Origin of the sequence: Aeromonas sp. 600282, from assembly GCF_049175755.1 — a bacterium.
In the GTDB taxonomy this organism is placed as follows: domain Bacteria; phylum Pseudomonadota; class Gammaproteobacteria; order Enterobacterales; family Aeromonadaceae; genus Aeromonas; species Aeromonas veronii_A.
Genome location: NZ_JAAKVR010000011.1, coordinates 1 through 115,343 on the forward strand (window position 1 = coordinate 1; position 115,343 = coordinate 115,343).

Annotated in this window: 100 protein-coding genes and 2 tRNA genes (1 of these 102 running past the window's edge); 43 read left to right on the forward strand and 59 right to left on the reverse strand. The window is 59.7% G+C overall.

Features of this window, described 5'->3' with window-relative positions; genetic code table 11:
* Position 1: 1 nt before the first annotated feature.
* Positions 2-75: transfer RNA gene (locus G5137_RS11660), tRNA-Met, on the reverse strand.
* Between the two features lie 87 nt (positions 76-162).
* Positions 163-239, reverse strand: a tRNA-Met gene (locus G5137_RS11665).
* Positions 240-435: 196 nt separating this feature from the next.
* Between G5137_RS11665 and glgX the strand changes: the two genes are divergently transcribed.
* The gene (glgX, locus tag G5137_RS11670; RefSeq protein WP_421255409.1) at positions 436-2,499 is read left to right on the forward strand and encodes a glycogen debranching protein GlgX; all 2,064 of its coding nucleotides are present in this window, start codon (positions 436-438) and stop codon (positions 2,497-2,499) included.
* A gap of 67 nt (positions 2,500-2,566) precedes the next feature.
* On the opposite strand, the gene G5137_RS11675 is transcribed toward glgX, so the two are convergent.
* From G5137_RS11675 to G5137_RS11685, 3 genes are all read right to left on the reverse strand, one after another.
* Entirely contained in the window at positions 2,567-3,286 is a 720-nt protein-coding gene (locus tag G5137_RS11675; RefSeq protein ID WP_151285685.1) for a hypothetical protein, read from the reverse strand.
* 168 nt (positions 3,287-3,454) lie between these two features.
* On the reverse strand, positions 3,455-5,092 hold the full coding sequence (locus tag G5137_RS11680) for an ATP-dependent endonuclease (RefSeq protein WP_216953487.1): 1,638 nt from the start codon (positions 5,090-5,092) through the stop codon (positions 3,455-3,457).
* A 262-nt stretch (positions 5,093-5,354) separates the two neighbouring features.
* Positions 5,355-6,233, reverse strand: a complete 879-nt coding sequence (locus tag G5137_RS11685; protein WP_421255410.1) for a helix-turn-helix domain-containing protein — start codon at positions 6,231-6,233, stop codon at positions 5,355-5,357.
* Positions 6,234-6,401: 168 nt separating this feature from the next.
* Between G5137_RS11685 and G5137_RS11690 the strand changes: the two genes are divergently transcribed.
* Positions 6,402-7,319 (forward strand): DMT family transporter, encoded by a 918-nt coding sequence (locus tag G5137_RS11690; protein WP_421255411.1) that lies wholly within the window; start codon positions 6,402-6,404, stop codon positions 7,317-7,319.
* Between the two features lie 69 nt (positions 7,320-7,388).
* Positions 7,389-8,255, forward strand: coding sequence for a LysR family transcriptional regulator (locus G5137_RS11695; RefSeq protein ID WP_103251180.1), 867 nt, complete (start codon positions 7,389-7,391; stop codon positions 8,253-8,255).
* A gap of 76 nt (positions 8,256-8,331) precedes the next feature.
* Here the strand turns inward: G5137_RS11695 and G5137_RS11700 are convergent, their stop codons facing one another.
* From G5137_RS11700 to G5137_RS11715, 4 genes are all read right to left on the reverse strand, one after another.
* Positions 8,332-9,108: a TSUP family transporter gene (locus G5137_RS11700; protein ID WP_005333472.1), complete on the reverse strand. Its 777-nt coding sequence runs from the start codon at positions 9,106-9,108 to the stop codon at positions 8,332-8,334.
* Between the two features lie 201 nt (positions 9,109-9,309).
* The gene (locus G5137_RS11705) at positions 9,310-10,065 is read right to left on the reverse strand and encodes a tRNA-uridine aminocarboxypropyltransferase (RefSeq protein ID WP_421255412.1); all 756 of its coding nucleotides are present in this window, start codon (positions 10,063-10,065) and stop codon (positions 9,310-9,312) included.
* 174 nt (positions 10,066-10,239) lie between these two features.
* Positions 10,240-11,451 carry an ROK family transcriptional regulator gene (locus G5137_RS11710; RefSeq protein ID WP_164536668.1) on the reverse strand — a complete coding sequence of 404 codons (1,212 nt, stop codon included), beginning with the start codon at positions 11,449-11,451 and terminating at the stop codon, positions 10,240-10,242.
* 130 nt (positions 11,452-11,581) lie between these two features.
* Entirely contained in the window at positions 11,582-13,249 is a 1,668-nt protein-coding gene (locus tag G5137_RS11715; RefSeq protein WP_421173108.1) for a methyl-accepting chemotaxis protein, read from the reverse strand.
* Between the two features lie 123 nt (positions 13,250-13,372).
* Here G5137_RS11715 and G5137_RS11720 point away from each other — a divergent pair, with 123 nt between their 5' ends.
* The 14 genes from G5137_RS11720 (at position 13,373) to G5137_RS11785 (ending at position 28,323) form a co-directional block, all read left to right on the forward strand.
* On the forward strand, positions 13,373-13,828 hold the full coding sequence (locus G5137_RS11720; protein WP_337072867.1) for a YchJ family protein: 456 nt from the start codon (positions 13,373-13,375) through the stop codon (positions 13,826-13,828).
* 242 nt (positions 13,829-14,070) lie between these two features.
* Positions 14,071-15,744 carry an anaerobic glycerol-3-phosphate dehydrogenase subunit A gene (gene glpA, locus G5137_RS11725; RefSeq protein ID WP_150389008.1) on the forward strand — a complete coding sequence of 558 codons (1,674 nt, stop codon included), beginning with the start codon at positions 14,071-14,073 and terminating at the stop codon, positions 15,742-15,744.
* The gene (gene glpB, locus G5137_RS11730) at positions 15,734-16,999 is read left to right on the forward strand and encodes a glycerol-3-phosphate dehydrogenase subunit GlpB (RefSeq protein WP_421255413.1); all 1,266 of its coding nucleotides are present in this window, start codon (positions 15,734-15,736) and stop codon (positions 16,997-16,999) included. Before glpA ends, glpB begins: the two co-directional genes overlap by 11 nt.
* Positions 17,000-17,050: 51 nt before the next feature.
* The gene (gene glpC, locus G5137_RS11735; RefSeq protein WP_158111129.1) at positions 17,051-18,253 is read left to right on the forward strand and encodes an anaerobic glycerol-3-phosphate dehydrogenase subunit GlpC; all 1,203 of its coding nucleotides are present in this window, start codon (positions 17,051-17,053) and stop codon (positions 18,251-18,253) included.
* Between the two features lie 623 nt (positions 18,254-18,876).
* On the forward strand, positions 18,877-20,322 hold the full coding sequence (gene nrfA, locus G5137_RS11740; protein ID WP_421255414.1) for an ammonia-forming nitrite reductase cytochrome c552 subunit: 1,446 nt from the start codon (positions 18,877-18,879) through the stop codon (positions 20,320-20,322).
* A 53-nt stretch (positions 20,323-20,375) separates the two neighbouring features.
* A complete protein-coding gene (gene nrfB, locus G5137_RS11745) occupies positions 20,376-20,975 on the forward strand; it encodes a cytochrome c nitrite reductase pentaheme subunit (protein WP_139459307.1) in 600 nt (199 codons plus the stop codon).
* Complete coding sequence (nrfC, locus tag G5137_RS11750) at positions 20,972-21,664, forward strand: cytochrome c nitrite reductase Fe-S protein (RefSeq protein WP_421255415.1); 693 nt, start codon at positions 20,972-20,974, stop codon at positions 21,662-21,664. The genes nrfB and nrfC overlap by 4 nt, the downstream gene beginning before the upstream one ends.
* An 87-nt stretch (positions 21,665-21,751) precedes the next feature.
* On the forward strand, positions 21,752-22,705 hold the full coding sequence (nrfD, locus tag G5137_RS11755) for a cytochrome c nitrite reductase subunit NrfD (RefSeq protein ID WP_421255416.1): 954 nt from the start codon (positions 21,752-21,754) through the stop codon (positions 22,703-22,705).
* Positions 22,706-22,824: 119 nt separating this feature from the next.
* The gene (locus tag G5137_RS11760; protein ID WP_421255417.1) at positions 22,825-23,268 is read left to right on the forward strand and encodes a hypothetical protein; all 444 of its coding nucleotides are present in this window, start codon (positions 22,825-22,827) and stop codon (positions 23,266-23,268) included.
* Positions 23,269-23,314: 46 nt separating this feature from the next.
* Positions 23,315-25,282: a heme lyase NrfEFG subunit NrfE gene (gene nrfE / locus G5137_RS11765; RefSeq protein ID WP_421255418.1), complete on the forward strand. Its 1,968-nt coding sequence runs from the start codon at positions 23,315-23,317 to the stop codon at positions 25,280-25,282.
* On the forward strand, positions 25,279-25,893 hold the full coding sequence (locus tag G5137_RS11770; protein ID WP_421255419.1) for a DsbE family thiol:disulfide interchange protein: 615 nt from the start codon (positions 25,279-25,281) through the stop codon (positions 25,891-25,893). Before nrfE ends, G5137_RS11770 begins: the two co-directional genes overlap by 4 nt.
* Positions 25,890-27,095, forward strand: coding sequence for a heme lyase NrfEFG subunit NrfF (gene nrfF, locus G5137_RS11775; protein WP_421255420.1), 1,206 nt, complete (start codon positions 25,890-25,892; stop codon positions 27,093-27,095). The genes G5137_RS11770 and nrfF overlap by 4 nt, the downstream gene beginning before the upstream one ends.
* Before the next feature lie 91 nt (positions 27,096-27,186).
* Positions 27,187-27,816: a DUF2268 domain-containing putative Zn-dependent protease gene (locus G5137_RS11780; RefSeq protein WP_421255421.1), complete on the forward strand. Its 630-nt coding sequence runs from the start codon at positions 27,187-27,189 to the stop codon at positions 27,814-27,816.
* A 54-nt stretch (positions 27,817-27,870) separates the two neighbouring features.
* Entirely contained in the window at positions 27,871-28,323 is a 453-nt protein-coding gene (locus G5137_RS11785) for an NUDIX hydrolase (RefSeq protein WP_236268190.1), read from the forward strand.
* 98 nt (positions 28,324-28,421) lie between these two features.
* Here G5137_RS11785 and phnX read toward each other — a convergent pair whose 3' ends face one another.
* The 3 genes from phnX to phnW are packed head-to-tail and all read right to left on the reverse strand — an operon-like array spanning position 28,422 to position 31,832.
* On the reverse strand, positions 28,422-29,261 hold the full coding sequence (gene phnX, locus G5137_RS11790; protein WP_421255422.1) for a phosphonoacetaldehyde hydrolase: 840 nt from the start codon (positions 29,259-29,261) through the stop codon (positions 28,422-28,424).
* Complete coding sequence (locus G5137_RS11795; RefSeq protein WP_236268192.1) at positions 29,254-30,693, reverse strand: aspartate aminotransferase family protein; 1,440 nt, start codon at positions 30,691-30,693, stop codon at positions 29,254-29,256. Before G5137_RS11795 ends, phnX begins: the two co-directional genes overlap by 8 nt.
* Positions 30,690-31,832 (reverse strand): 2-aminoethylphosphonate--pyruvate transaminase, encoded by a 1,143-nt coding sequence (phnW, locus tag G5137_RS11800; RefSeq protein WP_421255423.1) that lies wholly within the window; start codon positions 31,830-31,832, stop codon positions 30,690-30,692. The genes G5137_RS11795 and phnW overlap by 4 nt, the downstream gene beginning before the upstream one ends.
* A 266-nt stretch (positions 31,833-32,098) precedes the next feature.
* On the opposite strand from phnW, the gene phnR reads away from it, so the two are divergent.
* From phnR to G5137_RS11830, 6 genes are all read left to right on the forward strand, one after another.
* Positions 32,099-32,806, forward strand: coding sequence for a phosphonate utilization transcriptional regulator PhnR (gene phnR / locus G5137_RS11805; protein ID WP_047438836.1), 708 nt, complete (start codon positions 32,099-32,101; stop codon positions 32,804-32,806).
* 120 nt (positions 32,807-32,926) lie between these two features.
* Positions 32,927-33,946 (forward strand): putative 2-aminoethylphosphonate ABC transporter substrate-binding protein, encoded by a 1,020-nt coding sequence (locus G5137_RS11810; protein ID WP_421255424.1) that lies wholly within the window; start codon positions 32,927-32,929, stop codon positions 33,944-33,946.
* Between the two features lie 272 nt (positions 33,947-34,218).
* A complete protein-coding gene (locus G5137_RS11815; RefSeq protein WP_421255425.1) occupies positions 34,219-35,313 on the forward strand; it encodes a putative 2-aminoethylphosphonate ABC transporter ATP-binding protein in 1,095 nt (364 codons plus the stop codon).
* Entirely contained in the window at positions 35,310-37,046 is a 1,737-nt protein-coding gene (locus G5137_RS11820; RefSeq protein ID WP_421255426.1) for a putative 2-aminoethylphosphonate ABC transporter permease subunit, read from the forward strand. Before G5137_RS11815 ends, G5137_RS11820 begins: the two co-directional genes overlap by 4 nt.
* Before the next feature lie 18 nt (positions 37,047-37,064).
* On the forward strand, positions 37,065-38,471 hold the full coding sequence (locus tag G5137_RS11825; RefSeq protein ID WP_421255427.1) for an FAD-dependent oxidoreductase: 1,407 nt from the start codon (positions 37,065-37,067) through the stop codon (positions 38,469-38,471).
* A 478-nt stretch (positions 38,472-38,949) separates the two neighbouring features.
* Positions 38,950-39,828 carry a hypothetical protein gene (locus tag G5137_RS11830; protein ID WP_263083860.1) on the forward strand — a complete coding sequence of 293 codons (879 nt, stop codon included), beginning with the start codon at positions 38,950-38,952 and terminating at the stop codon, positions 39,826-39,828.
* A 177-nt stretch (positions 39,829-40,005) separates the two neighbouring features.
* Here the strand turns inward: G5137_RS11830 and sucD are convergent, their stop codons facing one another.
* The 8 genes from sucD to sdhC all read right to left on the reverse strand — a co-directional run bounded on the left by sucD (position 40,006) and on the right by sdhC (position 49,579).
* On the reverse strand, positions 40,006-40,878 hold the full coding sequence (gene sucD / locus G5137_RS11835; RefSeq protein WP_005333542.1) for a succinate--CoA ligase subunit alpha: 873 nt from the start codon (positions 40,876-40,878) through the stop codon (positions 40,006-40,008).
* Positions 40,878-42,044 carry an ADP-forming succinate--CoA ligase subunit beta gene (sucC, locus tag G5137_RS11840; RefSeq protein WP_005361097.1) on the reverse strand — a complete coding sequence of 389 codons (1,167 nt, stop codon included), beginning with the start codon at positions 42,042-42,044 and terminating at the stop codon, positions 40,878-40,880. Before sucC ends, sucD begins: the two co-directional genes overlap by 1 nt.
* Before the next feature lie 171 nt (positions 42,045-42,215).
* Positions 42,216-43,403, reverse strand: a complete 1,188-nt coding sequence (odhB, locus tag G5137_RS11845) for a 2-oxoglutarate dehydrogenase complex dihydrolipoyllysine-residue succinyltransferase (RefSeq protein WP_040066314.1) — start codon at positions 43,401-43,403, stop codon at positions 42,216-42,218.
* A gap of 33 nt (positions 43,404-43,436) precedes the next feature.
* Positions 43,437-46,247: a 2-oxoglutarate dehydrogenase E1 component gene (gene sucA / locus G5137_RS11850; RefSeq protein ID WP_421255428.1), complete on the reverse strand. Its 2,811-nt coding sequence runs from the start codon at positions 46,245-46,247 to the stop codon at positions 43,437-43,439.
* 115 nt (positions 46,248-46,362) lie between these two features.
* On the reverse strand, positions 46,363-47,079 hold the full coding sequence (locus G5137_RS11855) for a succinate dehydrogenase iron-sulfur subunit (protein WP_216953467.1): 717 nt from the start codon (positions 47,077-47,079) through the stop codon (positions 46,363-46,365).
* A 16-nt stretch (positions 47,080-47,095) separates the two neighbouring features.
* On the reverse strand, positions 47,096-48,862 hold the full coding sequence (gene sdhA, locus G5137_RS11860; protein WP_013723668.1) for a succinate dehydrogenase flavoprotein subunit: 1,767 nt from the start codon (positions 48,860-48,862) through the stop codon (positions 47,096-47,098).
* Between the two features lies 1 nt (position 48,863).
* Positions 48,864-49,208, reverse strand: coding sequence for a succinate dehydrogenase, hydrophobic membrane anchor protein (gene sdhD / locus G5137_RS11865; protein ID WP_005333558.1), 345 nt, complete (start codon positions 49,206-49,208; stop codon positions 48,864-48,866).
* Complete coding sequence (gene sdhC, locus G5137_RS11870) at positions 49,202-49,579, reverse strand: succinate dehydrogenase cytochrome b556 subunit (RefSeq protein ID WP_005333571.1); 378 nt, start codon at positions 49,577-49,579, stop codon at positions 49,202-49,204. The genes sdhD and sdhC overlap by 7 nt, the downstream gene beginning before the upstream one ends.
* Before the next feature lie 442 nt (positions 49,580-50,021).
* Between sdhC and G5137_RS11875 the strand changes: the two genes are divergently transcribed.
* Together G5137_RS11875 and G5137_RS11880 are read left to right on the forward strand one after the other, a co-directional pair.
* Positions 50,022-51,308 (forward strand): citrate synthase, encoded by a 1,287-nt coding sequence (locus G5137_RS11875; protein ID WP_421207145.1) that lies wholly within the window; start codon positions 50,022-50,024, stop codon positions 51,306-51,308.
* A gap of 92 nt (positions 51,309-51,400) precedes the next feature.
* On the forward strand, positions 51,401-51,721 hold the full coding sequence (locus tag G5137_RS11880) for a DUF4377 domain-containing protein (protein WP_421255429.1): 321 nt from the start codon (positions 51,401-51,403) through the stop codon (positions 51,719-51,721).
* 78 nt (positions 51,722-51,799) lie between these two features.
* Here G5137_RS11880 and G5137_RS11885 read toward each other — a convergent pair whose 3' ends face one another.
* Both G5137_RS11885 and G5137_RS11890 read right to left on the reverse strand, forming a co-directional pair.
* Positions 51,800-52,240, reverse strand: coding sequence for an acetyltransferase (locus tag G5137_RS11885; RefSeq protein WP_421255430.1), 441 nt, complete (start codon positions 52,238-52,240; stop codon positions 51,800-51,802).
* A gap of 57 nt (positions 52,241-52,297) precedes the next feature.
* Positions 52,298-53,143 carry a DUF5718 family protein gene (locus G5137_RS11890; RefSeq protein WP_047438856.1) on the reverse strand — a complete coding sequence of 282 codons (846 nt, stop codon included), beginning with the start codon at positions 53,141-53,143 and terminating at the stop codon, positions 52,298-52,300.
* A gap of 338 nt (positions 53,144-53,481) precedes the next feature.
* Between G5137_RS11890 and G5137_RS11895 the strand changes: the two genes are divergently transcribed.
* The 3 genes from G5137_RS11895 (at position 53,482) to G5137_RS11905 (ending at position 55,889) form a co-directional block, all read left to right on the forward strand.
* Positions 53,482-53,874, forward strand: coding sequence for an NUDIX hydrolase (locus G5137_RS11895; protein ID WP_421255431.1), 393 nt, complete (start codon positions 53,482-53,484; stop codon positions 53,872-53,874).
* A 91-nt stretch (positions 53,875-53,965) separates the two neighbouring features.
* Entirely contained in the window at positions 53,966-54,472 is a 507-nt protein-coding gene (locus tag G5137_RS11900; protein ID WP_107684903.1) for a GNAT family N-acetyltransferase, read from the forward strand.
* 298 nt (positions 54,473-54,770) lie between these two features.
* Positions 54,771-55,889 carry a glycerol dehydrogenase gene (locus G5137_RS11905; protein ID WP_421255432.1) on the forward strand — a complete coding sequence of 373 codons (1,119 nt, stop codon included), beginning with the start codon at positions 54,771-54,773 and terminating at the stop codon, positions 55,887-55,889.
* Positions 55,890-55,997: 108 nt separating this feature from the next.
* Here the strand turns inward: G5137_RS11905 and pdxY are convergent, their stop codons facing one another.
* From pdxY to G5137_RS11920, 3 genes are all read right to left on the reverse strand, one after another.
* Positions 55,998-56,861 carry a pyridoxal kinase PdxY gene (gene pdxY, locus G5137_RS11910; protein ID WP_319919109.1) on the reverse strand — a complete coding sequence of 288 codons (864 nt, stop codon included), beginning with the start codon at positions 56,859-56,861 and terminating at the stop codon, positions 55,998-56,000.
* Between the two features lie 168 nt (positions 56,862-57,029).
* Positions 57,030-57,806, reverse strand: a complete 777-nt coding sequence (locus tag G5137_RS11915) for a DUF429 domain-containing protein (RefSeq protein WP_319919110.1) — start codon at positions 57,804-57,806, stop codon at positions 57,030-57,032.
* A gap of 83 nt (positions 57,807-57,889) precedes the next feature.
* A complete protein-coding gene (locus G5137_RS11920; protein WP_319919111.1) occupies positions 57,890-58,453 on the reverse strand; it encodes a VC2662 family protein in 564 nt (187 codons plus the stop codon).
* Between the two features lie 260 nt (positions 58,454-58,713).
* On the opposite strand from G5137_RS11920, the gene ybcJ reads away from it, so the two are divergent.
* Complete coding sequence (ybcJ, locus tag G5137_RS11925) at positions 58,714-58,947, forward strand: ribosome-associated protein YbcJ (RefSeq protein ID WP_005361116.1); 234 nt, start codon at positions 58,714-58,716, stop codon at positions 58,945-58,947.
* A gap of 33 nt (positions 58,948-58,980) precedes the next feature.
* Here the strand turns inward: ybcJ and G5137_RS11930 are convergent, their stop codons facing one another.
* From G5137_RS11930 to G5137_RS11945, 4 genes are all read right to left on the reverse strand, one after another.
* Positions 58,981-59,454, reverse strand: coding sequence for a DUF4442 domain-containing protein (locus G5137_RS11930; RefSeq protein ID WP_259583523.1), 474 nt, complete (start codon positions 59,452-59,454; stop codon positions 58,981-58,983).
* A gap of 167 nt (positions 59,455-59,621) precedes the next feature.
* Positions 59,622-61,373 carry an ABC transporter transmembrane domain-containing protein gene (locus G5137_RS11935; protein ID WP_421255433.1) on the reverse strand — a complete coding sequence of 584 codons (1,752 nt, stop codon included), beginning with the start codon at positions 61,371-61,373 and terminating at the stop codon, positions 59,622-59,624.
* Entirely contained in the window at positions 61,370-63,106 is a 1,737-nt protein-coding gene (locus G5137_RS11940; RefSeq protein ID WP_421255434.1) for an ABC transporter transmembrane domain-containing protein, read from the reverse strand. The genes G5137_RS11935 and G5137_RS11940 overlap by 4 nt, the downstream gene beginning before the upstream one ends.
* A 166-nt stretch (positions 63,107-63,272) precedes the next feature.
* Entirely contained in the window at positions 63,273-66,077 is a 2,805-nt protein-coding gene (locus G5137_RS11945; RefSeq protein ID WP_421223189.1) for a response regulator, read from the reverse strand.
* 167 nt (positions 66,078-66,244) lie between these two features.
* Here G5137_RS11945 and trxC point away from each other — a divergent pair, with 167 nt between their 5' ends.
* Both trxC and G5137_RS11955 read left to right on the forward strand, forming a co-directional pair.
* The gene (gene trxC, locus G5137_RS11950) at positions 66,245-66,679 is read left to right on the forward strand and encodes a thioredoxin TrxC (RefSeq protein ID WP_421255435.1); all 435 of its coding nucleotides are present in this window, start codon (positions 66,245-66,247) and stop codon (positions 66,677-66,679) included.
* Between the two features lie 161 nt (positions 66,680-66,840).
* Positions 66,841-68,226 (forward strand): SLC13 family permease, encoded by a 1,386-nt coding sequence (locus G5137_RS11955; protein ID WP_421249919.1) that lies wholly within the window; start codon positions 66,841-66,843, stop codon positions 68,224-68,226.
* Between the two features lie 366 nt (positions 68,227-68,592).
* Here the strand turns inward: G5137_RS11955 and G5137_RS11960 are convergent, their stop codons facing one another.
* Positions 68,593-71,067, reverse strand: coding sequence for a glycogen/starch/alpha-glucan phosphorylase (locus tag G5137_RS11960; RefSeq protein WP_216978915.1), 2,475 nt, complete (start codon positions 71,065-71,067; stop codon positions 68,593-68,595).
* A gap of 375 nt (positions 71,068-71,442) precedes the next feature.
* On the reverse strand, positions 71,443-71,640 hold the full coding sequence (locus G5137_RS11965) for a DUF4250 domain-containing protein (protein ID WP_005333612.1): 198 nt from the start codon (positions 71,638-71,640) through the stop codon (positions 71,443-71,445).
* A gap of 230 nt (positions 71,641-71,870) precedes the next feature.
* Here G5137_RS11965 and G5137_RS11970 point away from each other — a divergent pair, with 230 nt between their 5' ends.
* On the forward strand, positions 71,871-72,356 hold the full coding sequence (locus G5137_RS11970; RefSeq protein ID WP_421244962.1) for a cell division inhibitor: 486 nt from the start codon (positions 71,871-71,873) through the stop codon (positions 72,354-72,356).
* Between the two features lie 412 nt (positions 72,357-72,768).
* On the forward strand, positions 72,769-73,203 hold the full coding sequence (locus G5137_RS11975) for a YcgN family cysteine cluster protein (RefSeq protein WP_421255472.1): 435 nt from the start codon (positions 72,769-72,771) through the stop codon (positions 73,201-73,203).
* Positions 73,204-73,565: 362 nt separating this feature from the next.
* Here G5137_RS11975 and pflB read toward each other — a convergent pair whose 3' ends face one another.
* The 4 genes from pflB to G5137_RS11995 all read right to left on the reverse strand — a co-directional run bounded on the left by pflB (position 73,566) and on the right by G5137_RS11995 (position 80,512).
* Positions 73,566-75,848, reverse strand: a complete 2,283-nt coding sequence (gene pflB / locus G5137_RS11980; RefSeq protein ID WP_005352571.1) for a formate C-acetyltransferase — start codon at positions 75,846-75,848, stop codon at positions 73,566-73,568.
* A gap of 46 nt (positions 75,849-75,894) precedes the next feature.
* Positions 75,895-76,743 (reverse strand): formate transporter FocA, encoded by an 849-nt coding sequence (gene focA, locus G5137_RS11985; protein WP_005333620.1) that lies wholly within the window; start codon positions 76,741-76,743, stop codon positions 75,895-75,897.
* A gap of 381 nt (positions 76,744-77,124) precedes the next feature.
* Positions 77,125-78,885 (reverse strand): 30S ribosomal protein S12 methylthiotransferase accessory factor YcaO, encoded by a 1,761-nt coding sequence (gene ycaO, locus G5137_RS11990; protein WP_005352574.1) that lies wholly within the window; start codon positions 78,883-78,885, stop codon positions 77,125-77,127.
* A 193-nt stretch (positions 78,886-79,078) separates the two neighbouring features.
* The gene (locus G5137_RS11995; RefSeq protein ID WP_021231363.1) at positions 79,079-80,512 is read right to left on the reverse strand and encodes a glycoside hydrolase family 1 protein; all 1,434 of its coding nucleotides are present in this window, start codon (positions 80,510-80,512) and stop codon (positions 79,079-79,081) included.
* 166 nt (positions 80,513-80,678) lie between these two features.
* On the opposite strand from G5137_RS11995, the gene G5137_RS12000 reads away from it, so the two are divergent.
* A complete protein-coding gene (locus G5137_RS12000; RefSeq protein WP_421255436.1) occupies positions 80,679-81,542 on the forward strand; it encodes a LysR substrate-binding domain-containing protein in 864 nt (287 codons plus the stop codon).
* A gap of 36 nt (positions 81,543-81,578) precedes the next feature.
* Here G5137_RS12000 and G5137_RS12005 read toward each other — a convergent pair whose 3' ends face one another.
* Both G5137_RS12005 and metE read right to left on the reverse strand, forming a co-directional pair.
* The gene (locus tag G5137_RS12005; protein WP_421206995.1) at positions 81,579-82,328 is read right to left on the reverse strand and encodes a substrate-binding periplasmic protein; all 750 of its coding nucleotides are present in this window, start codon (positions 82,326-82,328) and stop codon (positions 81,579-81,581) included.
* A gap of 176 nt (positions 82,329-82,504) precedes the next feature.
* The gene (gene metE / locus G5137_RS12010) at positions 82,505-84,769 is read right to left on the reverse strand and encodes a 5-methyltetrahydropteroyltriglutamate--homocysteine S-methyltransferase (protein WP_421255437.1); all 2,265 of its coding nucleotides are present in this window, start codon (positions 84,767-84,769) and stop codon (positions 82,505-82,507) included.
* Between the two features lie 277 nt (positions 84,770-85,046).
* On the opposite strand from metE, the gene G5137_RS12015 reads away from it, so the two are divergent.
* The gene (locus G5137_RS12015) at positions 85,047-85,952 is read left to right on the forward strand and encodes a LysR substrate-binding domain-containing protein (protein ID WP_421255438.1); all 906 of its coding nucleotides are present in this window, start codon (positions 85,047-85,049) and stop codon (positions 85,950-85,952) included.
* Positions 85,953-85,959: 7 nt separating this feature from the next.
* Here G5137_RS12015 and G5137_RS12020 read toward each other — a convergent pair whose 3' ends face one another.
* On the reverse strand, positions 85,960-86,841 hold the full coding sequence (locus G5137_RS12020; protein WP_421255439.1) for a LysR family transcriptional regulator: 882 nt from the start codon (positions 86,839-86,841) through the stop codon (positions 85,960-85,962).
* Between the two features lie 101 nt (positions 86,842-86,942).
* Here G5137_RS12020 and G5137_RS12025 point away from each other — a divergent pair, with 101 nt between their 5' ends.
* The 3 genes from G5137_RS12025 to G5137_RS12035 all read left to right on the forward strand — a co-directional run bounded on the left by G5137_RS12025 (position 86,943) and on the right by G5137_RS12035 (position 90,347).
* Complete coding sequence (locus G5137_RS12025; protein WP_421255440.1) at positions 86,943-87,581, forward strand: NAD(P)-dependent oxidoreductase; 639 nt, start codon at positions 86,943-86,945, stop codon at positions 87,579-87,581.
* 425 nt (positions 87,582-88,006) lie between these two features.
* On the forward strand, positions 88,007-89,050 hold the full coding sequence (locus G5137_RS12030) for an isopenicillin N synthase family dioxygenase (RefSeq protein WP_421255441.1): 1,044 nt from the start codon (positions 88,007-88,009) through the stop codon (positions 89,048-89,050).
* A gap of 133 nt (positions 89,051-89,183) precedes the next feature.
* Positions 89,184-90,347 (forward strand): trans-sulfuration enzyme family protein, encoded by a 1,164-nt coding sequence (locus G5137_RS12035; RefSeq protein ID WP_421255442.1) that lies wholly within the window; start codon positions 89,184-89,186, stop codon positions 90,345-90,347.
* A 109-nt stretch (positions 90,348-90,456) separates the two neighbouring features.
* Here G5137_RS12035 and G5137_RS12040 read toward each other — a convergent pair whose 3' ends face one another.
* The 3 genes from G5137_RS12040 to G5137_RS12050 all read right to left on the reverse strand — a co-directional run bounded on the left by G5137_RS12040 (position 90,457) and on the right by G5137_RS12050 (position 93,713).
* Positions 90,457-92,121, reverse strand: coding sequence for an AMP-binding protein (locus G5137_RS12040; protein WP_005333638.1), 1,665 nt, complete (start codon positions 92,119-92,121; stop codon positions 90,457-90,459).
* A gap of 98 nt (positions 92,122-92,219) precedes the next feature.
* Complete coding sequence (locus tag G5137_RS12045; RefSeq protein WP_005333639.1) at positions 92,220-92,498, reverse strand: YfcL family protein; 279 nt, start codon at positions 92,496-92,498, stop codon at positions 92,220-92,222.
* 99 nt (positions 92,499-92,597) lie between these two features.
* Positions 92,598-93,713, reverse strand: a complete 1,116-nt coding sequence (locus G5137_RS12050; protein WP_421255443.1) for an ATP-NAD kinase family protein — start codon at positions 93,711-93,713, stop codon at positions 92,598-92,600.
* Positions 93,714-93,833: 120 nt separating this feature from the next.
* On the opposite strand from G5137_RS12050, the gene G5137_RS12055 reads away from it, so the two are divergent.
* On the forward strand, positions 93,834-94,562 hold the full coding sequence (locus G5137_RS12055; protein ID WP_421207012.1) for a TerC family protein: 729 nt from the start codon (positions 93,834-93,836) through the stop codon (positions 94,560-94,562).
* A 72-nt stretch (positions 94,563-94,634) separates the two neighbouring features.
* Here the strand turns inward: G5137_RS12055 and G5137_RS12060 are convergent, their stop codons facing one another.
* The 18 genes from G5137_RS12060 to pspA form a co-directional block, all read right to left on the reverse strand.
* The gene (locus G5137_RS12060; protein WP_227342665.1) at positions 94,635-95,123 is read right to left on the reverse strand and encodes an OmpA family protein; all 489 of its coding nucleotides are present in this window, start codon (positions 95,121-95,123) and stop codon (positions 94,635-94,637) included.
* Between the two features lie 25 nt (positions 95,124-95,148).
* Entirely contained in the window at positions 95,149-96,390 is a 1,242-nt protein-coding gene (locus G5137_RS12065) for a diguanylate cyclase domain-containing protein (RefSeq protein WP_227342664.1), read from the reverse strand.
* A complete protein-coding gene (locus tag G5137_RS12070) occupies positions 96,387-96,944 on the reverse strand; it encodes a YfiR family protein (RefSeq protein WP_227342662.1) in 558 nt (185 codons plus the stop codon). The genes G5137_RS12065 and G5137_RS12070 overlap by 4 nt, the downstream gene beginning before the upstream one ends.
* Before the next feature lie 188 nt (positions 96,945-97,132).
* Positions 97,133-98,680, reverse strand: coding sequence for a transcriptional regulator TyrR (tyrR, locus tag G5137_RS12075; RefSeq protein ID WP_005333656.1), 1,548 nt, complete (start codon positions 98,678-98,680; stop codon positions 97,133-97,135).
* 148 nt (positions 98,681-98,828) lie between these two features.
* Positions 98,829-98,951, reverse strand: a complete 123-nt coding sequence (locus tag G5137_RS12080) for a 4a-hydroxytetrahydrobiopterin dehydratase (RefSeq protein ID WP_370688904.1) — start codon at positions 98,949-98,951, stop codon at positions 98,829-98,831.
* A complete protein-coding gene (locus G5137_RS12085) occupies positions 98,948-99,286 on the reverse strand; it encodes a 4a-hydroxytetrahydrobiopterin dehydratase (protein WP_019444917.1) in 339 nt (112 codons plus the stop codon). The genes G5137_RS12080 and G5137_RS12085 overlap by 4 nt, the downstream gene beginning before the upstream one ends.
* Positions 99,287-99,349: 63 nt before the next feature.
* The gene (phhA, locus tag G5137_RS12090) at positions 99,350-100,144 is read right to left on the reverse strand and encodes a phenylalanine 4-monooxygenase (RefSeq protein ID WP_421207020.1); all 795 of its coding nucleotides are present in this window, start codon (positions 100,142-100,144) and stop codon (positions 99,350-99,352) included.
* A gap of 152 nt (positions 100,145-100,296) precedes the next feature.
* Positions 100,297-101,727 (reverse strand): gamma-aminobutyraldehyde dehydrogenase, encoded by a 1,431-nt coding sequence (locus G5137_RS12095; protein WP_005361166.1) that lies wholly within the window; start codon positions 101,725-101,727, stop codon positions 100,297-100,299.
* A 29-nt stretch (positions 101,728-101,756) separates the two neighbouring features.
* Positions 101,757-102,584, reverse strand: coding sequence for an ABC transporter permease (locus G5137_RS12100; RefSeq protein ID WP_005352644.1), 828 nt, complete (start codon positions 102,582-102,584; stop codon positions 101,757-101,759).
* 35 nt (positions 102,585-102,619) lie between these two features.
* A complete protein-coding gene (locus G5137_RS12105) occupies positions 102,620-103,588 on the reverse strand; it encodes an ABC transporter permease (RefSeq protein WP_005346227.1) in 969 nt (322 codons plus the stop codon).
* Complete coding sequence (locus G5137_RS12110; RefSeq protein WP_421255444.1) at positions 103,585-104,598, reverse strand: ABC transporter ATP-binding protein; 1,014 nt, start codon at positions 104,596-104,598, stop codon at positions 103,585-103,587. Before G5137_RS12110 ends, G5137_RS12105 begins: the two co-directional genes overlap by 4 nt.
* A 143-nt stretch (positions 104,599-104,741) precedes the next feature.
* A complete protein-coding gene (locus tag G5137_RS12115; protein ID WP_213387350.1) occupies positions 104,742-105,887 on the reverse strand; it encodes an ABC transporter substrate-binding protein in 1,146 nt (381 codons plus the stop codon).
* A 197-nt stretch (positions 105,888-106,084) separates the two neighbouring features.
* Positions 106,085-107,008: a LysR family transcriptional regulator gene (locus G5137_RS12120; protein ID WP_005346246.1), complete on the reverse strand. Its 924-nt coding sequence runs from the start codon at positions 107,006-107,008 to the stop codon at positions 106,085-106,087.
* 190 nt (positions 107,009-107,198) lie between these two features.
* The gene (locus G5137_RS12125; RefSeq protein ID WP_421255445.1) at positions 107,199-108,230 is read right to left on the reverse strand and encodes a YcjF family protein; all 1,032 of its coding nucleotides are present in this window, start codon (positions 108,228-108,230) and stop codon (positions 107,199-107,201) included.
* A 65-nt stretch (positions 108,231-108,295) separates the two neighbouring features.
* Entirely contained in the window at positions 108,296-109,702 is a 1,407-nt protein-coding gene (locus G5137_RS12130; RefSeq protein ID WP_421255446.1) for a YcjX family protein, read from the reverse strand.
* A 145-nt stretch (positions 109,703-109,847) separates the two neighbouring features.
* Entirely contained in the window at positions 109,848-110,252 is a 405-nt protein-coding gene (gene pspC, locus G5137_RS12135) for an envelope stress response membrane protein PspC (RefSeq protein WP_005333670.1), read from the reverse strand.
* The gene (gene pspB / locus G5137_RS12140; RefSeq protein ID WP_005333672.1) at positions 110,249-110,485 is read right to left on the reverse strand and encodes an envelope stress response membrane protein PspB; all 237 of its coding nucleotides are present in this window, start codon (positions 110,483-110,485) and stop codon (positions 110,249-110,251) included. The genes pspC and pspB overlap by 4 nt, the downstream gene beginning before the upstream one ends.
* 3 nt (positions 110,486-110,488) lie before the next feature.
* Positions 110,489-111,175: a phage shock protein PspA gene (gene pspA, locus G5137_RS12145; RefSeq protein WP_005361184.1), complete on the reverse strand. Its 687-nt coding sequence runs from the start codon at positions 111,173-111,175 to the stop codon at positions 110,489-110,491.
* Between the two features lie 196 nt (positions 111,176-111,371).
* Between pspA and pspF the strand changes: the two genes are divergently transcribed.
* From pspF to G5137_RS12165, 4 genes are all read left to right on the forward strand, one after another.
* On the forward strand, positions 111,372-112,400 hold the full coding sequence (gene pspF, locus G5137_RS12150) for a phage shock protein operon transcriptional activator (protein ID WP_005333674.1): 1,029 nt from the start codon (positions 111,372-111,374) through the stop codon (positions 112,398-112,400).
* Positions 112,401-112,508: 108 nt separating this feature from the next.
* On the forward strand, positions 112,509-114,104 hold the full coding sequence (gene sapA, locus G5137_RS12155; protein WP_041202111.1) for an ABC transporter substrate-binding protein SapA: 1,596 nt from the start codon (positions 112,509-112,511) through the stop codon (positions 114,102-114,104).
* A 2-nt stretch (positions 114,105-114,106) separates the two neighbouring features.
* Positions 114,107-115,066, forward strand: a complete 960-nt coding sequence (locus tag G5137_RS12160) for an ABC transporter permease (protein WP_421255447.1) — start codon at positions 114,107-114,109, stop codon at positions 115,064-115,066.
* A gap of 35 nt (positions 115,067-115,101) precedes the next feature.
* Positions 115,102-115,343: the beginning of an ABC transporter permease subunit gene (locus tag G5137_RS12165; protein WP_005346264.1), read on the forward strand. It continues 652 nt past the right edge of the window; only the first 242 of its 894 coding nucleotides appear in the window; the start codon lies at positions 115,102-115,104; its stop codon lies off the right edge, out of view.

Here is a 115,343-nt window from a genome sequence, read left to right on the forward strand (position 1 = left end):
GTTGCGGGGGCCGGATTTGAACCGACGACCTTCGGGTTATGAGCCCGACGAGCTACCGAGCTGCTCCACCCCGCGTCCGAATTGTCACCCTCAAGCCGAGCAGTAGCTTGATGGCGTTTGTTTGCTTTCGACTGTTTACACAATCGCAGGCTGACGAAAAGTTGGTTGCGGGGGCCGGATTTGAACCGACGACCTTCGGGTTATGAGCCCGACGAGCTACCGAGCTGCTCCACCCCGCGTCTGAGGTCGCCAATAATAGGCGCCAGCGCACAGATTGCAAGTAAATATCTCAAAAAAAGTTTATTCGTAGATTAATCAGACAGAGAGTGAGGACATTAGCAGCATCATGCTGTTTTTTCAGGCAATAGAGTCAAAGCCACATACCAGGCACTACACTCAGTGAGATGAACACTCCTCATTTTGGGTAGGTATGATATGCGCATCTCCGCCGGTCACTGCCGTCAGTTGGGGGCGACACCCGACAACCGCGGCGTCAACTTCGCCATCTGGGCCCGCTTGGCCAGCCGGGTAGAGCTGCTGCTTTTCTCCAGTGCCGAAGATGATAGTCCCGAGGTAATTCCCCTCTCCCCCCGTTTCAACCGAACTGCCTACTACTGGCATATCCATATTGAAGGACTCCCCATCGGGCAACGCTACGCCTACCGTATCCAGGGACCATGGCGTCCCTATTGTGGCACCCGCTTTGATGGTGACAAGGTTCTGCTCGATCCCTATGGGCGCAGTATTGAACTGGGCCCCAACTATGACCGATGGGCGGCTGCACGCCCCGGCAGCAATATGGCTTGCTGCGCCAAAAATCGGGTAGTCGATACCCACCACTACAACTGGGAAGGAGACAAACTGCCTGCTCACTCTCTCTCCCGCTCGGTGATTTACGAACTCCATCTGAGGGGGTTTACCAACTCCCCGAGCTCCGGGGTTGATCCTGCATTGCGGGGCACCTATCTTGGATTGATTGAGAAGATCCCCTATCTGCAATCTCTCGGGGTCACCGCCGTTGAACTGCTGCCGGTGTTTCAGTTCGACCCTCAGGATGCTCCCAGGGGGCTATCCAACTACTGGGGATACAGCCCCATGTCCTTTTTCGCCCCCCATGCCCAGTACGCCTGTGGCGATGATCCGCTGACCGAATTTCGCGATATGGTCAAGGCGTTGCACAGGGCCAATATCGAGGTGATCCTGGATGTGGTCTACAACCACACCGCCGAGGGGGGAGATGATGGCCCCACCTTCTCGTTTCGCGGCATCGACAACGAGGCCTACTACATCCTCGACAACAACCAGAAGGACACTAACTACTCGGGCTGTGGCAACACCTTCAACGGCGCACACCCGGTGGTACTGCGGATGATCATGGACAGCCTGCACTTCTGGCGCCAGGAGATGCACGTCGATGGCTTCCGGTTTGATCTGGCTGCCATTTTGTCGCGGGATGAATCGGGCCAGCCACAGGCCAATGCCCCGACCCTGCGCACCATAGATACCGATCCCAAGATCGCCGATATCAAGCTGATCGCCGAGGCCTGGGATGCAGGGGGGCTCTATCAGGTGGGATCACTGGCCGGCGCCCGCTGGCGTGAGTGGAACGGCCAGTTCAGGGACGACGTACGCCGGTTTCTGCGCGGGGATGACAACAGCGTCACCGCCTTTGTCGAACGGTTGTGCGGTAGCCCCGATATCTATCACTATCACCATGCAGATCCCGAGAAGAGCATCAATTTCGTCACCTGCCACGACGGCTTTACCCTGTGGGACTGGGCCAGCTACAACAACAAGCATAACGAGGCCAATGGCGAGCAGAACCGTGATGGCTGTGATCACAACTTCAGCTGGAACCACGGCCATGAAGGGGTAACGGACGATCCCCAGATCAATGCCCTGCGCACGCGCCAAGCCAAGAACATGATGGTGGCAACCCTGTTATCGGTGGGATCCCCGATGCTGTTGATGGGGGATGAACTGCTGCGCACCCAGCACGGCAACAACAACGGTTACTGTCAGGACAACGCGACCTGCTGGATGGATTGGCAACCAACTCCCCGCAGCCAGGAGATGTTCCGCTTCATGAAGGAGCTGATCCAATATCGCAAACATCTGTTCCAGCGCCCGGAGCAGGAGAGCATGCCACTGTCGCTCACCGAAATCCTGCGGCACAGCGAGATCTGCTGGCACGGAGTCAATGCCATGCAGCCAGACTTCAGTCCCCACTCCCATGCCATCGCCATGTCGGCGCTGTCAAGCGAAACCCGACTGGCCCTTTACGTACTGTTTAACGCCTACTGGGAGCCCCTCACCTTTAACCTGCCCAGCCCGCCCAAGGGAGTTGGCGGCTACTGGCGGCGGATCCTCGATACCGCCCTCCCCTCACCGCAAGATATCTGCACTTTCGGCATGCCACTGGAAGGGTTGACCAGAGAGTATCTGGCCCAGCCACGCAGCAGTTGCCTGTTTATCTGCGGGGCCGATGACTTCTATTGATTCTCGAGAGTCAGATATGAAAAAGCCCCGGGCCTTGGCTCGGGGCTTGCTCTTTTCAGTGTCAGTGTCAGATCAGCTGGTACAGCACGCTGGTAGCGGCAATCTGGGCGATCAGCAGGCCACACAGGGAAGTGGAAACCACCACAGGCGCGGTATCACGCTGCAAGTAGAGCGGGCTGAACCAGAGCAGCAGGGAAGCCACCAACAAGGCAGCCTGTGTCACCACCGCCGGGATCAGATCATCGAGATTGGCTTCAGCCCCTTGCCAGCCCACCAGCACGGCCAGCCAGATAAGGCTGGCCATGGCGCCCGCCAGCGCAGCCAGCGGCAGAAGAGTATTAAACGCCTTGAGGCGGTGACGGGCTCGCAACAGCATCAGGTGAGCAAAGGCCGCTCCCAGCATCACCATCTGCAATAAACCGCTCACCCAGCCCTGCAGCTGCAGCAGCCCGAAGCCATAAACAGCGAGTGGCAACGCCGGTAGCCAGAGCAGCGTTGAGGGGACTGCACGCTTGCCCTCCAGCCGTGACTGGGCCAGCGACAAGCCGACCCCGAGCACCAGTGCGGCACCACCACTCCAGATCAGCCAACTGGCCGCCTTGGCCTCTACCGCCAGCATCAAGGAGAGCGCGGTAATGACCCAGATGGAGAAGAGCTGCTGAGTGATGCGTGAGCGCTGGCCGGGGCAGATATCACCGCGCCATAACACGATACCGAGGGCAATGAGGGCACCAAGTGCCATCAAGCCGGTAAGGGGAAAGAGCCAAAGTGGGAGTTGGACGAACATGACGCCTCCAGCAGCAAGAATTCGGGAGCGCCACCGGGGCGCCAGAGAAGAGTGGGCGAGTATACCCAAACCTGCGGCTATCCCCAATCACGACAAACAGACCGGCAAAAAATGAGCAGATGCCCCGAAGGTCATGATGCAGCCGACAGGCCCATTATCACACCGACTTCACACCTGACCGCGAGCCAGTGCCACTACCCGCGCAAACATCTGACGCAGCACGGGAGGAATATGCTCGGCACCAAGCCGCTCGGCTTCTTCCACCACCGCCAGTGCCATCCCCGGCTTGCTGCGGTGATGAATCGCCTTATTGATGATATGACTGGCACTCCACATGGCTCGTCCGCCCACCCCTGCTTCCCGCCGGAACACGGCTTCAAAACCATTGTGATAGAGGTAATGTTCAATGTCAGAGGCTGGCAACTGAGTCAACCGATCCCGTTCCCGCTCCCCTTTGAGTTGGCCCCGGGCCGAAGCAGCATACTTGAGCCCCGCCTCGTCGCCATCGGTCAACAGGTGCCACTCGATACCAAAATCCCGCGCCACCTTGATCAGCGGTGACTGGCCGCACTGGGCAAACTCGATAATCCGCACCCCTTCGGCCCGCAAACTGTAACCACAGATCTGGGCCAGCTCGGAGAGCAGCCAGATCTCGGTCTCCCCCTCCACCAGCAGCCAGCAACGGGCAAACAGCGACATGGGGCGGTTGATCCGCACGTGGAAGGCGATCTTGCGCAGATCGTCGCTGCTGTAACGCTCGCCCCCCAGCTGGTGACAGAGGATATCCTGCTGACGGCGCACCAGTCGTCGCACCTGATTGAGCGGCAGGGAAGAGAGCAGATCTCCCGAGTTGGTGGTGAGCAGCTTCTGGCCCGGCAGTTGTTCCAGCAGCCCCCACGCCAGCGCCAGCATGGTCGGGTGCAGCCGGCTCTCAGGATCCTCCAGGATCATGATGGGACGGGCCCCCTCCTCCAGCTCGCGATTGCCTCGCGCCTGCAGCAGGGTCGCCGCCATCCCGGCCATCGCCAGTTGCAGGGTGCGGTTATCGGCATGGCGCAGCAGGGTGTGCAGGTTGCCAGGATTGCGCAACGTCATGGGACGATTGATGATGTCACGCTGGCTGCGCGGTTTGTTCTTGATGGGGGCCAGAGCGTTGAAATAGTGATCCATCAGCTGGCGCACTGCTTGCAGCGCCTCCTTCAACTCCGGCTCCCCGATGCGCTGGGGCTCATCGATCAGCTTGTCGGCCAGTTCACTGAGTCTGTGCTCCGAGAGATCTCCCCACTGCAGGGTTTCCACCCCGTTGCGGGCACTGCGAGCGTCCCGCAGCCGGAACACCGGGTTCATGGTGATCAGCAGGCTAACCAGTTCGTTAGTATTGGCAATAGGCAGGCTCTTGCCCACCCCGTCGAGAAAGTCGTGAATGGTGAGCACAGAGCCATCAGCTTGCAGCTCGGCACTGGCACGATAGTGGATGCGATGAAACTTGTCCTTGTGCAGCACCCAGGAGGCGCCAAGACGAGCCAGACGGCGAGAATGCTGGCACATTTGTGGCCTGTGCTCACTGAAGGTGAGCACCAGTTGCAGATGACGCGAAGGGGCCAGCTCGGGATCTTCCGGTTGGTGAAAATCATCGGCGGTGAACTGATAGGGCTCGGCATTTTGCCCCAGCAGACACCAGAGCGCGCGCAACAGGCTCGACTTGCCCCAGGTATTCTCGCCAATCAGCACTGTGGTGTGATCCAACCCGAGCGAAAGACGATTTATACCGCGAAAACCTTTTACTTCAATACGTTCCAGAAACATCCTGCAATGTCCACGTCACTCAGATTGAGCAATAGTGGCAAAGTTAACTGGAAAATCCTATCGGCAGCCGGGCTTTTTCAACGTGAACTGTGAGGCACTGCAGGTTCGGGAGGGGTGACGACAGCGGTGCGATCTTGCGGGGCATTCCAGTGGCTGAACCAAAGGTGACGGGTACGGATTTGACGTTTGCGATAATTCAATGGGCATTCCTTTCAATGGATAAGTGGTAGAGAGTACACCTCTTTTGCCCAAAGTCTCAGGCTTATCTGTGACGGGAAGATGACAATTGCGCCCGCCACTGCCCCGGCGTCAAACCAAACGCCTCGCGAAAACGATTACCGAAATGGGCCTGCGAAGAGAAGCCACACTGACTGGCGATGCTGGCCAGCGGCTCGGGGCCAGTCAACAGCTGCTTGGCCCGTTTGAGCCGCAGCCCCAGCAGGTAACGGTGGGGCGGGCAGCCGAGACTCTGGCCGAACATGCGGGCAAAGTGATACTCGCTCAGCCCCGCCTGCTGGGCCAGCTCTGCCAGCGTGACCGAATCGGCCAGATGGGCCTGCAGATACTCCTGCACCCGCTTGATCACCACGGGCGCCAGCCCGCCGCGCAGAGGCGGCAGACCGGGAGCCTCCTCGGTGTGGTGGCGATAGGCGTGGAGGATCAACATCCAGGCGCCGTGGGAGAGTGCCAACCGATCGACCCCTTGCTGCCACTGAAGCTGCATCAACTGGCGCTGCACCAGCGAAGCTGCCTGCGGATCGTCGATAAAGGTCTTGTCCACCAGTTGCAGGTGGCGCCCCTCCTTGTCACACGCCTCCTCGGCGATACGGGTGAGGTGAGCCGGGGTGAAGTAGAGATGAAAGAAGCGAAACTCTTCGCGCACCAGCCACTCGGATCTGTGGTGATCCGGCATGATGCACACCTTGCCGGTGCCACCGTGGCCACCCGGCCCATCGAGTCGCTCGGTCTGCTCGCCTCCTTGCAGATAGACGCTCAGGGTGTGGTGGCCCGGCTTGTGATAGCGGGTCTGGTCATAGCAGTTGCGCCAACTGGCCACCCCGAGCCCGGGTTCGAGCCAGCAGGCGTCCTCCAGCTGGGCGCCGGTGCTGACCAGTGCATCAAATACCCCTGCTGTTTTCATTCGCCCCTGCCAACTGTTCTGGTGTACATGTTATGCCGCTGCCATCCATCTTACCGACCGCGCCCGCAGATGACAGCGCAGGGAGATGAAAAACCGCAAGATGGTGCAATCCAGCCATCAGGGCTCGCCCCATAGTGGGTCATCTCTCCTTGACTCACCGGAACTGTGATGAACCTGATGCTCTATCTTGCCACCGTGCTTATCTGGGGCAGCACCTGGATTGCCATCGCCTGGCAACTTGGCCCCATCCCCATCGAGGTGTCGGTGCTCTATCGTTTCCTGCTGGCCGCGGTGGCACTGTTTGCCCTGCTCACCGCCAGCGGCCGCTTTCCACGCCTCCCCTGGCATGGCCAGCGTTACGCCGCACTGCTCGGTGCCCTGCTCTTTTCCACCAACTTTCTCTGCTTCTACCACGGTACCCGCTATATCCCGAGCGGCATGTCGGCGGTGATCTTTGCCAGTGCCAGCATCTTCAACGGCCTCAACCTCTGGCTGTTCGAGAACAAGCGCCCCACCCTGCGCTGGCTGCAAGGCTCCTTGCTGGGGCTCTTTGGCACCCTGCTGCTGTTCTGGCCGGTGCTGGCGGATGCGCAACTGGGTGCAAACGGCTGGAAGGGGCTGCTGCTCGCCTGCGGCGGCACCCTCTGCTTTTCGCTGGGCAATCTGGTCTCGGCACGGGGCCAACGCCATGGCTACCACGTACTGCAACTGGTGCCCTGGGGCATGGTTTACGGCGTGGTGCTGTTGCTGGGCTGGGTCATATTGCTAGGCCAACAGCTGGTGGTGCCGACCGATGGCCACTATCTGGTGGCCATGGTCTACCTCGCCCTGTTTGGCTCGGTGATCGCCTTTACCGCCTATCTGACGCTGGTGGGGCGCATCGGTGCCAGCAAGGCCTCCTACGCCACCGTGCTCTTTCCATTGGTGGCGCTTACCCTCTCCACCTTCTATGAAGGCTTTGTCTGGCAGCCGGTCTCGGTGGCCGGAGTGGTGATGAGCCTCATCGGCAATCTGGTGATCTTCGCGCCGCCCTTGAGCGAATGGCGCATTCGACCGGCCAAGGCAGCAAACGACCCTTGCTCCTGAGCCAGTCAGCCCCTAAGGTAGCGCTGATCAATCTGTGACGATCCTGATGGCGATAAACAAGGGGGCGAGATGTTACTGGAAGGGCTGGAGACGCTGAGCCTACTGGCAAGTGAAGGAACCATGGCCAAGGTGGCCAGTCGCCTCTATATCAGCCAGTCGGCGGTGAGCAAGCGGATTGCCCAGCTGGAGCAGCGCCTCGGCAAGAAGCTGATCGAGCCGGAGGGGCGCCAGATCCGCCTCACCCCGCAGGCCAAGGAGCTGCTTGAGCGAGTGGCCCCGAGTCTGGCCGAAATGAAAGGGGTGCTTGCCGATAGTCAGGATCTGGCGGATCAGAGTCCTCTCCCCATCGCCTGCTCCGAAACCCTGCTGGCGGGTTATCTCGCCCACTTTATGCGCGACTATCTGGAGCACGATCCCCACCTTGCCCTCTCTACCCACCACACGCCGGTCATTCTGGCGCGGGTGCGCAGCGGTGATGCCCTGCTCGGCATCTGCGCCGGTCGGCTCCCACCCGGCCATGGCCTCGGCGCCGATCTGCTACTGGAAGAGCCCTTCTATCTGGTTGGCGAGGCGCAGCAGAGCCTGCCGCCAGCCAGCGCAGAAAGCAGGCGCAAGATCCTCACCATGGATCTGGAGAACCCCTCCAACCGCTACCTGCGCGAACCGCTGGCAGATATGGGATTGGAGCCCACCATGGAGCTCGACTCCTATCTGGCGCTCATCGAACTCGCCAAGGCAGGCATTGGCCCTGTGCTGCTCCCCGCTGGCCTGCTGGGGCTGGTGGGAGAGCAGGGGGAGATGGCGCGCCCACTGCCCGGGCTGGGCCGCCCCCTCCATCTGGTCTACCGACCAAACAGCCTAAAGCGCGAGCGCATTGCCCAGCTGGTGAGCACCCTGCACCAACACTTTAGCCACCGCAGCGACACGCCGAGCTAGCGCTGTAAAACACCAGATGTGACAACGGGGCCCTTGGGCCCCGTTAACAATTGCGATGCGGCAAGCAAGGCGCACATCAGATCCAGGCAAACAGCTCCGGATACTGGCTCCAGACCAGCTTGGCAGACATCAGCAAGGAGACGGTCACCAGCAGCGGCTTGATCAGCTTCACCCCTTTTTTCAGCACCATCTTGGAGCCAAAGCGGGCGCCGATAAACTGCCCCAGCGCCATGCAAAAACCCACACTCCACACCACCTTGCCACCGAGCGCAAAGAACAGCAGGGAGGCGATATTCGAGGTGAAGTTGAGCAGCTTGGTATGGGCGGTGGCGCGCGCCATGCCAAAGCCCGCCAGCGCCACGAAACCAATGGCAAAAAACGAACCTGTGCCCGGCCCGAAGAAGCCGTCATAAAAGCCGACACCGCCCCCCACCAGCAGCGCAAACAGCATGGGAGTCAGACGGCGGGAGCTCTCGGCATCGCTTACCCGCGGCGAGAAGTAGAAGTAGCAGGCAAAGGCCATCAGCAGAAAAGGGAGCAGGCGCTCGAGAATGGCGGCGTCTATGGTCTGCACCGCCAGCGTGCCGATAGCCGCACCGATAAAAGTGCAGATCACCGCAGGCCAGATCATGGCCCACTCCAGCAGCCCCTTGCGGGCATAGAACCAGGTGGCGGAGAAGGAGCCAAAACTGCTCTGCAGCTTGTTGGTGCCGAGCACCAGCGCGGGCGGCATGCCGGTGGCGAGCAACGCTGGCACCGTCAGCAGACCGCCGCCACCGGCGATGGCATCGATAAAGCCGGCGACAAGCGCTACACCGAACAGGGCAAACAGGGTAACCAGTTCCAATTCCATCCATAGACCTCACGAGAGTGGGTTGCCCTAAGGGGTTGGGCAACCGGAGAACACCAAAACGACGTTGTGCGGGGAGCACAGGCTGTCCGCTATCCTAGCGGGCCACTGACCATGAATCTAACGAAACAGTGGCAGCCAATTGATTCCTGATTTTCATTAATTTGAGCGGCCACGCCCCTGCCCCAACCCTCAGAGGGCCCGTTACAGCGCGGGTGACGGGACTTCCGCTTCCTTGATGGCCGCCAGCGCCTCACATAGATGATCCTCATCGGCACCGGGGAAACGGCTGACCCGACCGGCCATGTAGCGTCTGCTGAACAGATTGAACCAGTGCTGCAATGCCTGCCCCGCCTTGAGCTCCCCCGCCACTTCCAGCACGCAGGCCGCCACTTCGGCGGTGCAGAGGTGCTCGTCGCAGTTGGCCACCCGCATCCCATAGGTCGAGAGCGCATCGGGCTTGATGGCCAGCACCGGAAATCCGTCGAGATAGGGGCTCTTGTTGAACATCTTGCGCGCCTCCGGCCAGGTGCCATCGAGCAGGATAAAGAGCGGTTTTTTACCCGGTGTCAGCGTCACCTCGCCGGTCAGGCGGGCAGGCTCCTTCTCGCAAGCGGGAAAGACCACATAGGGCTGCCAGGCTGGATCGGCCAGCAGGGCCAGCAGCTCGGGATGGGGCTGGGTACGTGACCAGAGAAACGCCCAGGTAGTGTCCGGCAACACATCGGCAATGAGGCGACCGGTGTTGGAGGGTTTCATCGGCTCACTGTCATACATCAGCAGGCAGAAACCTGCCTCTGCTTTGAGTTCGGGGCGCCACTCGCAGGCACACCAATCCTCGCGCAGCTGACAGGCCGGACAGCGGGCCAGAGTGCCGCCACGGGCAAGAAACGGTCGGGTAGAGATACTCTTGCGCCAGGCCCGCAGGCGGTTGACGGCGTGATCAGGAACAGGCTTCATCTAGGTTCACAACTGGAGTCAAAACAGGAACGGCAGCGGTGCCAACATGTCACGGCGCCACAGGGCGCGATAACAGGGGGACTGCCGGAAAAGCGCAAGATTGTACCGAGTTACGCGCTGGCGGAACAGCAATCCCTGCCCTTTTCGCCAGACACTGCGCCAACTCCTCTTGTCTTACGACTCCTGACAGCTGCGCAGCAGCTCCAGCAACAGGCTGCCATCGCGCAGCGCCTTGTGCACCTGCACCGAGGTGGGCTTGGTGGGATCTTCGTAGAAGTGGGTGGATTCAATCTGCAGCCGAACCAGATATTCGGCGGGCAACTGGCTGGCCAGCGACTGGTGCAGCATGGGGAACAGCAGCCGATCGGCACGGGTGATCTCGCCCCCCAGCAGCAGCTTGCCCGGATTAAGCAGGCAGATGAGATTGGAGAGTACCTTGGAGAGGCGGCCCGCCGCCTGATGGAGAATATCCTGACAGAGGCCGTTGCCCGCCAGCGCCAGCTCGCACAGCTCGCGGATGGTGACGCTCTCGGGCAAGTCGTGCTCCTGCATCCGTTCGCGCAGATCCCGGTATTGCGCCTCCAGCGCCTGATTGGTCACTAGGGTGCAGGCACAACCAAAGCCGCCGCAGTAGCAGCGCTGGCCATAGGGCTCGAGCTGCAGGTGGCTGAGATCCCCGAGCAGCGCATTCTCGCTCTCGATGAGCTGGCCATTGACCACCATGCCAACCCCGATGTCGTTGTGGACAAACACCAGCACCGCATCGGCGCAATTTTTGGCGGCCCCCCACTCCCGCTCTGCCTGGATCCAGGTGCGCACATCACCACTCACCAGCACAGGTACCGAGAACACCTCCTGCAAGGTCGGCCCAAGCGGCCAGTTGCGCAGATCATAGAAGGGGAAATGTTTGACCATACCGGAGTGACGCTCTACCTGTCCGGGTAGACAGAGAGCGATACAGGCCAGATTGAGGGACTTTCTCGGCAAGAACCCCTGGATCGCATGTACTAAGCTGCCCAGCAGGTCGTTACGCTCAAGCTCGGTAAAGAGGTGGCGATGGCGGGCCAGGGAGCGGCCTGAAAAGTCGAACAGCGCCATATCCACGTAACCACGACCAAGACGCATGGAGAGAAACTGGAAGCGGCGCTCGTTGATGCGCAGCAGGGTCTGACGACGACCGCGCCCCACCGAACTTTCGCCACAGGTCACCACCAGACCACCATCGAGCAGTTCACGAGTGATCTTGGTGATGCTGGCAGGCGAGAGGCCGGTCAGGCGGGAGAGATCGGTGCGCGACAGCTCCTTGTGCTCCTCCAGACTGGCATAGACCAGGCCATAGTTGAGCTGACGGATCAAATCGATACTGCCTTTCACGATCTCATTCATAGGGTATGGATTAAGGGCTGAAACTGGGGCCACCGATTTTCACACATTATTGCTCGATCCCCAAATAAAGCGCGGTCTGAACCGAGGTTCAGACCGCATTGTTGAGTCAATATCACCGAGATGGTCGGGCTCAATAACGGAACTGGGAGACCAGTTTGCGCAATTTGTCACCGGTATTGGCCAGATCGCGGGTGGTGCTGTTGGACTCCATGGCTGCGTCGGTCAGCTCGCTGACGATCTGCTGGATCGCTACCAGGTTCTTGTTGATCTCCTCCGACACCGCATGCTGCTCTTCGGCGGCGGTAGCGATCTGGATATTCATATCGTTGATGGTACTGACCGCCATCACCATGCTGTCGAGGGAGCTGGCAATATGGCTTGCCTCCTGCACCGTCTCCTGACTGCGATCCTCGCTCGCCTGCATCACATCCACCGCCTGCTTCACCCCCCCTTGCAAGCGCTGGAGCATCTCATTGATCTCTTTGGTGCTCTGTTGGGTACGACCGGCCAGCGAACGCACTTCATCCGCCACCACCGCAAAGCCGCGACCCTGCTCACCGGCACGGGCCGCCTCGATAGCGGCATTCAGCGCCAACAGGTTAGTCTGCTCGGCAATGCCGCGAATGACCTCCACCACCGAGCCAATCTTGGCGGTCTCTTGGGCCAACTGTGCGATGACGCCGGAGGCGGTATGCACCTCCCCCACCAGCCGGTTGATACTGTTGATGGCCCCGCTCACCACCCCCCGGGCGGCGTCCGATTCACGGGCCGCATCGCTGGTTGCCGTCGCGGCATTGGAAGCACTGGCCGCCACCTCCTGGGCAGTGGAGCTCATCTCGGTCACCGCAGTCACCACCTGATCGGTTTCCCGGCTATGGCCATGCATCTGCTGGTCATAGTGCTCGCTCAGATGGTGCAGCTTGTCAACAGCGGTGAAGAGATGGTTACTGGTCTCGCCAACCTGACTCACCACCGACTGGATCCGCTCGACAAAGCGGTTGAAGGCGCTGGCCAGCTGGCCAATCTCATCGTCGCTCTGCACCTTGAGGCGCTGGGTGAGATCCCCGTCACCATTGGCAATATCGTTCAATGCCAGCACGGCATCAGCCAGCGGCTTGGTAACCCGATTCCCCACGATCACGGTCGCCGCCAGGGTGACACCCAGGATCAGCAAGATCACCAGCACACTGCTCTGCAGCGACTCGTGCATATTGCTTTCGCGCTCGGCGCGCAGGGCCGCCAGCTCGTTGTCGATGTCATCGATATAGAAACCGGTACCGATAACCCACTGGTATTTGTCGAGCGCAATGTTGTAGGCGAGCTTGGGAGCATCACGACCAATGGAAGGTTTGGCCGTCCAGTACTCGGCAAAGCCATCCCCCTGACGGGCCACCTTGATAATGTCCTGGATCAGCAACTTGCCCTTGGCATCCTTGTCGTTCCAGCGATTTTTTCCCTCCAGCTCGGCACGGGTAGGCAGCAATATAGTGTTGCCCTCGAAGTCATAGACAAAGAAATAGCCATCGCTGCCGTAACGCAACGGCCTGAGCAGCTCTTTGACCTTCTGACGATTTTCCGGAGAATCCGGCTGTGCATAAACGGCATCGACGGCGGTTTTGGCCATCATGATGTAACTGCTGAGCAGCGCTTTACGCTCCTTGATGGCATTCTCCCTCGCCACCACCAGCTCAGACTCCAGGTCGCTCTTGGAGACCATGTAGTTACTGAGATTGACCACCAGGGCCATCAGCAGCACGGGTACTGCACCCAATAACAGGATTTTCTGTTTTAGCGTCATCTTTCACATCCTTGCAGCTGTTTTTATTGGAATTCCTTGCTTACCCATCAGTATAGGTGCTGGCAGGGCGAGCCCAGCTTTCGTTACAATTCCCTTAAACAAATCGGCCAGAACCTGAAAATCATGAATCTTTGTCCTTGCGGCTCAACCCTTTCACTCGAATTGTGCTGTGGCTTACGTCACAGTGGCGCGGTGGCTGACACCCCGGAGCAGCTGATGCGCTCGCGCTACAGTGCTTTTGTGCTTGGTCTGGGGGAGTATCTGGTCTATAGCTGGCACCCGGCCCACCTTGGCGGCCTCACCGCCAAAGAGCTCTCTCGCATCGACACCCGCTGGGACGGTCTCGAGATCATCGCCAGCCAGGGCGGCCCGGAGGATGAAACCGGAATGGTGGAGTTCAAAGCCTGGTTTCTGGAGGGGGATGAGCGCCACTGCCTCCATGAGCGCTCCCGCTTCGTGCGTTATCAGGGGCGCTGGGTCTACACCGAGGGAGAGCAGGATCCGGCGCCCCTCAAGGCGGGACGCAACGATCCCTGCCCCTGTGGCAGCGGAAAAAAACACAAGAAGTGCTGCGGCTGACCCATAACACACCCACCAGACTCGTCAAACAGTGACAAGGGGCATCCGATGCCCCTTTTTTGTGTCTGTTATTCGCCAGCAGCCCACAAACCGATGCGATAACAAGCGTGACAAATGTCACATAATGCTCATTAACGCGCGAGCAAATGAGCGTTTGCGAGCGCAAATTTGGCCCATATCAAACATTTCCACTCAGAAGTAGGCCACACTGGCCTCATCTGGAAGAGATGAGACGGGCAACAATGAAAAGAATAACTACACAAGTCGTCATCATAGGCGGCGGTGCCACAGGGGCCGGTATCATGCGCGATTGCGCACTGCGCGGCATCGACTGCATCCTGCTCGAGCGCGATGATATCGCCGCCGGCACCACCGGCCGCAACCACGGCCTGCTCCACTCCGGTGCCCGCTACGCGGTGACGGATCAGGAGTCCGCCCGCGAATGCATCCAGGAAAACCGCATCCTCAAGCGGATTGCCAGCCACTGTGTCGAGGACACGGGCGGCCTCTTCCTCACCCTGCCGGAAGATGACATCAATTTCCAAACCACCTTTATGGATGCCTGCGCCCTGGCCGGTATCGAAACCCGCCAGCTCGATCCCGGTGAAGCCCTGCGCATGGAGCCCAACGCCAACCCGGCGATGATCGGCGCCATCCATGTACCGGACGGTACGGTCGACCCGTTCCGCCTCGCCGCAGCCAACGTGCTGGACGCCAAAGAGCATGGCGCACGCATTTTCACCCACAGCAAGGTACTGGGACTCTTGCGCACGCAAGATCGGGTGCACGGGGTCAAGGCCATCAACACCCGCACCGGCGAAGCGTTCGAGGTGGAGTGTCAGGAGGTGATCAACGCCGCTGGCATCTGGGGCCAGCAAATTTGCGAATACGCCGATCTCGGCATCCGCATGTTCCCGGCCAAGGGCTCCCTGCTCATCATGGATTACCGCATCAACCAGCTGGTGCTCAACCGCGCCCGCAAACCGGCGGATGCGGACATTCTGGTGCCGGGCGATACCATCTCCCTCATCGGTACCACCTCCAGTCGCATCGATTACAACAAGATTGACCAGCTCACCGTCGAACCCGAAGAGGTCGAAGTGCTGCTGCGCGAGGGGATCAAGCTCGCCCCCATCATGGCGCGCACCCGTCTGCTGCGCGCCTACGCCGGGGTGCGCCCGCTGGTGGCGGTGGACGGTGACGACACCGGCCGCAACATCAGCCGCGGTATCGTGCTGCTGGATCACGCCGAGCGCGATGGCCTCAAGGGCTTCAACACCATCACCGGCGGCAAGCTGATGACCTACCGCCTGATGGCGGAGTGGGCCACCGATCTGCTGGCCAAGAAACTCGGCAACAGCAAGCCCTGCCAGACAGCCGAACTGAGCCTGCCCGGCTCGCGGGATCCGGAGAAGGTCTCCGCCCCCGGTCTCTCGGTGCCGGTCGAAGGCTCCGCCCAATACCGCCACGGCGAGCGGGTCATCGCCTTCTTCCGTGACAATCCCAAGGCCAACGCCCTGATCTGCGAGTGCGAAATGGTCACCGCAGGTGAAATCGAATACGCCCTGCGCGAGCTGGATGTGGACAACCTCATCGATCTGCGCCGCCGCACCCGTCTGGGCATGGGCCCCTGTCAGGGCGAGCTCTGCGCCTACCGCGCCGCCGGTCTGATGCAGGAGTACGGCAAGGCCGATGGCCGTCAGGCCTGCGTCATGCTGCGCCAGTTCCTTGAGGAGCGTTACAAGGGAACCCGCCCCGTTCTGTGGGGCGATGCCCTGCGCGAGGCCGAGTTCACCTACTGGATCTACGAAGGGCTGTTTGGCCTGGGGGAATGGACGGCGCCACAGCTGGTCGCCGATACCCCACGCGACCCAACCAGCGAGACCACTCACAAGGAGAGCCGTCATGAAGTTTGACAATATCGTTATCGGCGGTGGCATGGCGGGACTCTCGGCCGCCCTGCGGCTGGTAGAGGCGGGCCAGAAGACCCTGCTGATGGCCTCCGGCCAGAGTGCCCTGCACTTCTCCTCCGGCTCGGTCGATCTGCTCGAAAGCGAGGGAGATCCCCGCGCCGCCCTGCCCGCCTTTATGGCTGCCCATCCGGATCACCCCTACAGCAAAGTCGGAATGCAAAATATCGAGGCAAGTCTGGCCGATCTGCAGCGCCACTGCGCCGAACAGGGATTGCCGCTGGTTCGCCACGAGACCAATCACCAGCGTCTGACCCCCATCGGTACCCTCAAGCGCACCTGGCTCTCCCCCGATACCTGCGCCTGTGTCACCGATGCACCGATCCCGGACGTGCTACTGCTGGCCACCCTCGAGGGCTTTCGCGACTTTCATCCGGCACTGGCTGCCGCCAATCTGGCGACCCATCCGCGTTTTGCCCACTGCCGCATTCTGACCGGCGAAATCCGCCCGCCCCAGCTGGCGGAATTCAGCCGCAATCCCCACGAGTTTCGCTCAGCCGATATCGCGCGCCTGTGTGACAAGCACCATCTGGTGGCCGATCTGGCCCGCGAGATCAGCCGCATGGTGCAGGAGAGCGGTGTACCCGGTTGCCGCCATATCGTGCTGCCCGCCTGTCTTTCGCTGGGGCTGGTAGGCCCGCGTCTGACGGAGCTGGAGCAGCGTACCGGCTGCACCATCAAGGAGGTGGCCACCATGCCGCCATCACTGATCGGGATGCGGATGCAGGAGGCGCTCAAGCGCCGCTTTATGGCCCTTGGTGGCACCTTCCTCACCAGCGAGCGGGTGCTGGGCGCCCGTTACGACGGTGACCGGGTGGTCGGCGTACATACCCAGAATGGCGATGATCAGCTGTTTGAAGCGGACAACTTCGTGCTTGCCTCCGGCAGCTTCTTCAGCCGTGGGCTGGAATCCCGTCTGCGTGGCATTCGCGAACCCATCTTCGATGCCGATGTGTTGAGTCTGGAGGAACGTGATGCCTGGGCCGGTCGTCGGCTGTTCGACCACCACCCTTTCATGGGCTTCGGGGTCAAGACCGACGACAAACTCAAAGTGCTGCGTGGCGGCAAGCCGCTCACCAACCTCTATGGCGCGGGCAGTGTCTTGGCCCATTACGACCCAATTCGTGAAGGTTCCGGCTCCGGCGTTGCCGTTGCCACCGGCTGGCAGGCTGCCGGCCATATTCTGGGCGCGGCCCAATGATTACTACGTCCCATATCCCGTGTCTTCATCATCGCCGGGAGGAGAACTGACATGCTACTGGATCACGCCAACCAAACTTTCGATCAGTGCATCAAATGCACCGTCTGTACCGCCTACTGCCCGGTGGCCAAGGCCAACCCCGCCTACCCCGGCCCGAAACAGGCGGGCCCGGATGGCGAGCGGCTGCGCATCAAGAGCCCCGAGCTGTTTGACAGCGCCCTCAAGCACTGCACCAACTGCAAACGCTGCGAAGTAGCCTGCCCGAGCGGGGTGCGCATCGGCGACATCATCGCCAAGGCCAAACACCAGTACAGCGGTTTCAAACCGGGGATCCGCGAGTTCGTGCTCTCTCACACCGATCTGATGGGCAGCATGTCTACCCTGATGGCCCCGGTGGTCAACTTCACCACCGGCCTCAAGCCGATGAAGCTGGTGCTGGACAAGGCGCTGGGGGTCTCCTCCCACCGCGACCTGCCCAAATACTCCCAGGGCACCTTCCGCGGCTGGTACAAGAAGCAAAAAGAATCTCAGTCCCGCTTTGCGCGGCAGATCGCCTACTTCCACGGCTGCTATGTCAACTACAACCACCCGCAGCTTGGCAAGGAGCTGGTGCAGGTGCTCAACGCCATGAACATCGGTGTGCAGCTGCTGGAGCGAGAGAAGTGCTGCGGCGTGCCGCTGATTGCCAACGGCTTCATGGACAAGGCCAAGCAACAGGCGGCCTTCAACATCAAGCAGATGGAGAACTCCCTGCTGGGTAACGAGATGCCACTGCTGGCTACCTCCTCCACCTGCGGCTTTACCCTGCGCGATGAATATCCCCACCTGCTGGAGCAGGACAACCATAAGGTGCGGGATCGCATCTCGCTGGTGACCCGCTTCCTGTGGAACGAGTTCTACAAGGGCAACAAACCGGCGATGAAGCCGCTCAATCTGCACATCGCCTACCACACCCCCTGCCACATGGAAAAAATGGGGGGCGTCATCTACACCCTCGAATTGCTGCGCGCCATTCCCGGGGTCAAGGTGACGGTACTGGAGTCCCAGTGCTGCGGTATCGCCGGCACCTACGGCTTCAAGTCGGAGAACTACCAGACCAGCCAGACCATCGGCGAGGGGCTGTTTGATCAGATCAACCGCCTCTCCCCCGATCTGGTGATCACCGATTGCGAGACCTGCAAATGGCAGATCGAGATGAGCACCAGCTTCCGCTGCGAGCATCCCATTCATCTGCTGGCCCAGGCTCTGGCATAAGATGAGCGTGACCATATCCGCTGGTGTAAACCCCGAAGCCGGGGTATTCGTTGGTTCACCACCATGCCTTTGGGGCTGCAACCCAAACAGTATCTGATCACGATAAGACCTGAGAGGAGCCGGCATTGCCGGCTTCTCTCATTGATGTTGCCGACCATCTCGCCCATCGGCGGAACGCCCGGCCCGTACAGACTGTAACCGACAGCCCTCTCAAAAAAGAATATTTATTCATTTATTATTTTTATACCCATAAATAGATAATTGATATGACAGATAACCCTGCATGCCTTGCCAAATAACACAGGCATACCTCAGGTGTCGCTCCGTCCCGCCACAGAGACTCATTACACTTCCAATATTCTGACTTTCTTAATAATTTAACCGGGATCTCATTTCTGTCTGTTGGTGCTCTCGGTAATTGATCTAGCGCAAGCCCCCCTCTGATAAATCATCATTCTTTTTACCCATTTGGTAATATCCAACTCGAGCAATCGCATAAAAACATGGGTTTTATTCACTAATAACAATGAAGCGGCCTGCCTGCTCCTGCTTGGCGGGGGCGAACCAATGCCCACATCCAGGATGGAACTGTCAGGTCTGGCAATGAGATCGATTAGGGAGTGATGATCGTGAGTTCACGCAACAGACAGATCAAGCTGGGCCTCGCCGCCCTGCTGCTGACTACCAGCCTTGGCACCAGCGGCTGGGCACAGGCAGCCGATGACACGCAACCCAAAGGCAAGATCGAGGCGCGCAGCGAGCTGTTCGCCAAGGATCACGCCGATCAGTTCACCAGCTGGCAAGCCACCAGCGAAAGCAAGGAACGCACCGATGCGCTGGCGGAAGATCCCAACATGGTGGTGCTGTGGGGCGGTTACCCCTTCGCCAAGGATTACAACAAGCCACGCGGTCACTTCTATGCCCTGACCGACGTGCGGGAAACCCTGCGCACCGGCGCCCCCAAGACCGCCGAAGATGGTCCGCTGCCGATGGCCTGCTGGAGCTGCAAAGGCCCGGATGTGGCCCGCGTCATCGACGAGCAGGGTGAGGATGGCTACTTCAAAGGGATGTGGGCCAAGGGTGGGCCGGAAGTAGTCAACACCATCGGCTGCGCCGACTGCCACGACACCGCCTCGAAGGAGTTCAAGGAGGGTAAACCGGCCCTGCACCTCTCCCGTCCCTATGCCGATCGGGCCATGACCGCCATCGGCAAGCCGTTCAAGGAGCAGGGGCGCTTTGATCAGCAGTCCCAGGTGTGCGGCCAGTGCCACGTGGAGTATTACTTCAGCGGCCCCACCAAGGCGGTCAAATTCCCCTGGGACAAGGGCACCACTGTGGAGCAGATGGAGGCCTATTACGATGAAATCGGCTTTGCCGACTGGACCCATGCCCTCTCCAAAACCCCCATGCTGAAAGCCCAGCACCCCGAGTACGAAACCTGGCGCGCCGGCATTCACGGCCAGAACTACGTCGCCTGTGTCGATTGCCACATGCCCAAGGTGCAGAACGAGCAGGGCAAGGTCTACACGGATCACAAAGTGGGGAACCCCTTCGATCGTTTCGAGCAGACCTGCCGCAACTGTCATACCCAGAGCAAGGAGATGCTGCAGGGGATCGTCAAGCAGCGCAAAGAGGCGGTAATCGAAACCAAGCTGAAGGTCGAGAAGCAGCTGGTACACGCCCACTTTGAAGCCAAGGCGGCCTGGGATGCCGGCGCCACCGAGGCTGAGATGAAGGATATTCTGCAGGACATCCGTCACGCCCAGTGGCGCTGGGACTACGCCATCGCATCCCACGGGGTGCAGATGCACGCCCCCGAAGTGGCCCTCAAGGTACTTGGCAGCGCGCTGGATAAAGCCGCTGACGCCCGCACCAAGCTGGCGCGCCTGTTGGCCAGCAAGGGGATCAGCCACGAGATCGCCATCCCCGACATCTCCACCAAGGAGAAAGCGCAAGCCGCCCTTGGCATGGATATGAAGCAGTTCAACAGCGACAAGGCCCAATTCCTCAAGACCACGGTCCCCGCCTGGGATGCCGAGGCCAAAGCAGCCGGACGGCTGGCACAGTAACGGCGCCTGCGGGCCCGGTGCCAAGTCGGGCCCGCAGCGGATGGAGGCTTCCTATGGGTGATTTAACGATGGATTTCTTACGACTGATGCTGATGGCAGCCATGCTGCTCACCAGCCTGCAGGGTCAGGCGGCCGAGCCGGCAGCAGCCCCTGTTCCAGCTACACATGAGGTGGAATTTTTACGCAATCCCGACAAAGCCTGCACCGACTGTCACAAGGAGCAGAGCGAAGGGATGCACGGCAAGCATGGTCAGGCGACCAATCCCAACAACCTCAAGCCGGTGACCTGCACCAACTGCCACGGCCAGCCCTCCCCCCAGCACCGGGAAGGGGTCAAGGATGTGATGCGCTTCAGCCACAGCCTGAAGGATAAAGAGAGCATCAAGCTTTATCCCATCAGCGAGCAGAATGGAGTCTGCATGAGCTGCCACGAGCCTAAAGAGCTGCGCGAGGCGCTCTGGGCCCACGACGTGCACGCGACCAAGCTCACCTGCACCAGCTGCCACCAGTTGCATCCGGCCAAGGAGCCCATGGTGGGGATCCCGGAAAAATCCCGCATCAAGCTCTGCGTCGACTGCCACAGCAAGCAGCATGAGGCCAGCAAGGCACGGCAGGAGCAGTCCAAACCGGCTACCGGCAAGGAGGCATCATGAGCTGCTCTCGCCGTGACTTTATGGCGGGCATGGGCGCAGGGGCCCTTATCATGATGACGGGGACTGCTAGTGCCAACACCCGCTCCCTTGCCCCCCCCCTCGCCCACAGCCAGACCATCGACGGGATCCGCTATGGCATGCTCCACGATGAGACGGCCTGCATCGGCTGCACCGCCTGCATGGATGCCTGCCGGGAAGTGAACAAAGTGCCGGAAGGCGTCTCGCGCCTCGAGATCATCCGTTCAGGCCCAATCGGTGAATTTCCCGACGCCGAGTACCGCTTCTTTCGCAAGTCCTGCCAGCACTGCGACAACGCCCCCTGCGTGCACGTCTGCCCCACCGGCGCCTCCCATATTCGCAAGGAGGATGGCATCGTCGATGTCGACGCGGATCTCTGCGTCGGCTGCATGTATTGCCTCGCCGCCTGCCCCTATCAGGTGCGCTTTATCAACCCGGTCACCCGAGTGGCGGACAAATGCGACTTTTGCCGCAAGACCAACCTGACGGCGGGCAAGGAGCCGGCCTGCGTGGAATCCTGCCCCACCAAGGCGCTGGTGTTCGGCAATCTGGATGACCCGGACAGCCCCATCGCCCAACGGCTGGTGAAGGAGACCACCTATCGCTACAAGCAGGCGCTCGGCACCTCGCCCAAGATGTACCGCGTGCCCAAAGGGGAGATAAAGTCATGACGATGCAAGAGGCGTTTCACTTCCCTTCCCTTGTCTGGGAATTTGTCCGATCGCCATCTACCGCAGTAACAGAAGGAGGAATGGATCATGTTGCATGACGCATTTCACTTCCCTTCACTGGTGTGGGACTGGCCCATCGCCATCTATCTCTTTCTGCTCGGCATCTCCGCCGGGGCCACCACCCTTTCGGTGCTGCTGCGCCGCAAGGGGGCCGGCAGCGAGAGCGGCATCATCAAGGCGACCGCCATTCTGGCGCCAGCGAGCGTGATATTGGGGCTGCTGATCCTTATCTTCCATCTGGCCCGCCCCTGGACCTTCTGGAAGCTGATGTTCCACTACCAGTTCGACTCCGTGATGGCGATGGGGGTCATGCTGTTTCAGCTCTATATGGCGGTGCTGTTCGTCTGGCTGGCGGTGGTGTTTCGCGCCGAGATTGAGACCTTGCGTCGTCACCTGCTGCAAGAGAAGTTCGCTTTTGTGGATGGGCTGATTGGCTGGCTTGCCCGCATCGAGCGGCTGCTGGCCCCGCTGTTGTTGCTGCTCGCCGTGCTGCTGGGGGCCTACACCGGCTTTCTGCTCTCGGCGCTCAAGACTTATCCGCTTTTGAACAACCCTGTGTTGCCGGTGTTGTTTCTGGTCTCGGGCATCAGCTCCGGCATCGCCTCCACCATCTTGCTGGCGGTGACAATCTTCAAGGAGAACCATCACAGCCAGGGGGTGAGCTTTGTGCATCGTTTCGAGCGGCCGGTGCTGGCGGTGGAGGTGCTGCTGCTGGTCTGCTTCTTTACCGGCCTCTACTTCGGTGGCGGCCAGAAAGAGGCTGCCATGTGGGCGGCCATCGGCAGCGGTTTCTGGGCTCAGGTGTTCTGGCTCGGGGTGGTGGGCATCGGCATGCTGCTGCCCCAGCTGCTGGCTCTGCTGACCCCGGCGCCCCTGCGGGTGCGAAACGGCCATCTGGTGCTGGTCTGCAGCCTGACCCTGGTGGGGATCCTGCTGCTCCGCTACTTCGTGCTCTATGCCGGTCAAATGACAGTCGTATAACGGTATGATCACCAGCGCCAGCCACCTTCGGGTGACTGGCGCTGGCTCGTTGATTCGCAAGTGAAATCTAAATGGGGATAACAACGTTGGAATTTCTTTATCGAGGGTTCAACTGCCATATGACAGTGACCGATGCCATGGTTCCCAAATCGCTATCGGATGATCCAGAGCAAGGCGCTGAGTTTGGTGATGACAGAGTTCAATGCGGAGACTCAGATTTCACATGCGGACTCTCTATCACCAATAGCATTCACTCACACGAATACGGTGGGAATGGTGAACCAACTGGAGGGATATCGACAACCCCGCATTTTGAAGTAGCCAAACGCTATGCCTTGGGAAATGGAAGGTTTGCCAACGGCCATGTCATCCGAATGTCCATCCCAGAATTAAAGAAAGCTGGCGTAACCATCTATCGAGTCAATGATTGCCTTGATACCCCCTCAGTCCCTTCGGATGACGAACATTGGATCTATTTCAAAGGCGAGTTTCCTCAAAGCACCATTGTGGAAACGTTCCACGTCTACTCAGAAGCGCCTTCTGAGCCTGAGTTGAAAGACTGAAATTTGTAATTAATTCAATTAATTTCTAATTGCATTTGGAGGTTGTGTGCTGGCGGAGCTCGGCTATCTCTCACTGTTGCTGGCGACCGGGCTCGCCCTGCTGCAAGGGCTGCTGCCCTGGCTGGGGCTGCGGCTCGCCTCACGGCCGCTGCTCGGCTGCGCAACACCGCTGGCCCTCCTGGTCGCGCTCCTGCTGTTGGCCGCCCTGCTGCTGCTCGCCGGCTGTTTTGGCCTCGATGACTTTACCCTGGTCTATGTGGCCCAGCACGCCAACAGTGCCCTGCCCCTGGGCTTCAAGCTGGCGGCGGTGTGGGGCGGCCATGAAGGCTCCATGCTCTTTTTCGTCTTTGCGCTGGGGCTGTGGGGCGCTCTGGTGGCCCTTTGCTCCAGGCGGGTCGATCCGCTTATTACAACCCGGGTATTGGCCATCATGGGGCTGATCGTCGGCCTGTTCGGCCTCTATACCCTGATCTTCTCCAGCCCGTTTGACCGCCAATTCCCGGGACCACTGGAGGGGCGCGACCTCAACCCCATGCTGCAGGATATCGGCCTTATCATCCACCCGCCCCTGCTCTATCTCGGTTACGTCGGCTTTGCGGTCAACTTCGCTTTCGCCATGGCGGCGCTGCACTCGGGTCGGCTCGATGGCGCCGTGGCTCACTGGAGCCGCCCCTGGGCGCTCGGCTCCTGGGTATTTCTCACCGCCGGCATCGTGCTGGGCTCATGGTGGGCCTACTACGAGCTCGGCTGGGGCGGCTGGTGGTTCTGGGATCCGGTAGAAAACGCCTCCCTCTTGCCCTGGCTGCTCGGCACTGCCCTGCTGCACGCCCTGATTGTCTGCGAGAAGCGCGGCGCCTACGGCCACGCCGTGCTGTTACTCTCCATCTTCACCTTCGCCTTGAGCCTGCTCGGCACCTTCGTGGTGCGCTCCGGGGTACTCACCTCGGTGCACGCCTTTGCGGTGGACCCCAGCCGCGGCCTCACCCTCTTGTTGCTGCTCGGTTTGCTATTGACCTGCGCCCTCACCCTGTTTGCCCTGCGCGCAGACATTCGCGCTCCCTATGCCCGCTTTGGCTTGCTGTCAAAAGAGGGGCTGCTCGGCGCCGCCATCCTGCTGCTCTGCGTGGCCTGCGCCAGCGTGCTGCTCGGCACCTTCTACCCCATGGTGTTCCAGTCGCTTCATCTGGGTTCGCTCTCGGTGGGCGCCCCCTATTTCAATACCATCTTCGTGCCGCTGGCCCTCTGCCTGATGACGCTGATGACCCAGCTGCCGCGCCTGCGCTGGCAGCAGCTTGCCGCAGGTTCCCGACTCAACGCGCTGTTACCGCCGCTGTTTGGCCTGCTTGGCGGCGGGCTGCTTAGCCTTGCCTATCTGGAACAGGGATCGTTTTCCGGTAGCTGGATTGGCATCCTCGCCAATATGGTGAGCCTCTGGCTGATGGCCAGTCTGTTGCTCCCGCTCTTGCAACCGACGTCGCTGCGCGAGCTCACCCTCCATCGGTTCGGCAGCCTGCTGGCCCATCTCGGGGTGGCGGTGTGCGCCCTTGGCATCGCGCAGGTGAGTCACCACAGTCAGGAGGGGGGCACTGTGTTAAGTGCCAACCAACCCTACCAGCTCGGCGCGTTCGAGTTTCGCTATGAGGGGCGCGAGCCGGTGATCGGCCCCAACTATACCGCCGAGCGGATCACGCTTAGCGTGCACAAGAACGGTAAAGAGGTGGCGCGGCTGACGCCTGAGCGGCGCCACTACAGCGTGCGCACCATGAACATGAACGAACCGGGCATCGCGTGGGGACTGTTTGGCGATCTCTACGTGGTGCTGGGTGAAAAGATGGGACCAGATGCCTATGCCATGCGGCTGCACTACAAGCCGCTGGTACGCTGGATCTGGCTCGGTGGCCTGTTGATGATGGCGGGCGGCACCCTGCGCCTGCTCGCCCGTCGCCCCTTGCTTGCCTCCCTTTCCGTTACGGTTGGCACCTCCCGTCCCCGGCTCGAACAGGAGGCGTTATGAGATCCCGCCTGCGCCTCTTTGTTCCCTTGCTGCTGACCCTGGGCCTCGGCGCCCTGCTCTGGCTCGGCCTTGGCAACAATCCCTACAGCCAGGATGAGGCGACGCTCGGGCGCACCCTGCCTGCGTGGCAGAGCGACAATCTGCTGGACGGACGTCCGATCCAGACCGCCAGCCTCAAGGGGGAGCCCTTCGTGCTCAACGTCTGGGCCAGCTGGTGCGTCAACTGCCGCGCCGAGCATCCGTTGCTCAGCGAGCTCGCGGGCACCGTGCCCCTCTACGGTCTCAACTACCGGGACAAGGGGGATGCCGCCCGCGCCTGGCTTATCCAGGCGGGCAACCCCTATCGCGCTGTGCTGGCCGACCCCGACGGCAAACTGGCGCTGGAGCTCGGCGTCTACGGCACGCCAGAGACCTATCTGTTTGATGCCGATGGTGCCCTGCTCGCCCGCCACACCGGCGAACTCACCAGAGGGATCTGGCAACGCCAGTTTGCCCCTCTGCTCGACAAGGCGCGAACTGACGCGCAAATGAAGGCCGCCACAACGGCACCCGCAATTGCGCCATCTATTGCGCCGTCTATTGCAATATCAGCTCGAGAGACACAGCCATGACGTGCCGTTCTCTTGCCTGCGCCCTGCTGGCCCTCGGCATGCTGCTGAGTGCCACTGCATATGCCAGCGGGGTCGATACCTATCAGTTTCGCCACCCCGAGCTGCAAAATCGGGCGCAAGAGCTGGCCCGCGCCCTGCGCTGCCCCCAGTGCCAGAACCAGAATCTGGTAGAGTCCAACTCCCCCATCGCCCGAGATCTGCGGCTAGAGGTCTACCGCTGGGTGGACGAGGGACAGAGCGATGAGCAGGTGATCGCCCGCATGACGGAGCGCTTCGGCGATTTCGTCCGCTACGATCCCCCCTTAAAGGCCAGCACGGCGCTGCTGTGGGGCGGTCCCCTGCTGCTGTTGGGGCTGGCGCTGTTGATCCTGTTTCGCCGCCTGACACGCACAAAGGCGCAACCCATCCCTGTCGTTAAGGCAATCGATGAGTCAATCCATCAACCCGCGGCCGATCCGCGCAGCGAATTGAATCTGTTGATCATGCGTGGAGAACAAGTGGGCCTCTCCCCAGACCAGCCACTCTACATGGAGCTGAGCGCCGCCCGCCTGGCCAGCGCCATCCCGGCGGCTGAGCTGGCCCTGCGCGCGCAACTGGCCAACCAGCATGACAATCGCAGCCGCAATAACCGGCACGGGCGGACCTTGTTGCTGCTTGGCATCATGGCATGCGTAGCCGTTGCCGCTGTGTATCTCGGCAGCGGCCGTTATCAGGCATGGCAGGATTATGCATCCCGTCCCGATCCGCTGGCGGGGTTGAGCCCGCGGGATCTGCAGGACAAGGAGCTGGGGAGTCTGCATCAGAAACTTCAGCGCAATCCTGCCGATCTCGACAGCTGGGCGGCGCTCGGCCAGCTCTATCTCTATCGGGGTGAATATGACAACGCCCTGCTCGCCTACCAACGTCTCGCTCTGCTGGAGGGGGGCGCCAGCGCGGCGACTCAAGCCGCCCAAGCCACCGTGCTCTACTATCAGGCGGGCCAGCAGCTGACTCCCGAGGCAACCCGCCTGCTGGAGAGTGCCCTCAAGCAGGACGCGGGGGAAGTGAGCGCCCTGATGCTGCTCGCCTCCGATCACTTCCTGCATGGTCGCTACAGTCAGGCCATTGCCCTGTGGCAGCAACTGCTCGATGGCGAGCGCCCTCGCATCAACCGGGCCGCGCTGATTGAGGCGATCCAGACGGCAAGCATAATGGGCGGGTAACCCCTTGATTGAAGGAGGGTAATCGTGGTGATATGGCGCCGCGACCACGCAAGTGGCTCAGCACTCTCTTTCAATAGACAAGGATGTCTGGATGCAACTCACCCTGTTAAACGACTCGGGTAAATTCGATGGACTCGATGACACCATTAGGCACGTTTTTGCCGAGACGGCGCACAAATTGAATGCCTTGTTCGATCTCTCCCAACTGGATGTCACCTTCAGCCCTTTTGCCGAGGGGGATGCTCCCGACTCGGGTATCGGTGGCTGGGCCATCAACATGTATCGGATAGAACTCCAGCTTGATCTGGAACGGCCCGACATCAAAGAGGTGATCATCACCGAATTGCCTGCCGTGCTGGCCCACGAAGTCCACCATATCGTGCAAAAGAAGAACAAGGTGGGAGCAGAAACACTGGCCGAAAACCTGATTTTTGAAGGGCTGGCCTGCTACTTTGAGCAGAGGTTCAATGGTGGCACACTCCCCTCGCTGTTCAAGGAGTCTCATCACCATGACTGGCAATCGCTCCTGGCAGAGATGACGCCCCATCTATCCAGCAAGCAGTTCAACTTTTTAGACTTTTTCTACTGCCGTGATAACCGGCCATTTCCCAAATATGCCGGTTACTGGGTGGGGTTCAATCTGGTGGCCAACTATCTGGCCAAAAATGGCCTGAATGAAATAGAGGTCATGGGCCTACCCGCCGAGGCGTATTTCAATTAACACGCCGTCACACTGTTCATGGCTATCACAGAGCCCAAATCCGGAGAGAAGATCATGATCCCCATTCGCTGCAAGGCCGTCTCTGGCGTTGCCCTCACCACTGTCGATGGCGAAACAAAATTGCTGGTGATGAAGCGGGTCAAGGGAGGCTTCTGGTGCCATGTGGCGGGCACGGTGGAGGCGGGTGAAACCGGCTGGCAGACCATTATTCGGGAGTTTGGCGAAGAGACGGGTATCCGAGTCACCGAGCTCTACAACGGCCAGTATCTGGAGCAGTTTTACGAGGCGAGCCTGAATACGATAGAGGTGGTGCCGGTCTTTGTGGTCTATTGCCCGGCCAATCAGGCGGTGACCCTCAACGATGAGCACACAGACTATCGCTGGTGTTCCCTGGCCGAGGCCAAGGCGCTGGTGAGTTTCCCCGGCCAGAAGGCACTCTACGACCATATCTGGCACCATTTTGTCGACAACGCCCCCTCTCCCCTGATGCGGGTCGATATCTGCTGACTGCGCACAACTTCCCCCTGTAAATGCAACACGTCCCCGGATGGGGGCGTGTTGTATCTAAAGCCAGCCAAGTGCTTTTGTTAGCCCAAGCAGATGGCCTACGGCCGCTCGCCAGCGGCCAGACGACGGTTGATATCGGCGATAACCGGGGCGATGTCGGCCAGGGTATCAATCACATAGTGTGCCCCCGCCGCCCGCAGTTTGGCCTCGGCCGGTGCGCGCCGAGCGGCGATCTCAGCCTCACTCATGGCGGCAAACTCGTCCCAAGTGGCACCAAATTCGTTGCCGGAAACCGACAGCCCCACCGTCCACATGCCCGCGTTAAGCCCTTCGTTGATACCCGGCACGGCGTCATCCACCTTGATGCAGCGATGCACGGCGCTTATTCCCAGCTCAATCACGTTGGCCAGCGCCATCCAGGGGCCGGGGCGACCACCGGCTTTGAGATCGTCGGTGGCGACCCAGTGATCCGGGCGATAGCCGTGATCGGCCGCAGCAGGTACCAGCGCCTCCATTACCGGACGGGGGTAACCGGAGCAGGAGCCAATGCGCAGCCCCTGACCCCGCAGAGCGTCCAGCACCGGCAGCACACCGGGGATGGGTGTGGCAAAGCGGGTCACGGCGGCAATCTGCAGCGGCATAAAGGTGTGATAAAGGTGGTCCACCTCGGCGTGGCTCATGGGGTGGCCGAAGCGAACCTGCCAGCGCGCATCCACCGAAGGCAGACGGCCTAACGCAGAGATATGATCCCACTTGCCAAGGCCCATGGGCTGGCGTGCTTCGTCCAGGGTCACAGCAAAGTCATAGGCGCGGGCGAAGGCCTCGACAAAGATGGAGGTGGGGGCGAAGGAGCCGAAATCGACGACGGTACCGGCCCAGTCGAGGATCAGCGCCTCCACGTCGGTGGTCGGGTGAATGGCAATCTGCAAGTCAGTCATGGTGGTGTTCCTGTTTCGGTGAAAGTGCGATCTCGCCCAATGCGCGATCGAGAATGGTGATGGCGCGCACCAGATCGGCGCGGGTGATATTGAGCGGTGGCGAGAGCTGGATAACGTTCCCTTGGGAGACCTTGAAGCTGAGCCCCAGCTCCAGACAGCGGTAGAGCAGCCGCTCGGCGGCTTGGCTATTGCGGGCGCGACTCTGATGATCGACCACCAGATCGAGCGCCCAAAGCATACCGATACCGCGCACCTGCCCGATCAGCGGGTGACGTTCGGCCAACTTGCCGAGCTCGGCCGCCATAAAACGGCCATCCTCCTGCGCTTTTGCCAGCAACCCCTCTTCGCGGATGGTCGCGATGGTCGCGAGCGCCGCCGCGCAGCCGATAGGGCTCTTCTCGTGGGTGTAGTGACCGAGTGAAATAGCTGCGGCCTGATTGAACCGGTCGCGGGTGATGAGCGCTGCAAACGGCACCACCCCGCCCCCCAGCCCCTTGCCCAGACAGATGATGTCGGGCTCGATGCCGAACTCTTCAAAGCTGAACCAGTGGCCGGTGCGCCCCAGGGCATTGGGGATCTCGTCGACGATCAACAACACCTTGTGGCGATCGCAGATCTCCCGCACCCGCTGCCAGTAGGCCTTCGAGGGCACCTGCACATCGGTGTTGCGGATAGGTTCGGCGATAAAGGCGCCTATTCCTCCCTCCTTCTCGATGACGTACTCCAGATAATCGGCGTAGTGCACATCATCCCCCTCCCCGCGATACCAGACGCCGCGATATCGGGTGGGCGGCGGGATGCGCTCCACGCCGGCTATCAAGGGGCCCATGCCGGCGCGAAAACAGGCCTCGCCGCCGACCGAGATGGCATCGAGGGAGGCGCCATGAAAGGCATCCCAGAGGGACACCACCTTGCTGTTGCCGGTGATGAAACGGGCGAGCTTCAGGGCAATCCCCACCACCTCGCTGCCGCCGGGGGCAAACAGCACTCGGTTGAGATCGCCCGGGGCCAGTTCAGCCAGGGTGCGGGCACAGTCAATGGCAACCTGATGGGTATAGCGGCGGGGCGCGAACGGCAGATCGGCGAGTTGCTGCTGCACCGCGGCCACCACCCTGGGGTGACCGTGACCCAGCTGATGAACGCTGTTGCCGTGAAAATCGAGGTAACGCTTGCCCGATACACTGGTCAACCAGCTCCCCTGCGCGCACTCAAGCAGATCCAGACAGGGGGTGGAGAGCGCCTGATGGAGGAAATAGCGGCTATCCTCCGCCAATCCGGCCTGTACATCTTCGCTCTGGTCAGCCCACCAGCGCGCCCGCCCCTCGCCGAGGTTGATATCCCCTTCGCTATCGGCGCGGCCGCTACCGTGCAGCTTATGGTCATGCAAATCGCGGCCACGCAGATCACGACCCTGAGCCAGCATGCTGGTCATCGCGCGTCCCCTTGCCAGTAGCAGGCGCTGGCCATGGCGGCGAGCAGAGCGCGTACCCGCCCTGGGGTCACATCGCCGATATTGCCGATACGGAAGCAATCGGCTTGGGAGACCTTGCCCGGGTAGATGACAAAGCCCTGCGCCTTGAGCCGCTGGTAGAAGTCAGCGAAGCGGTAGTCAGGGTGGGTCGGAGAGTAGAAGGCGGTGATGATGGGAGACTGCCACTGCTCGGGCAGCAGCGGCGCAAAGCCGAGGGCAGCCATGCCATCCACCAAGGTGCGCTGATTCTCGCTGTAGCGCTGATGGCGGGCGGCAATGCCCCCCTCCTCTTCCAGCTCGCGCAGGGCCTGGGCAAAGGCAAGCACGGTATGGGTGGGCGAGGTAAAGCGCCACTTGCCCCCCTGCAACTCCATGGTCTGCCACTGGGCGTGCAGGTCGAGGGAGACCGAGCGAGCACGACCGGCGCAGGCCGTCAGTGCGGCGCGGCGGGCGATGACAAAGCCAAAACCCGGCACCCCCTGAATGCACTTGTTGGCCGAGCTGATAAGAAACTCGATGCCAAGGCGTCCCATATCGATGGGGATACCGCCAAAGCTGCTCATGGCATCGACGATCAGGCGAATACCGCGGCGCTGGCAGAGCTCGGCCACCTCGTCGAGCGGGTTGAGCATGCCGGTGGTGGTCTCGCAGTGCACCATGGCCAAGTGGGTGATCTCGGGGTGGCGCCTCAGCATCGCCTCGATGGTGGCGGGTTCGGGGCGGGTGGTCTCGCCACAGTCCAACTCGAGGTGGCGCAGGCCAAGGCAGCGTGCCATCTCCCCCATGCGGGCACCGTAAGCGCCGTTGTTGATGATCAGCAGACACTCATCGACGCCTATCGCCGAGCCCAGCACGCTCTCCACCACATAGCTGCCACTCCCCTGCAGTAAGACGACGCTGTAGTCACTTTGATATTCCGGGCCAGTGGCGAGGCGCACCAGCTCGCGGCGGATGGGCTCCACCACCCCCTGGTTATAGTCCGCATCCCAGGTACAGCTGTCTTGCAGCATGGCGGCACGCACAGTGGCGGTGGTCGAGAGGGGGCCCGGGGTCAGCAGCAGGTAATCGACGGCGGCAGGGGCCGCAGGAATATGGGTCATGACTTCGCTCCTTTTTGGTATACACCAGAATGAGCGCATTGTGGGTAACTGCCCCGCCAAGGTCAAAGGGGTGGCGCTACGTGCAACAAAAAATTCATTTTCAGCGCCGGGATCGCGATAATCTAGGAAGCCTGAACAACAGGGGCGATTCTGGTATCTACCAACGCATGTTGATGTTGCCGTGTAACGACCGAGCAGATGACCTGCCCTGTGCCCAGCCTATTGCCCAACTCATTGCACAACTTATTGCAAAACCAGGGATTTTCATGAGCAAACCCCAATATCTGCAGATCAAGGATGCCCTCGCTAACCAGATCCTGGCGGGGGGTCTGGCCCCCAACGACAAGCTCCCCTCCGAGCGGCTGCTGGGTGAACTCTATGGCACCACAAGGGTCACCATCCGCGAGGCGCTGGTGCAGCTGGAGGCGAACGGCCTTATCTATCGGGAGGATCGCCGCGGCTGGTTCGTCACCCCGCCGCGCTTTCGCTTGAACCCCAGACGCACCTCCAACTTTCACCAGATAGTGCGGGAGCAAGGGGGTGAACCGCACACCGAGCTGCTGGAGAAAAGCCGCCAGGCGGTGCCGCCCGCGTTGATGGCGCAACTGCAGCTCAAGCCGTTCGACAGCCTCTTTTTGCTCAAGCGACTGCGCTATGCCAACGGGCGCGCCATCTGCTACTGCGAGAACCACTGCCTGCCAGAGCGGGTCCCGGGCCTGCTGGAGCTGGATCTCAACGGCAGCCTGACCGAGATCTATCAGGCCCATTACGATCTTCACTACGCCCGCATGCAGGTGCGTTTCTTCCCCACCGCCCTGCCGGACGAGGTGGCCAAGGCGCTGGGAGCCACCGCCGGCCTGCCCGCCCTGCGCCTCGAGCGGCTCAACTTCGATCAGCACGGCCGGGTGCTCGACTTCGATCTGGAGTACTGGCGCCACGACAGCCTGGAGATCGAAGTGGATACCCAGGATTAGTCACGGATAAATCAGGAACGGCAAAACGTCACGGGGCTGTCACGGTCACGTCATAAAGATCCCCTAGCCTCTCTCTCGACCAATCTGGTTTATACCAAACCAATTTAACTGGAGAAGAGGATGAAACAGGGAACCCATCTGCTGGCCGCCGCCGTGCTGGCTGCCATGACCGCCCCGGCACTGGCCGCGACCGATCTCACCGTCTACACCGCCTTCGAACCGGAGCAGCTCAACGAGCTGAGAACCGCGTTCGAGCGCCAGCATCCGGACATCAACATCAAGTGGGTGCGTGACTCCACCGGCGTGGTCACCGCCCGCTTGCTGGCAGAAAAAGCCCAGCCCAAAGCGGATGTGGTGTGGGGACTGGCCGCCACCAGCCTGATGCAGCTCGATCAGCAGCAGATGCTCAATGCCTATGCACCGAAAGGGCTGGATAAGCTCGACAGCCGCTTTCGCGACAGCAAGGCCGAGCCGCACTGGATCGGTCTGGACGCCTTCTTCAGCGCCATCTGCTTCAACAAGGTAGAGGCGGAAAAACAGGGGATCCCGGCCCCCACCAGCTGGGCCGACCTCACCAAGCCCATCTACAAGGGCAAGGTGATCATGCCCAACCCCAGCTCCTCCGGTACCGGTTACCTGAGCGTTGCGGGCTGGCTGCAGACCATGGGCGAGCAGCAAGGCTGGCAATTTATGAACGGCCTGCACCAGAACATCGACCGTTACACCCACTCGGGCTCCGCCCCCTGCAAACTGGCCGCAAGCGGTGAGACGGTGATCGGTATCTCCTTCGACTTCCCGGCTACCAGCCTCAAGGCCAAGGGTGCCCCCATCGAGGTGGTGTTCCCGAAAGAGGGGTCGGGCTGGGATATGGAAGCTGCCGCCATCATCAAGGGCACCCCCAAGCTGGAAGCCGCCAAACAGCTGCTCGACTTTGCCGCCACCGAACAGGCCAACGCCCTCTACAACAAGTCGTTCGCCGTGGTCGCCATACCCAATGTGGCCCAACCGAGAGCGGGCTATCCGGCGGATATCAAAGGCCAGATGATCGACAACGACTTTAGCTGGGCAGCCCGCGAGCGTAACGCCATCCTGGCCCAGTGGAGTGCCAGCTTCGACGGCAAGACCGAAGCCAAGCAGTAAGCGTGAAGGGCGGCGGTTTGTTCACGCCAGACACACCGCTGCCAATAAACTGCCAGTCGAAGGCCAACAGCTGTTGGCCTTCGCTTTTTGGTTTTAACTTCCCGAGTTTGTATTGCCTTCAATTAGCGACGCTTCGCCCATCCACACAGGGCCCAGCCACTTGTTGACGGCCCGATCTCATTTGACTGTCATCAAGCTGTCATCCCCCGATCACCTGACCGTCACACTTCACCCGCAAACTGGTATATACCAAATCAGTAGCGAGTCGAACCATGACCCAGCCCTATCTGGACATTCAACATATCAACAAGCAGTTCGGTGCTTTTCAGGCCCTCAAGGGGATCTCTCTGACCATTGAGTCGGGGGAGTTTATCTGCTTTCTCGGCCCCTCCGGCTGCGGCAAAACCACCCTGCTCAGAGCCATCGCCGGGCTGGATCTACCGGACAACGGCGAGATCTGGCAAGGAGGGCGCAATATCTCCCGCCTGCCGCCCCAGGAGCGCGACTTTGGCATCGTGTTTCAGTCCTATGCCCTCTTCCCCAACTTGACGGTGGCCCAGAACATCGCCTTCGGCCTTGAGAATCAGGGGCTGGCGCGGGATCTCATCAAGGAGCGGGTCGATCACTGGCTGGGGCTGGTGGATCTCACTGCCCAGTCCCACAAATACCCGAGCCAGATCTCAGGCGGCCAGCAGCAGCGGGTGGCGCTGGCCCGGGCCTTGGCCCTCTCCCCCGGCCTGCTGTTGCTGGACGAACCGCTCAGCGCGCTGGATGCACTGGTGCGCACCCATCTTCGCAGCGAGATCCGCGCCCTACAGCAGCGCCTTGGCATCACCACCATCATGGTGACCCACGATCAGGAAGAAGCGCTGACCATGGCTGATCGCATCGTGGTGATGGAGGGCGGCCGCATCGTACAGGTGGGCACCCCGCAGGAGATCTACCACCAGCCTGCCAGCCGTTTCGTGGCAAGCTTTGTCGGTACCATGAACTTCCTCGAGACCCTGGTGCTGAGCCCCAATCAGGTGCGCCTCAACGAACAACCGCTGACACTTGCCAACCAGGCCGCTGCCGGCAGCAAATTGCAGGTGGCGATCCGCCCCGAGGCAATCACGCTAAGCGCGCCGAACGAGCCGCACCTTGGGCAACATGGCATTGAAGCAACCATCGATCAGGTGGAGTTTCTCGGCGCCGCTCAGCGCCTGATCTGCACCGCCGACACCTATCTGGGCCCACAGCAAATTCTGGTGGAGCGCCCGACCCACGAGCTGCCCCGCCACGAACAGGGTGGCTGGCGCAGCGGCATGCACTGCTCGCTGCACTGGCCCGCCGCGGCGATGCAACTGTTTGAAGGAGATCGCCCATGACAGCCCCCTTCACGAACTCCTCCCTGTTGCCGCCCACGACAGCCCGGCAAGACGCCCGCTGGCAGCGACTCTGCCGTGGCTGGAGCCGGGATCAGCTGCTGCAACTGATCCTGCTTGTGCTCGGCATTGCCCTGCTCACCGGCGGTTTGCTGCTGCCGCTGCTGACCATGCTGCAAACGAGTCTGCAGGATGAGAACGGCCTCTGGATAGGCCTTGCCAACTTCAGCGCCTACTTCGACTCCCCTCATCTGGGGCGCACCATCGGCAACACCCTCTGGCTCGGGGTGCTGATCACCGCGCTGGTAGTGACCATCGCCTTTGGCTACGCCTATGCCCTCACCCGCACCTGCATGCCGGGCAAGCCCCTGTTTCGTCTCATCGGCCTTATTCCGCTGTTGATGCCCTCCCTGTTGCCCGCCATCAGTCTGGTCTACTGGTTTGGCAATCAGGGGATCGCCAAAGGGCTGCTCGGCGGCGAGAGCATCTACGGCCCTATCGGCATCGTCATTGGTCTGGGCTTCTGGTGCTTCCCCCACGCCCTGATGATCCTTATCACGGCGCTCGGCCAAAGCGATGCCCGCCTCTATGAAGCCTCCCGGGTGCTGGGCAGCAGCGGCTGGCGCACCTTTGTCACCGTCACCCTGCCTACCGCCCGTTATGGCCTGCTCAGCGCCGCCATCGCCATCTTCACCCTCACCATCTGCGACTTCGGGGTGGCCAAGGTGATTGGCGGCCAGTACAGCGTGCTGGCCACCGACATCTACCGGCAGGTGATCGGGATGCAGAACTTCTCGCTAGGCGCCGTTGCCAGCGTCACCCTGCTGCTGCCGGCACTGTTGAGCTTTGCCCTGGAGCACAGGGTGCGCAGCAAGATGCAGGAGCAGAGCAGCACCAAGGCGGTGCCCTATCAACCCAAACCCCATCGGCTGCGGGATCTGCTGGCGCTCGGCTGGTGCACGCTCTGGGCCCTGCTGTTTCTGGCGCTGGTGGGGATGGCCGTTTACGGATCCTTGGTACAGTTCTGGCCCTACAACCTCACTCTGACGCTGGATCACTACGCCTTTGACAGCAACAGCGTCTATGGCTGGCAGCCCTTTACCAACACCTTGCAGCTGGGCCTCTATACCGCGCTGATCGGCACCGTGCTGGTGATGGTGCTGGCCTGGGCGCAGGAGAAGGGGCGCCACTTCGCGCCGCTGCGCCAGCTGTTGCATCTGCTTGCCATGCTGTCGCTGGCGGTGCCCGGCATGGTGCTGGGACTGGGTTACATCTTCTTTTTCAACGGCAATCCGCTCTTTGGCGGCCTATACGGCACCCTGCCACTAATGGTGCTCTCTTGCGTCATCCACTACTACACGGTGGGTCATATGACGGCGCTGACCAGCCTCAAGCAGCTGCCCAAGGAGCTGGAGCTGGTGGCCATCTCATTGCGCATTCCGCTCTGGAAGGCGTTCTGGCGAGTCACCCTGCCCGCCTCCCTGCCCGCACTGCTGGAAATCTTTATCTATCTGTTCGTCAACGCCATGACCACCACCTCGGCGGTGATCTTCCTCTACTCGAGCGACAGCGTGCTCGCCTCCATCGCCGTGCTCAATATGGAGGATTCCGGCGACACCGCCGCGGCCGCCGCCATGGCCACCCTGATCCTGCTGGCCGCCGCCACCGTCAAGCTACTCCAGCTCTTTTTGAGCCGCGCCCTGCTGGATCGCACCCAGCGCTGGCGCCACCAATAACCTTATCGAGGAGTCATCATGTCCACTCTCCCCTTCTGGCTGGCCGAAGCGCTCGCCGCCGAACAACCCGCACCGCCCACGCCCCTAGTCGGCAACCACGAGGCCGATGTCTGCATCGTCGGCGGCGGCTTTACCGGACTGTGGAGCGCCATCGCCCTTAAACAGGCCGAGCCCCACCTGCACGTCATTGTGCTGGAGAAAGATCGCTGCGGCAGCGGTGCCTCCGGGCGCAACGGCGGCTGCCTGCTCACCTGGTCGGCGAAGTATTTGACGTTAAGGCGCCTCTTTGGCGAGCAGCAGGCCGCCTGGCTGGTACAAAGATCCGAGCAGGCGGTACACGAGATCGCCCACTTCTGCGAACAGCACCACATTGAGGCGCAGCTGAGGGTCGAGGGCACCTGCTACACCGCCACCAGCGAGGCCCAGCGCGGCCTGATGGAGCCGGTATTGCAGGAACTCAAGCGAGCCAGTCTTAACCAGTGGCAGGCTATTGAAGAGGGTGAGCTGGCGAGCCAGTGCGGTTCCCACGTTCATCTGGAGGGGCTCTACAGCCCCCACGCGGGCTCGGTGCAACCGGCGCTCTTGGTGCGCGGCCTGCTGCGGGTAGCGCGGGAACTGGGGGTCGAGGTTTATGAGCACTCCCCCATGCAGCGCCTTGAGGCGGGCCAGCCAGCGCGGGTGCCAACGCCGCAGGGTGAGGTACGTGCCCGCAAGGTGGTACTGGCCCTCAACAGCGCCATGGTGCAGCACTTTCGCGAGTTTCGCCGCAGCATAGTGCTGGTCTCCTCCGATATGGTGATAACCGACCCCGCGCCGGATGCACTGGCCGCCCAGCAGCTTGAGCACGGCCGCAGCGTGGTGGATGGCCGCACCTTTGTGCATTACTACCGCTCCACCCCGCAAGGGCGGCTGATGCTGGGCAAGGGGGGCAATACCTTCGCCTTTGCCAACCGCCATCTGGCCGAGTTCGATGCACCGAGCCGTTATCTTGCCCCTCTCACCCGCACCCTGCGCCGCTTCTTTCCGGCACTCAAAGAGGTGCCCATCGCCGCCAGCTGGTGCGGCGCCTCCGACCGCTCGGTAGATGGCCTCCCCTTCTTCGGCCACTGGCGAGGGCAGCCCAATATCGTCTATGGCCTCGGCTACTCCGGCAACGGAGTGGCCCAGAGCTGGATGGGTGGCCAGATCCTGGCAGCCCTAGTGAGAGACGAGGTGCGGGAGGAGGACAAGCCGTGGCGCGACTGCGCGCTGGTCAGCGGCCCGCGCGGCTATTTTCCGCCCGAGCCATTCCGCTGGCTGGGCGCCATGGCGGTGCGCAACGCCATACGGCGCAAGGAGCGGGCGGAAGATGAGAACCGCCCGGTGGCCTGGTATGACAAACAGCTTGCCAAACTTGCCGATGCAGCGGGCAAGGCGGATAAATAGCCCGACGATAGAGGGCAACCATTTCTCATACTGTTTCGCCCCACACCCTATTTCTTGAAAATGCCGACCCGAGGGTCGGCATTTTTACAGGTGAAATCAGAGGAGCATTATCAAGCAACGTGACCAACTGATTGGCCCCTGTATCAGCAGAACAGCGTCAGACAATATTGACGCAGCGTAACAATCTTGGGCCGTTTGATTCTGGCCGTAGGCGAAGGCTGTGGCATACTAACCGCCCGGTCGTCCGAATACGCTTCGTTATGCGAAGCTACAAGCAATCTTTAGTATCAAGAAAAATCGAGATTTAAAAGACATCCATTGACAATGATCACATCAAAAAAGCACTCACTATGGAATGATTGAACATTCCTGATAATATATTGTAATTTTTATAGAACAGTTAAATGTATCAACGCACCCAACTAAATTAATGGAATTAAATTATTATCATCTTTGGTTACAAAGGAGTTAAGTAGCAATGGGTAATCCAATGATTGTAAACAAAGACGCTATTATTCGTAATGAACAGTCAATGAAGGTATCATCCTTAACTCTGGATAAAGAAGACCTTTTATCGTTTTGTAAAATACTTCAAGAACGAGCAAGAGCAGCTGGGGAACTTGAAATAGCAAAATATCAGAAAGGTGAAATGTCAGATGAACAATATCAAGTTAATATAGAAACTCTCCGTAGCGGTTTTGAACTCCGTGTTACTATTGCAGGTAAAAATGGGGAAAATATTTGGGGAACAATAGATGAAGTTTTTGCATCACCCAATTTCCCATCCGATGTTAGATCACTTTTCATTGACAGTGCTTCATCATTAAAGATTTCGCACAACTATTACGTCAGAAATGATTTTGTCATTTTTTTAGATTTTAACAAGCCACGGATTGTAGATTTCACTCTGTTGCCTAGCCAAGAAACCCCAAATGAATCAAATGTAAAAGTAAGAGGATATGATGCGACTTGGGTAAATGGGGTTTTTGCAGAGATTAGAACTTTCATCGAGTCAAAATCATCCTCACTTTCCATCGTCCATACACATAGCATTTATGACATATTACTTTGGTTTATAGGATTCCCTTTAGGTTTTTGGGTTTGCTACAAACTAGACAGATATATTGAAAGCATTTTTAGCAACACATCTAAATTTTTAGTTAGCGCTATTTATCTATACTGTTTTATAGGCGTGTTATTCTTATTTAGATTCTGGTTTCATTATCTTAGATGGGTATCTCCCCTTGTTGAATTTAGAGCTAAAAATAGTGTTATCGTAATGCATCGATTGCTTATTTCGACTATCGCACTCTCCGTTTTAAGTTCATTTATTTATGACATAATAAAGTCCATTTAGTTATGACCAATCATGTAGTGTATGGCAGAACACTATTTTAGTGAGGATTTATTCATAACTGGCGTAGGTTCGAATAGCGAAGCGTATTCGGACGTACGCGATAAATTACGGAACAGAACCATAAAAAATGCCGCCCATCGGGCGGCACTTTTATTAGAGATAACGGGCTAACAGGAATTACCAGCCGGTCACTTCGCGCAGGGCCTTGCCGATATCGGCCAAGGAGCGGACGGTTTTCACGCCAGCATCTTCCAGCGCGGCAAACTTCTCGGCGGCGGTACCCTTGCCACCGGAGATGATGGCGCCAGCGTGGCCCATCCGCTTGCCGGGAGGGGCAGTAACACCCGCGATATAGGAGACGACCGGCTTGGTGACGTGGGCCTTGATATAGGCGGCCGCGTCTTCCTCGGCGTTGCCGCCGATCTCGCCGATCATCACGATCGCTTCGGTCTGCGGGTCGTTCTGGAACATCTCCAGAATGTCGATAAAGTTGGAGCCCGGGATGGGGTCGCCACCGATACCGACGCAGGTGGACTGGCCAAAGCCCTCGTCAGTGGTCTGCTTGACCGCTTCGTAGGTCAGGGTGCCGGAGCGGGAGACGATGCCCACCTTGCCCGGCTTGTGAATGTGGCCCGGCATGATGCCGATCTTGCACTCACCCGGAGTGATCACGCCCGGGCAGTTGGGGCCGATCATCCGCACGCCGGTCTCTTGCAGCTTCACTTTGACGTCCAGCATATCCAGCGTCGGGATGCCTTCGGTGATGGTGACAATCAGCTTGATGCCCGCGTCGATCGCTTCCAGGATCGCATCCTTGCAGAACGGCGCCGGCACATAGATGACGGAGGCGGTGGCGCCGGTCGCTTCGACCGCGTCACGGACGGTGTTGAACACCGGCAGGCCCAGATGGGTGGTGCCGCCTTTGCCCGGGGAGACGCCGCCCACCAGCTGGGTGCCGTAGGAGAGCGCCTGCTCGGAGTGGAAAGTACCCTGACCGCCGGTAAAGCCCTGGCAGATGACTCGGGTGTCCTTGTTGATCAGTACGCTCATCAGTTGGCCTCCGCTGCTTTGACGACTTGCTGCGCGGCATCGGTCAGACTCTTGGCCGCAATGATGTTGAGGCCGCTCTCGGCCAGCTTGATACCACCCAGCTCGGCGTTGTTGCCTTCCAGACGGACCACGACGGGCACCTTGACCCCCACTTCCTTGACCGCACCTATGATGCCTTCCGCGATCATGTCGCAGCGCACGATGCCGCCGAAGATGTTGACCAGCACCGCTTTGACGTTGCTGTCGGAGAGGATGATCTTGAACGCCTCGGTTACGCGCTCCTTGGTGGCGCCGCCGCCGACGTCAAGGAAGTTGGCCGGCTTGCCGCCGTGCAGGTTGACGATGTCCATGGTGCCCATGGCCAGACCCGCGCCGTTGACCATGCAGCCGATGTTGCCATCGAGGGCCACATAGTTGAGCTCCCACTGAGCGGCGTGCGCTTCGCGGGGGTCATCTTGTGACGGGTCGTGCATCTCGCGCAGCTTGGGCTGACGATACAGTGCGTTGGCGTCGATGTTGATCTTGCCATCCAGGCAGTGCAGGTTGCCCTGCGCGGTGATCACCAGCGGGTTGATCTCCAGCAGCGCGAAATCGCAATCCAGGAACATCTGGCCCAGACCCATGAAGATCTTGGTGAACTGTTTGATCTGATCGCCGACCAGACCCAGTTTGAAGGCCAGTTCGCGGGCCTGATAAGCCTGCGGACCCACCAGCGGATCGATGGCCGCCTTGTGGATCAGATGGGGGGTTTCGTGGGCGATCTTCTCGATATCCACGCCACCTTCGGTCGAGGCCATGAAGACCACGCGGCGAGAGCCACGGTCAACTACGGCGCCCAGGTAGAGCTCTTTGGCGATGTCGGTGCAAGATTCCACCAGGATCTTGGTGACCGGCTGGCCGTTGGCGTCGGTCTGGTAGGTCACCAGATTTTTGCCAAGCCAGTTTTGGGCAAAAGCACGGATCTCATCCTTGCTCTTGGCCACTTTCACGCCGCCCGCTTTACCGCGGCCACCGGCGTGTACCTGGCATTTGACGACCCAGGTATTGCCGCCAATCTTGTCGGCCGCTTCGGCCGCTTCTTGTGGGGTAGCACAGGCATAACCTTCGGAGACCGGCAGGCCATACTCGGCAAACAGCTGTTTTGCCTGATATTCATGCAGATTCATAGATGCTCTATCCGTGTTGTAGGTATTTCCGTCCGGGGCTGGTGTTTCTCAATCCCCTGTGAATGGGGGCCTGGGCGGCCCCTCGTTATCTTTCAATCGCTCGGGTATTACTCAAACGTCCAGCAGCACATTCGGCTCGGGGCGCAAACCCCTTGCCCGGGTGCCACTGGCTTAGACGTCCAGCAACAGACGGGTCGGGTCTTCCAGCAGCTCCTTGACGGAGACCAGGAAGCCTACCGATTCGCGTCCGTCGATGAGACGGTGATCGTAGGAGAGCGCCAGATACATCATCGGCAGGATCTCGACCTTGCCGTCAACGGCCATCGGGCGATCCTGGATCTTGTGCATGCCCAGAATGGCGCTCTGGGGCGGGTTGATGATCGGGGTGGACATCAGGGAGCCGAACACGCCACCGTTGGTGATGGTGAAGTTGCCGCCAGTCAGTTCATCCACCGTCAGCTTGCCGTCACGGCCCTTGCCCGCCAGATCCTTGATGGCCTTCTCGATGTCCGCCAGGCTCATGTTGTCGCAGTCGCGCAGCACCGGCGTCACCAGACCACGGGGGGTAGAGACGGCGATGCTGACGTCGAAGTAGTTGTGGTAAACCACGTCATCACCATCGAGCGCCGCGTTCACTTCCGGATAGCGCTTGAGGGACTCCACCACCGCCTTCACGTAGAAGGACATAAAGCCGAGCTTGATGCCGTGCTTCTTCTCGAAGATCTCGCCGTACTGCTTGCGCAGATCCATGATGGGCTTCATGTTGACCTCGTTGAAGGTGGTCAGCATGGCGGTGGTGTTTTTCGCTTCCAGCAGACGCTCGGCAATGCGCTTGCGCAGACGGGTCATCGGTACCCGCTTCTCGCTGCGACCGGCCAGAGCGGCAACCGGCGCGACCGGGGCAGCAGCTACCGGAGCGGCTGCGGCCGGCTGGCTCTTGGCCTTGATGAAGGCTTCCACATCATCCTTGGTAATGCGACCGCCCTTGCCGGTGCCGGTCAGCTTGGCCACGTCGATGTCGTGCTCGCCAATCAGACGGCGCACGGAGGGGCTCAGGCCATCGGCACCATCATCGGCAACCGCTTCGGCCGGCTTCTCCTTGGTCTCTTCACCGGCCACGGCAGCCGCCTTGATGGTGGCGATCAGCTGGCGGGAGAGGACGGTTGCCCCCTCTGCCTGCAGGATGTCGCCCAGCACGCCAGCTTGCGGTGCCGGCACTTCCAGCACCACCTTGTCGGTTTCGATGTCGACCAGCACTTCATCACGGGCAACCAGATCACCCGGCTTCTTGTGCCAGGTGGCGATAGTGGCATCCGCCACTGATTCCGGCAGGTCCGGTACCTTGATCTCGATAGTCATCTAATCAGTTCCTTGTTACTTCTTGTTCAGGGCTTAGGCCAGAGTAAGGGCATCTTCCACCAAGGCTTTCTGCTGCTTGGCGTGGACAGACATGTAACCAACCGCCGGCGAGGCGGACGCCGGACGACCGGCATAACGCAGGGTGGCTCCGGTCGGCAGCACGTCATCGTAGTTGTGACGGGTGCAGTACCAGGCGCCCTGGTTTTGCGGCTCTTCCTGACACCAGACAAAATCGGTGACGTGGCTGTAATCGGCCAGAATGGCTCGCACTTCCTCTTCCGGGAAGGGGTAGAGCTGCTCAATTCGCACCAGTGCCACATCTTGCTGCTCCGCCTTGCGACGGGCTTCGAGCAGGTCGTAGTAAACCTTGCCGGAGCAGAAGACCACCCGCTTGACCGCTTTCGGATCCAGCGCGTCGATCTCGCCAATGGCGTTCTGGAAGGTGCCTTCTGCCAGCTCTTCGAGCTTGCTGACCGCCAGCGGGTGGCGCAGCAGGGATTTGGGCGTCATCACGATAAGCGGACGGCGCATCGGGCGCACGACCTGACGGCGCAGCATGTGGAATACCTGAGCCGGGGTTGAGGGTACGCACACCTGCATGTTGTGCTGAGCGCACATCTGCAGATAACGCTCCAGACGGGCGGAGGAGTGCTCCGGCCCCTGCCCCTCGTAACCGTGCGGCAGCAACATGGTCAGGCCGCACATCCGGCCCCACTTCTGCTCACCAGAGGAGAGGAACTGATCCACCACTACCTGGGCACAGTTGGCGAAATCGCCGAACTGGGCTTCCCAGATGGTGAGGCCAGCCGGCTCGGCGCTGGCGTAACCATATTCAAAGGCCAGTACCGCGTTCTCGGTCAGCACAGAGTCATATACCTCGAACGGGCCTTGCTCGTCGTGCAGGTTGCACAGCGGAGTGTAGGTGCTGGCATCGGTCTGGCTGTGCAGCACGGCGTGGCGGTGGAAGAAGGTGCCACGGCCGGAATCTTCACCGGTAAAGCGGATGCGGGACCCCTTGTCCACCAGAGTGGCGTAGGCCAGGGTCTCGGCAAAGCCCCAATCCACCAGCTTCTCGCCAGCGGCCATCAGACGGCGGTCTTCATAAATTTTCTCGACCTGACGCTGCAGCACGTGGGTCGCCGGATACTGGCTCACCCGCTCGCCGAGGCTCTTGAGGTGATCCATCGGCACGGCACTCTCATAGGCCATGTTCCAGTCGTGGCCCAGATAAGGGGTCCAGTCGACGGAGTGCAGCTCCATCGGCCGCCACTCTTTGCTCACCCGCTCACCGCGATCCAGCGCTTCGCGATACTCGTTGACCAGTTCGGTCGCCCGCTCCTGAGCGAGGCTCCCCTCGGCCACCAGCTGATCGGCGTAGATCTTGCGCGGGGTCGGGTGCTGCTTGATCTTCTGGTACATCAGCGGCTGGGTGGCGCTCGGCTCGTCCGCTTCGTTGTGACCGTGACGACGGTAGCAGACCAGCTCGATCACCACGTCGCGTTTGAAGGTGTTGCGGTAATCCAGTGCAATCTGGGTCACCAGCACCACGGCTTCCGGATCATCCCCGTTGACGTGCAGCACCGGCGCCTGCACCGCCTTGGCGATGTCGGTGCAATATTCGGTGGAACGCAGGTCACGGATATAGGAGGTGGTGAAACCAACCTGGTTGTTGATGACGATGCGCACCGTCCCGCCGACACCATAGGCACGGGTCTGGGACATGTTGAAGGTCTCGGCCACCACGCCCTGACCGGCCATGGCCGAGTCACCGTGAATGGTGATGGGCAACACGCTGGAGCCATCCTTGTCACCGCGACGATCCATCCGGGCACGGACCGAGCCGATGACCACAGGGTTGACGATCTCGAGGTGAGAGGGGTTGAACGCCAGCGCCAGGTGGACGTTGCCACCCGGGGTGGCGAAGTCGGAGGAGAAGCCCATGTGGTACTTCACATCACCGGTACCCCAGGATTCGCCATGCTTGCCGGCAAACTCGTCGAACAGATCCTGAGCGCGCTTGCCCAGCACGTTGATCAGCACGTTGAGGCGACCGCGGTGGGCCATACCGATAACGGCCTCTTTGCAGCCCTGCTCACCGGCGCGACGGATCAGCTCCTTGAGCATGGGGATCATGGCGTCGCCACCTTCCAGCGAGAAGCGCTTGGCTCCCGGGAACTTGGCGCCCAGATATTTCTCCAGCCCTTCGGCAGCGGTCAGGCTCTCGAGGAAACGGGTCTTCTCTTCGAGGGTGTAGCTCCCCTTCCCTTCAATGGATTCGAGACGCTGTTGCAGCCAGCGCTTCTCTTCCGTGGAGGTGAGGTGCATGTAGTCGGCGCCGATGGAGCCGCAATAGGTCTTCTTCAGCGAGGCGTAGAGGTCGGAGAGCACCATGGTCTCGCGACCGATGGCGTAGGAGCCCACATTGAAGGTGGCCTCCATATCTGCGCCCTGCAGGTTGTGAAACGCAGGATCCAGTTCGGCAACGGTTTCACGCTGCCACAGGCCCAGCGGGTCCAGATTGGCATTCTGGTGACCACGGAAACGGAAGGCGTTGATCAGCTGCAATACCCGCACCTGCTTGGCATCCACTTGCGGATCGGAGACGGGGGCACTGTAGCGAGAGGGATCCTTGGCCAGACGACGGAAATAATCGCGGACCTGGGAGTGGGGTTGTTCAACCGCATGGCCATTGACCTGGGGCAGCTCGCTAAACAGGCTGCGCCACTCGTCGGACACGGAGTCAGGATTTTCCAGGAAGGATTCGTACAAATCCTCGATATAGCTTGCATTCGCACCAGCCAGGTGAGATGACTCCAACCAGGCCTTCATCACGCCGTTATGCATTTCTATCCCTTGTACTTCTTGTTACTGCTACGCAGCTTGTAGGGTTCAAACAGCCATCCTGCCACGGGTGGGATGGCTATCCGGAAGTCGGGCCAGCACAGGGCCGGCCCAAATACTAAACAGCCCGATTGAGCAACATCGACTTGATCTGGCCAATCGCCTTGGTCGGGTTCAAGCCTTTCGGACAGACGTTCACGCAGTTCATGATGCCGTGGCAGCGGAACACGCTGAAGGCGTCGTCCAGATTACCCAGCCGTTCGGTGGTCGCGGTGTCGCGGCTGTCAGCCAGCCAGCGGTAGGCGGCAAGCAGCCCGGCCGGACCGATGAACTTGTCGGGGTTCCACCAGAAGGAGGGGCAAGAGGTGGAGCAGCAGGCACAAAGAATACACTCGTACAGGCCATCCAGCTTGGCACGCTCTTCGGGGGATTGCAGGTGCTCACGCACCGGCGGCAACTTGTCTTCATTGATGAGGAAGGGTTTGACCTTCTCCCACTGGGTGTAGAACTGGGTCATGTCGATCACCAGATCACGGATCACCGGCAGGCCGGGCAAGGGGCGGATAACGACCTTGTTGCCCTTCTTCAGCAAATCGGAGAGCGGGGTGATGCAGGCAAGACCGTTCTTGCCATTCATGTTGAGACCGTCAGATCCACAAACCCCTTCGCGGCAGGAGCGGCGGAAGGCGAGCGTGGGATCCAGCTCTTTCAACTGGATCAGTGCATCGAGCACCATCATGTCGGAACCTTCAGGAATATCAAGATGATAATCCTTCATATGGGGGACGTTATCAACATCCGGATTGTATCTGTAGACAGAGAATGTGACGTTCATAGGGCTGGCTCCGCAATCAGTAAGTCCGAACCTTGGGCGGGAACGCCTCACGGGTCTTGGGTGACATGTTGACAGCACGACGGGTCATGGACTCGGTGTCCGGATGATAGAGGCTGTGGCACAGCCAGTTCTCATCGTCGCGATCCGGGAAGTCGAAGCGGCAGTGAGCACCGCGACTCTCGGTACGGAAGTTGGCGGCAACCGCCGTGGCAAACGCCGTCTCCATCAGGTTGTCCAGCTCCAAGCACTCGATGCGCTGGGTGTTGAACTCTTTGGAGGTGTCATCCAGACGGGCTGACTTGAGGCGCTCGCGGATAACCTTGAGCTCGGCCAGCCCCTCTGCCATCGCAGCCCCTTCGCGGAACACGGAGAAGTTGTTCTGCATGCAGCGCTGCAGGTCTTTGCGGATCTGCACCGGGTCTTCCCCGTCACGGCAATTTTCCCAGCGGTTGAAGCGGGCCAGTGCGGCATCCAGATCCGACTCAGAGGCATCGCGACCATGTTCCATCTCGCCCAGAGTGTTGACCAGATGCATGCCGGCCGCGCGGCCGAACACCACCAGATCCAGCAGGGAGTTGCCACCCAGACGGTTGGCGCCGTGCACCGAGACGCAGGCAATCTCGCCCACCGCAAACAGACCGACCACCGGCACATCGTTGCCGTTCTTGTCTTGGGTCAGGCACTGGCCATTCACGTTGGTCGGCACGCCGCCCATCATGTAGTGGCAGGTCGGGATGATCGGGATCGGCTCTTTGACCGGATCCACGTGGGCGAAGGTGCGGGAGAGTTCGCAGATGCCCGGCAGACGGGATTCCAGCACCTCTTTGCCGAGGTGGTCCAGCTTGAGCTTGATGTGCGGGCCCCAGGGACCATCGCAGCCACGGCCTTCACGGATCTCGATCATGATGGAGCGGGCCACCACGTCGCGACCGGCCAAGTCCTTGGCATTTGGCGCGTAACGCTCCATGAAGCGCTCGCCATCTTTATTGAGCAGATAGCCACCTTCACCACGGCAGCCTTCGGTTACCAGCACCCCTGCCCCGGCGATGCCGGTCGGGTGGAACTGCCACATCTCCATATCCTGCACGCCGACGCCGGCACGCAGCGCCATACCGACGCCGTCACCTGTGTTGATGTGGGCATTGGTGGTGGACTGGTAGATACGACCGGCACCGCCAGTCGCCAGCACGGTGGCCTTGGCCTTGAAGTAGACCACTTCACCGCTCTCCATATCGATGGCGGTACAACCCACCACGTGGCCATCCTGGTTTTTCACCAGATCCAGCGCATACCACTCGGAGAAGACGGTGGTCTTGTTCTTGACGTTCTGTTGGTAAAGGGTGTGCAGCAGGGCGTGACCGGTACGGTCGGCGGCCGCTGCGGTACGAGCGGCCTGCTCGCCACCGAAATTCTTGGACTGACCACCAAACGGACGCTGGTAGACAGACCCGTTATCGAAACGGGAGAAGGGCAGCCCCATGTTCTCCAGCTCATAGATAGCCTCGGGACCGGTTTTGCACATGTACTCGATGGCTTCCTGATCACCGATGTAATCGGAACCTTTTACCGTGTCATACATATGCCACTGCCAGTTGTCATCGTGGGCATTGCCCAGCGCAACCGTGATCCCGCCCTGGGCGGAAACAGTGTGAGAACGGGTTGGAAAAACCTTGGACAACAGAGCGCAGCTCTTGCCGGACTGGGCAATCTGCAGCGCGGCGCGCATACCGGCACCACCGGCACCAATCACCACCGCATCAAATTCACGAGTTGGAATAGTCACCTTACACACCCCACAGCACGACGAAACCCGTCATCAGATAGACAAACAGCACCACGACCAGGGCAAATTGCAGCGCCCCGCGCAGCCCTACCGGCTTGATATAGTCAGTCAGCACCTGCCACAGACCAATCCAGGCGTGGATCAGTACGCAGAGCAGGGTCAACAGGGTGAATACCTTGGTGAATGTTTTGGCGAAGAAGCCTGCCCACACCTCGTAGGTGATGTCGTTGAACGCGACAAAGCCCACCAGATAGAGGACATAACAGGTCATGATGAGGGCGGTGGCGCGGATCAGGATGTAATCGTGAACGCCGCTGCGCCCGAAGGTTGCAGAATTGGTTACCATACAAGCACTCCCGCCAATACAGCCAGGATCGCGGTGATCACGAAGGCCACGCGGGCGCTCTGATTGCCGGATTCCAGCTCTTCCCAATAGCCCATATCCATGACCAGATGACGCAAGCCGCCCACAATGTGGTATGCCAGCGCAGTCAGGATCCCCCACAGCACGAGTTTGACCAGGAAGTTGTCCATGATGGCAACCACGGTTTCAAACCCTTCGGGAGAGGCGAGTGAAGTACCAAGCATCCACAGCAAGATGCCCAGTGCAACAAAGGTAATGACCCCTGAAACACGGTGCAGGATGGATGCAATGGCAGTGACAGGAAAGCTGATCGTCTGTAGGTCGAGGTTGACCGGTCTCTGTTTGTTTTTCACGCTTGCCCACTCAGCTCCATTGAGCACGTTAGTTATTGTTTTAACTCACACTTGAGGGCACGGAATGGTGATTGTTGGTTTTTTGTTACCAAAACACTCTGAAAAAGCCAAAACGCGAGTTTTCGGTTTCACATCAGGCTTTGCCAAAGCGTTTCAAACACCCGCAGCCATGACCCACGTGGCGCAGTATATCGGCGGCCTTAACCGAAGACAATCAATTAGCTACAAAGAAAACACAAAACCGCAAACTCGATCGCATATTTAATTTAACATTTCATTAATGCCATTAATGGGGTTCCAGCAAAATTGACATTGATAAGGAACTCTGTTTCAAATAAGGCGCTCCAGCCACCTCGGTATGGGTAACAACCTTTGCCAGCGTCATAAAAGTCGTAATAGAGTAGGACTGGAACCAAATTATAAAGAGCAAAGGAGACGTGCTATGGCTGATAAGATAGCCACCCTACACCTGCCCGGGAAAGATCCGGTTGAACTGCCGATCCTCTCTGGAACCGTTGGACCGGATGTTGTCGATGTTAGAAAGCTGGGTGGGCAAGGGTATTTCACCTTTGACCCGGGCTTTATGGCGACCGGTTCTTGCAAATCTGCCATCACCTACATTGACGGGGATCAGGGTGTCTTGCTGCACCGTGGCTACCCCATCGCCCAGTTGGCCAAAGAGTCCAACTACCTCGAAGTCTGCTATATCCTGCTCTACGGCGAGGCGCCCACCAAGGCACAGTTTGCCGATTTCCAGCGTACCGTGACCCGCCATACCATGGTGCACGAGCAGATTGCCTTTTTCTTCCGCGGCTTCCGTCGTGACTCCCACCCCATGGCCATCATGTGTGGTGTGGTGGGCGCACTCTCTGCCTTCTATCACGACGCCCTGGACATCAACAACGAACAGCACCGCGAGATCTGCGCCTTCCGCCTCATCTCCAAGATGCCGACCCTGGCGGCCATGTGTTACAAGTACTCCATCGGCCAGCCGTTCATGCATCCGCGCAACGCCCTCTCCTATGCAGGCAACTTCCTGCATATGATGTTTGCGGTACCGACCGAGGAGTACAAGGTCAATCCGGTGGTCGAACGCGCCATGGACCGCATCTTTACCCTGCATGCGGATCACGAGCAGAACGCCTCCACCTCAACCGTCCGTCTGGCTGGCTCCTCCGGTGCCAACCCGTTTGCCTGTATCGCCGCAGGTATCGCCTCCCTGTGGGGTCCGGCCCATGGTGGTGCCAACGAAGCCTGCCTGCGCATGCTGGAGGAAGTAGGCTCGGTGGATCGCATCCCCGAGTACATCGCCAAGGCCAAGGACAAGAACGATCCGTTCCGTCTGATGGGCTTCGGTCACCGTGTCTACAAGAACCATGACCCTCGTGCCACCGTGATGCGCGAAACCTGCCACGAAGTACTGACCGAGCTGCAGATCAAGGATCCGCTGCTGGACGTGGCCATGGAGCTGGAGCGCATCGCGCTCTCCGACCCCTACTTCATCGAGAAGAAACTCTACCCGAACGTGGACTTCTACTCCGGTATCATCATGAAGGCGATCGGTATCCCGATGAACATGTTCACCGTGATCTTCGCCATCTCCCGTACCATCGGCTGGATTGCCCACTGGAACGAGTTCCACTCAGACCCGGACAGCAAGATTGGTCGCCCACGCCAGCTCTACGTAGGTCACCCGCTGCGCGAGTTCACTCCGCTCGAGCAGCGCTAACCACTGCGCTGATATGGTTTGTTACAAAGGCGGTCATTGACCGCCTTTTTGTTTGCCGCTCTAATGCCCCCTTTCGCGTTAAGGAGTCCATTATGAAACCACTGTTTATCAGCGCAACCTTGCTGCTGACCGCCTGCCAGAGCACCCCCGCCCCGTCACAGGGGGAGACCCTCTATATCAACAGCCAGTTGGTCGATTGCGTCGGGGTTGGCCCGATGCAGTGCATGCAGGTTCGCAGTGATGAGCAGCAGCCCTGGACGCTGTTCTACCAGAATATCGAAGGTTTCCAGTTCGAGCCTGGCTATCGCTACCAGCTCACTGTCAGCAAGGAGCAGCTCACCGATGTGCCGGCCGATGCCCCCTCCGTGCGCTATCAGCTGATCAAGGTAGTGAACAAGGTCGCCAGCAAGTAACAAACACGATCAAAAAAACGGGGGATGGCTGATGCCATCCCCCGTTGGTTTATGGGTACTGCGCCTCATCAGGCACGATCAGGTCGGCGCCAGCGCCATATGCAGCAAGGGATAGGGTTTACCCTGACCATCCAGCGGCGAGCGACCCGTCACGGTGAATCCCATCTTCAGATAGAAGCCCACCGCCTGCTCGTTCTGCTCGTTGACGTCAACCAGCGTCGCGCCGCCCTGCGTGATGGCATGGGCCACCAGCAAACGCCCCACGCCACTGCCGCGCGCCTCGGGAGCCACAAACAGCATCTCCAGCTTGCCCTCGTACACTCCGCTAAAACCCGTAATCTGCCCCTCTTCTGTGCGGGCACTGTGCAGTGTCACCGCATCGAAGTAGTGCTCCAGAATAAGCGGTTTAAGCGCCAGGATCTCGGCCTCGGGCAGGAAGTGGTGGGTCGCCCGCACCGAGGCCTCCCACAGCGCGATCAGGGCCGGATAATCGGCCCGGGATACCGGAACAATCGTCATGAAATAACTCGATATGATAACCAGCGGGAAGAGACACCTTCCCGCTGGCAACGGTGATTAGCGCGCCTGCACCGCCTGCAGCAGCACCGACATATCAGCGCCAAAGTTGCGGCTGCGGATCGCCTCGCGAATATCCGCTTCGCTATAACGGCTGCCTGGGTACACCACCACGCAGGAGGTGTCGCCCGGTTTGAGGAAGTGGGTCTCGCCAAACGGGGTATAGCGGGTGGCACCGATACTGATGAGCGCATGGGGAGGATGTCCCGCCTGCGCCAGCAGTCCCTGAATGTGCTCCGCCGGCCCTTCATCCTGCTGATGATTGAACTTGTCGATGGCCCAGTCGAGCAGCTTGCCGTGGAAGTAGCTGTAGTCGATGGCGGCGCTGTCTACCCCGTAGGCGTGCAGCTCGCCATCGCGCTCCAGATAGCAGGCGATACGATAGTCATCGAGCTCGCAACCGGCGGCAAAACCGGAAAGCGGCAGCAGGTTGGCCGCCAACCCCTTGCTCTCTTCGCCCCAGTTCTTCTTCTCGCTGATCTTCTTGGCGTTGGGACGGCGGATGGAACAGTCGTTATAGGCACCAAAGGCGCGGGGATGGATCGCCACCACCTGCTTGCCGGCATACTCCAGCTCGCACCAGAGGGCTACTTCCGGCTCGATCTGCACCTTCTCGTCACCACTGACCGCCGCTTCCGGCAGGAAGATCGCCTTGTCGCTCAACGGGAATACCCCAAGCTGACCCGGATGGCCCGGCACGAAGAAGGGGAACAGCGCCTTGGGCGCCGTGGTATCGCGCACCACGACCGCTACGAAGTCCGACGCTTCACCCGCCTGCTCCAGATGACCGGCGAAATTGCCCGCGACCCCGAGTCCGATAAACTTGCTCTCTGCTGCTATCTGCATCTTGCTCACCTGCATCTTGCCAACGCAAGGTAGCAGGCTCGTCGCCCACTACCGCTAAAGTGGCAAGATTAAACCACAAGGACCCCGCCTTCGCCCAGTCCGGCCCTGTAGTGATGTGCGCCAGTCCGCTTTTTTAGGGACGAGAAGGCTGTGGTGAACCAGCCATTGCGCACTCATTCAGCTACGCGGTCACCGCGCTGGAAACAGTGCGTTTCCGGCATCTCCCCTCTTTCTCCTTGGGACTCAACTTCATCTTTGTTAGGCTGCCGGCATGCAAAACAACTGTGCGCTTGAGTGCGCCACTGCTCATCACGGCAACCCCATTGGAGAGAAAACAGATGATCGACAAACTCGCCTGGCTCACCTTTAAAGATCAGCAACTGCTCTGCGCCCGCTCCCACGGCAAGGGCATCTATTACATCCCGGGCGGCAAGCGGGAACCGGGCGAGAGCGACGAGGTGGCGCTGATCCGCGAGATTGAGGAGGAGCTGGCTGTCACCCTGCAGCCCGATACCCTGCGCTTTGCCTGCGAGTTCAGCGCCCAGGCCGATGGCAAACCGGCAGGAGTCGAGGTGCGACTGCGCTGTTACACCGGCGAAGCGAGCGGCACCCCGATCGCCTCGGCAGAAGTTGCCGAACTGCGCTGGCTCGACAGCTCTCACCTCGATAAGCTCTCCCCCGTCTCCTGCCTGCTGTTTGTCTGGCTGGTTGAGCAGGGGCTGATCCGCTGACAAGCCGTACTCGCGGCGAGCATACGTACCCACCTCATATGAACCAACGGTGGCAATCAGCCACATAGCAACGCAACGACAAGGATGTCAGATGGACATTGTGGAAGTTAATAGCGCAGCAACCTACCAAAGTGCGCTCATCACCCTGCTGCAAGATTGTGTCGATAGCGGCGCCTCGGTCGGATTTTTACCGCCGCTGACCACGGAGGAATCTACCCGCTACTGGCAAGGAGTTGAAGCGGATCTTGTGGCAGGTCACCGAAAGCTGTGGCTTGCCCTTGAGCAACAACAGCTCGTGGGAGCGGTTCAGCTCGCGCTCTGTGGCAAGGCCAACGGTCGCCACCGGGCCGAGGTGGAAAAACTGATGGTACTGCAAACGGCGAGAGGCAAAGGTGTCGGTCATGCGCTGATGCAGGCAATGGAACAAGGCGCCCATGCCGCGGGCCGTTCGCTGCTGGTGCTCGATACTCGCGCCGGTGATGTGGCCTCCCACCTCTATCGTCAACTCGGCTATCTGGAGGCGGGCCAGATCCCGATCTTTGCGCGCAACGCAGATGGCACTCTTGCTGCGACCGTCATCTTCTATAAACCGCTCTAACCATCCCCTATCTCTTATCCACATACAGCAGGGCCGCACCAAGCGGCCTTGCTTGTTGCCCGCGTGACTGTTTGTTGCAGCAATTTGGCTTGCGACGGATTGCCACGATACGGCCAGTGCTCCTGTATGCCTCAACACCGCCAATCGCTCGCCCCAAAATACAACCAAATAAACAGAAAGATTAATTAATGATTAAAACACCCCCCTTTTCTGCTTCATCTATTGCTTCATCAGGCGTATCGTGAGAGACCCATTTGATAATCAAATCTATGTTGTTCACTGCCTTGAGGAATAATGGATGCCCACTTTGCCCCGTACAGTTACCTCCCCCAAAAAGTTCATCATCGGTCAGCACCTTCTCCCGCAACTCCATGAGCACGTTAAAGATTTTGGTGACTATGCGTTGCTCATCAGCGATGAGTTCATTCTGGAGCGGGTACGGGAAGAAGCTTTGGCGGGGCTCCTGCAGGCAGGCCTCAGGGGAGTGGTCGACAAGTTTCGCTATGAATGCACCGAACAGGAGATCCACCGCCTGACCCACCTTGCAGAGCAATATGGTGCGAACGTGATTGTCGGGATCGGCGGCGGCAAGACGCTGGATGTCGCCAAGGCCGTGGCCTTCTATCTGCGCCGTCCGGTTGTGCTGTTCCCGACGATTGCCTCCACGGATGCCCCCTGCACGGCGCTGGCGGTGATCTACAACCAGACGGGGGAATTTGAGCGCTATCTGTTCCTGCCGCAAAATCCGGACGTGGTGCTGGCTGACACGGCCATCATTGCCGCCGCCCCTCCCCGCTTCTTTTCCGCAGGCGTTGGCGATGCCCTGGCCACCTATTTCGAGGCGCGCGCCTGCTATCGGGCGGACGGGCTCAATCTGGTCGGCAAGCGCCCTTCACGCACTGGCCTTGGTCTGGCAAAGCTCTGTTACGAGCTGCTTGGTGAGAACATCGAGCTGGCCATGGATGCGATACGCCACCATGTCCCGACCCCGGCGCTTGAGCAGGTTATCGAGGCCACCATCTACCTCAGCGGGGTCGGCGCAGAAGCCGGTGGACTGGCCGCCGCTCATGCCGTCAACAACGGCATGTCACTGATCCCGGAGCTCCATCGTGCCCAGCATGGCGAGAAGGTAGTCTTCGGCCTGCTGACCCAACTCGTGCTTGAGCGCGCCCCGCAACACGAACTTGATGAGGTGTTTCGCATCATCGACTGTGCAGGTCTGCCCATGACGCTGCAAGAGCTGGGGCTCACCCACTTTGATGAAAGCGAGTGGCGCAAGGTGGCGCAGCTGGCCTGCGATCCCCTCGATACCATGGGCAACATGCCGATGACAGTGAGTGAACAGGATGTCTACGCCGCCATGGTAGCGGCCAATGCCATGGCTGAGCGTTATCGCCTCCGCCATCCCCGCATCTGATTGCTTGCCGCACTAAATAAGCAAACAGTAAAAAGGCTTGCCCATTGGCAAGCCTTTTTCATCTGCATCCCCCCCCCCTTGTCGGGATAGACGAAAGTCCGCGTTGACTCAGGGGAGTTTCACCGCTCGCACTTCAACCTCTGGCAGGGCGAAGGCATCTTGCGCGGCGATGAGTTGCAGCTCGTAAGCCTGCTGGCGCCAGGTCTCCTGCAGCACCGCATCCACCGAGGCGTTGGTGCGTTCGAACGCGCTGACCGCATCGTGACCAGCAAGCAAATTCGCCAGCATCAGGGCGCTGATAAGATCGCCAACCCCCACCGGCTGGCGGGCAAAGTCATAGAGCGGACGGGCAATCAGATAATCCCCTTGCGGCGTTGCCAGCAGCATCTCGAAGCGGCTGGAGTCCTGCGCCGCACGACCGAGATGCTTGACCAGCACCAGCTTGACGCCGCGGGCCAGCAGCTGATGGGCAGCCGAGCGGGTCTGATCCAGATCTGCCAGATGGGTATCGCAGAGGGTCTCCAACTCCAGCAGGTTGGGGGCCATCATGTCGGCCACCGGCAGCGCCTGCTCGGTCAGGAAACGGGTGACGCCAGGAGCGACGATACACCCCTTCTCCGGGTGACCCATCACGGGGTCGCAGAAGTAGATGGCATCAGGGTTGGCCGCCTTGACGGCGTTGACCACGGTCAGGATCTCGTCCCCCTGCTCGGCAGAACCAAGGTAGCCGCTCAGCACGGCGTCACACTGGCTCAACACCTCGATATTGCCCAATCCTTTCACCAGCGCACTGATATGACCCGCAGGCATCGCCATTCCCTGCCACCCCTGGGCATATTGGGTGTGGTTGGAAAACTGCACCGTGTTGATGGGCCATACATCCATGCCGAGGCGACGCATGGGGAAGACGGCCGCGCTGTTGCCGGCACAACCAAAGACCACGTGGGACTGAATAGAGAGAACGGATTTCATCGGGAATACCACAGCAAAGGATCAGCAAGGTGGGCAATATATCGGATGAAGATAACGATGCGCCACCTTGGCGCGGGATGAACAGGCAATCTCCTGACTAAAGACAGGTTTTTTACGCCATTTGGCCCACGCCGACAAGGTGAGCGGAGCCATGATGCGCCGCGTCCGTCACATCCCGTTGCGTTCAACAGCATGAGGGGCAAAGTGATAGACCCATCCCTCATCACAAGGCATGTCGCTGGGGGGCTGAATCAGCTCAGGCAACACCGCCACCTTGCCACCAGCGGCATACTGCAGCGCCATCAGGGCGCAGAGCGCCGCATCGTAGCGATCGGTGCCGACCTGCACATCCGCAGGCAGCAGCGCCGCCAGCTCGGGCCGTGCCGAGGATGCCTTGCCGCCCACTTTGGCCAATGCCGGATAGACCTCCAGCACGGCGCGACTGGCCTTCGGGGCAACGGTCGGCACCAGTTGCAGATCCGAGAGCCGCGGCAGCATGGAGAGCGCCAGGGTAGCGTTGTTGCCGAGCCGGTCGAAGGTGGCCGACAGCGGCTTCTTGCCGTACTGCTGATACAACCAGCGCTCGCAGTCGCGATAGGCATAGGGGTTATCTATCTCCCGCTCGGGAGCGGCGCAGCTGTGTGGCTGGCCGTTGAGCAGATCCCTCAAGGCGCGGGGAAAAGCGAGCGGCGCATCGATACCGAGCGCCAGTTGCGGGCAGGCTTCTACCTGCATCAGGGTCAGCTCGTTTTGCAGGGCGGGACGCAGCAGAGCGGCCAGATCCGGCGCCACCCGCGAGCTCAGACGAAACAGCGGCGACACCCCGATCCAGTGCAGGCGGTTGGAGTCGGCCTGCCAGCCCACCACGGCCACCGCCTGGGCGCTGCCCTGCCAGCCCCGCACATCCCAGCCGATCCCGATTGCACTCATCTGCCCTGCCGTCATCAATCACCTCTGTTCGCCTGTCACAAGTTGCAAGAGGCACAGGGTAATCAGCAGAGGGCCTTAACGCAAAGCGAACCGCCCACTCAGAACGATTTCTGGAAGTTCACCAGCGGCAGAATGGGGAACACGCCGTTGGCGGCATAGTTGGCCAGCCCGATCTGCAAGCCATCGAGGTGCTTGGTCGCATTGATAAAGCCAATCTGGAAAGTGGTACGCTCGGCATAGTTGACGAAGCCAACGTTGGCCAGCGCATTGCCCTTGGCGATATTGACCGCCCCCCAGTTGAGCCCCTGTACATTGTTGGTCAGGTTGACCAGCCCCAGATTGACGCCGGTATCCTGCCCTTCATGCCAGTTGATGGCATTGATGGCGACCCCGCCAAACTGGTGGCGCACCCGACCGGCCCCCAGGAAGATCCCGAGCTGCAGTCCGCTGAACTGATCCACATCGGAGAGGGCGAAGATCGGCAGATCAATACCCTTCACCTGACCGGTCCGACCGTAGAGCAGCGAGGCACGCGCCCCTTCCACCTGATGGGACGCGGGCAAATTGACCCCGGGCAGCGAGACCTGCACCGGAGTACTGGCCTGCGCGACACCGCACAGAGCAAGGGCGCTGCATGCCAGCAGCAGGCGGGAGAGTGTCATGGAAAGTTCCTTGGGCCATTGAGAGTGGCCCGATCCTAACAGTCAGGGGCGAGTGTGGGCACACCAGCAGGGACGAGGTGCGTCACGATACGTCACGGTTGGCCCTCTCACCTCTCCATCAGGTCTTGCGAAAGCGCCACCTCAAGGACAATCGGCCACTTTTTCGCAGCGAGTGCCCCCTCTTCCTTTCTTTGCCTGAGCGAACTGCCTAAAATAGTCGCCCTGCTGTATCCGGCATTCATCCATCTAGAGGATTTCCCATGGAGACGTTTCTGCTCGAAGGTCACCCCTTCGTTGCCTTGTGTGACCTTATCAAACATCAGGGGTGGGCCGATTGTGGCGGCGCCGCCAAAGCCCTCGTTGCCGAAGGGCTGGTCGAGGTGGACGGTCAGGTCGAGACCCGCAAGCGCTGCAAGATCGTGGCCGAACAGGTGGTCAACTTCAACGGCATGAAGGTCGTGGTGAAAGAGGGCGTCAGCCCGGAGATTGGCTAAACCCGTTTCGGGGAGCCACTCTCCGGCAACCCGCTAGCTGGCCTTGATCGACAGGGTCAGCACAAAACGCGCCATCGCCTCATCCCCGTTCAATGACGGACAGGTGGCTACCACCTGGATGGGGCGATTGATGCGCTGACCGCTTGCCAGCGATTCGTCGATCATGGCGTCAATCTCCTCCCCCGCTACGCAGTCGAACTGCACATCCCCCTCCGGTCGTTTCAAAAACTCCCCCTGCACATCCTTGAAGGCGAAGTGCACCTTCTTGCGCCGCTGCCGCCCCTTCTCCATCACCAGTAGACCACCTACCAGATCGGCGCCGGTCGCCAGCGCGCCAAAATACATGCTGCCCAGGTGGTTGCGGGTACGCCAACCAAGGGGAATGCGAATGCGCAGCGCCTTGGCGTTCATCTCTTCGATGATCGGGGCACAAAACCCGATGACGGGAATGTAGCGCCAGGCAAACAGCCGAAGCGCCAGATTGGCTTTGAAGCGTTGCAAATCCATATGCGAACTGATCCGATGAGTTAATGTAAACAACATGTTGCCTGCATCTGCGCCATTCGACAAGTACAGGGATCACGCTTACGACCTTTTGCCCAACCCAAAAAAACAGAGGAAACCGCACCGGTTCCCTCTTTTCGTTCATGTCGCTGTTACAGCAAATGTGCCGATCAGGCGCGCTTCTCTTCGAGCCAGGCCCCCTGACTCTGCATCTCGAACAGCTGGGCATAGTGACCGCCGAGGGCCATCAGCTCGCTGTGGCTACCCCGCTCGCTCACCTGACCGCGGGAGAGCAGCAGGATCTCGTCCGCATCGACGATGGTCGAGAGGCGGTGGGCGATGGCGATGGTGGTGCGGCCACGACGGGCGGCAGAGATCGCCTGCGACAGCGCCAACTCGGTCTGGGAGTCCACGCTGGCCGTCGCTTCATCCAGAATGAGGATACGCGGATCCCCCACCAGCGCCCGGGCAAAGGAGAGCAGTTGCCGCTGGCCGGCGGAGAGGTTCTTGCCTCCCTCCTCCATCAGGGTGTTGATCCCCTGTGGCAGGCTGCGCACAAACTCGGCCAGCTGCACCTCGCTCAGCGCCTGCCAGAGCCGCGCTTCGTCTATTCCGGCCCGACCGAGACGCAGGTTTTCCGCCAGAGTGCCGACGAAGATAAAGGGATCTTGCTGCACCAGCCCGATGCTACGGCGTACCGCTGCCAGCGACAGGGTATCCAGTGCGTGATCATCGAAGCGGATCTGCCCCTGACCCAGCGGATAGAAGCCCATCAGCAAGCTGATAATGGTGGACTTGCCGCTGCCGGTATGGCCCACCAGCGCCAGCATCTGGCCCGGTTTTGCGGCAAAACTGACCTCCCGCAGCACCTGCTGCTCACCATCGTAGGAGAAGCTCACCCGCTCGAAACTGACCCGCCCTTCCAGCGGGATCATCTCGCCCTCGGTGCTTTCGCGGGTTTCATCGAGCAGGGCAAAGACCCGCTCCCCCGCCACCATCGCCTGCTGCAACTGGTTAAGCTGGTTGGTCATCTCGATGAGCGGCTCGATCATCCGGCCCAGATAGCTGATAAAGGCGTAGAGCACCCCTACCTGGATAGCACCCGCGTGGCTCTCCCCCTCATGGGCAAACAGCGCCAACAGGCCGATCAGCACCATCATGTAGAAGAGATCGATGAGCGGACGCAGCAAAATGCCGTTGATCTTGAGGCTCTTGATCCGTGCCGACCAGTGTTGCTGGTTCACCTCGGCAAAGGCGTTGGCAAAGTGGCGCTCCTGCACCATCGCCTGAATAACCGGCATCCCCTGCAGCGACTCGTTGAGGCGGCTGTTGATGTCGGAGAGCAGACTGCGGGTCGCTCGCACCACTGGCACGCTCAGTTTCTGGTAGAGCCACATCACCCCGCCCACTGCGGGCAGCAACAGGGAGCAGACCAGCATCAGCCGCAGATCCAGCAGCGCCATGGAGATGAGGATGCCGCACAACAGCACCACTTTTTGCACCAGCAAGCCGATCACCTGCACATAGAGGTTCATGATCGCTTCGGTGTCGTTGGTGATGCGGGAAATCAGCGAGCCGGATCGATGCTTGTCAAAGTAGCGGGCCGGCAAGCGGATGGCGGTAGCAAATACCTGCTCGCGCAAAGTTTGCACCACCGCCTGAGCGATGCGATTGAAGCGCAGGGATTGCAAATAGAAACCCGCCGCCGAAAGCACCTGCAAACCCAGATAGCCCGCTGCAATCAAAGCAATGGTGGGCAGCACGATATTGCGTGGCGCCAGATAGTCATCGATAAAAAGCTTGATCAGCAGCGGCCCGGCCACTTCGGCGCCGGTGGCAAGCAGCAGGCAAATCCCCGCCTGGATCAGCCAGCGAGGATAGCGGGCGCAGTAGGCGAGCAGTCTTTTAATGGTCGGATTCACAGGCTCTCCTCCACCGCTTCTTCGAGTCGCTGATAACGCACCATATCTGCATACCAACCATTGTGCGCCATCAGGGCACCGTGATGACCCCGCTCGCTGACGGCCCCCTGCTCCAGCACCAGGATCTCGTCGGCCTGCTCCACCGCCGTCATGCGATGGCTGACCAGGATCAGGGTGCGACGATGGGCCTTGAGGGAATGCAGAATTTGCTGCTCGGTGTGGGCATCCACCGCCGAGAGCGCATCATCGAGCACCAGAATGGGTGCATCCAGCAGCAGGGCGCGGGCAATGGCCAGCCGCTGTTTCTGGCCGCCGGAGAGGGTCACCCCTTTCTCCCCGACCTCGGTCTCATAACCCTTGGGGAAACGCACGATATCATCGTGGACACAGGCAATGCGTGCCACCCGTTCGACCTCCTCGCGGCTCGCATCGGGTTTGCCGAGGGCAATATTGGCAGCGATGGTGGTGGAAAACAGGAATGGCTCCTGCGGTACATAGGCAAACTGGCTGCGCAGTGTGGCGAGCGGCAACTGGTCAATCGGAACGCCACCCATGACAATCGAACCGTGAGTCGGATTGGCAAGGCGCATCAACAGCTTGAGCAGGGAGCTCTTGCCTGCCCCGGTGCGCCCCACCACCCCGAGCATCCCCCCTTGCTTGAGGGTAACGTCGATATCCGCAAGCAGGGTGCGCTGCTCAAGTTGATAGCTCACCCCTTTGATCTGCAAAGGAAAGGCAGAGGTAAACGCGGCCGGCTGGGCGGGCTCTTCGATATCGCTGCGCTCCCCCAGCAGGCTTTCGATACGGGAGTAGGCGGCGCTGCCCCGCTCGATGATGTTGAACAGCCAGGCGATGGCAAACATCGGCCAGATCAGCTGGCCGAGGTACATGGTGAAGCTGGTGAGCTCACCCAGAGTCAGCTCATCGCGCAGCACCAGCACACTGCCCCCCGCCACCGCGAGGAAGTAGGAGCAACCGATACAGAGGTAGATGACCGGATCGAACTTGGCATCGATGCGGGCCACCGCCATATTGCGCTCCCCCGCCTGTTTGGTCAGCTCGGCAAAGCCTTCATCTTCCAGCGATTCAACCGCATAGGATTTCAACACCCGCACGCCGGAAAGAGCCTCCTGGGTCTTGTTGTTGAGCCTGGAGAAGGCCCCTTGCGCCGCCTTGAACTGGGTGTAGATCTGGGTGCCGAAGCGGTTCATGAAATAGGCCATCACCGGCAGCGGCAGCAAGGAGACCAGCGTCAACTGCCAAGAGTACTGGCTGCACATGATGGAGAGCACCAATACCCCGACCATGATGGAGTCCACCAGAGTCAGTACCCCTTCGCCAGCGGTCATCTCCACAGCCTGAATGTCATTGGTGGCATGGGCCATCAAATCGCCGGTACGGTGGCGCTGATAAAAATCGGGGCTCATCCGGGTGAAATGGCAGAAAAGGCGATTGCGCAACACATAGGCCAGACGGTAAGAGGCACCGAACAGCATCACCCGCCAGACGTAGCGCAGCAGATAAATCAGCACACCCAGACCAAACAGCCCCGCCAGATAGCGCATCAGGGTACCATTGTCGAGACCGCCCTTGGTGATGCCATCAACCACCCAGCCCACCACTTTGGGCGGAATAACGGTCAACAGGGCCACCATCAGCAGCAGGGAGATGGCAGCCAGATAACGGGGCCACTGCTCCTTGAAAAACCAGCTCAATCGTAGAAATACGCTCACACCACCAACCTTTAGCGCTCTCTGCCCGTGACCGCTCCAAGGAGCGGCCATCAGAGAAGCCACGCAGAAATAGAACAATGAAAACAATCGCCTCCGGCTGGAGGCGATTTGAACGAAAGCTCATCATATCCCGAACTGGGATGGTTGAGAATAATTACTATTTAATTCACTGTGACATGCGATCATCCCCTGATGAATAGGGATTATACGAATTTTCATGCTGCTCACCGGTCAACAGGAAGTGTGACACCTCTTCCCGGGTCTGGCTGAAGACCTGTTGCAACTGCTCCAGATCCGCCTCGCTCAGCACCTCGTTTTGCCGCAGGCGCCACTCCAGCTCGCCAGCCACCAATTGCAGACGGGCCGCCGAGATATTGGCAGACACCCCCTTGAGGGTGTGCAGTAGCTTGCTGGCCACCTCGGGCTGCTGACGGCGCAAGGCGGAACGGATCTCCCACAGATCGTCCTTGTGCTCCGACATAAACAGCTTGAACAGGATCTGCAATGCCTCCTTGTCCTGCTCCAGCCGCTTGAGGGCATCCTGCAGATCGAGGATCCCCATCATATCCGGCGGTTTCACCTCCATGATCCCCGCCTGCTCCACCCCTTGCGGCTTCACCCACTGCAGCAGGTTGTTGTAAAGATCCAGCTTGCTCACCGGCTTGGTGACGTAACCATTCATCCCCACCCCCAGGCAGCGCTCCTTGTCTCCATGCATGGCGCTGGCAGTGAGGGCTATGATGGGCACATCGTGCTTGTCGACCATTTTGCGGATCTGGCGGGTGGCATCGAGTCCGTCCAGCACCGGCATCTGCAGGTCCATCAGGATCACGTCAAAAGGCTGCTCGGCAACCCGCTCCACCGCCTCGCGACCATTGTTAACCACGCACACTACCGCATCGACCCGACGTAGATATTCGATGATGAGCTGCTGATTGACCCGGTTGTCTTCGGCCAACAGCACTCGGGTACCCTGCAACAGGGATTTGAAGTGCTGCTGATCCCCCTGAGCCTCTGCCTTGCGCAGATTGAGTTCATAAGAGCTGCCATTGAGCAACTCGTCCACCTTGGCCAGCAGGGCATTCTCGGTCATCGGCTTGGGCAGAAAATGGGTCAGCCCCATGCTGTCCATCCGGGCGTGCAGCCCCTCTCTGGCCCAGGCGCTGATCATCAGGATGGGTATCCGCCGCCACTGGCTGTGCTGATACATCTCCAGCGCCAGATCGAGCCCATCCTCCTGCCCCATGCGCCAGTCGAGGATTGCCAACCGCAGATTGGGCCCCTCTTCACGCAATAATTGACGGGCACGGGAAAGGGAGTTGACCGGCAGCACTCGCACACCCGCCCGAGTCAGGATGTCCCGAGCCAGATCCAGCACCAGTTCGTTGTCATCCATCACCATCACCAGCGGCTGGTTTTCGAAGAAAACTTTCCGTCCAGCCACACCGTAGACCGCCTGCGCCATCGGGATATCGAACTTGAACAGAGAGCCGACGCCAGGCTTGCTCTCTACGGTGATCCGCCCCCCCATCAGCTCCACCAGCCGCTGGGAAATATTGAGCCCAAGACCCGAGCCGCCATATTTGCGGGTATTGCCCGCCTCCAGCTGGGTAAACGCCTGAAACAGTTGGGTCTGCTTCTCTTCGGCAATGCCGATGCCGGTATCGCGCACACTGAAGCGGATCCGCATTGGATGGGAGTTGGCCAGATCGATGGAGACTTCGACCTCACCACGTTCGGTGAATTTGATGGCATTGTTCACCAGATTGACCAGAACCTGCCCCAGCCGCAGAGGATCCCCACGCAAGAAGACAGGCACCTCCGGCGATTTGCGAATGATCACCTCCACATGTTTGCGCTCCGCCAGATCGGCAAACATGCCCGCCAGCGAGTCGAGCTGCTCGCTGAGATCGAAGTCGATCTCCTCCAACGTCAGCTTGCCGGACTCCACCTTGGTCAGATCGAGAATGTCGTTGATAAGCAGCAGCAAGGTATCTGATGAAGACTTTATCTTGCCCAGATAGTCCCGTTGTTGCTGATCCAGCTCTGTCTGCAGTGCCAGTGAGCTGAAACCGATGATGGCATTCATGGGGGTGCGGATCTCGTGGCTCATATTGGCCAGAAAATCGCTTTTGGCCTGTGCCAGCAAGGCCGTCTGACGGGACAACTCGCTCAACTTCTGATTACGACGCCATAGGGTATAGGCCACCAGCACAAAACTGATCAAGGCACCGCCAAGCACCATTAAATAGAAGCGGTTCAGCAATGATGAAGCCCGCTCCAGCTTATCCATCTTCCAGCGCACCAGGTTATCGCTCACCTGCATATCGATGAGACGATGGCGCAGGGTATGATAAGCCATCACCTGACGACTCAAATCCTTGCTCAGGTTAACCAAGGTGATCACCTCGGGTTGCGAGCCGTAATGGGAAGCAAGAGCACGCTGCAACAAGCTCAGCTGTTGCTGATACTGGTTATCGGCGCTGTGTTGCAAAAAATGGCTGAGTTGGGCCAACTCATTGAGATCACGATGCAAGAGGCTCTCTGCCGGCGTGATAGCGCGTACCTTCTCAAGCTGATGCTGAAAGGGTTGCACGATATATTCCACCGCCTTTTCCATGCTGTACAGTCTGGCCAGCTCCATCTGGTAGAGATCCAAATCCTGCAGCAACCTCTGTGAAAGAGGCGTTTGCTCAACCTCAGCATCACTACGAACCCTGTGAACAAAGCTATCGAGGATACCGGATAACTGGACGAGCCGTTGCTGAACATTGCTATCATTGGCACTCTCACGACCAAGCAGGTAAACACTGTCGGTGTTGATCCGGTTCAGCACTGCCTCCGCTGCCTGATTCAGGCTGTATGCACGCTGCTGTTGACTAAGCAGTTGCCAGCAAAGAACCGAGAAGCCGAGCAACAAGGCAGCAACAAGCAGCAGTACCACAGGGCTCTTCCGTGATCCTTTATTCATCCCGTTTTGACTCTCTACTTATAATGGCCGCTGAATTGTCCGGCTTGAGCAGAGCTCGGAGTGGAAGTGTCCATCCCAGCCGAGCGCTGTGTTAACGTTATTTCACTATTTTAACTCTGGCACTATTTTCATCACAGCCACCAGAACCGATCTTCAAGGAGACTATTATGTCATTTATCACTACTTATTGTAGCCACTGCTTTACAAGAAACCGCCTGCCCTCCACCCATGTAACCCACTCCGCCAAATGTGGGCACTGCAAGGCGTCCCTGTTCAGCCAAACCCCTTGCCTCGGGAAGGCGGATAACTTCGATACCCTGATCAACTCCGATATTCCGGTCGTTGTCGATTTTTGGGCCAGCTGGTGCGGCCCTTGCCAGCAGTTTGCTCCAGTATTTCATGATGTTGCCCATGAACTCGAACCACGGATGCGCTTTGTCAAAGTCGATACCGAGCAGCAGAGCACCATTGCCGCCCGTTACGCCATTCGCAGCATCCCCACCCTGATGGTCTTCAAACAGGGTAAAGTGGTGAACCAGATAAATGGATCCCTGCCCAAGAACATGTTCAAGCAGTGGCTGGAACCGTTCATGGATGTTTGATTTATATTTCGCACATGTTTTATTTATGTGTTCATTTCCTCATTTTTATCAATGAGTATGTGAGTAGAGGCTGATTTTCAACATGTGAGTCTGTTTCAAACAAGTGAATGGATGTAATCTCGGCAACACAAAAACAACCATAAATTAACCGAGAGAACATTATGCACACATCAGCTGTACCCTCTGCTCCATCTCGCTGGCTGGATATCAAGACCGGGATCGTGATCCTGGATCTGCTCCTGCTATGCATCATGCTCGCTTGGCTCCCTTTTGATCCTATGGTCAACAAGGGGCTGGGCATTCTGGTCTTTATAGCTATTCTCTGGCTGACCGAAGCGGTCAACATCACTATCACCGCGATCTCCATCCCGGTACTTGCCACCCTGCTCGGGGTGTTTGATATGAGCAAGTCGTTGACCGACTTCGCAAACCCGGTGTTGTTCCTCTTCTTTGGCGGTTTTGCCCTGGCGGCAGCGCTATCCAAACAGGGGCTAGACACCCAGATTGCCGGTAAGGTGATGCAGCTCGCCAAGGGACACCTCGGCTGGGCTGCCATCGTACTCTTCAGTATTACTGCGGCACTCTCCATGTGGATCAGCAATACCGCTACCGCCGCCATGATGATGCCGCTGGCCCTTGGCATGCTCAAAGGTCTCGACATTCACAAGGAGCGCCGCACACTGGTCTTCGTATTGCTTGGTGTTGCCTACAGCGCCAGTATTGGCGGCATCGGCACCCTGGTAGGCAGCCCGCCCAATGCCATTGCGGCCGCCCAGATGGGGCTGGGCTTCACTGACTGGCTGAAATTTGGCATTCCTGTTGTCCTCATCTTCATGCCAGTAGGCATCGGGCTGCTCTATCTGGTAACCCGCCCCAACCTCTCACATCAGGTCAGCACAGAGCGAGTGACCATAGAGTGGACCGGCCAACGCAAGGTGACCATGCTGATATTTCTGACCACAGTGCTGTTGTGGATTGGCTCCCAGCCTATTGCCCAGGCGCTGGGAGGAATACCTCAATTTGATACACTGATCGCCATGGGAGCCATCATCGCCATCGCCGTCAGCCGGGTAGCTAGCTGGGATGACATCAACCAGAACACCGACTGGGGAGTACTGATGCTGTTTGGTGGCGGCTTGACCCTGAGCGCCATCCTTAAGCAGACCGGGGCCAACGCCTTCCTGGCGGAGCACCTATCCAACGGTCTGGCCACCATGCCGATCTTCGTCATCCTGCTCTGTCTTGCCACCTTCGTGGTGTTCCTGACCGAGCTGGTATCCAACACCGCTACCGCCGCTCTGCTGGTTCCACTGTTTGCCGGAGTCGCAGAGGCACTGGGAGTCTCTCCCATTGTCGTATCCGTGCTGATCGCTGTCGGTGCCTCCTGCGCTTTCATGCTGCCAGTGGCTACCCCGCCCAACGCCATTGTCTTCGCCAGCGGCCATATCCAGCAGCGTGAAATGATGCGGGCCGGCCTGGTGCTGAACCTGGTCTTCACCGTCATTTTGACCCTGCTTGCCTATTTTATGGGCGACATACTGCATTGATGGCTGGTGGCTCGCTCGCCGGGCTCCTCAATCAACACCAGGTTCCAACAAAGCCCCGTATCATCGGGGCTTTCTCTTTTCCTGCACCCCAACGGCCATCTGTCACATCCCTGACCATCGTCAGCTTGTGCCATGCGACAGCAGCGAGAGTACACATGATGATGACTTCAGACTTATGAGCGATACGGGTGCCATGAGATGAGGTGTTCCCGGGAAAGGCTGGTAATAACGACATTAAAATAATATGTGATGCCCTGTACATCTATCACAGATGATCAAGCTTTTTGCAAATGGTGTACAAATATTTACGAATCCAAGCAGCTATAAAAAAACCCCGCATAGCGGGGTTCTCATATTAAGAGGTGATCAACCGATGTTGCAGGGTTTCAGCTTCCAGATACGATCCACATAGTCCTGGATGGAACGGTCTGAGTTGAACTTACCCATGGTGGCCGAGTTGATGATAGCCTTCTTCGCCCACAGCGCCGGATCCCGATACCAGGTATCGATCAGCTTGTGTGCATCCGAGTAGGACTGGAAGTCCGCCAAGGTCAGGTAAGGGTCTCCCCCTTCCAGCAAAGAGCGCTTGATGGAGGCCAGCTCACCCGGACGACCCGGCGTGAAGTAGTCGGTATCAAACCAGTCCAGCACGGCCTTGAGCTCGGAGTTGGCATAGTAGAAGTCGTACGGATTATAACCGCGCGCCTTCAGCGACTTCACTTCGTCCACGTTCAGACCGAAGATGGCACAGTTTTCGGCCCCCGCCTCTTCGGCGATCTCGATGTTGGCTCCATCCAGCGTCCCGATGGTGATTGCACCGTTGAGTGCCATCTTCATGTTGCCGGTACCGGATGCTTCGTAACCAGCAGTAGAGATCTGCTCGGAGACATCTGCCGCCGGGATCAACTTCTCGGCCAGACTCACGCGGTAGTTCGGCATGAACACCACTTTCAGCTTGCCCTGGATACGAGCATCGTTGTTGACCCGATCCGCCAGCTTGTTGATGGCATAGATGATGTCTTTGGCCAGCTTGTAACCGGGCGCCGCTTTGGAGCCGAAGATAAACACACGCGGATGCATGTCATAGTCCGGGTTGGCCAGCAGACGACGATAGAGTGCCATGATGTGAATAAGGTTCAGTTGCTGGCGCTTGTACTCGTGCAGACGCTTGATCTGAACGTCAAAGATCGCCTCGGCACTGACATCGATACCGGTTTCGTCTTTGATGACCTTGACCAGCTTCTCTTTGTTATGACGTTTGATGGTCATGAACTGCTGCTGGAACGCCTTGTCGTCGGCAAATTTCACCACGCCACGCAGTTTGTCCAGTTGCAGCGGCCACTCCTTGCCCACCACTTCGTTGTAGAGACCCGCCAGCTCCGGGTTGCAGGCCAGCAGCCAGCGACGCGGGGTTACCCCGTTGGTCACGTTGCACATTTTTTCCGGCCACAGCTCGGCATACTCGGGGAAGAGATCTTCCTTCACCAGCTTGGAGTGGATCTCGGCCACACCGTTCACCTTGGACGAACCGATCACGCACAGGTTGCCCATGCGAACCTTGCGCACGGCCCCCTCTTCGATGATGGAGAGCTTGGCCTTGATGGCGTCGTTGCCCGGCCACTTGGGCTCCACCAACTCGTTCAGGAAGCGGGCGTTGATCTCGTAAATCACCTCCAGATGGCGAGGCAGTACTTTCTCGAACAGGCTGACCGACCACTTCTCCAGCGCTTCCGGCAGCAGAGTGTGGTTGGTATAAGAGAAGACCTGATAGCAGATGGCCCAAGCGGCATCCCAGTTCAGATCTTCCTCGTCAACCAGTACCCGCATCAGTTCCGGGATGGCGACAGTCGGGTGAGTATCGTTGAGCTGAATGGCAATTTGCGCGGCAAAGTTGCTGAAGTCGGCGCCATGCACCCGCTTGTAGCGGCGCATGATGTCCTTGATGGAGCAAGCACAGAAGAAGTACTGCTGGATCAGACGCAGCTCTTTACCGGCATCGGTCTCATCGTTCGGATAGAGTACCTTGGATATGGTCTCGGCCTGGGCTTTCTCAGCCTGGGAGTCGATATAACCACCGGCGTTGAATACGTCCCAGTCGAAAAACTCGGAGGCGCGGGATTCCCACAAACGCAGGATGTTGACGGTGTGACCGCCAAAACCGACCACCGGAATATCCCAAGGCACCCCTTTAATCTTGCGACCGGCGTGCCACACCTTCTTCAGGCCGCCATTGTCACCAAACACGGTCTCGACGTAGCCATAGAGCGGCACTTCTTGCACCGACTCGGGACGGCAGATCTCCCAGGGGTTGCCATATTCACGCCAGGAGTCTGGGCGCTCAATCTGGCGACCATCCTGAATTTCCTGACGGAACAGACCGTGTTCGTAGTGGATACCGTAACCAACCGCCGGATAGTTCAGGGTGGCCAGCGAGTCGATAAAGCAGGCAGCCAGACGACCCAGGCCGCCGTTGCCAAGTGCCATATCCGGCTCTTGTTCGCACAGGTCGGTCAGTTCCAGGCCGAGTTCGCCCAGCGCCTCTTCGCAAGTCTTGTAGAGGGAGAGGTTGTGCAGGTTGTTGGAGGTCAATCTTCCCATCAGGAATTCAGCAGAGAGGTAGTGAATCGCACGAGTATCTTTCTTGAAATGAGTCTGCTGAGTGCGGGTCAGGCGCTCGTACACCTGTTCATTGACGGCCGCCGCAGTGGCTTTCCACCACGCTTCGGGAGAGGCTTTCTGTTCGCTTGTTCCCAAGGTAGAACGCAGGTGACGCACGATACTCGCCTTGAGCTGATCTTTATCCAGTTGGAGATCCTGGTCTGTCTTCTTCTTGGTAGCCATAAACCATATTCCTTCGTTACAAATAAAATTGTTATCCCGCTTGCGGGACCGGCGCTGTTGTTATCTCAAAATATGTACCGGCGTGAGAATACTAACTAAAGCGGCAGAATTAAAAGTTAACGCAAGTCACACTTTAACCGATAAAAACAGCCTGAAAAGCTTGAAAACCCTTTCCTTAAATTGATCGCACAAAAACAAACATTCCCTTTATTATCATAAGCTTAATGAAAAAATAAAAATATTCTGGCATGAATAGGTTTTCAGAGATTGCCAAGCCTTGAAAATCCCTGAAAATAGGCAGCAAGACGGCACATTGAAACCGGTTTCAATGTGCCTGAAAAATTACCGTATAAATATGAAGCAATCATTGCATCCTTAAAGATGTGCTTTGAACTGATTGCTCAATGGATCGTAATGGTACCCAATCTGATCCAGACGCCCTGCCAACTGCTCTTCACTCATATCGTAATAGGCCAGCAACTCCTCCAACCCGTCACACTCAAGCCTTAGCTTCTCATTGATGATGCCCAGCAAGATGTTGGCATCAAGACGTTGCAAGGTACTGATATCCATGGCGGCACCTCCTGTAAATGACCTGTATAACCATGGGTGGTTACGCAAGGTTTGTCCATAGTACGAAAAACACCCAGCCAGTTTTATATTAAATAACTTTTAAAAACATAGTCTTACTAACGTCACATGCTAACACCATCACATTTTTCAGCAAAAACACCTTGTCACTGCCACAGGATATAACTACTGTATACACATACAGCTTGGATATTCATACAGGAATCCCATATATGAACCAGCCCCTGCACTCACTGCCCTTTGCGATGAATCGTGTCATGAGCAAGCCCTGGCCAACCAGAACCGCCTGCAAAGCGGAGTTGGCTCATGATGGTGTGACTATCCAGTCTGATGATCAGTTTCTGAGCGAACTGAGCAAGTTAGGTGACTCTCATACCGGCTGGATCTTGTTGATCGCCCCGCCGGGACGCCCCACAGTCAGCTGTCTGGAAGAGCGAGGTATCGATCCCAAGAGAGTGCTGGTGGTACATAGCCCCAAAATCAAGAACTGGCAGCAAACCCTGGAGCGCAGTCTGGGCAATGGTCACTGCGCCGCCGTATTTACCTGGCTACCCGAGCAGATCGAGCTGGATCACGTCAAGCTGCAGCGACTGGGACAGCAATCTGGCGTACTCACCCGCTTCTTTGGCGCGAAACGGACTAACCTCGGCACACCTCTGCTGGCTTATTCAGAGCAAGATATCTATCTCAATCATTAAGACAAAAAACGAACGCCTACGCAGGCTCTCCCGCGGGTCGCAGTGACAGAAGGGCGCAAACAATATGTGACCAGCGGCTTTATTTGAAAGACAAGCTTGCAACAGCCTGACGGTAGGCATCGGAGATCATTTGACCCTGCTTGCTGCAAGCAGACAAACATCAAAAGATGTAACGGATAAAGAAGCAGAAAATAAAACCTGAACTGGACAATCATGCAGCCCAAGTATTCAAACCTGCGGGACTTCCTGCCCACCAGCGAACCCGTTTGAGCAATATGATGAGGCTGAAAGTCATTGCATTCATTTGAGCTGATCACGACAATTTGCCCACCGGAGTGACCCTCTCCTTGAAATACCGGGTAACAAGGGGTATAACCACGCGTTTTATCAGGTGTAATAAGTGAGCGGTATGATGCAAGCCCCCTTTTGGCAGACCAAGAGTCTGCAGCAGATGACTGAATCCGAATGGGAATCCCTCTGCGATGGTTGCGGAAAATGCTGCCTCAACAAGCTGATCGATGAAGATACCGACGAACTGGTTTTCACCAATGTCGCCTGCAATTTGCTTAACACCAAGACCTGTCAGTGCTCTGATTACGCCAATCGTTTCAAAAAAGAGCCTGACTGTCTGCAGATCACCCATGACAAGATCACCGAATATGACTGGCTCCCCTCAACCTGCGCATATCGCCTGCTGTCTGAAGGTGACGCTCTTCCAGAATGGCATCCTCTGCTGACCGGCAGTCGTTCCGCGATGCATCAGGCTGGTCATTCCGTCCGTGGCAAAGTCATTCACGAGGATCAGGCGGGTGAATGGATCGATCACATCATCACCTGGGCCAGCTGACACGCTCAACCCGCTATTCTCCAAAGACAAGGGCTTATGGGTATTGCTTGATACCCGCGATGGCGCCTCTGTTCACCCCTTAAACCTGATCAGCTGTTCCACGAGCCATAGCAACACTGATGCAATGGCAGGCAGAGCAACCGCCTATCCCCTTAGAGCGCGAATAAAGCATAATCGCATTACAGACGGGGCCCAGGTCAATCCTGGTGAGCCCCTCCCCTTGATCCTCTTCAAATCCCCAGTAACAACTGTTGTGGTTGCGATGGAACTGGGGGCGATTCACAGGGGATGATTACTCCCCCTGAATCGCACGCATAAAAAAACCGGCGCCTTGGCGCCGGTTTTTGCTCACTATGTCTCGATTACAGAGAAGCAGTGAAGGTACGGGTGATGACGTCTTGCTGTTGCTCTTTGGTCAAAGAGTTGAAGCGAACGGCATAACCAGATACGCGGATGGTCAACTGCGGATATTTCTCCGGGTTTTCCATGGCGTCCAGCAGCATTTCACGGTTCATCACGTTAACGTTCAGGTGCTGACCACCCTCTACGTTGGATTCGTGGTGGAAGTAACCGTCCATCAGGCCAGCCAGGTTGGCTTTCTGGGCTTCCATATCTTTACCCAGTGCGTTCGGAACGATGGAGAAGGTATAGGAGATACCATCTTTAGCGTAAGCGAACGGCAGCTTGGCTACGGAAGTCAGGGAAGCAACAGCACCTTTCTGGTCACGACCGTGCATCGGGTTTGCACCCGGGCCGAACGGAGCACCAGCACGACGGCCATCCGGGGTGTTACCGGTCTTCTTGCCATATACCACGTTGGAGGTGATGGTCAGAACAGACTGGGTAGCAACAGCACCACGGTAGGTGTTCAGCTTCTGAATCTTCTTCATGAAGCGTTCAACCAGGTCACAGGCGATATCATCGACGCGAGCGTCGTTGTTACCGAACTGCGGGTATTCGCCTTCGATTTCGAAGTCGATGGCAACGCCATCTTCGTCACGAATCGGCTTGACCTTGGCGTACTTGATGGCAGACAGGGAGTCAGCGGCTACGGACAGACCAGCGATACCACACGCCATGGTGCGATATACGTCACGGTCGTGCAGCGCCATCAGAGAGGCTTCGTAGCTGTACTTGTCGTGCATGTAGTGGATGATGTTCAGCGCAGCAACGTATTGCTTGGCCAGCCAATCCATGAAGTGGTCCAGACGATCCATTACGTCGTTGTAGTCGAGGTACTCGGACTTGACCATCTCGGTTTTCGGACCGACCTGGATCTTGAGCTTCTCGTCCATACCACCGTTGATTGCATACAGCATGGTCTTGGCCAGGTTGGCACGAGCACCGAAGAACTGCATCTGCTTACCAACGATCATCGGGGATACACAGCAAGCGATGGCGTAGTCATCGTTGTTGAAATCCGGACGCATCAGATCGTCGTTCTCGTACTGAACGGAAGAGGTCTCGATGGATACCTTGGCACAGTACTTTTTGAAACCGACCGGCAGCTTCTCGGACCACAGGATGGTCAGGTTCGGCTCAGGGGACGGGCCCATGGTGTACAGGGTGTTCAGCATACGGAAGCTGTTCTTGGTGACCAGAGTACGGCCGTCAACGCCCATACCAGCCAGGGTCTCGGTCGCCCACATCGGGTCACCGGAGAACAGTGAATCGTATTCCGGAGTACGCAGGAAGCGAACCATACGCAGCTTCATGACCATGTGGTCCATCAGCTCCTGGGCTTCTTGCTCGGTGATCAGGCCTTTCTGCAGGTCACGCTCGATGTAGATATCCAGGAAGCTGGAGGTACGACCGAAGGACATGGCTGCACCGTTCTGGGACTTGACTGCCGCCAGGTAGGCGAAGTAGGTCCACTGTACGGCTTCTTTAGCGTTCTTGGCCGGTACGGAGATATCGCAACCGTACTTGGCAGCCATCACCTTCATCTGTGCCAGGGCACGGTGCTGCTCGGAGATCTCTTCGCGCAGACGGATGGTAGCTTCCAGGTTGACACCGTTTTCCAGGTCAGCTTGCAGGGACTTGAACTGGGCCAGTTTGTCGGCCATCAGGAAGTCAACACCGTACAGAGCAACACGACGGTAGTCACCGATGATACGGCCACGGCCGTAGGCATCCGGCAGACCGGTGATAACACCAGACTTACGGCAGTTCAGGATGTCTTTGGTGTAAACGTCAAACACGCCCTGGTTGTGAGTCTTGCGGTATTCGGTGAAGATCTTCTCGACCATCGGGTCCAGTTGACGACCGTACACTTCGCAAGAAGTTTTAACCATCTTGATACCGCCGTTGGCGATGATGGCGCGCTTCAGCGGCTTGTCAGTCTGCAGACCAACGATCTGCTCCAGGCTCTGATCGATATAACCGGCATCGTGTGCGGTAATGGTGGAGGGCAGGTCAGTATCAAAATCAACCGGCGCATGAGTGCGGTTTTCGATTTTGATCCCTTCCATGACCTTGTCCCACAGCTTGGTGGTCGCTTCGGTCGCGCCAGCCAGGAAGGACTCGTCACCTTCATACGGGGTGTAGTTCTTCTGGATGAAGTCACGGGTGTTGACAGAGGTCTGCCATTCACCGGCCGCGAAGCCTTCCCATGCTTTTTGGAACTGTTCGTTAAGTTCTGCCATTTTTCATTACCTCACACGGTATTGATGTAGTATCCCGCAATCATCCTTAATGATGACGACGGAAGATAAACCAGTAAGTCAGACCAACCATCACGCCACCACCGATGATATTGCCGATGGTCACGGGGATGAGGTTGTGTAGGACGAAGTTGGATACGGTCAGGTCAGCAAAGGTTGCCGGATCCTGGCCGATGGCCTGCCAAAATTCCGGACTAGCCACGCTGTGGATAGCGATACCAACCGGAATCATAAACATGTTTGCGATGCTGTGCTCGAAACCTGAGGCAACGAACATGGCAACCGGCAGCAGCATAACCACTACCTTGTCAGTCGCGCTGCGGGCACCAAAGGCCATCCATGCAGCAAGACATACCATCAGGTTACAGAGGATACCCAGCGCCACCGCTTCGAAGAAGGTGTGGTGAATTTTGTGTTGGGCCACTTTGAGGGCGTTAAGGCCCCACTGACCGTCTGCTGCCGTGTACTCGGCAGAAACGATGATCAGCGCCACCATCAGCAGACCGCCAATCAGGTTACCGAAGTAGACCAGACCCCAATTCTTGAGCAGCTGAGCCCAGCTGATGCGATTGGCAGCCTTGGCCACCAGTGTCAGGGTGGTGGAGGTGAACAGCTCGGCACCGAGCAGCACACAGAGAATAAGTCCGAGAGAGAAGCAGAGACCGCCCACCAACTTGGCCATACCCCAAGGCATGGAGCCGGTTCCGGTCGTCACTGTGATGTAGAAGATAAATGCGATGGCGATGAAAGCGCCTGCGGTGATGGCCAGTGGAATGACCTTGTATGCCGGCTTGGTAGCCTTGGCATAGGTGATGTCTTCAGCCAGTGCAGCGATGGCTTCGGGCTTGAGACAATCGAATGGAGATTCAGCTTTCAATTATTTTCTACCTGAATGTTTTGCCTGTTGAAATCATAACAAAGGGCCAAATAGCCAAAATTGACATTGATCAAGTTTATCAGAGTGCGAATGTAATTTTACTACAAATATTTTAGTGTGATGGCTACGCCACTTTACACCAGGTATCAGCTGAAACAGAAATATCACATTTTTAATGCAATGATTTTAAAGAATTTATTCTAGAGCATGGAAATGTGGCATTGGCAAGATATCTTTGCAGATCGACAGCACATCCCCTGCCCTGCCATCAACCCCCTTAGGGGTATTTTTTGTTTTTTATTTCATCTTTGAATAACAATCCCGTGCCTTGTCGCACGATAAACAGAAGGGGCCACACGGCCCCTTCCTTTACAGCAACGATCACGCCCAGTGATGGGCTCGCTTGGCCTTCTGCAGCTTCTCGTAAGCCGCCAGCAGTTTCTGGTGCAGCGGGAACTGGGAGAGGGACAGGTCAGCCGCCTCCAGCCCGTGGAAGCGTGCTTCGCCAGTGGCGTTGGCCCATGCCTGTGCCAGCGTCTCTTCACCATACATGCGGGTGAAGACGGCGCGATACTGCTCCGGATCCCGCTCCTCGTCGAGGAACAACTCGACGCAGGCGCGCAGGGCGCGGTAGTAGCTGGCACGCTCGGCAGTGAACACCGACTGGTTGAACTCCATGGTCCAGTCGATGAGATCCAGCGCCGTCTCCAGCTCACCGGCGGCCAGCGCCAGCATGGCTTTCAGCTCGCCAACGCGCAGGGTGTGCAGCGCGGTCCCCTTGGCGGCGGCGATGCCCAGCAGCTCGCGTACACGGGTACGCTCGTCGTGCCCCTCTTCATCCAGTTGATCAAACAACGCCATGTACTGCTCGGCATCCCAATCAAGTGATGGCAGTGCCAGGATCACTTCGCGCAGGTTGGCTCCCATATTGTTGTTGGCCAGCAGCAGATCTTCGGCCGGATAGATGTCGGACATGCCGGGCACCAGAATGCGGCAGGCGTAGACACCCAGATGCTCGTAGTCGGCGATATAGACCGGCTGCTCCAGCTCGTGGAAGATGCCGATCAGGTGGTCGAACTCCTCCTGCGAGGTGCCACGGAAGTCCCAGTCGGCAAACTCGAAGTCCGCATCTTGCTTGAACAGATCCCAGCTGATAAGGCCCGAGGAGTCGATGAAGTGGGTCTCGAGGTTGTGGTGATCCGCCACCTGCTCGTTGTCGAATGACGGCGGCACGAATACGTCGAGATCCTTGAGACCGCGGCCCTGCAGCAGCTCGGTGACGGTACGCTCGAAGGCCACTTCGAAGCGCGGGTGGGCACCGAAGGAGGCAAAGCAGGTGCCATTGCTCGGGTTAAGCAGCACCACACAGATGACCGGATAGCGGCCACCCAGGGAGGCATCGAAGCTGTAAATGGGGAAGCCTTCCGCTTCGAGGGCGGCGATGGAGGCTGCAATTCCCGGATAACGGGCAATCACCTCGTCCGGGATCAGCGGCAAGCTGATAGCCTCGGCGATGATCTTGTTCTTCACGTGGCGCTCGAACACCTCGGAGAGCGCCTGGGTGCGCGCTTCGGTCTTGGTGTTGCCAGCGCTCATGCCGTTGGAGACATAGAGGTTGCCGATGATGTTCATCGGGATGTAGACGGTCTCGTGATCGGACTGGCGCTCGAACGGCAGGGCGACGATACCGCGCTCTTCGTTGTTTGACTGAAGATCCACCAGCATGTCGGCGGTCACTTCACCATCCGGGTTGTAAAACTTGCGGGTGAAGCTGTCTAGCAGACCGGCCGGGAACTGGTCACCCTCGATGGGGAACCACTTTTCGTTCGGGTAGTGAACGAAATCGCCGTTGGCGACCTGCTCGCCAAGATAGAAGTCGGCGAAGAAGTAGTTGGTGGAGAGACGCTCGAAATATTCGCCAAGGGCAGACGCGAGGGCCGCCTTCTTGCTGGCACCCTTGCCGTTGGTAAAGCAGAGGGCGCACTCTTTGTCGCGAATATGCACCGACCAGACGTTCGGCACGGGGTTGAGCCAGGAGGCCTCTTCAATATCAAAGCCCAAGGCTTGCAGCTTGGTCTGGAAGCGTTCGATGGAGTCTTCCAGCGCCGCGTCCTTGCCGGGAATAAAAGTGTGGTCAGTCATCACGATATCCTGATTTTTATTGGCTCATGTTCGGCCGCAGATAATAGCAGGGGTCGGCGGCTTTGGCAGGACAAAAATCAGTAAACAGGGATGAGTCGCACGGTGAGAAACCGGCTTGTCCCCGCTCCCCCGCCAAAAAAAGCGCGGGCCCGGGGATTGCCCGGGCCCGCTTGTTACGCGACGCGATAAACCGTCAGAGCTGCTTACCCTGGCTCGCAATCACCTGGCTGTACCAGTGGAAGCTCGCTTTCTTGATCCGGCGAAGGGAGCCCCCCTGCTCGTCACGCTCCACATAGACGAAGCCGTAACGCTTCTGGTAGCCGTTGAGCCAGCTCAGGATGTCGGTGAACGACCAGGCGCAGTAGCCGAGCAATTCCACCCCATCCTGCATCGCCTCCTGGCACGCCTTGACGTGGCTGCGCAGGTAATCGATGCGATACTCATCGTTCACCTTGTCGCCCGCCTCCAGCTTGTCGAACTCGCCAAGACCGTTCTCGGTGATCATCAGCGGCAGGCCATAGCGGGAAGAGAGGCGACGCAGCGCGATGCGCATCCCGGTCGGGTCGATGGCCCAGTCCCAGTTGCTGGTCTCAAGGTGCGGATTGGGCGCCGTCTTGTAAAGACCCGGGATGCCGCTGGACGGGGTAGTGCCCTTCTTGCCGGTGGTGTTGATCCGCTGCAGGGTCTGACCGCCCAAGGGGTTATCTGTGTAGGTCAGGGTGTAGTAGTAGTTGACGCCGATGTAGTCGGGCGTCCCCTCTCGCAGCAACTCCATATCGCCCGGCAGGATCTCCGGCGCCTCGCCGTTTTCCCGCAAGTAAGCGAGCGCCGCCTGCGGATAGCGGCCGAAGCAGTAGGCATCCAGCCACCAGAGGTTGTTGAACTCCTCGGCGTTCTCGTAGGCCAGCATATCTTTCGGATCGCACGACGCCGGATAGGCTGGGGAGTAAGCAAAGCTCGGGCCGATGAGGCCATTTGGCACATGCTGGCGAAACGCCTTGATCACCCGGGCGTTAGCCAGAAAGGCGATATGGTTGGCGGCGAAGAAGCGCTTGCGATCCTGCACAGCGGGCGGATGGGTGCCGAGCTGATAGGCGTTAGTCAGGTTGTAGTTCTGCTCGTTAAGCGACACCCAGTACTTCACCTTGCCGGCAAAACGCTGATAGAGGGTCACGCAGTAGCGCTCGAAATCCTCGATAATGCGTCGGTCTTCCCAGCCGCCGTACTCATCTTGCAGCGCCTGCGGCAGATCCCAGTGATAAAGGGTCAGCACCGGTTCGATCTGGTGGGCCAAGAGGGTGTCGATCAGCTTCTCGTAGAAGGCCAGCCCCGCCTCGTTCACCTCCCCCCGACCGGTGGGATAGATGCGCGGCCAGCTCACCGAGAAGCGGTAAGCCTTGAGCCCCATCTCGGCCATCAGCGCCACGTCCTCTTCCATGCGGTGGTAGTGATCCACCGCCACATCGCCGTTGCTCCCCTCAAAGGTCTTGCCCGGCAGCTTGGTGAAGAGATCCCACACCGAGGGCCCCTTGCCATCGGCATTCCAGCCCCCCTCCACCTGATAGGCGGCGGAGGCTGCGCCCCACAGAAAATCGCTCGGGAAGTCGTTGAACTTGTGGTGATGCATCTGGTGTTGCTCCTTCTGCGCTGATGGTGTCAGCCATCTCTGTTAACTCGGCGCCCCCTGTCTGGGCACCCGAAATGAATTGGCATAAGCATCCTTCACTTCTAAAATTCCGTCCAATGACAAATTTGACCACTCAACATTCCCAACAGGAATGAAAGGAGCCCTGATGGAGCTACGGGATCTGAAAGCCTTCGTCACTCTGGGGGAGGTACTGCACTTCGGCCAGGCGGCGGTACGTCAGCACGTTACCCAGTCGGCCCTGAGCAAACAGATAAGGCGGCTGGAGGAGGAGCTGGGCGGCGAGCTGTTCGAGCGCAACGCCAGTACCACTCGCCTCACCGGACTGGGCAGGGCGCTGTATGAGGATGCCCGCGCTGTGGTCATCCAGAGCGAGCAGCTCTCGCGCACCGCCCGCGACGTGCTGGCGGGCAATGTCGGCACCCTGCGCATCGGCTTTGGCGTGGCCACCAAAATCCTGGTGCCCACGGCCATCGCCCGTTTTCGCGCCGAGCGGCCGCAAGTGACCATCGAGCTCAACGATCTCTCCACCCACCACCAGCTACTGGCGCTCAGTGAAGGCAAGCTGGATCTCGGTTTTTGCCGCCTGCCCGCCCCCAAGGGGTGGCACGCCCTGCCGGTGGTCGAAGCCCACTTTGTCGCCGTACTGCCCGCCAGCTACCGCGATGTGAGGGAGTTGGCGGATCTGGTGGACAAGCCGCTGGCGATCCTCCGTCGGGACAAGGCCCCGTCCTTTTACGATCACCTGATGAACTATCTGGCCCAGAGCGGGCTGCGTTTTCGCGATATCCAGTACGTCAACGACTTCGCCGCCGGTGTTGCCACCGCGGCGGCAGAGATCGCCTGGACCCTGGTCCCCTCCTCCACCACCATCGAGCACCCGGATGTGCTCACCCTCCCCTTGAGAGACGGGGAAGCCTGCTGGACCATTGGCCTTATCCGTCCGCCCCACAGCAAGGGGCCCTTGATCGACGCCTTCTGGGCAACCATTTCTGATATGACGCCAAGATAGACACGCCGTTGGCAAACAGCAGATGGCGGCCGCGCATCAACGATAGCGTTCGACGATACGCGCCAACTCGCCGCTTTGTCGCAGCTGTTGCAGGGCACGGTTGAACTCGGTTATCCGGGTATTGAAGCGGGAGTGCTTGCCGATGCAGAGATTGAACGGGGTAGAGGCAAGCTGCAGCGGCACCTCGACCACCAACCCGGAGAGACCCAGCTGGTTGAGTTTGAAGCGTGCCACCAGTGGGTCGGTCACCATCAGATCCCCCCGACCCGCCGCCAGCATTTTGAAGACATTATCGACATTGATGGTGTGATGAACGGTGAAACCCGCCAGGTTCTCCTTGCCCCAGCCGTTACCGAAATAGTCGAGAAAGGTAAGCGATTTGAAATCGCTCAAGCTGCTGGCTCGCTGAAATTCCGCCATTCGGGGATGGGCGCGCTGGGTAAAAATGGTTAGCACAGTGGTAGTGACCGGCTCTTCCACAACCAAGGTATAGCTGCGCCGCTCCCGGGTTGCGATGGTGACAAAGCCATCGGCCTGCGCCATCCGCACCATTTTTTGCGCCCGTTGCCACGGATAACCTTCATGGCGCACCCGCAGCCCCATCTGCGCTGCCACCCGCTCCATCACGTCGATCATCAGCCCGCGCATCTTGCCCTGTTCGTCACGCCACGAATATGGGGCAAAGTCGTCAAAGTAGACCAGCTTCAACTCGGCCGCTGGCGCCGCCCAGACACTCTGCCACATCAGCAATCCCCACAAGATTGCACTCCCCAGACTGACTCTCATGGCCGCGACTCCATCCACTTCTGCCACCTCTGAGCCTAGTGCAAAGCGGGCTGCGGCAAGGTTCAGGATCCAGTGGAAAAAGTGGCCAACGGAAAAAGAGAGGGGAAGCAGTGGCTTCCCCTCTCTCGTTCGTTTTTCATTACGCCACCTTATCGATGGCGGTCACGACCTTCTGATCACGCCAGCTCGGCGCGCAGCGCCCTGGTGGCATCGACCATCACCTTGAGGGCGGCTTCTGTCTCTTCCCAGCCGCGGGTCTTGAGGCCGCAATCCGGGTTGACCCAGAGCCGCTCGGCCGGGATCTGTTTGGCGGCCTTGCGCAGCAACCCCTCAATCCAGCTCTGGCTCGGCACGTTCGGCGAGTGGATGTCGTAGACGCCCGGGCCAATCTCGTTGGGGTAGTTGAAGCGTTCGAACGCTTCGAGCAGCTGCATCTGGCTGCGGCTGGTCTCGATGGTGATCACATCCGCATCCAACGCCGCCACCGCCTCGATGATGAGGTTGAAGTCGCTGTAACACATGTGGGTGTGGATCTGGGTGCTGTCCGCCACCGGGCTTGCACTCAGACGGAAGGCCCGCACCGCCCAGTCGAGATAGGCCTGATGATCTTGCTTGCGCAGGGGCAAGCCTTCGCGGATCGCCGGTTCGTCGATCTGGATGATCTTGATGCCAGCGGCTTCCAGATCTGCCACCTCGTCGCGAATGGCAAGGCCGATTTGCAGGGCGGATTGCTCGCGGCTCACATCTTCCCGCGGGAAGGACCAGCAGAGGATGGTCACAGGACCGGTCAGCATGCCCTTCACCGGCTTGTCGGTCAGGCTCTGGGCAAACTTTGTCCACGCTAGGGTCATGGGAGTCGGGCGGTCAATATCGCGGGTGATCACCGGCGGCTTGACGCAGCGGGAGCCATAGCTCTGTACCCAGCCGAAACGGGTGATGGCAAAGCCATCCAGCAGCTCACCGAAATACTCCACCATGTCATTGCGCTCGGCCTCGCCATGTACCAGCACGTCCAGCCCGATGGCCTCCTGACGCGCGATGGCATCGCGGATCTCCGCCTTAATGCCCGCCTCGTAGGCGCTGTCGTCGATGCGACCGGCGCGCCAATCCTGCCGCAATACCCGGATCTGCGAGGTCTGCGGGAAAGAGCCGATGGTGGTGGTGGGCAGCAGCGGCAGCTTGAGATCCGAGCGCTGCAGCTCGGCCCTGACCGGATAGGGGCTGTGGCGATCAAAATCGCTGTTGGTGAGGCTGGCGAGCCGTGACTGCACCGCTTTTTTGTGCACCCGGCTGTCGGACTCCCGATCAACGATGGGCTGGCTGTAGGCGGTGATTTTGTCGAGCTCGCCCCCATCCAGATACTCTCTGAGCAGCCCCAACTCGAAACATTTTTGCAAGGCGAAGGCGAACCAGCTGCGGGTCTGGGGATCCAGCTCCTGCTCCAGGGTCAAATCCACCGGGCTATGCAGCAATGAGCAGGATGAGGCCACCCAGAGCCGCTCGCCGAGTTTGGCTTTCAGTGCCTTCAGAGTCGGCGCCAGCTTGGCCAGATTGGCACGCCAGACGTTACGGCCGTTGATCACCCCGGCTGAGATGACCCACTGGGCGGGCAGATGCGGCACCAGGGTCTCCAGTTGCTCGGGGGCGGCCACCAGATCCAGATGCAGGCCATCTACCTTGAGGCTGGTGATGATGTCGCGCTGATGAGCCACCGAACCGAAATAGGTGGTGAGCAGCAGCTTGCAGGGGCCCGCGAGGCGCTCGTAGGCGTTGAGGTAAGCCAGCCGCCACTCGTCCGGCAAGTCCAGCGTCAGCGCCGGTTCGTCGATCTGTACCCACTCCACCCCTTGGGCGGCCAACTTGGCCAGGACCTCCTGATAGACGATGAGCAGGCGATCGAGCAGTTCAAGGCGCGAGAAGCCGCTCTCTTTCTCCTTGCCGAGCCACAGATAAGAGACCGGTCCCAGCAGCACCGCCTTGACCGGCAGCCCCAGAGCTTTGGCCTCTTCGACCTCGTCAAACAGCTGGCTCCAGCCCAGCTTGAAGCGCTGATCACGGCTGAACTCCGGCACCAGATAGTGATAGTTGGTGTTGAACCACTTGGTCATCTCGGCGGCGGCCGCCGCCGGGCCGGTCGGCGCACGGCCGCGGGCCACCCGGAACAGGGTGTCGAGATCGGTCTCGCCATGACGGTGACGGGCAGGCACCGCATCCACCAGCAGGCTGGTACCGAGCACCTGATCGTACCAGGCAAAGTCGCCCACCGGCAGCAGATTGACCCCGGCGCCGTGCTGGGCCTGCCAGTGGCGTTCACGCAGCGTCTTGCCCACGGCAACGAGTTCGGCCTGAGTGGTCTCGCCACGCCAGTAGGATTCGAGGGCAAATTTCAGCTCACGCTTGGCGCCGATACGGGGGAAGCCCAGGGTGTGTGCTCGTGTCATAGGTTCATTTCCTTATGCTCATTCATCTGATGGGAAACTGGATGATTTGGCCATCCAGATGTTTACACATCCAAAATGACAAGATAAGGTGACGCTGGCTATTGAATCCTCTTCAAGTGGCTCTCAAATAATCCTCAACTGACCGCCAGTCAGGTTCACCGCGAGGATGCAGAGGCCGATGTTTACAGGTGCAAGAGGTGCCGGAGTCAAGAAGCGCAACAGGGTAACCGCCGGCCGCAACCTCAGCGCCATACGCAATCTCACAAGGAGCCATCTTATGACAGTGCCAAGCAATGCAGGGATAGAGATCAAACACTTGAAAACATTGACCGCGCTGGCCGAGCAGGGCTCGCTGGCCGGTGCGGCGCTGACCCTCAACCTCACCCAGTCCGCCCTCTCCCACCAGCTCAAAGAGCTGGAGACCCGCCTCAATCTGGAGCTTTACCTGCGCAAAAGCCGCCCTCTGGTGCTAACCGCAGCCGGCAGCCAGCTGCTCGCCCTCGCCCGTCAGGTCCTGCCCGCTCTGGCCCAGACCGAGAAACAGCTGCAGGCCCTGCAGAGCGGCGATGCGGGCAGGCTGCATCTGGCGCTTGATTGCCACAGCTGCATCCAGTGGCTGCTGCCGCTGTTGCCGGAATTTCGCCGCCAGTGGCCCGGGGTGGATCTGGAAGTGGAGTCGGTGCCGGGCTTTGATGCCATCAATGCCCTGCTCGGTGGCCAGCTCGACCTGCTGCTCACCTCCGATGTGCAGGCCCGTGGCGATCTCCACTTCGAGCCGCTGTTTGCCTTCGATCTGACTCTGGTGATGGCGCCGGATCACCCCCTCTGCCACCAGAGCCACATCGAGCCGGGCGATCTGGAGGCGGAGGTGCTGCTGGTCTATCCGGTGGAGCGCAGCCGCATGGATATCTTCAGCCGCTTTTTGCAACCCGCCGGGGTGGAGCCCGCCCGCTGCAAGCCGGTGGACAACACCTCAGTGATGCTGCAGATGGCCGCCGCAGGGCTCGGGGTCGCTGCCCTGCCGCGCTGGGCCAGCGAGGAGTTTGTCAGACAGGGGATGCTCTGCGCCCGCCCCCTCGGGAGCGGTATTCGTCGCCATATGTACGGCGCGGTGCGGGCCGCCGATCGGGATCAAGCCTGCCTGCAGAGCCTCTTGGCTCGTATCCGGACTACCATGGCTTGATGATGGCTCAGAGCGTTCCGAAGTAGCTACGCAGCGCCTCCACCACCCGCCGCACCTTCTCCGGGATCTCCCGCTGCGGCGTGATGGCGTGGATCTCCATCGGTGCCACCCGAAAACCGGGCAGCAGTTCGAGCAGACGCCCCTGCGTCAGATCCTCGCCAATCTCCCCCTCCGGTTGTAGCGAGATCCCCTGCCCCGCCAGCGCAAACTGGCGCAAGGGCAACACGTTATTGCAGAGCACCTTGGCCTTGAACCTCACCCTGTGCTCGCCCCCCTTCTCATCCTGCAGCAGCAAACCGTTGCCCAGCATGTCGCCACAGAGCCAGTCGTGAGTGGCCAGATCGGTGGGGGTGCGTGGTGTTCCCTTGCGCGCCAGATAGGCGGGGGCGGCGCAGAGCAACATCCGGGTCTGGCCCAGCTTGCGGGCCACCAGGGTTGAGTCGGGCAAGGTGCCGACCCGCAATGCCACGTCGATCCGCTCGGCAATGAGATCCCGTTTCTCGTCGTCGGCGATGATCTGGATGGTGAGGCCGGGGTGGGCCTGCAGCAGCGGTGAGAGGGCCAGTGCCAGCGGCTGGCCCGCCATCCCCACCGGGGCGGTGATCCGCACTTCACCGAGCAGGGCGTCGCGCACCTCGGAGAGGCGCAGTTCGGTCTCGCTCAGGGTCTGCTGCAACGCCCGGCACCCTTGCCACACCACCTCTCCCGCCTCGGTCAGACTGAGGCGACGGGTGGAGCGATGGAGCAGGGGCAGCCCGAGCAGGCTTTCGAGCTGGCTGATATGCTGACTGACGGCAGAGGGGGTCATGCCGAGGGATTTGGCCGCCCCTGTCATGCTGCCCGCTTCCACCACGGCGGCGAAGATGGCGTAACGTCTGAGCTGTTCCATTATTAAATCCAGCTTACAAGTGAATGCATTTTTGAGGTGATTATTAAATCATAAATGGCGGCGTAGGATAGCCCCATTCCAACAGTGAAGGAGAGTTCCCCATGAAGATTGCCCTGATCGGTGCCAGCGGTTTTGTCGGTTCAGCCATCCTGAACGAGGCCATCAGCCGCGGCCATCACGTCACCGCCATCGTCCGCGATGTCAGCAAGGTGGCCGCCCATCCACAGGTCTCCGCCGTGGCGGTGGATGCCCAAAACCCGCAGGCATTGGCCGAGGTGCTCCAGGGGCACGATCGGGTGATCAGCGCCTACAACCCGGGCTGGACCACACCGGATATCTACGACCAGTACCTCAAGGGCGCCAACGCGATTGTCGCAGCAGCCAAAGCGGCCAATAGCTGGCTGCTGGTTGTGGGTGGTGCCGGCAGTCTGGAGGTCGCTCCCGGCGTGCAACTGGTGGATACCCCGGAGTTTCCGGCCGAGTGGAAACAGGGGGCACTGGCGGCCCGCGACGGTCTCACCGCCCTGCGTCCCGAAACCACCCTCGACTGGCGCTTTGTCTCTCCCCCGGTGTTCCTCGAACCGGGCGAGAAGCGCGGCGGCTATCGGATTGGTGGCGATCAGGTGCTGTTCAGCGGCGAACAGCCTGCCGGGATCACCGCCGGTGATCTGGCTGACGGTGTGCTGAACGAGGTGGAAAAACCGGCTCACCAGCGCCAGCGCTTTACCCTGAGTTACTGAGAGCCAGCAATCGGTTAAGGCCAGAATGCACAGTCACTCACCTACGCACCCGGTCAGGTGAACACCCGCTCAACCAGAAGGGAGGCATCCGCCTCCCTTCTGTTTTGGCCATTTTCTGTTTTGGTCATTTTTGCCACTGGCAGCTTGCCTCTGGTTATCACTCTCCCCCTCATCGTTGCCCCTTTACCCCGCAATGGCTGCGCAAAAAACCTTCAGCCCATCAGGCGCCGAATTCCATTTCGAATTTTGTATATAAATAAGAATAATTTGTTGTTTCCGTCTTATAACACCGAACAGTAGCATCCCCTTTATCCCAGATGGCGCCACACTGTCGCGCCATCCCGTTTACCGCTTATCAGGTCTGCCAACAGCGGAGGCAGTGCAAGAGATGGCGCCAGAGATAACGAAAGAGTGAGGAGGTGCACATGGAACATTCACCACTGCCGATCATCGATCTGGCTGCCCTCAACGGGGCGCCCGAGGTGCGTCGCCCTATGCTGGCCAGGCTGGCCGCGGCCGCCCGTGATGTGGGCTTTTTCTATCTGGTCGGCCACGGCTTGAGCAAGGTTGAGATGCTAGAGACCCTGGCGCTGGCAGAGCGCTTCTTTGCCCTGCCGGAGCAGGAGAAGTTGGCGGTGCAGATGGTCAACAGCCCCCACTTTCGCGGCTACAACCGGGTCGGTGCCGAGCTGACCCGCCAGCGGCCGGATCTGCGAGAGCAGTTCGATATCATGAATGAGGCGCAAGCCCTGCCTGCGGCCTTGATCCGTGAACCCTGGCAGCGGCTGATCGGCCCCAACCAGTGGCCGACCGCCCTGCCCGAGATGAAAGGCCATCTGCTGGCGTGGCAGGAGCGGCTGAGCGATATCACCCTCACCCTGCTGGCCGCTTTTGCCGAGGTGCTGGAGCAACCGGCCAACGTGTTTGACGACAGCATTCGCGGCGCCCCCTACCAGCACATGAAGCTGATTCACTACCCGGGGCAAGAGACGGGTGGCGGCAGTCAGGGGGTCGGCGCCCACAAGGATCCCGGCTACCTGACGCTGGTGATGCAGGACAATCACTCGGGGCTTGAGGTCGAGACGGTCGACGGCTGGATCTCCGCGCCGCCCCTGCCGGGGGCGCTGGTGGTCAATATCGGCGAGCTGTTGGAGCTGGCCTCCAACGGCTATCTCAAGGCGACCCTGCATCGGGTGGTGAGCCCGCCGCCCGGCGTCTCGCGCCTCTCCTGCGCCTTCTTTATGGCGGCGCGGCTCGATGCCACCGTGCCCCTGCTCAGCCTCTCCCCCGAACTGGCAGCGCAGGCGCAAGGGCCGGAGAGTGACCCGACCAACCCGCTCTTCTATCAGGTGGGGGAGAACGTGTTGAAAGGACGGCTGCGCTCCCACCCGGATGTGGCGGCGCGTCACTATAGGCCGGTGGAACCCGCTCGCCTCCCACGCACAGAGAGCGAAGCGGTACCGGCCTAAGCAGCACAAAGATCCGCAGGCGGGTATATGCATAAGCCACAAGCAGCATGGATATACCCGCCCTGACAAAAACAACAAGCAACGAACAACAAAACAAGTCATGGCCAGAGCCTGGTCATCACGGAGCAACACGATGAAATTCAAGACCATGAGCGTACACAGCGGCCAGCGGATCGACCCACAGACCGGCGCCCTCACCACCCCGCTCTACCAGAGCAGCACCTTCAGCTACTTCAGCGCCCAGGCGGGCAAGGAGCGCTTTGCAGGTCAAGCCCCCGGCTTTATCTACAGCCGCTTTGGCAACCCTACCACTGCCGAGCTGGAGCAGAAGCTGGCGGCCCTCGAAGGTGCTGACGAAGCGCTGGTGGTGGCGAGCGGCATGGCGGCAGTGAGCGCCATCATGTATGCGCTGGCCGACAGCGGCGATGAGGTGGCCTATATCGGCCCGCTCTACGGCGGCACCGATGCCTTCCTCAAGCAAACCTTCAGCCGCGCCGGCATCAAGGTCACCGCCTACGAGAGCGATCGGGATCTGCTGGCCAATATCCGCCCCGCCACCAAGGTGGTACTGTTCGAAACCCTGACCAACCCCACCCTCAAGGTGGTGGATCCGCGGCTGGTGGTGGAAGCGGCCCGCAAGGTGGGCGCCATCACAGTGTGTGACAACACCTTCCTCACCCCCTACCTGCTGCGTCCGCTGGAGCTCGGGGTCGATGTGGTGATGCACAGCGGTACCAAATATCTGGGCGGCCACGGCGACATCATCGCCGGGGTGGCGGCGGGCTCCCACGCCCTGATGAAGTCGATCCGCACCGTGGCCCTCAAGCATATCGGCTCCCCCATCGGCCCGCAGGAGGCCTACCTGCTGCAGCGTGGGGTCAAGACTCTGCCGCTGCGGATGGATGCCCACCTGCACAATGCGCAGAAAGTGGCCGAGTTTCTGGCGGCACATCCGGCGGTGAAGAAGGTGATCTACCCGGGGCTTGCCAACCATCCGGGCCACGATGCCCTCGGCGCCTTCGCCAGCGGCTTTGGCGGCATGGTGAGCATCGAACTGGAAGGCGGGTTTGAGCGCTGTGCCACCCTGCTCGATAACCTGCAACTGTTCGTGCAGGCGGTGAGTCTGGGGGATCTCGAGAGCCTGGCTTGCCATCCGGCCAGTACCACCCACGCCGCCATGGACGAGGCGAGCCGCCTCGCTGCCGGAGTCAATGACGACCTCATCCGCTTCAGCATCGGGGTGGAAGATGCAGACGATCTGATCGCCGATCTGGCCGCCGCGCTGGCGCAGATCTAACCGGGCGCGCTTTTACTCGCCGACAAAACAGCGGCGAGTGATATGCCTCAAACACAACAACGGCCCATCAAGGGCCGTTGTTGTTTGTTGCGCTATGGAAAGACGGGATTTACTCCTCCCACACCACCACCTGGGATGAGGGCCAGCGATCCCCGACCTGGGCGTACTTTTGCTCCAGCAGGTGACGCTTGATCTTCATGGTGGGGGTCAGCACGCCGTTTTCGATATTCCAAGGGGTTTTCACCACCAGAATACCGCGGATCTTGGCGTGGGATTCCAGCTGATCGTTGACCCGTACCCGCGCCGCTTCCAGTCTGGCGTTGACCTCCTCCCGATTGCCCTTCATGGCACTCTCGGCCAGCTGCACCAGCGCAATGGGCTGGGGCATGCCGTAACCAATCACGCAGAGCTGTTCGATGATGGGCTCCTGCCCCAGCAGTCCCTCGATGGGCACCGGCGCCACATACTTGCCCTTGGCGGTCTTGAACACATCCTTCATCCGGCCGGTGATGGTGAGATAACCCTCCTTGTCCAGCTTGCCCATGTCACCGGTGTGCAGCCACCCCTCGGCATCGATGGCCTCGGCGCTGTGCTCGGGATCCTTGTAGTAACCCAGCATCATCCCTTCGCAGCGGCAGAGGATCTCCCCCTCGTCGGAGATCTTGATGGTCACTCCGATCCCCGCCTTGCCGACGGTGCCGATCTTGTCGGCGCGGAACGGGTAGTTGATGGTGGAGTAGGCGTGGTTCTCGGTCATGCCCCAAGCTTCAGTCACCTTGAGGCCGATGCTCAGATACCACTCAAGCAGCGCAGGAGAGACAGGCGCGGAGCCGCAGCCGAGTACCCGGGCCTGATCCAGTCCCAACCCCTTTTGCAGCTTGCGTTTGATAAGGCCTGAGATAAGCGGGATCTTGAGCAGCAACGCCAGTTTGTTCTGGGGCAGCTTCTCGTGGATCTTGATGCGGAACATGGCCCACAGCCGCGGCACCGAGATAAAGACGGTGGGACGGCAGCGTTTGACATCTTCGATAAAGGTGTCGAGAGATTCGGGGAAAGCGATAGTAGCACCGCCATAGAGGCTGCCGCCGTAGATGTAGACCCGCTCGGTAATATGGGCCAGCGGCAGGTAGGAGAAGCCCCGATCGGCCTGGCTCAGGCTCACCGTTTCCACCAGCTTCTCGCACGACCAGGCGTAACGCTCAACGCTCAGCATGGCCCCTTTCGGCTTGCCGGTACTGCCAGAGGTGTAGACCAGACTCAGCAGGGAGTCAGGGGCCTGCACCGGGCTGTCAGGGATCGGCTCATGCGCCTCCAGCAGATCGTCCCACTGGTGGCTGGCCGGCATGGTGTCATAGGGGAAGGCGATGCGCAGCAGATCGGCGGGTACGCCCGCCTCCTGACTCTTCCAGTCATCCAGCTTGCCGACGAAGATCGCCTTGGCCTCGCTATGGCGCAGCACATATTCGATGGTGTCGACGTTGGCAGTCGGGTAGATGGGCACGCTCACATACTGCCCCATCTGCATCGCCAGATCGGCGATAAACCACTGGGCGCAGTTCTTGGAGAGCAGCGCCACCTTGTCACCCGCCACCAGACCAAGGTGACGCAAGGCCGTCACCATCCGCCGCGCTTCATCGGCCACTTCACCCCAGGTGAAATCGACATATTCGCGGTTGATGGTTTGACGCAGGTAGGTTCGATCAGGACACTGCCGCTCCCAGTGATAGAGCATCTCGAGCGGCAGTTTATTGGCAATGCGTGAGGAGGAGGCCATAGTTTAATCCCTGAAACAAAAGGCGAAACTTATTATTAACCTTTCACTAACTTCAGGGGAAGAATAAACTCAAACTTCAGTTTGAATTGTGTATCCGATCAAGCTTCTGCGTCTTGTTGCAAACGACTCCACATCGCCTGCACCAGTTTTTCATCCTCTTCAGAAAGCTCACCTTGCAAGATCGCCTCGTTGAGGCTGCGCAGCACATAGCTCTTGACGTCCCGCACCAGGGTCTTGCCTTCCAGCTCGGCCCGGGCAACGGCCAATGAGATATGACCTCGCAGATAACCCCCCGCAAACAGCTCATCGTCGGTCGCGGTGGCAACCATGCTGTCGATCAGTCCCAACAACTTGTGCTCAAAATCGTGAATCGTCATGTAACGCAGCCTCATTTGCGGCAAAAAATTCGGGGGTATGGAACCGCAATCCGGTTGATTGCAGCTCTCTGGCGCCAGGCCAGCAGCGTCCTTGGCGTCCTATTCCGGGTTGGCCACCGGGTAGATGACCTGATCCTTGTATCCCGTGGTTATTCGCAGATAACCACGCAACGCCCGGTTTAATTCGGGATCATCGGTGTCCACCAGCAGCGGCCTGCCCGCAAGGGCGGCAAGCTTGGCTTTGGTTGCCAGCACCTGGATATTCTCCAGCCCGACACACCGAATCACCTCAGGACTCAATTGCTGATTTCCGCGCCCGAACAGATGTCCCTGTCCGCCTATCAGGGTAATGATCAGTCGGCAGCGACGGCCGCGGATCCGGGTCAGGATCTCGGCGGCGCTGAGATCCTGCCCGATAAGTCGGCTATTTTCCACCAGATCCACACCGAGCAAAGTATTTTCCAGACCGAGCTCAGCCATACAGGCTGCCACCGTGCTGCCGGAGCCCATCAGATAGAGGGTATCGGGCTCCATCTGCTCCACCACACCGGCGGCGAGATCCGCCAACACCAGCTCTTCGGACTCCTTGCCCCCCTGCTTGACCGCCTGTACGTAACGCAGATCGCCGGGCACCTTCAGCTGGCCGTAGTGGCGGGCCCGTACCTTGCCCACGCGAAACGCCTCCTCGTCGATGTCGCGCACCTCGGCATCGATCAGGCTGAGCAGTTCCCCTGCGATCATCCGCGCTACCACCCGCCCGCTGGCAGCGGGCGTCACCCCGTAGACGCCGGAGTGGATCTTGCACCCCGCCGGAATGCCGAGCACATGGCAAGACTCCCCCACCGCGGCGCAGATATCCCGCGCCGTGCCATCGCCACCGGCAAACAGCAGCAGATCGACCCCGGCTTCGCGCATCAACTCGGCGGCGTGGCGGGTATCATCGGCCGAGGTGCTCTCCCCGACCGGTTGATAGATGACCCGACAGGGCAACCCCAGCTCGCGGGCCACCGCCTCCCCCATCTCTCCCGCCACCGTCAGCAGTTCGAACGGGATGCTCAGCTCGCACAGTGGCAACAAGGCTTGCCGCGCTCGATCTTGTGCTCTGGGCACGGCACCACGAGCAAGCGCCTCATCCACCACGCCGTCACTCCCCTTGAGCCCCACTGCGCCGCCAATCCCGGCGACCGGATTAATAATGAACCCTAATCGAAACATGCCTGCCTCCCTTGCGATGGCCCCCATTTTTATCTTTTCGCCCCTCTGGGACAAGCAGTGGCACCCCTGCTAGAATTCGCATCTTCAATTTTCCAACCAATGTTCAATCAAGGTTCAATCATGCTGGAATGGGTTCTTGATCCCTCCGCCTGGGTCGCTCTCGCTACCCTTACCCTGCTCGAAATCGTGCTGGGCATCGACAACATCATCTTTATCTCCATCCTGGTAGGTCGCCTGCCGGAGGCTCAGCGCCAAAAAGCGCGCATTCTGGGTCTGGGGCTCGCCATGGGCACCCGGATCCTGTTGCTGCTCTCGCTCGCCTGGGTGATGCGTCTCACCGAACCGCTCTTCACCGTGCTGAACGAGGCTATCTCGGGCCGCGATCTCATCCTGCTGCTGGGTGGTCTGTTCCTTATCGGCAAGAGTACCCACGAGATCCACGCCACTCTGGAAGGCGCCGCCGAGCCACAGAGCGTCAGCAAAGCGGCCTCGGGCTTTATCAGCACCCTGATCCAGATCGCCATTCTGGACATAGTGTTCAGCCTGGACTCGGTGATCACCGCGGTCGGCATGGCCGATCACGTGCCGGTGATGGTGCTGGCCATCATGATTGCCGTCTTCATCATGATGTTTGCCGCCAAGTCTATTGGCGATTTCGTCGATGACCACCCCACCATCAAGATGCTGGCCCTCTCCTTCCTCACCCTGGTGGGGTTTGCCCTGATGGCGGAGGGGATGGATCTGCACATACCGAAAGGCTACATCTACTTCGCCATGGCCTTCTCGCTGGTGGTGGAGATGATCAACATCCGCTTGCGCAAGCACAGCGAGGTCGACACAGGGAAGTAGTGTCGCCGGATCAAAAAGAGCGCCTCTCGGGGCGCTCTTTTGTTATGCACACGGCATGCTGCCGGATAGAGATCACTGGTTGGCAATCACAATGGCAACCCGGCGGTTTTCTGCTCGTCCGGCTGCGCTCTTGTTGTCCGCAACCGGGGCCGTCTCACCGCGGCCACGGATCTCAAGATTGGCGGGCATCATCCCCACCGAGATCAGCACATCTGCCACCGATTGGGCTCGTTTCAGAGAGAGCTGCTGGTTGTAGCTGCTCTCGCCCGTATTGTCGGTATGGCCATCCACCCTCGCCTTGTCGAGCCCGACCCCAAGCAGGGCCTTGCCCAGTTTTTCCACTATCAGCCGGGTCTGCGGATTGAGTTCACCCACATTGTTGGCAAACAGCACCCGGTTGGCCAGATCCAGTGTCCAGCCCTCATCGGTCAGATAGAAACCTTGCTCCTTCAATACTGCCAGCTGTTCCGGGGTCAACCCCCTGGGGGTGCTCTGACAACCCGCCAGCAGAGAGAACAACAGGCCCAGCACGACCGCCTTGATGGAGAGGGATAGTTTCATTGTTATGACTCCTTTACACCTTGACTCACGCCGATTTGGCGGCCTCAACCTCCTCACGGCGTGTACGTTTTGCCAAATACATGGCTTTGTCTGCCAGCTCGCACAGCTCGCTGGCGCGGGTCCCGGGTTGATGGATGGCAAAACCGATGCTGATCCCTGCCACCAGTTGCTGTCCATCCCGCAATACCACAGGATCACTCATCGCCTGCTGAATGCGGTCGATCACCTCTTCCACATCCTGCCCCAGATGCACAGGTGTCAGCAGTATGGCGAACTCATCCCCCCCCAGCCGGCAGACCAGATCTCCGGGGCGCAGCTGATGCTGTACCCGCCGGGAGAGGGTCACCAGCACATCGTCACCGGCGTTGTGCCCCAGGGTGTCGTTAATCTGTTTGAAACGATCGCAATCGAGATAAAGCAGGGCGAACGGGGCCCCCCCCTCGCTTACCTCGCCAATGGCATGCTCGAGGCGAGCTTCGAATAACGCCCGGTTGGGCAACCCGGTCAACGCATCATGGGTCGCCTGGTGGAGCAGACTGGCGTTCTCCCGCGCCTGATGAGCCTGCCAGGCTTGCAGCTCATCCAGCAGGGCGTTGAAATCCTCTCCCAGTTCATTGAGCTCGACGATATCGGCCGGTGGCGCCCGCATCCCCAGAGTGCGTTGTCGACGCACCGAGTGGGCGACCTGTGCCAGTTGTCGCAGTGGCGAGGTGATCGCGACCTGCATCCGCCCGGCGACATAGAAGGCGCCCATCACACTCAACACCAGGCAAATCACCATCACCAGCAGCACCGAGAGCAAGAACAGCAACAGATACTCGCCATGACCGCGCAGCTCTATGGTGGCAATCTGATCACCTCCCCGCAGCATGGGATAGGTGACCGGCCCCGGTAACAGCAGGCGGGCAAGATAATCTTCGACTGTGGCCAGCGGATTGCTGACGGGACGAACCCATTTAGCGAGCTGTTGACCATTGGCCAGCACGATACTGGCTTCGGCCACCTCCTCATGGGCGACAATACCGCCAAGCGCCTCGCTCGCTGCCTCTTCATCGTGGAACACCACCGCCGCCTCGGCGCTGTAGCTGATTGCGCGGGCCACCAGCTCCAGATTGTGATCGGCGTAGAAGCGTACTACCAGCAAGGCAATCAGAGTAAAAAAGAGTCCCGCCACGCTGACGGCCGTGATGGCGGCCACCAGATGGGTTCGCCCCAGGCTCTGACGCAGGGTCGGAAGACGGGGATCCGCGCTGACCTGTCGCCTCATGGGACCCCCTTGTCGGCACGGGCCAGCTTGAGCACAGCGGGATGTACTCGTACGCCGCTCAGGGCCAGGGCATCGAGGTTCACTTTAAACCGCACTCGCACACTCTGTGGCTCGGTCTGCAGACAGAACACCGAGCTGGTGGAACAGTCGTGGTTGTATTCGCTGATGCTGAGCACTGAATGACCCTGCAAGCGCGCAAACAACGCAATCCGGGTCGGCTCGTCGACGACGCCGAGATAGAGCACATCGCAATTATCACTGATGGCCGGATCACTCGCGTCGTAGCGATTGACCTGCACGGCACGGCCATTGGCCTGACGATCGATGGTAAAGAGGGCTCCGGCATACTCCGTCGGCGCCGCCACACACAGGCGCAGCACCGCAGGCTCGGTGGGCCAGCGAGTGTAACTCAGGATATCGAGCACCAGCTCTCTGACCGCCGTCGCCCGGCTCTCTGCGGCCGTTTCCGCCAGCGCGTGAGGCAACAGCAGACCAAACCCTAACAGCAAGGGCGCCAGGCGAGCGGCGAAACGGGGAGAAAAGAGTAACAGCATGATCGGGAAGTGGCCGCCTTGACAACACCGCTGCAGTGGCATAGCGGTTCGGGTACATGTATCCAGATAGTAAGTTGGTGGACACTGGCCTGACAAGTCTCCCGAAGCCCTCCCGCCCGGAAGCCGTGTAAAGAAAACAGAGAGCCCGTCTGGTGACGGGCTCTCTGTTGGCTGGCATCCGGAACAACTTACTTCTTGCTGATGCCATATTCCCGCAGCTTGTTGGCGATGGCGGTATGCGACACGCCCAGGCGTTTGGCCAGCTGGCGCGTCGACGGGAAGGCGGGATAGAGCCGGGCCAGCAGCTGGCTCTCGAAGCGCTTCACCGCATCGTCGAGATTCCCCTCAAACCACTCGTCGATCAGCGGCATGGTATCGGCCGCCACCGGCAGGTCGATCTGCTCGGGCCCCAGCTCATCCCCTTCCAGCAGGGTCATGGCACGGTAGAGACAGTTGCGCAGCTGACGCACGTTGCCCGGCCAGCGATAGGCGGTCAGGTAGTCGGCCATGTTGCGGGTAAAGCGCGGACGGGGTCGCTGCAACTCGCTGGCAAAGCGGGAGACAAACTGCTGGGCCAGCACCATGATGTCAGCCTTGCGCTCGCGCAAGGGGGGCAGCGCCAGACTGAGCACGTTGAGGCGATAGTAGAGATCCTCGCGGAAGGTTCCTTCGTGCACCAGATCCAGCAACTGCTTCTGGGTGGTGCAGATGAAACGCACGTTGACCTTCACCTCCTGCTCGTCACCGACCCGGCGGAACACCCCATCCTGCAACACCCGCAGGAACTTGGTCTGCAGATGGGGAGACATGTCGCCGATCTCGTCCAGCATCAGGGTGCCGCCGCTCGCCAGCTCCAGCACGCCGCGCTTGCCCTCGGTGTTGTTGCCAAAGGCGCCGGGGGCATAACCAAACAGCTCGCTCTCGGCCACGTTATCGGGCATGGCGGCGCAGTTGAGGGCCATAAAGGGGTGGCTGGAGCGCAGGCTGGCACCGTGACAAGCACGGGCCAGCAGCTCCTTGCCGGTACCGGTCTCACCGACAATCAGCAGCGGCGCGTCCTGCATCGCCAGTTTTCGCGCTTGCGACAGTACCTCTTTCATCTTGGGGCTCTCGGCCTGCAGATGCTCGAAGCCCCCCACTTCCACCGCATGAAGCGCGCTGAAGTGCAGGCCGACCCGCCGGGCAGATTTGAGCACCACCACGGCACCGGCCAGCGCCTGCTTGCCGCGGGCTTCTGCCACGAACAGCGGCATCAGATCTGCCAGATACTCTTCGCCATTGAAACTGAGCTTGCAGGTCTGCGGCTTGATCTCGCTCGCCTCCAGCCAGCGGGTGAAGGAGAAACCCTTAACCAGCGAACCGAGCGCCACGCCGCGCACCTCCTCCACCGGCAAGCCGAGGGTGGTGAGGGCCGACTGGTTGGCCTGGGTCACCTTGCCCTTGCTGTCGAGGGAGAAGACCAGGTCCGGCAGCGCCTTGAGCAGCGCCTCGATTTCGTGGTGCTCTCGCTCGGAAGGCATGTAAGGGATGGTCTTGACGTCGTAGACGCCGGGAATGCGGCGGATCTCCGGCATCAGGTGCTGAAAATCACTGAACTCCAGCTCGGGAAAGTTGAGATAGATGATGCCTGAGGTATCGATTTCGATGCCGCGCAGATCGATATTGTGCTCCACCAGGCGGTCGAGCAGTTCCCGGGTCAGGCCCAGGCGGTCTTCACAGCTGACTTCAAGACGCATTCGGGACACACTTCCTAGCTAACTCTATGAATGAGCGGATAATACAGTCTCGATCCCCCCAGTGCGAGCGCCAGCCCATAAAAATGCGGGCCCGCCCCGCTTTCGCAGGCAGGCCCGGGTCAACCGATGACGCTGGTGTGGGGCGCCATTACCGGAGCAACTGATCGGTACGCGCCGCCATGATGAAGTCGTTGCGATGCAAACCGCCGATCTTATGCATCCACCAGCTGACGATCACCATATCGCTCACTGGATGAGTGGTGGCGTTCACTTCAGCAGCTCATCCGTGCGTGCAGCCATGATGAAGTCGTTGCGGTGCAAGCCGCCGATCTTGTGGGTCCACCAGCTGACGGTCACCTTACCCCACTCGGTCAGAATGGCCGGATGGTGGAACTCCGCCTCCGCCAGCTCGCCCAGGCGGTTGGTAAAGGCCAGCGCCTCCTTGAAGTTGCGAAACGTAAATTCCCGTCGCAGTTGCAGCGCCCCCTCCTCCACCAGCGGCTGCCAGTCGGGAATAAGCTGCATCAGCTCGCGCAGCTCCTCATCGCTCACCTTGGGGGCATCGGCGCGACACGCTTCACACTGTTGGCTGGCCAGTTCGGACATGGGTTACTCCTGCTTGAATTAATGAAAAATTAATGAAAATGAAATAGGGTTGTTTGCTTTTGGTCAGCTCGCCTGTTTGCCAGCGGCAACCTCAAAACGTGGCGGATAGAGGCCAAGCCGACTGGCCTCGGCCAGAGCAGCCATGATCTCCTCCCCGGTCAGCTGGTAGAGATGATCGAGACTCGGCAGCACAAAATAGGTGGGCTGCATGATGTCGATGCGATACGGGGTGCGCAGCATAGTCAGTAGATCGAAGGGTTGCAGCAGCGGCTTGCCGGAAAGGGCATAAGCTGTCTCGCCGATGGAGGAGAGAATGCCGCCACCGTAGATACGCAGCCCGCCAGGTGTCGCCAAGAGGCCAAACTCCACGGTGAACCAGTAGAGCCGCGCCAGAAAAACCCGCTGCTCCTTGCTCGCCTGCTGCCCCAACTGACCGTAGAGGTGGGTGAAGTGGGCAAAGGCCGGATTGGTCAGCATGGCGCAGTGGCCGAAGATCTCGTGAAAGATATCCGGCTCTTGCAGGTAGTCGAGCTCGTCCCGGCGCCGGATAAAGGTGGCCACCGGAAACTGGCGATTGGCCAGCAGGGCGAAGAAGCGATCGAACGAGATAAGCGCGGGCACCGCCGCCACCGACCAGCCGGTCGCAGGCTGCAAGACGGCGTTGATCTCGGCCAGCTGGGGGATGCGATCACGGGGCAGCCCCAGTCTGTCGAGACCGGCCAGATATTCGTTACACCCCTTGCCATCGAGGGCGGCGAACTGGCGTTCGATCAGGATCTGCCAGGTGCCATGCTCCTCGTTGCTGTAGTGGATCACCCCGTCAGCATCCGGCTGGTGGGCGGTGTAGAAGGTTGCCATAGCGGTTCCATCCTCTGGCGCCACATCAGGCGCCTTGCCGTTTCATCACGGCTTCACTGTAACGAAATGGCAACAAAAAAAGCAGCCGACCCATGAGTCGGCAGCCTGAAACAGTTGTAAATAAATTGTGACAACCCGCTAACCAATCCCCACTACAGCTTGACCATGATATGGCGCGGCACCGTGTAATCCTCCAGCGCATAGAGGGAGAGATCCTTGCCGTAGCCCGACATCTTCATGCCGCCGTGGGGCATCTCGGAGGTGAGCATGAAGTGGGTATTGATCCAGGTGCAACCATATTGCAGGTGGCTGGCCACCTTGCTGGCGAGGCTCAGATCCTTGGTCCAGACCGACGAGGCGAGGCCATAGTCCGAGTCGTTGGCCCACTGCACCACCTGCTCGGCATCGTTAAAACGGGTCACCGACACCACGGGGCCAAACACCTCGCGGCGCACGATCTCATCCTCCTGCCGGGCCCCGACAATCAGGGTCGGCTCGAAGAAGAAGCCGTTGCCGGGACGGATCTTGCCCCCCGCCGTCACCTCCACATGACCGCTGCTCTGGGCCCGCTCGACAAAGCTGGCGACCCGGTTGCGCTGTCTGTCCGAAATAAGCGGCCCCATCTCGACCCCCTCCTCGTACTGGCTACCCACCTTGATGGAGGCCACCGCCTCGGTCATGGCGGCGACAAACTTGTCGTAGATCTTGCCCTGGGCATAGATACGGCAGGCGGCGGTGCAGTCCTGGCCGGCGTTATAGAAACCGAAGGTGCGAATGCCCGCCACCACCGCCTCCAGATCCGCATCGTCGAAGATGATCACCGGCGCCTTGCCCCCCAGCTCAAGGTGGGTGCGCTTCATGGTGCGGGCGGCGCTCTGCAGGATCTTCTGGCCGGTGGCGATATCGCCGGTGAGCGACACCATCCGCACCAGCGGGTGCTCCACCAGCGGCGCCCCTACACTCTCGCCCCGCCCGCAGATGACGTTGATAACGCCGCGGGGGAAGATCTCGCTGGCCAGCTCCGCCAAACGCAGCGCGGTGAGCGGGGTCTGTTCGGAGGGTTTGAGCACCACCGTATTGCCCGCCGCCAGCACCGGCGCCATCTTCCAGGCCGCCATCATCAGCGGGTAGTTCCAGGGGGCGATACTGCCCACAACACCTATGGGGTCGCGCCGGATCATACTGGTGTGCCCCTCGAGATACTCCCCCGCCAACGGCCCTTGCAGGCAGCGGGCCGCCCCGGCAAAGAAGCGGAAGCAGTCCACCACCGCGGGCAGCTCGTCGTTGAGCACAGCCAGATAGGGTTTGCCGCAGTTGAGGGATTCGAGCGCCGCAAACTCCTCGGCGTGGCGCTCGACGAGATCCGCCAGACGCAGCAGCAGGTTGCTGCGGCTTGCCGGGGTGGTACGGCTCCACTGGGCGAAGGCGCGCTGGGCACCGTTCACCGCCCGGTTCACCTGTTCGAACGAGGCTTCGGGCACGGCGGCGATCTGTTCGCCGTTAGCCGGGTTGAGAATAGGTTCGGCCTGCCCCTCGCCGGTCACAAACTGGCCATCAATCAAGAGTTGAGTTGAGAGTTTCATGGTTGCATCCTTGCGCACGCGTTGAATCATCATTTGCCACTGCCAGCGACATCATGGGTGTCGCGAGTGAGGTAGTAGGCAAGCAAAATGGGGATAGTGGTGAAGGCCACTATGATGAGGGCCACCACGTTGGTGACCGGCCTGTCTCGGGGACGGATCAGCTCCTGATACATCCAGATGGGCAGCGTGGTCTGCTGGCCCGCCGTGAAGGTAGTAACGATCACTTCGTCAAAACTCAGGGCAAAGGCCAGCATGCCCCCCGCCAGCAGCGCCGTGGCCAGATTGGGCAGGATCACGTAGCGCAGGGTCTGGAAGCCGTCGGCCCCGAGATCCATCGACGCCTCGATGAGGCTCTGGTTGGTGCGGCGAAAACGGGCCAGCGCATTGTTGTAGACCACCACCACACAGAAGGTGGCGTGGCCGATAACGATGGTCCAGAAGCTGAACGGGATCTCCATCAAGCCGTAGGCCGAGCGCAGCGCGATACCGGTGACGATACCGGGCAGCGCGATGGGCAGCACCAGCAAGAGCGACACAACCTCCTGACCGAAGAAGCGGCTGCGGGCAATGGCCCCTGCCGCCAAGGTGCCGAGGATCATGGCCGCCAGCGTCGCCAGCCCCGCGACCTCCAGCGACAGCTGGATGGCACGCCACACATCGGGGCGATTGAGGGTCACCTCGAACCACTTGAGGGTGAGCCCGGGGGGCGGAAACTGGTAACTCTTGCTCTCGCTGGTGAAGGCGTAGAGGAAGATAAACAGAATGGGAAAGTGCAGGAACAAGAGTCCACCGATGGCGGCGTACTTGAGCAGGCCCGAAGGGCGCTCTCCCTGACGGCTCACTGAGCTAGCTGACATGACGGCCTCCTTGCTGCCGGTTCAAAGCGATAGATTCAAAGCGCATCAAAGGCTCCTAACCGTTTCGCAATCGCCAGATAGATGGCGATGATAAGGATTGGCACCAGCGAGAAGGCGGCGGCAAAGGGCAAGTTGCCCGCCGTTCCCTGCTGCATGTAGACCACCTGACCGATATACATGGTCGAGTTGCCGATAATGCCGGGGATGATGTAATCACCGAGGGTCAGCGAGAAGGTGAAAATGGATCCCGCCACCACACCGGGCAACGCCAGCGGCAGGATCAGGTTGCGAAAGGTCTGGGCAGGTGTCGCCCCCAGATCGCTGCTCGCCTCCAAGAGGGATCGCGGTATACGCTCCACCGCCGCCTGAATGGGCAGGATCATGAAGGGCAGCCAGACATAGACGAACACGATAAAGGTGCCGAGCCGCGAGAAGGAGAGCGACGGGCCACCTATCACCGGCAAGGAGAGGATGGCATCGAGCAGCCACTCCAGCCCCATGCTGTCTGCCAGCCAGCTGACTACCCCCTCCTTGGCCAAAATCAGCTTCCAGGCATAGACCCGCACCAGATAGCTGGACCAGAGCGGCAGCATGATCCCCACATAGAACAGCGCCCGGGTCTTGCCACTGGTGTAGCGTGCCATGTAGTAGGCAACCGGAAAACCGAGCAGGGCGCAGGCCAGGGTCACCAGCAGCGACATGCCGACGGTGCGGCCGATCACATCCAGATTCTCCGGTCGCAGCAGGGCGACGAAGTTTTGCAGCCCCAGCTCGTGGCGCACCTGACCGCTGAACTCGTCCAGCCCGAACAAGGAGTTGGAGAGCAACATCAGCAAGGAGCCGACGTAGATGATGCCGAGCCACAGCAGCGGCGGCCCCAGCAGGATCGCCAGCAGCAGGCCGGGCCGCCCATAGAGCAGGGTCGAGAGGCGCCGCAGCGGCCTGAAACGGGCAGGTTCGGGCTGATGGTTCATGGCAAGACTCGCACTGTGAGGGGCACTCATGGCTGCGCCCCCTGATGGGCGCTGCTCAGGCGATGGATGGCCTGCTCCGGCCAGCTGAGGCTGACCCTGCTGCCACGGGCCAGACGGGCCTGCCCCTCATTGGGGTGATTGACGATGATCTCGAGCTGCTCCCCGAGATCAACCCGATAACGGACGAAGGGGCCCAGATACTCCACCTCGCGGATCTCCCCCGACCAGCCCGGCGCACCCGCCTCACCTAGCCGGATCCGCTCCGGGCGCACCATCATCTGGCTGCCGTCACCGCACAGCCGTCTGGCCTGCTCCCCTTCGAACAGATTGACGGTACCGACGAAGCGGGCCACAAACGGCGTCGCCGGAGCGTCGTAGATGGTATCGGGGGCGGCAATCTGCTCGATCTTGCCCTGACTGAAGATGCAGATCCGGTCGCTCATGGAGAGCGCCTCCTGCTGATCGTGGGTGACGAAGATAAAGGTGATGCCCAACTGGCGTTGCAACGCCTTGAGCTCAAGCTGCATCTGCTCGCGCAACTTGAGATCGAGGGCCCCCAGCGGCTCATCCAGCAGCAGGATGCGTGGCTGGTTGATAAGCGCCCGGGCGATGGCGATGCGCTGGCGCTGGCCGCCGGAGAGCTGGCTTGGGCGGCGCTTGCCGACCCCGGGCAGTCGCACCAGCTCCAGCATCTCGTCCACCTTGCGGTAACGCTCCGCCTTGGCGACCCCCTTGAGCATCAGGCCATAGCCGATGTTGTCGCGCACATCCATGTTGGGGAACAGGGCATAGTCCTGAAACACGGTGTTGAGGTTGCGATCATAGGGCGGCACGGTGGAGCAGGGTTCGCCAAACAGGCGGATCTCCCCGTCGCTCGGGTACTCGAAGCCCGCGATCATCCGCAGGCAAGTGGTCTTGCCGGAACCGCTCGGCCCCAGCAGGGTAAAGAATTCCCCGGAGGGGATCTGGAAAGAGATGTCGTCGACCGCCTTCACCTCGCCATAGTGGCGGCTGACCCGGTCAAATTGTACGGCGTTCATGGGGCATCCTTGTCTGTGCAGGGATGGGCCGGACTCCTGTCCGGCCCGCTTGATTATCCGCTCTCGGCAGTCGTGCAGAGGAGGCGCAGCGCCCCTGCCGTTGGCAAGGTGGCAGCGGTTCCGACCACCTTGCTCACCCCGCCTTAGCGGCCGCCCAGAATGGCGATATAGTCGGAAACCCAGCGGTAATAGGGCACGCAAGTTCCCTGGCTCTTGCACTGGGAGACCGGAGTGCGCCAGAAGCGAACCCGATCGAAGTTGTCGATACCGTTGGTTTTGCACCCGGTCGGGCCCAGCAGGGCATTGCCCTCACAGGCGGCAGGTACCACAGGCACCGAGCCAAACCAGGCGGCGAGATCCCCCTGCAGCTTGTTGCTCAGGGAGTGCTCCAGCCACTTGTAAGCGCAGGTGAGGTTCTTGGCATCGCTGTGCACCATGCTGGTATCGGCCCAACCGGTCACTCCCTCTTTCGGCACAGTGGTGGCGATGGGTTGCTTGTCGGCAATCAGGGCATTGGCCTGGAACGGCCAGGAGCCTGACGCGACCACCCCTTCGTTCTTGAAGTCATCGATCTGGACGAAAGCATCATGCCAGTAGCGTCCCACCAGCTGGCGCTGCTTGCGCAGCAGATCGAGGGAGGCCTTGTACTGATCCTCGTTCAGCTCGTAAGGATCCTTGATGCCCAGGGCAGGCTGATGGGTCATCAGATAGAGGGCGGCATCGGCGATGTGGATCGGGCCATCAAAGGCCTGCACCCGCCCCTTGTTGGACTTGCCATCCGCCAGGGTCTGTTCCTCGAATACCACGTTCCAGGAGTCCGGTGCCTTGGGGAACACCTTGGTGTTGTACATCAGGATATTGCCGCCCCACTGGTAGGGCACGCCGTAGTGCTTGCCATCCACAGTGTGCCAGGGGGCATTTTGCAGCCGGGGATCAATCTTGCTGTAGCTCGGGATGAGCGCCAGATTGAGCGCCTGCACCTTGCCACCGGCAATCAGACGCAGACTGGCATCGCCGGAGGCGGTCACCAGATCGAAGCCCCCCTCGTTCATCAACGCCACCATCTCGTCCGAGGTGGCCGCCGTCTTGACGCTCACCTTGCAGCCGGTCTCTTTCTCGAATCCGGTCACCCAGTCGTAGTTCTTGTCGGTCTCGCCACGCTCAACGTAGCCAGCCCAGGCCACGATATTGAGCTGGCCTTCACCCTTGCCGAGCTCGGTCGGGGCAGCCTGGGTCTGGCCTACCAGCAGCGCCGGCACAAGAGCCAGCATCAGAGGGGTCAATTTCATCATGCACTCCTTGCATTGTGTTGACTTGCATCAGGTGAAGGAACGCCGCCATTGGCGTTAACATCCTGTTAACCAGCAATGAGCTTAGGGGAGTGGCAATACGATGAATATTTCAATTTTTGGTGGCTCAGGTATCAGCTAAATCGATATCGAGTGCAGATGAATCTGATTTTTGGTGGCTACCCCGCAAGAGATGGCTAGCGAGGGAGCGCCTGACGGGCCCGCAACCGGCTCTGATCCCGCGCAATATCGATAAATTCCCGCGCAGTCCAATCCAGCCGAGAACCACGGCGCCACACCAGCCCGATATCGATGGCGGGAATGGGCTCCTTGATGGGGCGCGCCTCGACCCGCTCCTGTTCCAGCGACCAGGGGCGATAGGCAAAGTCGGGCAACAGGGCGACCCCGAGCTGGCTTGCCACCAGACTGCGCACCGCCTCCACCGACGCGGTGCGCAGCACGATGCGGGGAGAGATGCCGTAGCGGCGCAGGCCGCCACCGATGATCTGATCGAGCTGATCGGCGGTCAGCGAGATCATCGGCTCCTCCCCCAGCGCGGTGAGCGAGAGGGTCGACTCGGCGCAGAGCGGGTGGTTGGCGGCCAGCCAGAGCCGCAGCGGCGAACGGGTCAGCAATTCGGTATCAAACGCCTCTTGCCGGATGGTGCGGTTGGTCATCAGGATCCCCACATCCACCTCGCCGTTGACGATCTGGTGCTCCAGAAAAGGCTGTTCATCCTCCTTCACCTCGATCTGTACCGCCGGAAAGGCGCGGCGAAAGCGGCCAAGCGCCTCTGAGAGGTAGTAACCCGCCACCAAGGTGGTCACGCCGATGGTGAGTCGCCCCTGATCCTGCTGGGCCACCGCTTTGAGGGAGTGGCTCGCCTCGGTCATGGCGCCGAGAATGCGGCGGGCGTGGAGCAAAAACTGGTGCCCCTGAGTGGTGAGGGTGACGCCGCGCGGATTGCGCTCGAATAGCGGGGCGCCGAGCTCGGTCTCCAGCTCGCGAATGGCGCTGGTGACCGCCGACTGGGAGATATGCAACTCGGCGGCGGCACGACTCACTGAGAAGCTGTCGGCCACGGCCACAAAATAACGGATCTGGCGAAAGGTAAAGTTCATCGGGCATCCTTGCCGATTGGTACTATTGGTGTGATTGGTAAGATTGACTGCCAGCTTAACCGTAAACGGGCGTCTCGCCAAAACCGGGCACTGCTGCCAACTCAATGATCTGCCGATTAAAACCATGCCCCTGCGGCTTGGCGAGCACGACAGGGGCATGGGTCATCGCAGCAAGGTGCAGACAGGGCTATCAGGATTTGTTGAGATACCCCGCCAGCTGGCCGATCAGCCGCTTGCGCAGCTCACCGAGTTTCGGCTTCTCGTCCGCACACCAGGGCAGCGGGCGGCACGCTTCGATGGTGCGCAGACCAAGGCGAGCGGTGAGCAGCCCGGCCCCCACCCCTTGCGCCGCGCGGGCAGAGAGCTTGGCGGCAAACTCGGCGCCCAGCAAGTCCATCCCCACCTCGGTCACCAGCTCGGTGGCACCGGCGTAGAGCATGTTGCGAAACACCTGACGGATGAGGCGTATGCGGCTCCAGTAGCCGAGCTCGATGGCGTAGACATCGGCGATATCCTCGATCATCCGCAGGTTGCGCCACAACATCAGCATCATGTCGACGGTGGCGAGCGGGCTGAGCGCCACCAGCACAGCGGCCTCCCCCGACCATTTGGCCACCCGCGCCTGCGCCAGTTTGTCGCGTTCGCTCAATACCAGCTGACTGTAAAGGGTCAGCACCTCCCGATCGCTGTGGCTCTCGTCGAGCTGGGCCAGCCAGGTTTGATACCCCTCGCGCCCCTTGTCGCCACTTTTGACCGCCAACCCTTCGCAAAAGGCCTGCCCCTGCCCGACTCCCTGATGGGCCAGCAGATCTTCTGCTCGCGAGCGCACATCCTGACGCCGCTTGAGAGTGTGCAGCCGCAGCCACTCGCGCCCCACCACGCTGGCGGTGCCCGCCGCCACCAGCGCCGAGGCCGCCAGCCAGGCGCTGCCCCAGAGCGGGGTGGTGAGGAATTGATCGTAAAGAAAGGCGCCATACTGGCCCAACGAGAGCAGACCGACTGCCCCCAGCCCCCACGCCAGCAGCCGATGACGGCGACGCGGTTTGATGACGAGGGCGCTCTCCACCTCGGTGAACTCGTCCAGCTCGTCGAGGCGCTCGAAGCTCGCCTCCTCCAGCCGTTGGGCCGGAGCGGGCGGTCGCTCGTCACTGGCCACCGTCAAGGCTGGCTCAAGGATCACCTTGCCCTGCAGCGGTGGCCGCTCTTTTATCTGATCGTTCATCGCCTTATTCTCCTGAAAACAGTCTCCTGCGGGCGGCGCAGGAAACAAACCCGAGCCGCACACCGTTATTCGAGGTGATCCCCGAGCAGAAACTCCAGCGCCGCATCGAGCCGGATATGGGGCAACGCCTGATGGGCGCTCATGGGCATGGGGCGAAACGCCTGAAAATCAAAGCCCTGACTGTTCCACCACTGCACAGGCGGAATATGGGGAGGCACCTCCCCGGGGAATAGCAGCAGCGGCTCACCGTTCAGGCTGGTGCCACGGATGGCCGGGAACTCGCGGCCATTGGCCACCCCCTTGCCCACTTCGGTCGCCTTGATGGCGGCAAGCGCCAAGCACTCAGTGGTGATCCCCTCAAAACGAGCCTGACCGCGACCGCTGCGTACCAGATGCTGCAGCAGGGAGACCATGGGCCCATGCTGTTCGGGGGTGACGTGATCGGCCTTGCTCGCCACAAACAGCAGCTTGTCGATACGGGGCGAGAAGAGCCGCCGCCACCAGTTGCTTTTGCCGTAGGCAAAGCTCTCCATGATGCGGGCGATGGCCTGCTGCATGTCGCCAAAGCTGGCCGCCCCGGCGTTAAGCGGCTGCAGGCAATCCACCAGCACGATCTGGCGATCAAAGCCGGCAAAGTGCTGCTCATAAAAACCCTGCACCAGATGCTGCTTGTACTGCTCGAAGCGCTGCTTGAGAGTGGCGTAAAGAGTGCCATCGGCGGGCTCGCCGACAGGCATCTCCCACACCCAGGGGACAAATTGCAGCATGGGGGCACCGGCATACTCGCCCGGCAAGACGAAGCGGCCGGGCTGAATAAGGTGCAATCCCAGCTCCTGTTTGCAAGCATGCAAGTAGGCGGTGTAACGCTCGGCTAGCTCAGCCACCGGCCGCTCTTCGAAGCGCTGATCGACCTGCCACCCGGGTGTCAGCCAGCTGGCGGCAAGTGCCTGCAGCTCTGAGCGACGAAGCTGCTCGCGCACCTGTTCGCTCCACTGCTCGTAGCTCATCTCAAGGAGCGGCAAGTCGAGCAGCCACTCTCCGGGGTAGTCCACCAGATCCACGTAGAGGGTGGAGATCTCCCCCAGATGTTTGCGCAGGGGATGACGGGTGCGATAACGGATTTCGAGGCGCACTTCGGCCACCCCGCGGGTCGGCTCGGGCCAGGCAGGTGGATCGCCAAACAGGGAGTCGAGGCCACGCTCGTAGGCAAAGGTGGGGATGTGGGCATTGAGCTGCGGCACCCGGCGGGCGCCGAGGATGCGCCCTTGACGCAGGGCATCCCACAACGGCAAACGGCCGTCGATGGCCGCGTGTTCCAGCTGGTTGACCAGCGCCGTGATAAAGGCGGTTTTGCCGCTGCGAGAGAGGCCGGTCACCGCCAGCCGGATATGGCGATCCCGCACCCGGTTCACCACGTCGTTCGCCTTGTGTTGCAGGCGAGTCAACTTCTGTTCCAGTTTGTTGAGTATCAAGGCTTGATCCGTTCTCCCTTGGTGGTTGCATCCGGCGTGCTCAGCCGTGCGAGAGGTCGACCGCTTATCCACGTCTGGATAGTTGTCGTCGATAGTGGATCATCACAGAAGATTCCACCATCGACATTGAGTGCTTTAGCAAGCACTACAGCTTGCGAAATTCCCGCTGCAGGGTGAACTCCCTGGAGGTCACCAGTTTCTCGATCCGCTGAACTCTGGGCTCCAGCGCGTCAAGTTCCTGCGCGATGCGGCCCAGCGCCTGATGAGGGGTGATCCCCGCCTGCCAGCTGCGCGCTTTCATCCGCACCTCAGCAAAGTCGGCATCCTCTTGCGAATAGAGGGTGACCGGCTTTTTGTCGAGCAAGAACCAGGCGGCGATATAGGCGGTGAAGGTAATGAAACCGGCGAAGATAAGGCCACTGATGGCGAGCAACCGCACGATCCAGGTCTCCACCCCGAAATACTCAGCCAAACCGGCACAGATCCCGGCTATCTTGCCACGCTGGGGATCGCGATAGAGGTTACGCCCTTCACGACTGACACTGCTCATACCTTGTTCCTCCAACCGGGTACTTCTGCATCCAGAATTGATTCCAGCGCGCCCACGCGCTCCTGCATCTTCTCGGTGCGAGCCAGCAGCCCTTGCAGCTGTTCCCGCTCGCTATCGGCAAGACCGGCGCCAATGCGCCCCTTGGCACGATAGTGCAGCACCAGCCAGATGGGGGCTACCACCACCATGAAGACCACCATGGGAACCATCAATACACCCAGCAGATCTTCCATCTGTTACTCCCCCTGTTTGCCTTCGCTTTTGCTGTCGCCCTGACCCAGCTTCTGGCGCATGGCTTCCAACTCGCGGCTTATCTGATCGTCCACTTCCAGCTCGGCAAACTGCTGCGCCAGCGCCTTGTCGGACTGTCCCAGATCGGCGCGCGCTTCCATTTCGTCGATGCGACGCTCCATCCGCTCGAACTTGCTCACCACCGCCTGGCTCTCGCCACGGGCGACCTGGCTCTGCACATTGAGACGGCTGCTGGCCGCTTCGGTGCGAATGGCCATCGCCTTTTGACGGGCGCGGGCATCTTCCAGCTTGGCTTCGAGCTGACGGATCTCCTCACCCAGCTTCTCGATGCCGCTGTCGACCGCCTGCTGCTCGCGGTAGAGGGTCTCCGACAACTCGGTCTGTTTCTTCTTCTCGATAAGGGCCGCGCGGGCCAGATCTTCACGTCCCTTGGTCAGGGCCAGCTCGGCCTTGGCTTGCCACTCGTCAACCCGCTCCTGATGACGGGCGACCTGACGACCAATCTCTTTCTGGCTGGCGAGGAAGCGGGCCAGATTGGAACGCTCCTTGACCAACTCGTCCTCCATCTCCTGGATGATCAGGCGCACCATCTTCTGGGGATCTTCTGCCTTGTCGAGCAGGGCCGTCAGGTTGGAATTGATGATGTCGGCCAGACGGGAAAAAATACTCATGATTGCACTCCTGTTATTGGCATGGCGTTGTTTCTCCATTGACAATGGCAACTTGTGTGCCAATCTGGAACAAAATTTAACTTGTTGATTTATATGGGGCAGAATAGCCGGATTGCAAGATGCCTCGCGCAAGTGATGATTAAAATCACCAACTTTTGGTAAGATTGACCAGCTTTTACAACTGACAGGGATCACTATGACCACGGCCACGGAAAGCCTGCTGGGGGAATCCAACGCATTTCTCGAGATCATTGAGCAGGCCTCACGGCTCGCCCCGCTGCGCAAACCCGTGCTGATCATCGGTGAGCGGGGGACGGGCAAGGAGCTGATCGCCCACCGCCTACATTATCTCTCGGCGCGCTGGGATCAAAGCTTTGTCACCATCAACTGCGCCACCCTGAGCGAGAGCCTGCTGGAAACCGAGCTGTTCGGTCACGAAGCGGGGTCGTTTACTGGCGCCGCCAAACGCCATCAGGGCCGCTTCGAGCGGGCCGATGGCGGCACCCTCTTCCTCGACGAGCTGGCCACCACCAGCGCCCGGGTGCAGGAGAAGTTGCTGCGGGTCATCGAGTATGGCGAGTTTGAGCGGGTGGGTGGGGCCAAGCCCCTCAAGGTGGATGTGCGACTGGTCTGCGCCACCAACGAGGATCTCCCTGCGCTGGCCGACAAGGGGCAGTTTCGCCACGATCTGCTCGACCGGCTCGCGTTTGATGTGATCACCCTCCCCCCCTTGCGGGAGCGGCGGGAAGATATCCTGATGCTGGCGGAGCACTTCGCCCACAGCATGACCCGGGAACTGGGCTATCCGCTGTTTGCCGGTTTCTCGCGCAAGGCAACCCAGCTGCTGCTGGATTACCACTGGCCGGGCAACGTGCGGGAGCTGAAGAACGTGGTGGAGCGAAGTATCTATCGTCAGGGCAATCCCCAGTTGCCGCTCTCGACCCTGGTGCTCAACCCGTTTGATTCCCCCTGGCGACCACAGGTCACGCAACCTGCGCAAGAGGCCCGAAGCGAGGTACAATCTGCATCCCCCCTCGCCTTGCCGCTCGATCTCAAGCAGGCGGTGGCGGAGTACGAGATTAATTTACTCAAGCAAGCGATGCAGCAATCCCAGTATAATCAGCGCAAAGCCGCTCAACTGCTGGCCTTAAGCTATCACCAGTTCCGTGGCATGCTACGCAAATATCAGCTGCTGGATGGCGATAACGATGCAGAACAAGAGTGAAGGAGCGCGGTTGATGCCGACTCCAGCAACACGCCAGCCTTCGCGCTGGCACATTTGTATCAAAACGTGCGTACAAAACCCCTATAAGAACATGGTTCAACAATGAGAATGCTCACACCCTTGCTGCTGGGTCTGCTGGTGCTGGTCACCGGCTGCCAGAAGCAACCCGAGGCCTCCAAAACCGGACTCATCTATTGTGCTGAGGGATCCCCCCTCTCCTTCAATCCCCATGTTTCCAACTCCGGGGTGACACTGGATGCAAGTGCCCGTCCGCTCTACGACCGCCTGCTGGAGGTGAACCCCAACACCCTGGCGCTGGAGCCGGCGCTCGCCACCAACTGGCATGTCAGCGAGGATGGCCTCACCTATACCCTGACCCTGCGCAAGGGGGTGACGTTTCACCATACTCCCTGGTTCAAGCCCACCCGCACCTTCAATGCCGATGACGTGGTCTTCACCTATGCCCGCCAGCTTGACGAGCAGCACCCCTATCACAATGTGTCCGGCGGCGATTACCCCTACTTCTACAGCCTGGGGCAAGATCTGCTGATCAAACGGGTGAGCAAGAAGGGGCCGCAGACGGTGGTATTCGAGCTGAACCAGCCGAACGCCTCCTTCCTCGCCACCCTGGCCAGCGACTATGCGGTGATCCTCTCCGCCGAATACGCCGAGCAGATGTTGCAGGCGGGCACGCCAGCCCTGCTGGATAGCCGCCCCATCGGCACCGGGCCGTTCAGCTTCAAGGAGTATCGCCACAACGAGTTCATCCGCTATCTGCGCCACCCCGGCTACTGGGGCGGCGATGCCAAGATTGAACAGCTGGTCTACGACATCACCCCCAAATCCGCCAAACGGCTGGCCAAGCTGCTGACCGGCGAGTGCGACGTTATGAGCACCCCTTCCGCTAGCCAGCTCTCGGTGATCAAGCAAAATCCGGCGCTGAGTCTCTCGGTCCAGTCGGGGATGAACGTCGCCTTTTTGGCCCTCAATACCCGCAAGCCGCCGTTCAACAACGTCAAGGTGCGTCAGGCCATTGCCAGCGCCATCAATATCGACAACCTGCTTCAGGCGGTCTATTTCGATACCGGCCTGCCCGCCAACAGCCTGTTGCCGACCCTCTCATGGGGTTACAACCCCAGCCTGCCCGAGCGCAAACCCGACCTGAAACGGGCGCGCCAGCTGCTCAAGGAGGCGGGTCTGGAGAAAGGGTTCGAGATGCAGGTGCTGGTGCAACCGGACGCCCGCCCCTACAACCCGGATGCGGTCAAGACCGCCCAGCTGATCCGCAGCGATCTGGCCAAGGTCGGGATCAAGCTCAAGATCGTGCAACGGGAGTGGCCGGTGATCGAAGGCCGCCTCACCAAGGGGCAGTACGACAGCCTGCTCTCCGGCTGGATTGCCGACAACGCCGACCCGGACAACTTCTTCCGTCAGCTGCTGAGCTGCTCGGCAGTGGAGCGCGGCAACAACTACAGCCGCTGGTGCAGCCCGGCCTTCGATCAGTTGCTGGATGATGCGGTCACCACGCCCCAGCTCTCGTTCCGGCTGCGCAACTACTACTATGCCCAGACCCTGCTCAACGAACAGCTGCCGCTGATCCCGCTGGCGCACGCCTTGCGTACCCAGGTCAGCCGCAGCGACATCGAGGGGCTGACGCTGATGCCCTTTGGCGGCACCTCCTTCAACCAGGCTCACAGGGAGTAAGCATGCTTCTATACACCTTGCGCCGCATCAACCTGCTGCTTATCACTCTGCTCGCGCTGACCTTTGTCGCCTATCTGCTGGACTATCGGCTGATCGGCAATCAGCTCAGCTTCTGGAGCGGCTACCCCGATTTCCTGCGCCGTATTTTCGCAGGTGACCTGGGGCTCTCCAGCGTCTCCGGGCTGCCGGTGCTGGACGAGATCCGCCACTACTTCCCGGCGACCCTGATCCTCTGTCTGGCGGCGTTCGCCATCTCGCTGCTGGTGGGCATTCCTCTCGGAACCCTGGCTGCCCTGTCACAGGGAAAGACGCTGGATCTCTCCATCATGACTGCCGGTCTTATCGGCTATGCGGTGCCGGTGTTCTGGTTGGCACTGCTGGTGGTGATGCTCTTTTCGCTGGATCTCGGCTGGTTGCCGGCGTCGGGCCAGATCAGCCTGCTCTACGATGTACCACACATTACCGGTATTGCCCTGATCGATGTATTGTTGAGCCACGAGCCCTGGCGACAAGCAGCACTACATGATGCCCTGCGCCACCTTATTCTCCCGTCACTGGTGCTGGCGGTGGTGCCCACCACCGAGGTGATCCGTCATGTGCGCAGCTCCCTCATCGACGTGATGAAGCAGAACTACATCAAGGCGGCGGCGAGCCGGGGCCTGTCCAAGGCGCAGATCGTCTGGCGCCATGGTCTGAAGAACGCCCTGCCGCCGGTACTCCCGCTGCTGGGCTTGCAACTGGGCAGCGTGCTCACCTCCGCCATGATCACCGAGGTGGTGTTCGAGTGGCACGGGATCGGCCGCTGGCTCATCAGCAGCATCGCCCTGCAGGATTACGCCGCCATTCGTGGTGCGACTCTGGTGGTGGCCAGTTTCGTTATTCTGATCAGCGTCAGCACAGAGTTGCTGACCACCCTTATCTATCCGGCACGGCGCAAAGAGCTCTATGCCAAACAGGATTGAACGCGCTCATGGCGTGACCAGGAGCCAGGTACCCTATGCAAGATAAATCGAATATTTACCCCGAACTCAAGATCCTTTCGCCCCTTGAGCAGACGTGGGCATCCTATCGCCGTAACCCGCTGGCGATGGCGGGTCTCTGGTGTTTTTTACTGTTGCTGCTTGTCACTCTGGTGGGGCCACTGGTCGTTCCCTACGGCATTGATGAACAACACACCGACAAGCTGCTGCTGGCCCCCTCCTGGGCGGCAACCGGCAATATCGACTACTTCCTGGGCAC

Excerpts from the sequence above, each read along its gene's own strand:
- glgX (WP_421255409.1), top strand. The coding sequence starts at position 436 with ATGCGCATCTCCGCCGGTCACTGCCGTCAGTTGGGGGCGACACCCGAC.
- G5137_RS11675 (WP_151285685.1), bottom strand. The coding sequence starts at position 3,286 with ATGTTCGTCCAACTCCCACTTTGGCTCTTTCCCCTTACCGGCTTGATG.
- G5137_RS11680 (WP_216953487.1), bottom strand. The coding sequence starts at position 5,092 with ATGTTTCTGGAACGTATTGAAGTAAAAGGTTTTCGCGGTATAAATCGT.
- G5137_RS11685 (WP_421255410.1), bottom strand. The coding sequence starts at position 6,233 with ATGAAAACAGCAGGGGTATTTGATGCACTGGTCAGCACCGGCGCCCAG.
- G5137_RS11690 (WP_421255411.1), top strand. The coding sequence starts at position 6,402 with ATGAACCTGATGCTCTATCTTGCCACCGTGCTTATCTGGGGCAGCACC.
- G5137_RS11695 (WP_103251180.1), top strand. The coding sequence starts at position 7,389 with ATGTTACTGGAAGGGCTGGAGACGCTGAGCCTACTGGCAAGTGAAGGA.
- G5137_RS11700 (WP_005333472.1), bottom strand. The coding sequence starts at position 9,108 with ATGGAATTGGAACTGGTTACCCTGTTTGCCCTGTTCGGTGTAGCGCTT.
- G5137_RS11705 (WP_421255412.1), bottom strand. The coding sequence starts at position 10,065 with ATGAAGCCTGTTCCTGATCACGCCGTCAACCGCCTGCGGGCCTGGCGC.
- G5137_RS11710 (WP_164536668.1), bottom strand. The coding sequence starts at position 11,451 with ATGAATGAGATCGTGAAAGGCAGTATCGATTTGATCCGTCAGCTCAAC.
- G5137_RS11715 (WP_421173108.1), bottom strand. The coding sequence starts at position 13,249 with ATGACGCTAAAACAGAAAATCCTGTTATTGGGTGCAGTACCCGTGCTG.
- G5137_RS11720 (WP_337072867.1), top strand. The coding sequence starts at position 13,373 with ATGAATCTTTGTCCTTGCGGCTCAACCCTTTCACTCGAATTGTGCTGT.
- glpA (WP_150389008.1), top strand. The coding sequence starts at position 14,071 with ATGAAAAGAATAACTACACAAGTCGTCATCATAGGCGGCGGTGCCACA.
- glpB (WP_421255413.1), top strand. The coding sequence starts at position 15,734 with ATGAAGTTTGACAATATCGTTATCGGCGGTGGCATGGCGGGACTCTCG.
- glpC (WP_158111129.1), top strand. The coding sequence starts at position 17,051 with ATGCTACTGGATCACGCCAACCAAACTTTCGATCAGTGCATCAAATGC.
- nrfA (WP_421255414.1), top strand. The coding sequence starts at position 18,877 with ATGATCGTGAGTTCACGCAACAGACAGATCAAGCTGGGCCTCGCCGCC.
- nrfB (WP_139459307.1), top strand. The coding sequence starts at position 20,376 with ATGGGTGATTTAACGATGGATTTCTTACGACTGATGCTGATGGCAGCC.
- nrfC (WP_421255415.1), top strand. The coding sequence starts at position 20,972 with ATGAGCTGCTCTCGCCGTGACTTTATGGCGGGCATGGGCGCAGGGGCC.
- nrfD (WP_421255416.1), top strand. The coding sequence starts at position 21,752 with ATGTTGCATGACGCATTTCACTTCCCTTCACTGGTGTGGGACTGGCCC.
- G5137_RS11760 (WP_421255417.1), top strand. The coding sequence starts at position 22,825 with ATGACAGTGACCGATGCCATGGTTCCCAAATCGCTATCGGATGATCCA.
- G5137_RS11770 (WP_421255419.1), top strand. The coding sequence starts at position 25,279 with ATGAGATCCCGCCTGCGCCTCTTTGTTCCCTTGCTGCTGACCCTGGGC.
- nrfF (WP_421255420.1), top strand. The coding sequence starts at position 25,890 with ATGACGTGCCGTTCTCTTGCCTGCGCCCTGCTGGCCCTCGGCATGCTG.
- G5137_RS11780 (WP_421255421.1), top strand. The coding sequence starts at position 27,187 with ATGCAACTCACCCTGTTAAACGACTCGGGTAAATTCGATGGACTCGAT.
- G5137_RS11785 (WP_236268190.1), top strand. The coding sequence starts at position 27,871 with ATGATCCCCATTCGCTGCAAGGCCGTCTCTGGCGTTGCCCTCACCACT.
- phnX (WP_421255422.1), bottom strand. The coding sequence starts at position 29,261 with ATGACTGACTTGCAGATTGCCATTCACCCGACCACCGACGTGGAGGCG.
- G5137_RS11795 (WP_236268192.1), bottom strand. The coding sequence starts at position 30,693 with ATGACCAGCATGCTGGCTCAGGGTCGTGATCTGCGTGGCCGCGATTTG.
- phnW (WP_421255423.1), bottom strand. The coding sequence starts at position 31,832 with ATGACCCATATTCCTGCGGCCCCTGCCGCCGTCGATTACCTGCTGCTG.
- phnR (WP_047438836.1), top strand. The coding sequence starts at position 32,099 with ATGAGCAAACCCCAATATCTGCAGATCAAGGATGCCCTCGCTAACCAG.
- G5137_RS11810 (WP_421255424.1), top strand. The coding sequence starts at position 32,927 with ATGAAACAGGGAACCCATCTGCTGGCCGCCGCCGTGCTGGCTGCCATG.
- G5137_RS11815 (WP_421255425.1), top strand. The coding sequence starts at position 34,219 with ATGACCCAGCCCTATCTGGACATTCAACATATCAACAAGCAGTTCGGT.
- G5137_RS11820 (WP_421255426.1), top strand. The coding sequence starts at position 35,310 with ATGACAGCCCCCTTCACGAACTCCTCCCTGTTGCCGCCCACGACAGCC.
- G5137_RS11825 (WP_421255427.1), top strand. The coding sequence starts at position 37,065 with ATGTCCACTCTCCCCTTCTGGCTGGCCGAAGCGCTCGCCGCCGAACAA.
- G5137_RS11830 (WP_263083860.1), top strand. The coding sequence starts at position 38,950 with ATGGGTAATCCAATGATTGTAAACAAAGACGCTATTATTCGTAATGAA.
- sucD (WP_005333542.1), bottom strand. The coding sequence starts at position 40,878 with ATGAGCGTACTGATCAACAAGGACACCCGAGTCATCTGCCAGGGCTTT.
- sucC (WP_005361097.1), bottom strand. The coding sequence starts at position 42,044 with ATGAATCTGCATGAATATCAGGCAAAACAGCTGTTTGCCGAGTATGGC.
- odhB (WP_040066314.1), bottom strand. The coding sequence starts at position 43,403 with ATGACTATCGAGATCAAGGTACCGGACCTGCCGGAATCAGTGGCGGAT.
- sucA (WP_421255428.1), bottom strand. The coding sequence starts at position 46,247 with ATGCATAACGGCGTGATGAAGGCCTGGTTGGAGTCATCTCACCTGGCT.
- G5137_RS11855 (WP_216953467.1), bottom strand. The coding sequence starts at position 47,079 with ATGAACGTCACATTCTCTGTCTACAGATACAATCCGGATGTTGATAAC.
- sdhD (WP_005333558.1), bottom strand. The coding sequence starts at position 49,208 with ATGGTAACCAATTCTGCAACCTTCGGGCGCAGCGGCGTTCACGATTAC.
- G5137_RS11875 (WP_421207145.1), top strand. The coding sequence starts at position 50,022 with ATGGCTGATAAGATAGCCACCCTACACCTGCCCGGGAAAGATCCGGTT.
- G5137_RS11880 (WP_421255429.1), top strand. The coding sequence starts at position 51,401 with ATGAAACCACTGTTTATCAGCGCAACCTTGCTGCTGACCGCCTGCCAG.
- G5137_RS11885 (WP_421255430.1), bottom strand. The coding sequence starts at position 52,240 with ATGACGATTGTTCCGGTATCCCGGGCCGATTATCCGGCCCTGATCGCG.
- G5137_RS11890 (WP_047438856.1), bottom strand. The coding sequence starts at position 53,143 with ATGCAGATAGCAGCAGAGAGCAAGTTTATCGGACTCGGGGTCGCGGGC.
- G5137_RS11895 (WP_421255431.1), top strand. The coding sequence starts at position 53,482 with ATGATCGACAAACTCGCCTGGCTCACCTTTAAAGATCAGCAACTGCTC.
- G5137_RS11900 (WP_107684903.1), top strand. The coding sequence starts at position 53,966 with ATGGACATTGTGGAAGTTAATAGCGCAGCAACCTACCAAAGTGCGCTC.
- G5137_RS11905 (WP_421255432.1), top strand. The coding sequence starts at position 54,771 with ATGCCCACTTTGCCCCGTACAGTTACCTCCCCCAAAAAGTTCATCATC.
- pdxY (WP_319919109.1), bottom strand. The coding sequence starts at position 56,861 with ATGAAATCCGTTCTCTCTATTCAGTCCCACGTGGTCTTTGGTTGTGCC.
- G5137_RS11915 (WP_319919110.1), bottom strand. The coding sequence starts at position 57,806 with ATGACGGCAGGGCAGATGAGTGCAATCGGGATCGGCTGGGATGTGCGG.
- G5137_RS11920 (WP_319919111.1), bottom strand. The coding sequence starts at position 58,453 with ATGACACTCTCCCGCCTGCTGCTGGCATGCAGCGCCCTTGCTCTGTGC.
- ybcJ (WP_005361116.1), top strand. The coding sequence starts at position 58,714 with ATGGAGACGTTTCTGCTCGAAGGTCACCCCTTCGTTGCCTTGTGTGAC.
- G5137_RS11930 (WP_259583523.1), bottom strand. The coding sequence starts at position 59,454 with ATGGATTTGCAACGCTTCAAAGCCAATCTGGCGCTTCGGCTGTTTGCC.
- G5137_RS11945 (WP_421223189.1), bottom strand. The coding sequence starts at position 66,077 with ATGAATAAAGGATCACGGAAGAGCCCTGTGGTACTGCTGCTTGTTGCT.
- trxC (WP_421255435.1), top strand. The coding sequence starts at position 66,245 with ATGTCATTTATCACTACTTATTGTAGCCACTGCTTTACAAGAAACCGC.
- G5137_RS11955 (WP_421249919.1), top strand. The coding sequence starts at position 66,841 with ATGCACACATCAGCTGTACCCTCTGCTCCATCTCGCTGGCTGGATATC.
- G5137_RS11960 (WP_216978915.1), bottom strand. The coding sequence starts at position 71,067 with ATGGCTACCAAGAAGAAGACAGACCAGGATCTCCAACTGGATAAAGAT.
- G5137_RS11965 (WP_005333612.1), bottom strand. The coding sequence starts at position 71,640 with ATGGATATCAGTACCTTGCAACGTCTTGATGCCAACATCTTGCTGGGC.
- G5137_RS11970 (WP_421244962.1), top strand. The coding sequence starts at position 71,871 with ATGAACCAGCCCCTGCACTCACTGCCCTTTGCGATGAATCGTGTCATG.
- G5137_RS11975 (WP_421255472.1), top strand. The coding sequence starts at position 72,769 with ATGCAAGCCCCCTTTTGGCAGACCAAGAGTCTGCAGCAGATGACTGAA.
- pflB (WP_005352571.1), bottom strand. The coding sequence starts at position 75,848 with ATGGCAGAACTTAACGAACAGTTCCAAAAAGCATGGGAAGGCTTCGCG.
- ycaO (WP_005352574.1), bottom strand. The coding sequence starts at position 78,885 with ATGACTGACCACACTTTTATTCCCGGCAAGGACGCGGCGCTGGAAGAC.
- G5137_RS11995 (WP_021231363.1), bottom strand. The coding sequence starts at position 80,512 with ATGCATCACCACAAGTTCAACGACTTCCCGAGCGATTTTCTGTGGGGC.
- G5137_RS12000 (WP_421255436.1), top strand. The coding sequence starts at position 80,679 with ATGGAGCTACGGGATCTGAAAGCCTTCGTCACTCTGGGGGAGGTACTG.
- G5137_RS12005 (WP_421206995.1), bottom strand. The coding sequence starts at position 82,328 with ATGAGAGTCAGTCTGGGGAGTGCAATCTTGTGGGGATTGCTGATGTGG.
- metE (WP_421255437.1), bottom strand. The coding sequence starts at position 84,769 with ATGACACGAGCACACACCCTGGGCTTCCCCCGTATCGGCGCCAAGCGT.
- G5137_RS12015 (WP_421255438.1), top strand. The coding sequence starts at position 85,047 with ATGACAGTGCCAAGCAATGCAGGGATAGAGATCAAACACTTGAAAACA.
- G5137_RS12020 (WP_421255439.1), bottom strand. The coding sequence starts at position 86,841 with ATGGAACAGCTCAGACGTTACGCCATCTTCGCCGCCGTGGTGGAAGCG.
- G5137_RS12025 (WP_421255440.1), top strand. The coding sequence starts at position 86,943 with ATGAAGATTGCCCTGATCGGTGCCAGCGGTTTTGTCGGTTCAGCCATC.
- G5137_RS12030 (WP_421255441.1), top strand. The coding sequence starts at position 88,007 with ATGGAACATTCACCACTGCCGATCATCGATCTGGCTGCCCTCAACGGG.
- G5137_RS12035 (WP_421255442.1), top strand. The coding sequence starts at position 89,184 with ATGAAATTCAAGACCATGAGCGTACACAGCGGCCAGCGGATCGACCCA.
- G5137_RS12040 (WP_005333638.1), bottom strand. The coding sequence starts at position 92,121 with ATGGCCTCCTCCTCACGCATTGCCAATAAACTGCCGCTCGAGATGCTC.
- G5137_RS12045 (WP_005333639.1), bottom strand. The coding sequence starts at position 92,498 with ATGACGATTCACGATTTTGAGCACAAGTTGTTGGGACTGATCGACAGC.
- G5137_RS12050 (WP_421255443.1), bottom strand. The coding sequence starts at position 93,713 with ATGTTTCGATTAGGGTTCATTATTAATCCGGTCGCCGGGATTGGCGGC.
- G5137_RS12055 (WP_421207012.1), top strand. The coding sequence starts at position 93,834 with ATGCTGGAATGGGTTCTTGATCCCTCCGCCTGGGTCGCTCTCGCTACC.
- G5137_RS12060 (WP_227342665.1), bottom strand. The coding sequence starts at position 95,123 with ATGAAACTATCCCTCTCCATCAAGGCGGTCGTGCTGGGCCTGTTGTTC.
- G5137_RS12065 (WP_227342664.1), bottom strand. The coding sequence starts at position 96,390 with ATGAGGCGACAGGTCAGCGCGGATCCCCGTCTTCCGACCCTGCGTCAG.
- G5137_RS12070 (WP_227342662.1), bottom strand. The coding sequence starts at position 96,944 with ATGCTGTTACTCTTTTCTCCCCGTTTCGCCGCTCGCCTGGCGCCCTTG.
- tyrR (WP_005333656.1), bottom strand. The coding sequence starts at position 98,680 with ATGCGTCTTGAAGTCAGCTGTGAAGACCGCCTGGGCCTGACCCGGGAA.
- G5137_RS12085 (WP_019444917.1), bottom strand. The coding sequence starts at position 99,286 with ATGTCCGAACTGGCCAGCCAACAGTGTGAAGCGTGTCGCGCCGATGCC.
- phhA (WP_421207020.1), bottom strand. The coding sequence starts at position 100,144 with ATGGCAACCTTCTACACCGCCCACCAGCCGGATGCTGACGGGGTGATC.
- G5137_RS12095 (WP_005361166.1), bottom strand. The coding sequence starts at position 101,727 with ATGAAACTCTCAACTCAACTCTTGATTGATGGCCAGTTTGTGACCGGC.
- G5137_RS12100 (WP_005352644.1), bottom strand. The coding sequence starts at position 102,584 with ATGTCAGCTAGCTCAGTGAGCCGTCAGGGAGAGCGCCCTTCGGGCCTG.
- G5137_RS12105 (WP_005346227.1), bottom strand. The coding sequence starts at position 103,588 with ATGAGTGCCCCTCACAGTGCGAGTCTTGCCATGAACCATCAGCCCGAA.
- G5137_RS12110 (WP_421255444.1), bottom strand. The coding sequence starts at position 104,598 with ATGAACGCCGTACAATTTGACCGGGTCAGCCGCCACTATGGCGAGGTG.
- G5137_RS12115 (WP_213387350.1), bottom strand. The coding sequence starts at position 105,887 with ATGAAATTGACCCCTCTGATGCTGGCTCTTGTGCCGGCGCTGCTGGTA.
- G5137_RS12120 (WP_005346246.1), bottom strand. The coding sequence starts at position 107,008 with ATGAACTTTACCTTTCGCCAGATCCGTTATTTTGTGGCCGTGGCCGAC.
- G5137_RS12125 (WP_421255445.1), bottom strand. The coding sequence starts at position 108,230 with ATGAACGATCAGATAAAAGAGCGGCCACCGCTGCAGGGCAAGGTGATC.
- pspC (WP_005333670.1), bottom strand. The coding sequence starts at position 110,252 with ATGAGCAGTGTCAGTCGTGAAGGGCGTAACCTCTATCGCGATCCCCAG.
- pspB (WP_005333672.1), bottom strand. The coding sequence starts at position 110,485 with ATGGAAGATCTGCTGGGTGTATTGATGGTTCCCATGGTGGTCTTCATG.
- pspA (WP_005361184.1), bottom strand. The coding sequence starts at position 111,175 with ATGAGTATTTTTTCCCGTCTGGCCGACATCATCAATTCCAACCTGACG.
- pspF (WP_005333674.1), top strand. The coding sequence starts at position 111,372 with ATGACCACGGCCACGGAAAGCCTGCTGGGGGAATCCAACGCATTTCTC.
- sapA (WP_041202111.1), top strand. The coding sequence starts at position 112,509 with ATGCTCACACCCTTGCTGCTGGGTCTGCTGGTGCTGGTCACCGGCTGC.
- G5137_RS12160 (WP_421255447.1), top strand. The coding sequence starts at position 114,107 with ATGCTTCTATACACCTTGCGCCGCATCAACCTGCTGCTTATCACTCTG.